The 113833-nt window shown below is 60.1% G+C and carries 109 protein-coding genes and 1 pseudogene (2 of these 110 running past the window's edge); 56 read left to right on the top strand and 54 right to left on the bottom strand.

What is annotated here, in order from left to right; all coding sequences use genetic code 11:
* The 3 genes in view from L1K66_RS14885 to L1K66_RS14875 are tightly spaced (at most 3 nt apart) and all read left to right on the top strand, a layout consistent with a single transcriptional unit that may run on beyond the window.
* Positions 1-718, top strand: the 3' portion of a protein-coding gene (locus L1K66_RS14885) for an acyl-CoA dehydrogenase family protein (protein ID WP_330221237.1). It extends 482 nt beyond the left edge of the window; the window shows 718 of its 1200 coding nt (coding positions 483-1200); its start codon lies off the left edge, out of view; its stop codon occupies positions 716-718.
* Entirely contained in the window at positions 718-1494 is a 777-nt protein-coding gene (locus L1K66_RS14880) for an SDR family NAD(P)-dependent oxidoreductase (RefSeq protein ID WP_252258575.1), read from the top strand. The genes L1K66_RS14885 and L1K66_RS14880 overlap by 1 nt, the downstream gene beginning before the upstream one ends.
* A gap of 3 nt (positions 1495-1497) precedes the next feature.
* Entirely contained in the window at positions 1498-3243 is a 1746-nt protein-coding gene (locus L1K66_RS14875; protein WP_252258574.1) for an FAD-dependent oxidoreductase, read from the top strand.
* Here the strand turns inward: L1K66_RS14875 and L1K66_RS14870 are convergent.
* Complete coding sequence (locus L1K66_RS14870; protein WP_252258573.1) at positions 3240-4097, bottom strand: SDR family NAD(P)-dependent oxidoreductase; 858 nt, start codon at positions 4095-4097, stop codon at positions 3240-3242. The two genes, L1K66_RS14875 and L1K66_RS14870, sit on opposite strands and share 4 nt — an antisense overlap.
* Positions 4098-4272: 175 nt before the next feature.
* On the opposite strand from L1K66_RS14870, the gene L1K66_RS14865 reads away from it, so the two are divergent.
* The 3 genes from L1K66_RS14865 to L1K66_RS14855 are packed head-to-tail and all read left to right on the top strand — an operon-like array spanning position 4273 to position 7701.
* Positions 4273-5676, top strand: coding sequence for a 3-oxoacyl-[acyl-carrier-protein] synthase III C-terminal domain-containing protein (locus L1K66_RS14865; protein WP_252258572.1), 1404 nt, complete (start codon positions 4273-4275; stop codon positions 5674-5676).
* Positions 5676-6881, top strand: coding sequence for an acetyl-CoA acetyltransferase (locus tag L1K66_RS14860; protein ID WP_252258571.1), 1206 nt, complete (start codon positions 5676-5678; stop codon positions 6879-6881). The genes L1K66_RS14865 and L1K66_RS14860 overlap by 1 nt, the downstream gene beginning before the upstream one ends.
* Before the next feature lie 46 nt (positions 6882-6927).
* Positions 6928-7701: an SDR family NAD(P)-dependent oxidoreductase gene (locus tag L1K66_RS14855; RefSeq protein WP_252258570.1), complete on the top strand. Its 774-nt coding sequence runs from the start codon at positions 6928-6930 to the stop codon at positions 7699-7701.
* 6 nt (positions 7702-7707) lie between these two features.
* Here the strand turns inward: L1K66_RS14855 and L1K66_RS14850 are convergent, their stop codons facing one another.
* Genes L1K66_RS14850 through L1K66_RS14820 form a run of 7 tightly spaced genes read right to left on the bottom strand, consistent with a single transcriptional unit; the run spans position 7708 to position 13591 of the window.
* On the bottom strand, positions 7708-8181 hold the full coding sequence (locus tag L1K66_RS14850) for a hotdog family protein (protein ID WP_252258569.1): 474 nt from the start codon (positions 8179-8181) through the stop codon (positions 7708-7710).
* Complete coding sequence (locus tag L1K66_RS14845) at positions 8178-8699, bottom strand: FAS1-like dehydratase domain-containing protein (protein WP_252258568.1); 522 nt, start codon at positions 8697-8699, stop codon at positions 8178-8180. The genes L1K66_RS14850 and L1K66_RS14845 overlap by 4 nt, the downstream gene beginning before the upstream one ends.
* A 1-nt stretch (position 8700) precedes the next feature.
* Positions 8701-9795 (bottom strand): acyl-CoA dehydrogenase family protein, encoded by a 1095-nt coding sequence (locus L1K66_RS14840; RefSeq protein WP_252258567.1) that lies wholly within the window; start codon positions 9793-9795, stop codon positions 8701-8703.
* Between the two features lie 2 nt (positions 9796-9797).
* A complete protein-coding gene (locus L1K66_RS14835; RefSeq protein WP_252258566.1) occupies positions 9798-10988 on the bottom strand; it encodes an acyl-CoA dehydrogenase family protein in 1191 nt (396 codons plus the stop codon).
* Positions 10985-11401, bottom strand: coding sequence for a VOC family protein (locus L1K66_RS14830; RefSeq protein WP_252258565.1), 417 nt, complete (start codon positions 11399-11401; stop codon positions 10985-10987). Before L1K66_RS14830 ends, L1K66_RS14835 begins: the two co-directional genes overlap by 4 nt.
* Entirely contained in the window at positions 11398-12375 is a 978-nt protein-coding gene (locus L1K66_RS14825) for a VOC family protein (RefSeq protein WP_252258564.1), read from the bottom strand. Before L1K66_RS14825 ends, L1K66_RS14830 begins: the two co-directional genes overlap by 4 nt.
* A 31-nt stretch (positions 12376-12406) precedes the next feature.
* Positions 12407-13591: a cytochrome P450 gene (locus tag L1K66_RS14820; RefSeq protein ID WP_252258563.1), complete on the bottom strand. Its 1185-nt coding sequence runs from the start codon at positions 13589-13591 to the stop codon at positions 12407-12409.
* A gap of 133 nt (positions 13592-13724) precedes the next feature.
* Here L1K66_RS14820 and L1K66_RS14815 point away from each other — a divergent pair, with 133 nt between their 5' ends.
* The gene (locus tag L1K66_RS14815; RefSeq protein ID WP_252258562.1) at positions 13725-14585 is read left to right on the top strand and encodes an enoyl-CoA hydratase-related protein; all 861 of its coding nucleotides are present in this window, start codon (positions 13725-13727) and stop codon (positions 14583-14585) included.
* Here L1K66_RS14815 and L1K66_RS14810 read toward each other — a convergent pair whose 3' ends face one another.
* Positions 14586-15215: a TetR/AcrR family transcriptional regulator gene (locus L1K66_RS14810; RefSeq protein ID WP_252258561.1), complete on the bottom strand. Its 630-nt coding sequence runs from the start codon at positions 15213-15215 to the stop codon at positions 14586-14588.
* Positions 15216-15314: 99 nt separating this feature from the next.
* Here L1K66_RS14810 and L1K66_RS14805 point away from each other — a divergent pair, with 99 nt between their 5' ends.
* A complete protein-coding gene (locus L1K66_RS14805) occupies positions 15315-15617 on the top strand; it encodes a DUF1330 domain-containing protein (protein WP_252258560.1) in 303 nt (100 codons plus the stop codon).
* Between the two features lie 3 nt (positions 15618-15620).
* Here the strand turns inward: L1K66_RS14805 and L1K66_RS14800 are convergent, their stop codons facing one another.
* Positions 15621-16817 carry an acyl-CoA dehydrogenase family protein gene (locus tag L1K66_RS14800; RefSeq protein ID WP_252258559.1) on the bottom strand — a complete coding sequence of 399 codons (1197 nt, stop codon included), beginning with the start codon at positions 16815-16817 and terminating at the stop codon, positions 15621-15623.
* 191 nt (positions 16818-17008) lie between these two features.
* Between L1K66_RS14800 and L1K66_RS14795 the strand changes: the two genes are divergently transcribed.
* From L1K66_RS14795 to L1K66_RS14760, 8 genes are all read left to right on the top strand, one after another.
* Positions 17009-18631, top strand: a complete 1623-nt coding sequence (locus tag L1K66_RS14795; RefSeq protein ID WP_252258558.1) for an AMP-binding protein — start codon at positions 17009-17011, stop codon at positions 18629-18631.
* Between the two features lie 23 nt (positions 18632-18654).
* Complete coding sequence (locus tag L1K66_RS14790; protein WP_252258557.1) at positions 18655-19449, top strand: enoyl-CoA hydratase/isomerase family protein; 795 nt, start codon at positions 18655-18657, stop codon at positions 19447-19449.
* 7 nt (positions 19450-19456) lie between these two features.
* Entirely contained in the window at positions 19457-20599 is a 1143-nt protein-coding gene (locus L1K66_RS14785; RefSeq protein ID WP_252258556.1) for an acyl-CoA dehydrogenase family protein, read from the top strand.
* A complete protein-coding gene (locus tag L1K66_RS14780; RefSeq protein ID WP_252258555.1) occupies positions 20596-21399 on the top strand; it encodes an acyl-CoA dehydrogenase family protein in 804 nt (267 codons plus the stop codon). The genes L1K66_RS14785 and L1K66_RS14780 overlap by 4 nt, the downstream gene beginning before the upstream one ends.
* Positions 21396-22193: an enoyl-CoA hydratase-related protein gene (locus tag L1K66_RS14775; RefSeq protein WP_252258554.1), complete on the top strand. Its 798-nt coding sequence runs from the start codon at positions 21396-21398 to the stop codon at positions 22191-22193. The genes L1K66_RS14780 and L1K66_RS14775 overlap by 4 nt, the downstream gene beginning before the upstream one ends.
* Before the next feature lie 196 nt (positions 22194-22389).
* Positions 22390-24774, top strand: coding sequence for a TonB-dependent receptor (locus L1K66_RS14770; RefSeq protein WP_252258553.1), 2385 nt, complete (start codon positions 22390-22392; stop codon positions 24772-24774).
* Between the two features lie 73 nt (positions 24775-24847).
* Entirely contained in the window at positions 24848-26530 is a 1683-nt protein-coding gene (locus L1K66_RS14765) for an FAD-binding protein (RefSeq protein WP_252258552.1), read from the top strand.
* Positions 26531-26550: 20 nt separating this feature from the next.
* Complete coding sequence (locus tag L1K66_RS14760; protein WP_252258551.1) at positions 26551-26922, top strand: VOC family protein; 372 nt, start codon at positions 26551-26553, stop codon at positions 26920-26922.
* Positions 26923-26932: 10 nt separating this feature from the next.
* Here L1K66_RS14760 and L1K66_RS14755 read toward each other — a convergent pair whose 3' ends face one another.
* Positions 26933-27418 (bottom strand): DUF3237 domain-containing protein, encoded by a 486-nt coding sequence (locus tag L1K66_RS14755; protein ID WP_252258550.1) that lies wholly within the window; start codon positions 27416-27418, stop codon positions 26933-26935.
* Positions 27419-27530: 112 nt separating this feature from the next.
* Between L1K66_RS14755 and L1K66_RS14750 the strand changes: the two genes are divergently transcribed.
* The 5 genes and pseudogenes from L1K66_RS14750 to L1K66_RS14735 all read left to right on the top strand — a co-directional run bounded on the left by L1K66_RS14750 (position 27531) and on the right by L1K66_RS14735 (position 30717).
* Entirely contained in the window at positions 27531-28124 is a 594-nt protein-coding gene (locus L1K66_RS14750) for a TetR/AcrR family transcriptional regulator (protein WP_252258549.1), read from the top strand.
* A 3-nt stretch (positions 28125-28127) separates the two neighbouring features.
* On the top strand, positions 28128-28676 hold the full coding sequence (locus L1K66_RS14745) for a carboxymuconolactone decarboxylase family protein (RefSeq protein ID WP_252258548.1): 549 nt from the start codon (positions 28128-28130) through the stop codon (positions 28674-28676).
* A gap of 38 nt (positions 28677-28714) precedes the next feature.
* The gene (locus L1K66_RS14740) at positions 28715-29122 is read left to right on the top strand and encodes a nuclear transport factor 2 family protein (protein WP_252258547.1); all 408 of its coding nucleotides are present in this window, start codon (positions 28715-28717) and stop codon (positions 29120-29122) included.
* Positions 29123-29308: 186 nt separating this feature from the next.
* A complete protein-coding gene (locus L1K66_RS16555) occupies positions 29309-29866 on the top strand; it encodes a flavin reductase family protein (RefSeq protein WP_407931957.1) in 558 nt (185 codons plus the stop codon).
* 134 nt (positions 29867-30000) lie between these two features.
* A pseudogene (locus tag L1K66_RS14735) lies at positions 30001-30717 on the top strand (IS6 family transposase).
* Positions 30718-31179: 462 nt separating this feature from the next.
* On the opposite strand, the gene terL reads toward L1K66_RS14735, so the two are convergent.
* The 12 genes from terL to L1K66_RS14675 all read right to left on the bottom strand — a co-directional run bounded on the left by terL (position 31180) and on the right by L1K66_RS14675 (position 47790).
* Positions 31180-32595 carry a phage terminase large subunit gene (gene terL, locus L1K66_RS14730; RefSeq protein ID WP_252258546.1) on the bottom strand — a complete coding sequence of 472 codons (1416 nt, stop codon included), beginning with the start codon at positions 32593-32595 and terminating at the stop codon, positions 31180-31182.
* A complete protein-coding gene (locus tag L1K66_RS14725; protein WP_252258545.1) occupies positions 32588-33010 on the bottom strand; it encodes a DUF5681 domain-containing protein in 423 nt (140 codons plus the stop codon). Before L1K66_RS14725 ends, terL begins: the two co-directional genes overlap by 8 nt.
* Positions 33003-34508 carry a site-specific DNA-methyltransferase gene (locus L1K66_RS14720; protein ID WP_252258544.1) on the bottom strand — a complete coding sequence of 502 codons (1506 nt, stop codon included), beginning with the start codon at positions 34506-34508 and terminating at the stop codon, positions 33003-33005. The genes L1K66_RS14725 and L1K66_RS14720 overlap by 8 nt, the downstream gene beginning before the upstream one ends.
* A 186-nt stretch (positions 34509-34694) precedes the next feature.
* Positions 34695-36377, bottom strand: a complete 1683-nt coding sequence (locus L1K66_RS14715; RefSeq protein ID WP_252258543.1) for a recombinase family protein — start codon at positions 36375-36377, stop codon at positions 34695-34697.
* Positions 36374-36793 carry a DUF2924 domain-containing protein gene (locus tag L1K66_RS14710; protein ID WP_252258542.1) on the bottom strand — a complete coding sequence of 140 codons (420 nt, stop codon included), beginning with the start codon at positions 36791-36793 and terminating at the stop codon, positions 36374-36376. The genes L1K66_RS14715 and L1K66_RS14710 overlap by 4 nt, the downstream gene beginning before the upstream one ends.
* On the bottom strand, positions 36793-37023 hold the full coding sequence (locus L1K66_RS14705; protein WP_252258541.1) for a DUF3489 domain-containing protein: 231 nt from the start codon (positions 37021-37023) through the stop codon (positions 36793-36795). Before L1K66_RS14705 ends, L1K66_RS14710 begins: the two co-directional genes overlap by 1 nt.
* Before the next feature lie 186 nt (positions 37024-37209).
* The gene (locus L1K66_RS14700; protein WP_252258540.1) at positions 37210-38145 is read right to left on the bottom strand and encodes a hypothetical protein; all 936 of its coding nucleotides are present in this window, start codon (positions 38143-38145) and stop codon (positions 37210-37212) included.
* Complete coding sequence (locus L1K66_RS14695) at positions 38145-40013, bottom strand: AAA family ATPase (protein ID WP_252258539.1); 1869 nt, start codon at positions 40011-40013, stop codon at positions 38145-38147. The genes L1K66_RS14700 and L1K66_RS14695 overlap by 1 nt, the downstream gene beginning before the upstream one ends.
* A gap of 9 nt (positions 40014-40022) precedes the next feature.
* The gene (locus L1K66_RS14690) at positions 40023-41114 is read right to left on the bottom strand and encodes a restriction endonuclease subunit S (RefSeq protein ID WP_252258538.1); all 1092 of its coding nucleotides are present in this window, start codon (positions 41112-41114) and stop codon (positions 40023-40025) included.
* Entirely contained in the window at positions 41111-42634 is a 1524-nt protein-coding gene (locus L1K66_RS14685; protein ID WP_252258537.1) for a type I restriction-modification system subunit M, read from the bottom strand. Before L1K66_RS14685 ends, L1K66_RS14690 begins: the two co-directional genes overlap by 4 nt.
* Positions 42634-46146 (bottom strand): DEAD/DEAH box helicase family protein, encoded by a 3513-nt coding sequence (locus L1K66_RS14680; protein WP_252258536.1) that lies wholly within the window; start codon positions 46144-46146, stop codon positions 42634-42636. The genes L1K66_RS14685 and L1K66_RS14680 overlap by 1 nt, the downstream gene beginning before the upstream one ends.
* Positions 46147-46191: 45 nt before the next feature.
* Complete coding sequence (locus L1K66_RS14675) at positions 46192-47790, bottom strand: sigma-54 interaction domain-containing protein (RefSeq protein WP_252258535.1); 1599 nt, start codon at positions 47788-47790, stop codon at positions 46192-46194.
* 96 nt (positions 47791-47886) lie between these two features.
* Between L1K66_RS14675 and L1K66_RS14670 the strand changes: the two genes are divergently transcribed.
* The 9 genes from L1K66_RS14670 (at position 47887) to L1K66_RS14630 (ending at position 56710) form a co-directional block, all read left to right on the top strand.
* Complete coding sequence (locus L1K66_RS14670) at positions 47887-48165, top strand: hypothetical protein (RefSeq protein ID WP_252258534.1); 279 nt, start codon at positions 47887-47889, stop codon at positions 48163-48165.
* 10 nt (positions 48166-48175) lie between these two features.
* Complete coding sequence (locus tag L1K66_RS14665) at positions 48176-48499, top strand: hypothetical protein (protein ID WP_252258533.1); 324 nt, start codon at positions 48176-48178, stop codon at positions 48497-48499.
* Positions 48496-48768 (top strand): helix-turn-helix domain-containing protein, encoded by a 273-nt coding sequence (locus L1K66_RS14660; protein ID WP_252258532.1) that lies wholly within the window; start codon positions 48496-48498, stop codon positions 48766-48768. The genes L1K66_RS14665 and L1K66_RS14660 overlap by 4 nt, the downstream gene beginning before the upstream one ends.
* The gene (locus L1K66_RS14655; RefSeq protein WP_252258531.1) at positions 48765-50642 is read left to right on the top strand and encodes a DEAD/DEAH box helicase family protein; all 1878 of its coding nucleotides are present in this window, start codon (positions 48765-48767) and stop codon (positions 50640-50642) included. Before L1K66_RS14660 ends, L1K66_RS14655 begins: the two co-directional genes overlap by 4 nt.
* A 168-nt stretch (positions 50643-50810) precedes the next feature.
* A complete protein-coding gene (locus tag L1K66_RS14650) occupies positions 50811-51737 on the top strand; it encodes a 3'-5' exonuclease (protein ID WP_252258530.1) in 927 nt (308 codons plus the stop codon).
* Positions 51737-53227, top strand: coding sequence for a TM0106 family RecB-like putative nuclease (locus tag L1K66_RS14645; RefSeq protein WP_252258529.1), 1491 nt, complete (start codon positions 51737-51739; stop codon positions 53225-53227). The genes L1K66_RS14650 and L1K66_RS14645 overlap by 1 nt, the downstream gene beginning before the upstream one ends.
* A gap of 507 nt (positions 53228-53734) precedes the next feature.
* Positions 53735-54925, top strand: coding sequence for a hypothetical protein (locus tag L1K66_RS14640; protein WP_252258527.1), 1191 nt, complete (start codon positions 53735-53737; stop codon positions 54923-54925).
* A 220-nt stretch (positions 54926-55145) separates the two neighbouring features.
* Entirely contained in the window at positions 55146-55967 is an 822-nt protein-coding gene (locus tag L1K66_RS14635) for a hypothetical protein (protein ID WP_252258526.1), read from the top strand.
* Positions 55964-56710: a hypothetical protein gene (locus L1K66_RS14630; protein WP_252258525.1), complete on the top strand. Its 747-nt coding sequence runs from the start codon at positions 55964-55966 to the stop codon at positions 56708-56710. Before L1K66_RS14635 ends, L1K66_RS14630 begins: the two co-directional genes overlap by 4 nt.
* 72 nt (positions 56711-56782) lie before the next feature.
* Here L1K66_RS14630 and L1K66_RS14625 read toward each other — a convergent pair whose 3' ends face one another.
* From L1K66_RS14625 to L1K66_RS14615, 3 genes are read right to left on the bottom strand one after another with little or no spacing between them, the layout of a single operon-like run.
* On the bottom strand, positions 56783-57271 hold the full coding sequence (locus L1K66_RS14625) for an SRPBCC family protein (RefSeq protein ID WP_252258524.1): 489 nt from the start codon (positions 57269-57271) through the stop codon (positions 56783-56785).
* Entirely contained in the window at positions 57268-58161 is an 894-nt protein-coding gene (locus L1K66_RS14620) for an alpha/beta hydrolase (protein WP_252258523.1), read from the bottom strand. The genes L1K66_RS14625 and L1K66_RS14620 overlap by 4 nt, the downstream gene beginning before the upstream one ends.
* Positions 58162-58166: 5 nt before the next feature.
* Positions 58167-58712: a hypothetical protein gene (locus L1K66_RS14615; RefSeq protein ID WP_252258522.1), complete on the bottom strand. Its 546-nt coding sequence runs from the start codon at positions 58710-58712 to the stop codon at positions 58167-58169.
* Between the two features lie 115 nt (positions 58713-58827).
* On the opposite strand from L1K66_RS14615, the gene L1K66_RS14610 reads away from it, so the two are divergent.
* Positions 58828-59415: a TetR/AcrR family transcriptional regulator gene (locus L1K66_RS14610; RefSeq protein ID WP_252258521.1), complete on the top strand. Its 588-nt coding sequence runs from the start codon at positions 58828-58830 to the stop codon at positions 59413-59415.
* A 147-nt stretch (positions 59416-59562) separates the two neighbouring features.
* Here L1K66_RS14610 and L1K66_RS14605 read toward each other — a convergent pair whose 3' ends face one another.
* Positions 59563-60636 carry an alkene reductase gene (locus L1K66_RS14605; RefSeq protein WP_256471462.1) on the bottom strand — a complete coding sequence of 358 codons (1074 nt, stop codon included), beginning with the start codon at positions 60634-60636 and terminating at the stop codon, positions 59563-59565.
* An 82-nt stretch (positions 60637-60718) separates the two neighbouring features.
* Between L1K66_RS14605 and L1K66_RS14600 the strand changes: the two genes are divergently transcribed.
* Positions 60719-61471 carry an SDR family NAD(P)-dependent oxidoreductase gene (locus L1K66_RS14600; protein WP_252258519.1) on the top strand — a complete coding sequence of 251 codons (753 nt, stop codon included), beginning with the start codon at positions 60719-60721 and terminating at the stop codon, positions 61469-61471.
* Between the two features lie 80 nt (positions 61472-61551).
* Here L1K66_RS14600 and L1K66_RS14595 read toward each other — a convergent pair whose 3' ends face one another.
* The 12 genes from L1K66_RS14595 to L1K66_RS14540 form a co-directional block, all read right to left on the bottom strand.
* A complete protein-coding gene (locus L1K66_RS14595) occupies positions 61552-64146 on the bottom strand; it encodes a TonB-dependent receptor (RefSeq protein ID WP_252258518.1) in 2595 nt (864 codons plus the stop codon).
* Between the two features lie 167 nt (positions 64147-64313).
* Positions 64314-65393 carry a Rieske 2Fe-2S domain-containing protein gene (locus L1K66_RS14590; RefSeq protein ID WP_252258517.1) on the bottom strand — a complete coding sequence of 360 codons (1080 nt, stop codon included), beginning with the start codon at positions 65391-65393 and terminating at the stop codon, positions 64314-64316.
* Between the two features lie 124 nt (positions 65394-65517).
* Entirely contained in the window at positions 65518-65988 is a 471-nt protein-coding gene (locus tag L1K66_RS14585) for an Lrp/AsnC family transcriptional regulator (protein WP_252258516.1), read from the bottom strand.
* Positions 65985-66464 (bottom strand): Lrp/AsnC family transcriptional regulator, encoded by a 480-nt coding sequence (locus tag L1K66_RS14580; protein WP_034955268.1) that lies wholly within the window; start codon positions 66462-66464, stop codon positions 65985-65987. The genes L1K66_RS14585 and L1K66_RS14580 overlap by 4 nt, the downstream gene beginning before the upstream one ends.
* 58 nt (positions 66465-66522) lie before the next feature.
* Positions 66523-67797: a spinster family MFS transporter gene (locus L1K66_RS14575; protein WP_252258515.1), complete on the bottom strand. Its 1275-nt coding sequence runs from the start codon at positions 67795-67797 to the stop codon at positions 66523-66525.
* 3 nt (positions 67798-67800) lie between these two features.
* The gene (locus L1K66_RS14570; RefSeq protein ID WP_252258514.1) at positions 67801-68562 is read right to left on the bottom strand and encodes an SDR family NAD(P)-dependent oxidoreductase; all 762 of its coding nucleotides are present in this window, start codon (positions 68560-68562) and stop codon (positions 67801-67803) included.
* The gene (locus L1K66_RS14565; RefSeq protein WP_252258513.1) at positions 68559-70085 is read right to left on the bottom strand and encodes an amidase; all 1527 of its coding nucleotides are present in this window, start codon (positions 70083-70085) and stop codon (positions 68559-68561) included. The genes L1K66_RS14570 and L1K66_RS14565 overlap by 4 nt, the downstream gene beginning before the upstream one ends.
* A complete protein-coding gene (locus L1K66_RS14560) occupies positions 70082-71206 on the bottom strand; it encodes an aromatic ring-hydroxylating oxygenase subunit alpha (protein ID WP_252258512.1) in 1125 nt (374 codons plus the stop codon). The genes L1K66_RS14565 and L1K66_RS14560 overlap by 4 nt, the downstream gene beginning before the upstream one ends.
* An 84-nt stretch (positions 71207-71290) precedes the next feature.
* Positions 71291-72175 carry an amidohydrolase family protein gene (locus L1K66_RS14555; protein ID WP_252258511.1) on the bottom strand — a complete coding sequence of 295 codons (885 nt, stop codon included), beginning with the start codon at positions 72173-72175 and terminating at the stop codon, positions 71291-71293.
* The gene (locus L1K66_RS14550; RefSeq protein ID WP_252258510.1) at positions 72175-73809 is read right to left on the bottom strand and encodes a class I adenylate-forming enzyme family protein; all 1635 of its coding nucleotides are present in this window, start codon (positions 73807-73809) and stop codon (positions 72175-72177) included. Before L1K66_RS14550 ends, L1K66_RS14555 begins: the two co-directional genes overlap by 1 nt.
* A gap of 11 nt (positions 73810-73820) precedes the next feature.
* Positions 73821-74693 (bottom strand): SDR family NAD(P)-dependent oxidoreductase, encoded by an 873-nt coding sequence (locus L1K66_RS14545; protein WP_252258509.1) that lies wholly within the window; start codon positions 74691-74693, stop codon positions 73821-73823.
* A 142-nt stretch (positions 74694-74835) separates the two neighbouring features.
* Positions 74836-75600 carry an SDR family NAD(P)-dependent oxidoreductase gene (locus tag L1K66_RS14540; protein WP_252258508.1) on the bottom strand — a complete coding sequence of 255 codons (765 nt, stop codon included), beginning with the start codon at positions 75598-75600 and terminating at the stop codon, positions 74836-74838.
* Positions 75601-75660: 60 nt separating this feature from the next.
* On the opposite strand from L1K66_RS14540, the gene L1K66_RS14535 reads away from it, so the two are divergent.
* Genes L1K66_RS14535 through L1K66_RS14520 form a run of 4 tightly spaced genes read left to right on the top strand, consistent with a single transcriptional unit; the run spans position 75661 to position 80208 of the window.
* Entirely contained in the window at positions 75661-76935 is a 1275-nt protein-coding gene (locus L1K66_RS14535; protein WP_407931956.1) for an NADH:flavin oxidoreductase, read from the top strand.
* A complete protein-coding gene (locus tag L1K66_RS14530) occupies positions 76932-77705 on the top strand; it encodes an SDR family NAD(P)-dependent oxidoreductase (RefSeq protein ID WP_252258507.1) in 774 nt (257 codons plus the stop codon). The genes L1K66_RS14535 and L1K66_RS14530 overlap by 4 nt, the downstream gene beginning before the upstream one ends.
* The gene (locus L1K66_RS14525) at positions 77702-78514 is read left to right on the top strand and encodes an SDR family NAD(P)-dependent oxidoreductase (protein WP_252258506.1); all 813 of its coding nucleotides are present in this window, start codon (positions 77702-77704) and stop codon (positions 78512-78514) included. Before L1K66_RS14530 ends, L1K66_RS14525 begins: the two co-directional genes overlap by 4 nt.
* Before the next feature lie 5 nt (positions 78515-78519).
* A complete protein-coding gene (locus L1K66_RS14520) occupies positions 78520-80208 on the top strand; it encodes an FAD-dependent oxidoreductase (protein WP_252258505.1) in 1689 nt (562 codons plus the stop codon).
* Positions 80209-80211: 3 nt separating this feature from the next.
* Here L1K66_RS14520 and L1K66_RS14515 read toward each other — a convergent pair whose 3' ends face one another.
* The 8 genes from L1K66_RS14515 to L1K66_RS14480 are packed head-to-tail and all read right to left on the bottom strand — an operon-like array spanning position 80212 to position 87569.
* Positions 80212-80847 carry a nuclear transport factor 2 family protein gene (locus L1K66_RS14515; protein ID WP_252258504.1) on the bottom strand — a complete coding sequence of 212 codons (636 nt, stop codon included), beginning with the start codon at positions 80845-80847 and terminating at the stop codon, positions 80212-80214.
* Positions 80837-81301 (bottom strand): nuclear transport factor 2 family protein, encoded by a 465-nt coding sequence (locus L1K66_RS14510; protein WP_252258503.1) that lies wholly within the window; start codon positions 81299-81301, stop codon positions 80837-80839. Before L1K66_RS14510 ends, L1K66_RS14515 begins: the two co-directional genes overlap by 11 nt.
* Positions 81294-82754 (bottom strand): FAD-dependent oxidoreductase, encoded by a 1461-nt coding sequence (locus L1K66_RS14505; protein WP_252258502.1) that lies wholly within the window; start codon positions 82752-82754, stop codon positions 81294-81296. The genes L1K66_RS14510 and L1K66_RS14505 overlap by 8 nt, the downstream gene beginning before the upstream one ends.
* Positions 82747-83802 (bottom strand): 4-hydroxy-2-oxovalerate aldolase, encoded by a 1056-nt coding sequence (gene dmpG, locus L1K66_RS14500; RefSeq protein WP_252258501.1) that lies wholly within the window; start codon positions 83800-83802, stop codon positions 82747-82749. The genes L1K66_RS14505 and dmpG overlap by 8 nt, the downstream gene beginning before the upstream one ends.
* The gene (locus L1K66_RS14495; RefSeq protein WP_252260525.1) at positions 83799-84743 is read right to left on the bottom strand and encodes an acetaldehyde dehydrogenase (acetylating); all 945 of its coding nucleotides are present in this window, start codon (positions 84741-84743) and stop codon (positions 83799-83801) included. The genes dmpG and L1K66_RS14495 overlap by 4 nt, the downstream gene beginning before the upstream one ends.
* An 11-nt stretch (positions 84744-84754) precedes the next feature.
* Positions 84755-85531 carry a fumarylacetoacetate hydrolase family protein gene (locus L1K66_RS14490; RefSeq protein ID WP_252258500.1) on the bottom strand — a complete coding sequence of 259 codons (777 nt, stop codon included), beginning with the start codon at positions 85529-85531 and terminating at the stop codon, positions 84755-84757.
* On the bottom strand, positions 85518-86342 hold the full coding sequence (locus L1K66_RS14485; RefSeq protein WP_252258499.1) for an alpha/beta fold hydrolase: 825 nt from the start codon (positions 86340-86342) through the stop codon (positions 85518-85520). The genes L1K66_RS14490 and L1K66_RS14485 overlap by 14 nt, the downstream gene beginning before the upstream one ends.
* A gap of 12 nt (positions 86343-86354) precedes the next feature.
* A complete protein-coding gene (locus L1K66_RS14480; RefSeq protein ID WP_252258498.1) occupies positions 86355-87569 on the bottom strand; it encodes an acyl-CoA dehydrogenase family protein in 1215 nt (404 codons plus the stop codon).
* 165 nt (positions 87570-87734) lie between these two features.
* Here L1K66_RS14480 and L1K66_RS14475 point away from each other — a divergent pair, with 165 nt between their 5' ends.
* The 17 genes from L1K66_RS14475 to L1K66_RS14395 are packed head-to-tail and all read left to right on the top strand — an operon-like array spanning position 87735 to position 103443.
* Positions 87735-88490, top strand: coding sequence for an SDR family oxidoreductase (locus L1K66_RS14475; RefSeq protein WP_252258497.1), 756 nt, complete (start codon positions 87735-87737; stop codon positions 88488-88490).
* Between the two features lie 4 nt (positions 88491-88494).
* Entirely contained in the window at positions 88495-89439 is a 945-nt protein-coding gene (locus L1K66_RS14470; protein WP_252258496.1) for a VOC family protein, read from the top strand.
* Entirely contained in the window at positions 89436-90317 is an 882-nt protein-coding gene (locus L1K66_RS14465) for a CoA transferase subunit A (protein WP_252258495.1), read from the top strand. The genes L1K66_RS14470 and L1K66_RS14465 overlap by 4 nt, the downstream gene beginning before the upstream one ends.
* The gene (locus L1K66_RS14460; RefSeq protein ID WP_252258494.1) at positions 90317-91117 is read left to right on the top strand and encodes a CoA-transferase subunit beta; all 801 of its coding nucleotides are present in this window, start codon (positions 90317-90319) and stop codon (positions 91115-91117) included. Before L1K66_RS14465 ends, L1K66_RS14460 begins: the two co-directional genes overlap by 1 nt.
* Positions 91114-92031 carry an enoyl-CoA hydratase gene (locus L1K66_RS14455; RefSeq protein WP_252258493.1) on the top strand — a complete coding sequence of 306 codons (918 nt, stop codon included), beginning with the start codon at positions 91114-91116 and terminating at the stop codon, positions 92029-92031. The genes L1K66_RS14460 and L1K66_RS14455 overlap by 4 nt, the downstream gene beginning before the upstream one ends.
* A 3-nt stretch (positions 92032-92034) precedes the next feature.
* A complete protein-coding gene (locus L1K66_RS14450) occupies positions 92035-93132 on the top strand; it encodes an NAD(P)H-dependent flavin oxidoreductase (protein WP_252258492.1) in 1098 nt (365 codons plus the stop codon).
* Entirely contained in the window at positions 93132-93881 is a 750-nt protein-coding gene (locus tag L1K66_RS14445; protein ID WP_034955225.1) for an enoyl-CoA hydratase family protein, read from the top strand. The genes L1K66_RS14450 and L1K66_RS14445 overlap by 1 nt, the downstream gene beginning before the upstream one ends.
* 2 nt (positions 93882-93883) lie before the next feature.
* Positions 93884-95047: an acyl-CoA dehydrogenase family protein gene (locus L1K66_RS14440; RefSeq protein ID WP_252258491.1), complete on the top strand. Its 1164-nt coding sequence runs from the start codon at positions 93884-93886 to the stop codon at positions 95045-95047.
* Positions 95047-95979 (top strand): acyl-CoA dehydrogenase family protein, encoded by a 933-nt coding sequence (locus tag L1K66_RS14435; protein ID WP_252258490.1) that lies wholly within the window; start codon positions 95047-95049, stop codon positions 95977-95979. Before L1K66_RS14440 ends, L1K66_RS14435 begins: the two co-directional genes overlap by 1 nt.
* A 13-nt stretch (positions 95980-95992) precedes the next feature.
* The gene (locus L1K66_RS14430) at positions 95993-97147 is read left to right on the top strand and encodes an acetyl-CoA C-acetyltransferase (RefSeq protein ID WP_252258489.1); all 1155 of its coding nucleotides are present in this window, start codon (positions 95993-95995) and stop codon (positions 97145-97147) included.
* A complete protein-coding gene (locus L1K66_RS14425) occupies positions 97147-98049 on the top strand; it encodes an SDR family oxidoreductase (protein ID WP_252258488.1) in 903 nt (300 codons plus the stop codon). Before L1K66_RS14430 ends, L1K66_RS14425 begins: the two co-directional genes overlap by 1 nt.
* A gap of 1 nt (position 98050) precedes the next feature.
* Complete coding sequence (locus tag L1K66_RS14420; RefSeq protein ID WP_252258487.1) at positions 98051-99106, top strand: acyl-CoA dehydrogenase family protein; 1056 nt, start codon at positions 98051-98053, stop codon at positions 99104-99106.
* Positions 99103-100281 carry an acyl-CoA dehydrogenase family protein gene (locus L1K66_RS14415; protein ID WP_252258486.1) on the top strand — a complete coding sequence of 393 codons (1179 nt, stop codon included), beginning with the start codon at positions 99103-99105 and terminating at the stop codon, positions 100279-100281. Before L1K66_RS14420 ends, L1K66_RS14415 begins: the two co-directional genes overlap by 4 nt.
* Positions 100278-101060, top strand: a complete 783-nt coding sequence (locus L1K66_RS14410; protein WP_252258485.1) for an SDR family oxidoreductase — start codon at positions 100278-100280, stop codon at positions 101058-101060. Before L1K66_RS14415 ends, L1K66_RS14410 begins: the two co-directional genes overlap by 4 nt.
* A gap of 2 nt (positions 101061-101062) precedes the next feature.
* Positions 101063-101524, top strand: coding sequence for a MaoC family dehydratase (locus tag L1K66_RS14405; protein ID WP_252258484.1), 462 nt, complete (start codon positions 101063-101065; stop codon positions 101522-101524).
* 1 nt (position 101525) lies between these two features.
* Positions 101526-101900, top strand: a complete 375-nt coding sequence (locus L1K66_RS14400) for a nuclear transport factor 2 family protein (protein ID WP_252258483.1) — start codon at positions 101526-101528, stop codon at positions 101898-101900.
* Position 101901: 1 nt separating this feature from the next.
* Entirely contained in the window at positions 101902-103443 is a 1542-nt protein-coding gene (locus L1K66_RS14395) for a FadD3 family acyl-CoA ligase (RefSeq protein ID WP_252258482.1), read from the top strand.
* A gap of 9 nt (positions 103444-103452) precedes the next feature.
* Here L1K66_RS14395 and L1K66_RS14390 read toward each other — a convergent pair whose 3' ends face one another.
* From L1K66_RS14390 to L1K66_RS14370, 5 genes are all read right to left on the bottom strand, one after another.
* Positions 103453-104412 carry a flavin reductase gene (locus L1K66_RS14390; protein ID WP_252258481.1) on the bottom strand — a complete coding sequence of 320 codons (960 nt, stop codon included), beginning with the start codon at positions 104410-104412 and terminating at the stop codon, positions 103453-103455.
* Between the two features lie 182 nt (positions 104413-104594).
* The gene (locus tag L1K66_RS14385) at positions 104595-106133 is read right to left on the bottom strand and encodes an aromatic ring-hydroxylating oxygenase subunit alpha (protein WP_252258480.1); all 1539 of its coding nucleotides are present in this window, start codon (positions 106131-106133) and stop codon (positions 104595-104597) included.
* A gap of 28 nt (positions 106134-106161) precedes the next feature.
* On the bottom strand, positions 106162-107412 hold the full coding sequence (locus L1K66_RS14380; RefSeq protein WP_252258479.1) for a cytochrome P450: 1251 nt from the start codon (positions 107410-107412) through the stop codon (positions 106162-106164).
* A gap of 157 nt (positions 107413-107569) precedes the next feature.
* Entirely contained in the window at positions 107570-108328 is a 759-nt protein-coding gene (locus L1K66_RS14375; protein WP_252258478.1) for a mechanosensitive ion channel family protein, read from the bottom strand.
* Positions 108329-108442: 114 nt separating this feature from the next.
* Positions 108443-109009: a TetR/AcrR family transcriptional regulator gene (locus L1K66_RS14370; protein ID WP_034955801.1), complete on the bottom strand. Its 567-nt coding sequence runs from the start codon at positions 109007-109009 to the stop codon at positions 108443-108445.
* A 231-nt stretch (positions 109010-109240) separates the two neighbouring features.
* Between L1K66_RS14370 and L1K66_RS14365 the strand changes: the two genes are divergently transcribed.
* The 3 genes from L1K66_RS14365 (at position 109241) to L1K66_RS14355 (ending at position 111314) form a co-directional block, all read left to right on the top strand.
* On the top strand, positions 109241-110092 hold the full coding sequence (locus L1K66_RS14365) for an isochorismatase family protein (RefSeq protein ID WP_252258477.1): 852 nt from the start codon (positions 109241-109243) through the stop codon (positions 110090-110092).
* Between the two features lie 150 nt (positions 110093-110242).
* Positions 110243-110728 carry a YHS domain-containing (seleno)protein gene (locus tag L1K66_RS14360; RefSeq protein WP_252258476.1) on the top strand — a complete coding sequence of 162 codons (486 nt, stop codon included), beginning with the start codon at positions 110243-110245 and terminating at the stop codon, positions 110726-110728.
* 124 nt (positions 110729-110852) lie between these two features.
* Positions 110853-111314, top strand: a complete 462-nt coding sequence (locus tag L1K66_RS14355; protein WP_407931955.1) for a nuclear transport factor 2 family protein — start codon at positions 110853-110855, stop codon at positions 111312-111314.
* On the opposite strand, the gene L1K66_RS14350 is transcribed toward L1K66_RS14355, so the two are convergent.
* Entirely contained in the window at positions 111311-112903 is a 1593-nt protein-coding gene (locus tag L1K66_RS14350) for an ABC-F family ATP-binding cassette domain-containing protein (protein WP_252258475.1), read from the bottom strand. The genes L1K66_RS14355 and L1K66_RS14350 overlap by 4 nt on opposite strands.
* Positions 112904-113126: 223 nt before the next feature.
* Positions 113127-113833, bottom strand: partial view of a TonB-dependent receptor domain-containing protein gene (locus L1K66_RS14345; protein ID WP_252258474.1) — the 3' portion only. Its footprint extends 2215 nt past the window's final position; only the last 707 of its 2922 coding nucleotides appear in the window; its start codon lies beyond the right edge, outside the window; its stop codon occupies positions 113127-113129.

The raw sequence follows: 113833 nt of genomic DNA, 5'->3' as shown, positions 1-113833 counted from the left end.
CCGCGCCAACAGGGTCGGCGATGAATATGTCATCAACGGTGCCAAGACCTTCATTACCAACGGCTTTATTACCGATCTGATCGTGGTCGCGGCCAAGACTGACAAGAGCGACGGGTCGAGCGGGCTCTCTTTGATCCTGGTCGAAGCCGACCGTGTGGGGCTCAAGAAGAGCCAACCGCTGGAGAAGGTAGGACAGAAGGCGCAGGACGCTGCAGAACTGTTCTTCGACGATGTCAAAGTGCCCAAATCAAACCTTCTCGGTGACGAGGGCAAGGGCATGCACTACCTCATGGCCGAACTGGCGTGGGAACGGCTAATGATCGCGATCCGCGCAGTTGCCGGATGCGAAATCGCGCTTGAAACGACTGTCGACTATACCAAGTCGCGCGTGGCCTTTGGCCAGCGCTTGATGGATTTTCAGAACACCAAGTTCAAGCTCGCCGAATGCAAGACCAAGACCCAGATCGCGCGGGTCTATATCGATCACTGTATCGAGCTGGCGGTCGAAGGCGCGCTCGACCCTGAAGCGGCGGCGATGGCCAAATGGTGGTGCACCGAGCTGCAGAACCGGCTGCTCGATGAATGCGTGCAGCTGCACGGCGGCTATGGCTATATGCTCGAATATCCCGTCGCGCGCGCATGGGCCGATGCCCGCGCGCAGATGATCTACGGCGGCACCAATGAAATCATGAAAGAGATCATATCGAGGAGCTTTTGATGGCGCCCTCTTTCGACTTTCCCGATCAGGATGGTTGCGCGCTTGTGATCGGCGGAAGCGGCGGGATCGGGCAGGCGATCTGCAAGGCACTGGCTGAAGCGGGCACCGACGTCGCGCTCACCTATCGCACCAATGGCGAGGCGGCGCAGTCAGTAGTAGCGGATGTCGAAGCGGCGGGACGCGCTGTTATGGCTCTGCCCCTCGCGGTTACCGATGCGAACGCGGTTGCGGTGGCCCGCGATGCCGTGATCGCGCGATTTGGGCGTGTCCACACGGTCGTGAATGCCGCCGGTTCGCACATCGCGATGAAGTTCATCGGTGAGCTTGATATCGAAGAGTTCACGCGCGTGATGGAGGCTGATGTGCACGGCTTTTTCCACGTCGTTCACGCGCTCCTGCCGCATATGCGCGAGAAGGGCGGGAGCTTTGTCACCATCGGGACGACGGGCCTCAACCGCTGGCCAAACAAGGATGGGCTATCGGTCATCCCCAAGGCCGCCAATCAAGCGCTCATCACCGGCATCGCGCGCGAGGAAGGGCGCAACGGGATTCGCGCAAACGCGGTTCAGCTCGGGCTGATCGACGCAGGTCTGTTCCGCAAGTTGCAGGGTGAGTTTTACGATCAGCGATATATCGACGCCGCGATCCGCAACTCAGCGCTGAAGCGGCTCGGGACGGCTGAGGAGGTGGCCGAGGCTGTGCTGTTCTTCGCCTCGCACCGCGCCCGCTTTGTTACCGGCCAGTCGCTTACGCTCGACGGAGGCTACAGCCTGTAGATCATGGCGCAATCTCAGACACCCGACGCCGCTACCGCAGACGCTCGCGAGGTCAAAACGGTCGAGGAGTTCGATGTCGTCGTCTGCGGTTCGGGGGCAGGAGGTCTTCTTGCCGCGGTGCGCCTGCATGATGCAGGCCTAAAGCCTGTCGTCATCGAAAAATCGTCGCGCCATGGTGGCACGTCTGCGACTTCGGGCGGAGGGATATGGATTCCGCTCAATGGTCTGGCGCAGAAGCCTGACGACCGCGACCAGGCCCTTACCTATCTCAACGCAGTGAGCAAAGGCGACTACCGGCCCGACAAGCTGGAGGCCTATGTCGACAACGGGTTTGAGATGGTGGCCTACCTCGGCAAGATTGGGGTGCCGATGGTTTCGGTTCCCGGCTTTCCCGATTACATCGCGGGCGCACCGGGGGCGAGCAGCGGCCGGTCGCTGTTTCCGCTCGAGCTTGATGGCGCGAAGCTCGGTGAGGAGTTCTTCCGGCTGCGCGAGTCGCCGCTGAGCTACAAGCTGTTCGGGCGCTATGCGCTCAATCTCGAACAGTCCTTCAGCCTTTCCGAACGCGCGAAGGGTTGGCAATGGACCGCCGCCAAGATGCTCGCGAAATACTGGCTCGATATCGGCTGGCGGCGCAAGACCAGTCAGGACCGCCGGTTGACGATGGGCCGTGCGCTGGTGGGCGGGTTGCGCCGCGCCATGCTCGAGCGGAAGATACCGCTGATCTACGACTGCGGCATGACCGGGCTGGTGCTCGAAGAGGGCAAGATCGTCGCGGTCGATGCTGAAACGCGCGGCGAACGGGTGCGCTTTGCTGCGAAGCGCGGCGTGATCGTCGCGGCTGGCGGGCATGAGCAGAATCAGACGCTGCGCGATCAACTCTTGCCGGTCAAGACAGACCGCAACTGGAGCCTGTCTCCGGCGAACATGAACGTCGGCGACGGGCTGCGTTGCGGCGAGGAAGCGGGTGCGGCGACCGAAAGCCTGTCTGCAAACTGGTGGGCACCGAGCATGCAACTGCCCTCGGTCACCATCCCCAATCTCGACGTCGCGGTGCCGATGTATTTCGACCACCGTCACCCCTTCAGCCTGTGCGTCAACCAGCTCGGCAAACGCTTCGTCAACGAAAGCTGCTCCTACGACGAGTTCGGGCAGGCGATGATCGCTGATTACGAGGCGACGGGGGCGAACCTGCCGTGCTGGCTGGTGTTCGACGCCAAGTTCCGCCGCCAGTATCCATGCGGGCCGATCCTTCCCGACTTCATCATGCCCGACCGCAAGATCCCACAGGAGTGGTGGGACAGCTATATTTTCAAGGCGGATGATATTCATGCCCTTGCTGCGAAAATGCGCGTGCCGCCCGAGGCGCTCAGCGCCACGGTTGAGCGGATGAACGGCTTTGCGAAGACCGGGAAGGATGAGGATTTCGGGCGCGGCGAGAACGGCTTTGACCGCTTCTTTGGCAAGGATCACGGCGGACCGAACCCGTGCTTTGGCGCGATTGACCAGGGACCATTCTACGCCGTGCGGATCGACCTCGGTGACCTTGGCACCAAGGGCGGCCTCAAGACCAACGCGCAGGCGCAGGTGCTGGCGACCGACGGCGCGCCCATCGGCAATCTCTATGCGGTCGGCAACAGCTCGGGTTCACCTTTCGGCAATTGCTATCCCGGTGCAGGCGGAACAATCGGACCCGCCATGACGTTTGCCTTCATCGCCGCGAACCACATCGCGCAGCAGGCGCGTTAGATGTTGTAAGTCGCCCCGCCATCGATCCGCAGCCCTTCACCTGAGATATAGGCGGCGGCATCGGAGGCGAGGAACACCGCGACCGGCGCAATCTCCTCAGGCTGGGCGACGCGGCCGAGCGGGATCTTGCGTTCCCAGAAGCCGAGATATTGAGGGTCTGCCATATGCGGCGCGGACAGCGGTGTCTCGACCGCGCCGGGCTGCAGGAAGTTCGCACGGATGCCCAGCGGACCGAGGTCGATCGCCATCGCCTTGGTCATGCCGGCGATGGCGTGCTTGGTCGTGACATATGCGATGCTGGCGGGACCTGCGAGTTCCGACATGATCGAGCCGGTGTTGATGATCCGCCCGTTGCCGCTCACCTTGAGATACGGCACGGCTTCGCGGGTGATGCGGAAGGGAGCGGTTACATTGACCGCAAGCATCACCTGCCAGTCTGCATCTGACGTTGAATCGGCGCCGCCCGGTCGCATGACGCCGGCGTTGTTCACCAGAACATCAATCCCGCCCAGCTGAGCCACTGCCGCCGCAGCAATCGCCGTCGGGGCATCATCGCTGGTGACGTCGATCGCCAGCCGCGCGACATTGCGCTCAAGACCATCACTGCTCGACCATGAAGCGGTCGGCAAATCGACTGCAAGCACCGTTACACCGGCGGCGACATAGGCCTCCACGATGGCCTTGCCGATGCCGCTGGCGCCGCCGGTGACGACCGCGCGCTTGCCCGAAAGCGTTTCGTTTTGCTGTGTGATGTCGCTTCTCCCAACCGTCCTCCGGCTTTGCGCGGAGGTTCGCCTTGAAGTGAGAAATCTAGCATGCGCGCTGGCCTCACGCAGTTCGCTAAAGGCTCGCATTGGAGCGATCCGCACATGCGACCTTCGGCGGGGGGCGATACGAGTTTTATCTGAGTAGCCTGCTTTTTATCGCACCCCTCGACAGGCGCCCACGCGGCGCGTGATGACGAGGATGGAGACCCAATTGCCGCAAGCGGGCATTACTTCGATAGCCGGATATCTGCCGCAGCCGCGGATGGCCCGCAAAGCAATTGCCGAGGCCGTCAAATGGGCGGCTCCGGGACTTGCAGGCATGGGCAAGGGGCACCGCACCAGCTGCAAGCCTGATGAAGACAGTATCACCATGGCTGTCGAAGCGGCACGGCTGTGTCTCGCTGCTGCTCCCGATCGAGCGCCGGAACTCCTGCAATTCGCGAGCACCACCGCGCCTTTTGCCGACCGTTCGAATTCGGTGCTCGCAAGCGAGGCGCTCGGTCTTGACTCGGATCTGCGGTGCCTCGATCTGGGTGGATCGCTCGGAGCAGGGCTTGCAGGACTGATTAACGCGCTTTCGCATGGCGAACCTGCGCTTACGGTAGCCGCCGACCGGCGCGCGACCAGGCCCGGTTCGGCAGCCGAAATGCAGCTCGGCCATGGGGCCGCCGCAGTCGCGACCGGAAGCGAGGATGTGATCGCACAATGCCTCGCTACGGCGACCTCTGCAGAAGACTTCATTGACCATTACCGCTCGGCCGAAGCCGAGTTTGACTACGCCGCGGAGGAGCGCTGGATCAGGGATGAGGGGCAGTCCAAGGTTCTTCCCCAAGCCATCGGTGGTGTCATCGCAAAGGCCGGCAAGGACGCCGCCAGCATCGACCGGATCGTATTTGCTGGCATCGGTGCAGCTGCATCTCGGCAGGTCCTCAAGCAATGCGGCCTCGATGAAACGCGGCTGGTCGATCCGCTCGACAGCGTCTGCGGGAACACCGGCACCGCGCACCCGCTGCTGTTGCTGGCTCACACGCTTGAGCAAGCTGCGCCCGGGGAAGTGATCCTTGTCGCGAACTTTGCGCAAGGTGCGCAGTGCCTCTTGCTCGAAACGACCGAGGCGATTGCTGCCTTCGCCAGTGTCAATCCGATCTCCGACCAGATCGCCAATGGCCGCGAGGATGGCAATTATCTCCGCTTCCTGTCGTTCAACGATCAGGTGGAGATGGATTGGGGCATCCGCGCCGAGCGCGACAATCGCACCTCGCTCTCGGCCTTCAACCGCCATCGCAAGACGGTAACCGGGTTCGTTGGCGGGAAATGTTCGGCCTGTGGGACGCGCCAGTTTCCCAAGGGGCCAGCCTGCGTGAACCCCGAGTGCCGCAGCTTTGGAACGCTTGAGGACGAACCCTTCCGCGACAAGATCGGGCTCATCCGCTCCTTCACCGAGGACTGGCTCGCGATCTCGCCCAATCCGCCGCTGATCTACGGCAATGTCGGCTTCGATGACGGCGGAGTCATCATGATGGAATTCACCGATTTCGAGCCGGGCGAACTGACTGTCGGCATGCCCGTCCGCTTCGTGTTCCGCATCAAGGACAAGGACCCCAAGCGGGGCTTTCGCCGGTATTTCTGGAAAGCGGCCCCGGTCGCAGCGAGCGAGGCAAACTGATGGCGCAAGGTATTCGCGACAAGGTCGTCATTCTCGGAATGGGATGCTCGCGCTTTGGCGAGCGGTGGGAATCGAGCGCTGAGGATCTGCTGGCAGAGTCGTTTCAGGAGGCGATTGCCGACGCGGGTATCGACCGCGACCAGATTGAGGCAGCGTGGTTCGGGCTGTCTATGGACGAGCAGAACCTCGGCAAGTCGGGCCTTTCCGCCTCGCAAAGCCTGCGCCTGCCCAATATCCCGGTGACGCGCGTCGAGAACCTGTGTGCGACCGGTTCCGAAACTTTGCGCGGTGCGGTCTATGCGGTGGCATCGGGGGCGGTCGATGTCGCTATGGCGATAGGCGTCGAGAAGCTCAAGGACACCGGTTACGGCGGCCTCCCAGAACGCAGCAAGGGCACGTTCAACGATCTGTGGCAGCCGAGCGCAACTGCACCCGGCTCCTTCGCGCAGTTCGCCAGTGCCTATTCGACCCAGCATGGCGTCGCGATGGACACGCTCAAGGAAGCGATGGCGCATATCTCGTGGAAGAGCCATGAGAACGGATCGAAGAATCCCAAGGCGCATTTGCGGCGGCAGATCAGCAAAGACGCAGTGCTCAAGGCGCCGATGGTCGCCTATCCGCTCGGACTGTTCGATTGCTGCGGGGTCAGCGACGGCTCCGCCTGCGCGATTGTCACCACGCCGGAAATGGCGGCGAAACTGGGCAAGACCGGCGAGCTTATCGCGATCAAGGCCTCTCAGGTTTCGGTCAGCAACGGCATGGAGATGACCCACGGTTCATGGGACGGCAGCTTTGCTCACACCACCCGTGTTGCGGTCGCGCGCGCCTATCACGAGGCGGGGATCACCGACCCGGTGAAGGAACTCGCCATGGTCGAGGTCCATGACTGCTTCTCGATCACGGAACTTGTCACGATGGAGGACCTTGGCCTGTCCAAACCGGGCGAGGGCTATCGCGATGTGCTCGCCGGAAAGTTCGACGCCGATGGTGAGGTCGCTTGCAATATCGATGGTGGCTTGAAGTGTTTCGGTCACCCGATCGGGGCTTCGGGTCTGCGCATGGTCTATGAATGCTATCAACAGCTGCGCGGCACTGCGGGTGATCGCCAGTTGACACGGCCCAAGAAGGCGCTCGCGCACAATCTCGGCGGCTTTCCCAATTTCAATGTCTGCGCGGTGACCGTGCTGGGTCAGCTCGGCAGCTGATCCGTGCCCGCGCGCTCTTCCCCCGCGATCTCAGAAAGGCTCTCCAGTGCAAAATCCCGCATCACTTTCAGGCAAGGTCATCATCGTCACCGGCGCGGCGCAGGGTATTGGCAAAGCCTTGTCCGACCACGCGCTTGCGATGGGGGCGTCGATTGCCGCGGTCGATCTGATGGCTGACACATTGAAGCAAAGCTTTGCCGACGCGCCGAGTGACCGGGTTCGGACCTTCGCGGGCGATGTAACCGACGATGATTTTGTCGCCCATGTCGTCGAGCAGACCGACCGAGAGCTTGGAGGGCTGCACGGGCTCCTCAACAATGCTGGCATCGTGCGCGCGGCGATGATTACTGATATGACCTCTGCGCAGTGGCAGTCGGTGATCGACGTTAATCTCACCGGCGCATTCAAATGTTTGCAGGCGGTCGGGCGCCATCTGGTGCAAAAAGCCAAGGCGGGCGATACGAACCCCGGTTCGATCGTCAATGTCTCCTCCGACGCCGGACGGCGCGGGACTTTCGGCCAGATCAACTACGGCGCGGCCAAAGCAGGGGTGCTGGGCCTCACCATGAGCGCTGCGCGCGAGTGGGGGCGGTTCAACATCAATGTGAACAGCGTGTGCTATGGCCTCGTCGAAACGGCGATGACTGAAACGATCCGGCAAGAGAAGTTTCGCGGACGCTATCTTGAGAGCATCCCGCTCAATCGCTTCTCGACCCCCGAAGACGTCGCGCCTGCGACCTGCTTCCTGCTCTCGGATGCCGCGTCCTACATCACCGGGCAGCATCTCGCCATTGATGGCGGGTTTCATATCACAGCCTGAAATCGCTTATCCGCGCCGGAGCCAGTTTGTGCCCGTGCGGGACCACGGATTGTCGCCTGTATCGGCGGGAAGGGCGAGCAGGACGGTGCAGGCCGTCGCCACAAGGTCCTCAACCCGCGCCTCGATCTCAATGGTCGCAGCAGGGCCGCATTCCTCGCTGCCTAGCTTGGCAATCTTGCCACGGATGGTGAGATCAGAAGCCGGAAAGATCGAGTTGATCATCAGGAACTTCATGCGCGCGGTGCGACACATCGGGCCTGCCCAGTCTTGCAGATAGCGCTCGAATAGAGCTGCCTGGAACTGCGTATTGGCAAAGATGTCGCGCTGTTTGGCTGTTTCCCGAGCGTAGTTATGGTCATGGTGGAGCGGCGAATAGTCGCGGCTCGCGAGCGCGCCAGCAACGATCTGCGTTGCCGAGATGGTGAGGCGCAATTCGGGCAATGTGTCGCCTACTGCGAGATCGGCGAAGATCACGCTCATGCGGCGGTATCCTTCGCAAAACCGAAAAAGACATAGCTCTCGACCCCCGCAACTTCGCCAAGGGTATCGAGATATTCCATCTCGACCGTCCAGAACCGGCCTGTGCCGAGGCGCGTGGTCTTTATCGGGCCGACTTCGCGCATGATCTGGCGGGTGTGGAACTGGTCGCCAAATTCAGCTGCTGCGTAAAAACTGGTGGTGTAGGATACCGCCACAGAGGCCTCATAGCCGAGCAGGTCCTTGAGATCGAAATGTGCCTGCAAAGCCTTCTCTGAGACAGGGCGACCCGGTTCCCACAAATCGGGCCGTCCCCAAGCCGGGAGCATAGACGGCGGTGCAAAGGCTGCGCCGAGCAGAGCTTTCGATTGATCTGCGTCCCACCAAGCCGGATTGGCATTCCCCGCGGCTGCACACATCGCCCGGACATTCCCGGTATTGACGGTGACACGCGGTGCGGCTTCGTATTGCGGCACTCCGATGAGCGCAGCAATCTCAGGTGGCAGCGCGTCGTCGCTCATCTCAATCCAGTATCGCCGCGGCAATCTCGGCGCGCAGGCTCGCAGGAGTGCCGTGGTTCAGCTCGTGGTGCTTGGAGCGCCGGTAGTAGAGCTGCGGCTCGCCTTCTGTCGCATAGCCGAGGCCGCCATGAACCTGCACCGCTACAGTAGCGGTGCGGCGGAATGTCCTAGTGGCAGCTACCTTGGCCATCTGGGCGAGCCTTGTGCAGGGACGCCCCTCATCCTTGGCCCAAGCAGCCTGATAGGTGAGATAACGCGCGGCTTCGAGCTCTGTCGCGCATTCGGCGAGCGGGTGCGAAATTGCCTGAAATGCAGAAATCAGACGGCCGAACTGTTGGCGCTCGTTCGCGTAGTTGCAGGTGATCGCAAGCACGCTGTCGGCAGCGCCGACGGCTTCAGCCGCGGTGGCGATCAGGACATCTTCGAAGCGGCTGTCTTGCATCGGGTACTGTGTTGCCGCGATCACAAGCGCGTCGGACACAGGAACCGCATCGAAGCTAACCTGAAACACGGGCTGCGAGGCATGATTGACCTGAGGCGCAATCTGCACGCCTTCTGCAGCTCTCGGAACAAGAACCCAGCAATGCCCCTCTGAGCACTCTGCATGAACGAGGAAGGCGTCTGCGATCCCTGCAAAGGGGACAAGCGATTTGGTGGCATGCAGCCGGCCATTGGCGAAGCGTGCGGTGGTGCCTGCTCCGGCAGGGCCGAGGTCGTTTTCGATCCAGGCAGGCACCACGATCGCCTCGCCCTGGGCAATGGCCGGGAGCCATTCGCGCGCCATTTCGCCGCCAGCGGATCCAAGGATTGCAGCCGCATGGACGCAACTCGCCATGAACGGCGACGAGGCGAGTTTTCGTCCAAACTCCTCAAACAGGATAGCCAGTTCGAGAGAGCCCAGTTCAGCACCGCTATGGCTTTCGTCGATACGCAGACCGCACAGGCCCGCTTCACCCAGCGCGTGCCAGAACGCGCGGTTAAAGCCATTGTCCTGCTTTTCGAGCGCGCGGACCATGCAGGAATCGAACGAGGCATCGCAAATGCGCCGAGTGGTCTCGCGCAGCAGGTCCTGTTCTTCGGTGAAATCGAGATCCATTGCTACGCGTCCGTCACAAGTCCGAGGCCGCGTCGGGCCACGATGTTCTTTTGCACTTCGCTCGATCCTCCTCCAATCGTGTCCACCACGGTCGCGCGGTCCGACAGCTCCCATCGACCCTCGAACGGTGCACCAGGCGCCTCGTGGCTCAACAGACCGAGCGGGCCCAGGCAGTCCATTCCGAAGTTCGCGATACGGCGGCCAAGCGCAGTGCTGTAGAATTTGTACATCGCTGCTTCGACGGTGGGCACTTCGCCCTTGCTGGCCTTGGCGATGACGCGGCGCTGGAGCATTGTCGCCATCTCGACCTCGATAGCGAAACCAGCGATCTGATCGCGCACTACGGGGTCCTTCGAAAGCGGGATGCCGTTGCTGTGGACCAGCTTTGCGAGCTCTACCAATGCCTCGAATTTCAACAGCAGAGGGCCGACGGTGTAGAGCGAGAACCGCTCGTAATCGAGCGCCTCGCAGACATAACGCCAGCCGGCGTTTTCCTCTCCGACGAGGAATTCGGCCGGCACCCGGACATTGTCGAAGAACACTTCGTTCGTCCGGTGATCGCCCATGGTTTTGATCTCGCGCACGGTCAGACCGGGATGATCCATCGGCACGATAAACACGCTGATACCCTTGTGCTTGGGCACTTCGGTATCGGTCCGCGCGGCGACCCAGTACCAGTCGGCGAAATGGGCAGAAGTGGTCCACATCTTCTGCCCGTTGAGCACCCACTCATCGCCATCGCGTTCAGCCCTGAGCCGCAGCGAGGCAAGGTCTGAGCCTGCCGACGGTTCCGAATAGCCGAGCGCAAATTCGATGTCGGCAGCGAGGATCTGCGGGAGGAAACGGCGCTTCAATGCCTCATTGCCATGCGCGATGAGGGTCTTGCCGATGCAGCCCACGCCCTTGCCAATAATAGGCGCGCCATCGCTCGAAAGCTGTTCGTTGAGGAGGTAGTCATAGACGCCGGGCATCTCGCGGCCGCCAAACTCCTTGTCCCACGACATGCCGATATAGCCTGCCTCGGCGAGCCGCTTCATGAAGGCGCGGCGTTCAGGCGAGTCGACCAGCCAGGAATCGGTTTCGCGCCATGGGGCGAAGATTATGTCGGCGTCGGGTCGGCACTTTTCCTTGGCAAGGAAGCCGCGAAAATCTTCGAGGAACGCCTCTTCTTCAGGAGCGAATGCGAAGTTCATGTCGCCTGCTCCTCCATCAGCTCAACCGCATTGCCATCGGCATCGCCGACTATGGCAACTTGAACGCCCGGGCGCAGTTCGCGGGTCGGGACAATGGTGCGAAAGCCCTTTTCCTCGATCTGTGCGATAACGTCTGCAAGGCCGGTTACCTTGATGGCGATATAGCGGATGCCGGTTGAACCACTGAAGAAGCCGCTGTTGTCCACCTCTTGTGCTGCCTGCTCGGGAACCATCAGTCGCAGCACGCTCGCGCCTGCTGCGAGCCGATGGATCGTGCCGACCCCGGGAATTGAGACTTCACCGCTCTTGGGCAGGCCCAGAATGCCGCAATAAAAGCCGAGCTGTGCCTCAAGCGCATTGGTAACTAGACCCACGTCGAGCGCGGGACCGGCGAGGCAGGACTGCGCGCTCATTCGGCAGCCTGCGGCATTGAAGCAAGTTTCTTGGCGATCGTTTCGGGATCAAGTCCGCGATGGCCCCAAAGGTCACCCTCGACGAACTGGTTTGCCGACCACGTCTCGTCCACCAGCCTGCCGTCATACCCAACCTCGACCTCGAAGCCGAAGGGGCTGCGCATATAGAAAGACAGCATCTGGTCATTGGCATGGCGGCCCAATGTCGAGGTAATCGTGATGCCTGCCTCGTTCACCCGCTCATGCGCTTGCAGCACCATGTCGATATCGGTCACTTCGAGCATCAGATGATGGATGCCGATTGCCTGACCAACCTTGAGCAGGCCAACCGAATGATGGCGCGCATTGCAGCGGTAGAAGTTTGCGACATTGCCGCCGCCGAAGTGGATGTAGTCGGTCAGTTCAAACCCAAGCACGCGGGTGTAGAAGTCCTGTGCTTCTTCGAGTTTACCCGCAGTGAGCAGGTTCACATGCCCGGCGCCGAGCGAGCCAGCGAGAAACTTCATGTCCTTGGGGGACACAAACTTGCGGTCGATGACCGGGCCATAGAACAGCTCGATCGCGTTGCCGCAGGGGTCACTCGTATATGCGATCCCGGTCACCGACCGCGCGGCGGCCTGTTCGGCGCTGCCAATGGTTGCGCTGTGGCCCGCCGCATTGAGGCGTTCGACCTGCGCTTCGAGGTCGATCTGGTCCTCGACTTCGAGCCCCATGTAGAGCAGCCCGCGATTGCTTACGTGCGGATGGACCGCGATGCGCCACTGCCAGTCGTCCATCTTCAGATAGACACTGCCATCCTCGCCCACGCCGCTGCCCGCGCTCTTTGGCCCGGAATCGGGGATCATCGGGATACCCCAGTCTTCCCCGGCGCAGGCGCGCGCGGGCATCAGGCCGAGGATTTCAGTTGCATATTCCAGCCAGACCGCCGGGTCGGGTGCGGCGAAACCGAGATATCCTAAACTACGAACGGCCATGGTATAGTCTCCTTCGCGCAGAGGCGCGTGGTCATTTGGCGATTGTCAGCGGCAGGTGATCGAAGCCTGACAGGAACTCCCCGTAGGCACGGGTGCAGTTTGCGAAGTCGACCTGATAATCTCCTGAGATTTTGAAGAATTCTTCGAGGAGAATGGTGCCGGTCATGGTGGCAAGATGCATGCCGAGGCACATGTGGCCGCCGACACCAAAGGTCAGGTCGCGCTTGTAGCTGCGGTGAATATCGAACTCTGCCGCGTGCTCGAATTCAGCTTCGTCGCGGTTGGCCGAGGCATAGACCATCATCAGGTTCTGACCGGCCTTGATCGGTGTGCCGCGCAGATCGAAATCGTTGATCGCACGGCGGCAAAGGATGTTGGTCGGCTGATCCACCCGCGCTGCTTCGAAAAACAGCTTGGGCACAAGGCTGAGGTCAGCCAGCACTTGCGCCTTTTGTTCGGGATGCTTGGCAAGGTGATAGACCGCAGCCGCGCAGGTATTGGGCGTAGTCCCCGATCCGACGGTCAGGAACACGACCATCAGGTTGACGAGGTCCTGATCCTCCATGCGTTTGCCGTCGACTTCGGCGGCCATGTATTTGGCGACATGCCCGCCTGCCTTCTCGGTGTCGGCGCGAAGGGATTGCACATAGCCGTGGAGTTGGCCGAACAGTTCCATCCCCGCAGCTTGATTGCGCTGCGACGAAGTGCCGATCTGCCCCGGTTCGCGGTGCATGGTCTCGTCGATCAGCCGCCGCCACTCGATTGAGTTCTCGCGCGAAAGCCCAAGGTTATGGCCCGCGTTGATGGCGAGCACCGGGTTCACATACTCGCGATAAAAGTCGAAACTCCCGCGTTCCTGGAGCGGGGCGAGGATCTCGCGAGCGAGCGTAGTGATGCGCTCGCGATCCTGCTCGACCGTGCTTTTCTTGTAGTCGGCATGGATGACATTGCGCCACTTGCGGTGCTCGCTGAGGTCCATGCTGACAAAGCAATGCGGCACCGGCTCGCCCAACAGCACATTGGTGAGCGGCTGTCCGGCGGTAAAGGTGATGTCTTGTTCGTGCTTGGTGCTGACCTGCCAGATATCCTCGAAATGGACGAGCGCCCATGCGTTGTATTTCTCGACGAAATAGGGGCCATCGCGCAGTCGGAGCTGTTCGTAGATCGCGCGCGGATCGCGCATGGCTTCGTCTGAAAATGGATCGTAATCCAGCAACTTGGATACCTTCCCTTGGGGCTATCCTCAGGCGATTTTGCAGGCCTGTGCTGCCTGTCTTCGCCTCTACTTCGATGCTTGAAACGATAAGGTCAGCCTCTTCTCATGAGATACTCGCATTCGCGCACAGGCGGTGAAAGCGAGCCAAAACTTACGTTCTGACGGACCGGTTTGGGCTAGTTCTCCATCTGGCAGGAGAGGTAGGGCGTCGATGGGCAATTCAAATCATAACTATGTGACAATGGTGGTCGAAGGCCTGGCTGTGGACGCAGACGAGGGCACTTTGATCATTGCGCTGGATCGCCCGGATAAGCGCAATGCGATCACATATGAGATGTATGAAGCGATCAACCGCATGCTCGAAACGGCTCGCGATGACGAGGCCGTGCGCGCGGTAGTGCTTACGGGCAAAGGCTCGATCTTTACCGCGGGGCACGACGTCAGCGGTTTTGCACGCGGGCTTTCGATGAAGCCCGAAGAAAAGCCATCGTTTCGCTTCATGCAGCTACTGTCGACCTTCCCCAAGCCCCTGATTGGAGCGGTAAATGGAGATGCGATCGGCATCGGCGCAACGATGCTGTTCCATTGCGACTTCGTCTATCTTGCAAGCACTGCGAAACTCAAATTTCCCTTTATGGAAATGGGTCTGATCCCCGAGTTCGGAACGACATTCCTTGGTCCGCAGCTGTTTGGTCACAGCACGGCGATGGAGTTGGTTCTGATTGATGGCGGGTGTTCGGCACAGGAGGCTGTTGACCTGCGCATCGCAAATTCCACTCATCTGCCTGACGATTTGATCGGGCATGCTCTTGGCGTGGGTCGCACGATTGCCAGCCGCTCGCCGGAAGCCGTGCGCGAGACAAAGCGGCTGATGAAAGAGCCGCATGCGCACAGGTCAAAAGGCGCCATCGACGCTGAGGCTCACGCCTTTCACGATCTCCTACAGACCGATTATGTCAAAGCCTTTCTCGCGCGGCGCAGCGGCGCGAAATAGTCACTTCGACAAATAGTTAAGCGCCATGCGGGTCAGTTCGTCGATGAACTGCTGCTCGGTGATATTGGTCGGGTTCTTGTCGAGATAGCACTCGATGCTGTGGATGGTCGCCCGCTCGATCAGCAGCAGCGAGGTCTTGAGGTCCTGCACTTTCAGTTCATGCTGATGCTGTTCAAGGAACGCCAGATTGGTCGAATGCGTGTGGATCTCGATCGCCAGATTCTGCGTGTAATCCTTCAGCTCTGGCACCTCGTCGAGGATGCGGAACAAGACGAAGTCGTTTTCCTTATAGACCTCGACCAGCACAGTCATGATCTGTCGCAGGGCAGGTTCAAGCGGGACGTCCATCAGGTCCCTCAACATGCCGCGCACACGCACTGCGGCATTGGTCACCGTCTCTTCGATCAATGTGCGAACAATCGCCTGCTTGTTGGGGAAATATTGGTAAAGCGAGCCCACGCTCACCCCAGCGGTTTCGGCGATGCGATTGGTGGTGGCGGCCTTGTAGCCGTCCTTGACGATGATCTGCTGAGTCGCCTGCACAATCGCTTCCGCAGTAGCGAGCGCCCTTTGCTGCTTGGGGCTCTTGCGTCGCGTAACGTCGTCGACGGCTTTCGATTGGCTTGCCATGTGACTTGTGCCTCTCATCCCTCGGTTCGCCCATCCTTTTCCTGAAACTGGATGGCAGGCGAGTTTATTGTGAGCCGTCTCAAATCTAGTGTCGGGCCTATGACAACATATATGATCGGCACGCTCTCCGTCAAAGACTGGGATTGGTATCGCGAATACCGTGCCATTACCGAACCGCTGATCGCCGAATATGGCGGCACCTATCTGACCAAGGGGGGAGATCCCGCGGCGCTGGAAGGTGATCAGCCTTGCGATGCGGTTGTTGTGGTTTCCTTTCCCGATCGCGCGACGCTTCAGAAATGGTATGATGATCCGCGCTATGCGCCTGCCCGAGCTCTGCGGCAGGACAGCGGCGTTGCGACCTCCTTGTGGATGGTAGACGGCGTGCCTCTGACGACCTGAACGCTAAGCTTTGCGCAGCTTTAACATGCTGCAGATATTGTTCTTCTGGATCGCGGATGATCCACCGAGGATCGGCATCACGAGGATGTCGCGCACGTGGCGTTCCATGTCGAACTCCTTGATATAGCCATAGGCGCCGAGGATTTGCTGGCAGCTCAGCACGATGTCCTTGGCGGTATCGCAGACGAACAGCTTGGCCATCGAGGTTTCGAGCGAGGCGTTGATACCTGCGTCGAGTTGATGCGCAGCCTGATAGGTCATCACACGGCACGCATGCAGCTTTGTCTTGGCGTCGGCGAGCATGTGGCGGATCGACTGAAACGCCGAGATCGGCTGGCCGAACTGCTCGCGCTCCTCGGCATAAGTCCAGGCCTCATCGACTGCGGCCGAAGCAATGCCAAGCGCCATGGCAGCGACCTCCAGCTTTTCGATGTCGAGACCGGGGCCGAGCAACATCTTCCAGGCATTGTTCCAGCCTGCTTCCTCGCCGACGATGTTCTCCATCGGCACTGCGACATCTGAAAAGCTGACGTCGTAGGTTCCGGTCCCCTTGAGGCCAAGCGCATCCTGCGCCTCGAACACGATGCCTTCTGCATCGGTTGGCACAAGGACTAAGGTGAGGTTCTTGTGCCGGTCCTCGACCGGGCCGGTGCGCACCAGAGTGTAGATATAATCGGCGATCTTGGCGGCCGAGCAAAATCGCTTCGCGCCATTGATGATCACCTTGTCACCGACCAGCTTGCCGGTCGAGCGCACCGCTGAAACATCGGCACCGACATCGGGCTCGCTGATGCCATAGGCGAAGATCATTCCGTCCTCGACAACGCGAGGGAGCAGCTCGCGCTTTTGTCGCTCGCTCGCGACTTCGGCAAGGTTGAGCCCAGCATAGCAGGCGGACTGGATATATGGTCCGCCCACCGCCATGCTCCGCGCGCAGAGCATTTCGATTGCTACAACGGTCGCGTGAATATCGCGTCCTGCACCGCCATATTCTTCGGGCACTGTGAGCCCCATCAGGCCTAGCCCGGCCAGCTTGGCGTGGACTTCTGCCGGAAAGTGATTGTCGCGGTCCCAGCGCCGCACGTCTTCAAGCGGCATCTCGCGCTCAATGAAGCGGGAAAGCGTGTCGCGAATAATCTGTGTTTGCTCGGGTTCCTGCAAAAGGCTCACGCGCTGGTCGCTCCCATAGTCCGGCGCCATCGCACGGGCACCTCTCGGCAGCCGGACTATCGGCAAGCCCTATTCAATTGGAACTCGCTTCTGGCGCGGGTTTTGCCCGCGACATGAATACGAGTTTCAGGTGAGCAAGCGCCTTGCCTAGGTTTTTGGGCAGAGGAGATGCGCAAGGCGAACACGCATTGAGAGGCGGCCGCTGTGCAAGACGAGCAAACGTGAACCAGCCCAATCCCACCCTATCGGAATGGATCGCTACAGATGGCGAGCGTGCAAGCTGCGTCCGCGCGACCACGCTCGGCGATGTCATTGCCGAAGCAGCGGGGCATTGGGGCGACCGCGAGGCCATCGTCTACCGCCAGCAGCCAGCGGTAGAGCCTGTATCCTGGACCTTTGCCGAACTTGATCGATTGTCGGGGCAACTTGCGGCGGCCTTGCTGGCGGTGGGCTATCGCACCGGAGACCGGATCGCGGTGTGGGGGCCCAATCACCCCGAATGGGTGCTGCTCGAATATGCCATTGCCAAGGCGGGCATGGTGATCGTCGCGCTCAACCCGCTCTATCGATCTGCCGAGCTGGCCTTTGCGCTTGCAGATTCGCGCGCGAAAGGCATCTTCCACGCCGATCAGGTTGGCGATCATGGGCTTGCCGCAACAATTGCCGAGGTCAGCGGTGACCTGCCTGACCTTGCCTACGCGCACAGCTTCTCAAGTATATGGAGTGAGCTTCTGGCAGGTGATGCTGGCGAATGCGTCCGCGTTGAAGTCGACCCCGAACAGACCTTCATGATCCAATATACCTCGGGCACCACTGGCGTCCCCAAGGCGGTTCGGCTGTCGCACCGTGCGCTGTTGACCACAGGCTACAATTCCTATCGCCTGTGGGAACTGGGCGAGCAAAGCCGCGTGTGCTTTGGCTTCCCGCTGTTTCACGTCGGCGGCTCGGGACACTCGATACCCGGCGCGTGCCAGACCGGCGCAACAGCCTTTCCGCTCTACATTTTCAAGCCTTCGATCACGCTCGACATTCTCGAGGCTGAGCGCTGCACGACCTTCATAGGCGTGCCGACCATGCTGATCGCAATGCTCGACGATCCCAGCTTCGCGTCGCGCGATCTCTCGCATCTCACCGCGATCATCGTCGGCGGCGCACCGGTAACGCTCGACCTGCTTCAGCGCTGCCACGAGGGTTTCGGTGCCGAGGTCATGAACTGCTACGGCCAGACCGAAACGAGCGGCGTGACGGCCACCACCCGGCTTGACGACAGCGACGCAAAGAAAACCAGCACCAGCGGCCAGCCAGTGGTCGGTGTGAGTGTTTCCATTCGCGACGATGGGGGCCACCCGGTCCCGCACGGCGCGTTGGGCGAGCTCCACTATCGCGGACCTGGCGGCATGATCGGCTATGGCAGCGGTGAAGGGGATCCTGCGGTCGGCCAAGGCTGGATCGCATCGGGCGACCTTGCCCGGATGGACGCAGACGGCTTCGTCGCGCTCGACGGGCGCAAGAAGGAAATGATCATCCGCGGAGGCGAGAACCTCTCTCCGCTTGAGATCGAAACCTACATGAAAACCCATCCCGCCATAGGCGATGTTGCGGTGATTGGCGTGCCGGATCCAAAATATGGCGAAGTCGCCTGCGCAGTGGTCCGCTTGCGCCCCGGAGCAAGTCCGGATGCACAGGAAATCAGGGGGTGGTGCGCTGAACGCATCTCGCGCTGGAAAGTCCCCGAATACGTCGAATTCGTGGACGACTTTCCAATGACCCCATCAGGCAAGATTCAGAAATACATCCTCCAAAAGGACATGATCGAGCGGCTGCAACTGGCCGCAGACGAGTAAGGCGCAATCGGAGATACCGGCACATGAAATACGACAGCTATGAGAACCTCAAGATCACCAAGGATGACAACATCCTGACGATCACAATTAACCGGCCTGAAGTCCGCAACGCCATCAACGAGGGCCTGCACAAGGAGTTCGGACGCATCTTCATCGATGTCGATGCCGATGAAGATGTCGATGTGGTCGTTTTGTCAGGTTCGGGCAGCGCATTCTGTGCTGGCGGCGACCTTAAATGGTTGCTCGACATGCACGGCAATGTCGCGGCCACCGCGGTCGGCATCAAACGTGATCGCAAGATCCAACACTCGATCCTCGACCTTGAAAAGCCGATTATCGCCAAAGTCGATGGGCCGGCGGTGGGCCTCGGCTGCTCGCTCGCGCTCTATTGCGACTTTGTCTATGCGACCGAGCGTTCGATCTTTGCCGATCCGCATGTGTCGATCGGCCTTGTTGCCGGTGACGGCGGCGCGGTCATGTGGCCGCAGCTAATCGGCTATGCGCGGGCGCGGAAATATCTTCTGACCGGCGATGCGATTGGTGCGATCGAGGCGGCGAGCATTGGCCTCATCACCGAGGTCGTTGCCGAAGAGGAACTCGATGAGAAGGTCGCCAAAATGGCAGCGCGCCTGGCTGCGGGTGCGACCCATTCGATCAAGTGGACCAAGGCCGCGATCAACGCCGGGCTGCGTGTGACCGCCGATGCGATCATCGATCAGGCTGCGGCGTTCGAGAATGTCACCCAGCTGCTCGACGACCACCGCATTGCGCTTGAGGCCTTCCAACGCAAGGAAAAGCCAAAGTTCACGGGGCGCTGAGACTTCGATGCGTGAATTCAATCTGGCACCGATAGAGCTGCCACCCGAAAGCGAGACCCTGCGCGCCGAGGTTCGTGACTTTCTGGATCAAGAAATGCGATCCTACACTGTGGTCGAGCGCGCCCGCACGTGGTTTGGCTTTGATCCTGCATTCAGCCGCAAGTTGGGTGAGCGCGGGTGGATCGGGATGACCTGGCCGGCCCAATGGGGTGGGCACGAACGACCCGACAGCGACCGCTATGTCGTGATCGAGGAAATGCTGGCTGCCGGCGCTCCGGTCGGCGCGCATTGGATCGCAGACCGGCAGAGCGGGCCCCTGATCCTCACCTATGGAAGCGAGGAGGCAAAACAAGCCTTCCTTCCCGGTATCGCGAAAGGCGAGCTTTTTTTCTGCATCGGGATGAGCGAGCCCAATGCAGGATCAGATCTTGCTGCAATCACGACCCGCGCAACGCGCTGTGACGGCGGCTGGCGGGTCAACGGGTCGAAGCTTTGGACAACCGGGGTAATGCACGCGCATCAGATGATCGCGCTTGTGCGGACCGATCAGAAGGCCGAAGTCCGGCACGCGGGGATGTCGCAGCTTATCATCGACCTCAACGCAAACGGTCTTACCCGGCGTCCCATCGTCGACCATCAGGGCGAAAGCCATTTCGGCGAGGTGCATTTTGACAATGTGTTTGTCCCGGATTCGATGCTTGTCGGTGAGGCTGGCAATGGCTGGGCACAGGTCAATGCTGAACTCGCGCTTGAACGCAGCGGCCCGGAGCGCTACCTCAGCAGCTATCGCGTGTTTGAGGAGCTGGTCGCGGCCTATCGCGATACCGGCGACAGCCAGATCGAGCCACTTGTAGGGGAACTGACGGCCCGCTTTTGGACTTTGCGACAAATGTCACTTGCGGTCGCTGATGGTGTTGCGCGCGGACACAATCCGGTGGCCGAGGCCGCGATCGTCAAGGATCTGGGGGCAAAGCTCGAGCAAGACATCCCACTGTTGGCGCAGGCGACAATCGGCGGACGCGTCTCGCAACCAGCTTCGCTCATCGCAACCATCGAATACCTGCTGCGCTTCTCGCCGATCTTTTCGTTGAGGGGAGGGACCAGAGAAATTCTGCGCGGCATTATCGCCAGAGAGATTGGACTGCGATGAGCGACTATGCAGATATGCTCAAACAGAGCGTCGGTGGGCTGTTCGGTGAACTGGCGCACGCTGATGCACACGATAGCCGTGCCTGGCAGAGTATCGAGGAGTTGGGCATTCCGTCGCTGTTTCTGGCCGAGACCGATGGTGGCATGGCGGGGAGCTGGCGTGATGCGGAAATCGTCTTTCGGCTTGCAGGCTATCATGCGCTTGCCTGCCCTGTGGGCGAGACAATGATAGCCCGCCTGCTGCTAGCCCAAGCCGGAGGTGCTAAAGATGACGGCTGTCCGGCCGAACCGAATTGGTGGCAGGATGATCGCCTTGATCAGGAAAGGGCATTCACTTGCCTCGCCTTCCTGCGCACTGCCCAGCTCGCAGGCGCGCTTTCTGCCTGTCTCGAAATGTGCGTGCGATACGCGCAGGAGCGTTCGCAATTCGGGCGCGAACTGCGCAAGTTTCAGGCGATCCAGCATCAGATCGCGATCTTGGCTGAAGAAGCAGCAGCAGCGGCTGCGGCCTCGGCATCTGCGGCCGCAGCGCTCGATCGCTCTGACGGTCAGTTTGAGGTCGCTTGTGCAAAATTGCGAGCTAACCAAGCCGTCGGCGAAGCAGTACTCATCGCGCACCAGATTCACGGTGCAATCGGCATAACAGAGGAATTGGGCCTCCACCGTTTCACTGACAAGCTGTGGAGATGGCGCGGTGACTTTGGAAATGACCGCCATTGGGCCCAATGGTTGGGCGCGCGCGTGCTCCATTGCGAGCGAGAAACGCCATGGCAGCTACTCACAGATGGGCGAATGACATGAGCGATTTACCGGGTTTGGTCGATTCCCAATTGTCCCTGCATGAAGGGATCGCGCTGTTGAAGTTCAACCGACACGACGTGCGAAACGAGCTGACCGGCACCGCAATTGCTCGGGAGATTGTCGCTGTATGCGAATGGGCGAACCGGAATTCTCAGGTGGGCGTGCTCGTCCTCACCGGGAATGGGACCGCATTCTCCGCAGGGGGGAACATTCATGACATGCACCAGCGCAAGGGCATGTTTGGAGGTACACCCAGCGAGATTCAAAACGACTACAGGCGGGGCATTCAGCGCATGGCCATAGCCATGAACTCACTCGAAGTGCCAGTCATTGCAGCGGTGAATGGTGCGGCAATCGGCGCGGGGTTCGATCTTGCGTGTATGTGCGATATTCGACTGGGTTCGGTCCACGCGAAGATGGGTGAAACTTTCGTCAATCTTGGCATCATTCCAGGCGACGGCGGTGCGTGGTTTTTGCCCCGAGTAGTCGGTGCACAGCGCGCGGCTGAGCTCACATTCTCCGGTCGGATCGTAGAGGCAGACGAAGCGCAAGCAATAGGATTGCTGCTCGGAGTGTACTCGGCAGACGAGCTGCTTCCGTCAGCCCTGCAGATGGCAGAAGGGTTTGCCAAAAAACCTCGCGAAGCCTTGCGAATAGCCAAACGGATCATGCGTTCGGGACAGCGCATGAACCTTCCAGACTTCCTTGACTATTGCGCCAGCCTGCAAAGCATATGTCACACGACTTTGGAGCACGCTGAAGCGGTTCGGACGATGGTTGATAAGGTCCGTTGAACCCATTCGAAGGCATTGGGCAAAATCAAGGAATCATCGTGTTCCGTGCTAGGCAGAAATGTTGCCGAGAAACCTCAGAAATCTCAAAGCGAGCGCATTACGAGCAGATTTTTTGAGGCCTCAGTTTTAGTGACAATCTTGGGATTTTAGACGAGGCGGAATGAATAATCCGCCCGCTGCGAGGGAGAAAATTACCATGCGTTTGCGTGCAACGCTTCTTTACACGACTGCGATTTTCGGTGCCGCGAGCGTTGCTGCTCCGTCCTTGGCACAGGTGGCTGATGATCCTGCTGTCGATGCCGAGCAGACTGATGGCGACGAACGCTCCGGCGGAATTCCGACTATCGTGGTGACCGCGCAAAAGCGTGAGCAATCGGTGCAGGACGTGCCGATTTCACTGCAGGTCGTCACCGGCGAAAGCCTCCAGAACATGCAGATAGCGGGTGTCGAGGATCTCGCCGGATCGCTCCCGAACGTGTTCGTGACCAAGGACACCGTGTCGAGCAACGTCTACATTCGCGGTGTCGGGTCGGGGTCGAACGCGGGCTTTGAGCAGGCGGTCGCGACCTTCGTCGACGGGGTCTATCATGGCCGTTCGCGCTACACCCAGTCGGCCTTTGTCGATGTCGAACGGGTCGAGGTCCTGCGCGGGCCGCAGTCGATCTATTTCGGCAACAACGCCATCGGCGGTGCATTCAGTGTCGTTACCCGCACGCCAAGTCTGAGCAACTGGGAAGGCAGTATCCAGGCGTCCTACGAATTCGAGGGCAATGAGCCGGCGGTCGAAGCCGGAGTGGGCGGACCGTTGATCGAGGACAAGCTCGGGATTCGGGTCGCGGGGCGTTATTCGGACCTCGACGGCTTCATCACCAACGGCGTCATCGGACAGGACAATCCGAACGTCGAAGACAAGTTCATTCGCGGCACTATGGTAGCGGAATTCGGCGATGCTTGGCAGGCCACGTTCAAAGCCGAATATGGCAAGCAGGACTCGATCGCGCCGCTTGCTGTCCAGCTCACCAATTGTCCGCCTGAGCCGCCGTTCAACGCGGCGGCGACCTTCTCTTGCGGATTTGCGCTGGCAACGGGTCAGGAAACTGAGCTCGACTACAACCGTTCGGCCAACCCGGGCGAGTTTGGCGATATCGAGGCGCAGGAATATGTCTTCACGCTCGAGAAGGACAACCTCAATGGCCCCGGAATCGTGTTCCAGGCCGCCATTTCGAAGTACGACTTCTTTCTGGCAGCCGATACCGATGGCGTAGCGGCCGATTTCTTCAGCTTCAATACCTTCGAGAGCGTGAACCAGAAGACGCTCGAAACGCGGTTTACCTCTCCGCGGGACTTCCCGGTCGAGGTTATCTTCGGCGGCTACTATCTGGACACCGGCACAACTATCAACACGACGCTGAACTTCCCGTTCGCAACCGTGCTGCTGGCAGGCCCGCTCGCCCCGCTTGCGCCGTTCGCGCCGCTCGCAGGTGACATTTCGCTCGACCAGCAGGAAGAGGCAATGTCGTTGTTCGGATCGGTGACGGTGCCGCTTGGCGAGACATTCTCGGTCACGGGCGGGCTACGCTACACCCATTCGCGCAAGCAGGGTCTTCAGTCGGCCACCAATGCGACCGCGAACGACCCGTTCGGCCTCACGGTCACTCCATTGCCCGCAGCGCTCCAGCCGGTCGCGGCATTCCTGACCGGTTTCAACACCCACACCACGCTCGGGATTGTTGAAGACGATGCCTTTTTGCCGTCGGTCTCTGTGCAGTTCGAGCCGACCGATGACCTGACGCTCTACGCCAAATTTTCCGAAGGCTTTAAAGCGGGTGGTCTGGACGCTGTCGAATTGACAGGCATTGCTGATCGTCTGACTTTCGAGCCCGAAACGGTCGACAGCTACGAAATCGGTCTCAAGGCTTTCCTCTTCGACCGCAACTTGTCCTTCAATATCGCGGCGTTCCGCAGCGACTATTCGGATCTTCAGCAGAGCGTTGCGCAGTTTACAGCGACTTCGGCTTTCATCACGATTGCCAATGTTGGCGGGTTACGCACGCAGGGGATCGAGACCGGTCTCGTGTGGCAGATCACCGACAATCTTCAGTTCGGTGCTGACGTCGCCTATCTCGATGCGGCTTATCAAGACTATGCCAACGCCGGGTGCACCGCGCTGCAGGCCTTACAAGCGCAGAACGCGGGGCAGGTCGGCTGCTCGCAGAACCTGACCGGCGAAGCGCCTCCGTTCGCGCCGTCCTATTCGGGCAATATCCGGCTGGGCTACGAAACTCCGATCGGAGACTCGCTCAAGCTCACGGTTGACGGGGCCATGAACTTCTCAGGCGGTTATCACGTCATTGCCGACCGCGATCCGAACACCTTCCAGTCAGCTTGGGAGAAGTTCGACCTGCGCGTTGGGATCGGCGACTATGATGATCGCTGGGGCGTGGCCTTTGTGGGGCGTAACCTCGGCAACACGCTGGTGGTCGGATCAGCCAACGACGTGGTCGCGTCGGCCGGCTCTTACACCCAGCAGGTGCAGCGCGGCCGCACGCTCGCGATCCAGGCGAATTTCAAGTTCAAGTAATTGGGGCAGAAGAACCCTTCCGGCGGGAGCGACTCTCTCTCCTGCTTCCGTCGGCAAATTTCTGTAGCCGTGATTGGGTAAGCGTTTGAAACCTGGCGATCCGCACTGGCATTCGCGTGTAGGGGCACCAGCCTGCCTCGGAGAAGACGTCGAGATCGCATGGGACGATGCCGCTGATATCGTCATCGTCGGGCTGGGCGGGGCAGGCGTTTGCGCGGCGATCGAGGCGCTCGACGCGGGGGCCTCGGTGATCGCTGTCGATCGCTTTGCCGGGGGCGGAGCGACACGCATGTCGGGCGGTGTTTTCTATGCAGGTGGTGGCACGCAGCAGCAGCGCGAAGCAAATGTCGACGACGACCCCGAAAACATGTTCGCCTATCTCCAGCAGGAGGTCGGCGATGCGGTTCCGGCAGAGACGCTGATGGATTTCTGCCAGACGAGCGTCGAGCAATCCGAATGGCTCCAGCGCAATGGGGTGGAGTTTGCGAGCACCGTCTGCCCGATCAAGACTTCCTATCCGCCTGACGGATACTATCTCTATTTTTCGGGCAATGAAGCGCAAGTCACTTATGCCAAACAGGCAACACCTGCGCAGCGCGGGCACCGGACTTTCGGTAAGGGGCTAACTGGTCATCGTTTCTACGACGCACTGTTGCGTTCGGCCTTGGCAAAGGGCCTGCGGGTCTACCGGTTCAGCGATGCGCAGCGGATCTTGCTGTCGTCAAACGGGACGATCGAGGGAATTGAAACCAAAACTGTCGATCCGGCCAGCAAGGCTGCTCGCGAGCTTGAAAAACTCAATGAGAGATTCGGCAGTTCGCGTGCGCTACTTTTCCCTTCGGTTGCCGCAAAACTGAAAAGCCGCGCTGATCGGATCAGCCGCGAGAACGCAGTCGCAAGATCAATTCGAGCCAATCGGGCAGTGATCCTTACCGCCGGGGGGTTTGTCCATAACCGCGAGATGGTCGCGCACCACGCTCCAGCCTATTCGGGAGCAATTGCGCTTGGAAGCATCGGATGTGATGGCTCGGGTATTCGTCTCGGTCAGAGCGCCGGAGCTGCGGTTGATAGGCTCGACAATATCTCTGCTTGGCGCCAGTTTCAGCCGCCCCGAGCTTTGGCCACGGGAATTGTCGTCGATGCGCAGGGTAAGCGCTTCGTAGCCGAAGATTGCTACGGCGGCACAATCGGTCATGCGATTGCGCAGGAGGCTGATGGCAGGGCCTATATCATCGTCGATCACCTCCTCTGGAAGTCTGCGCTGCGGCAAGCCTTGCCAGGGAAGGGCAAACTGTTCCGCCTGCAGGGCGCGCCGACCTTGATGGGAATGCTGCTCGGCTCAAAAAAGGGGCGAACACTGTCCGAGCTTGCAGAAAAATGCGGGATGGATCCGGCTACGCTTATTGACGCTGTCGGCCATTACAATCGCGCATCCGCAGGCGATGAAACAGCTCGTTTCCCCAAGCACGCCGACTTCACCGGCCAGATTGTCGGGGCGCCATTCCACGCGATCGACATCTCGATCGCGAACAAACGTTATCTATGCCCTTCGATCTCGCTTGGCGGGATCACGGTCGATACCCGCTCTGGACAGGCACTCGACGCTGACGGGCAACCGATCGCCAAACTCTTCGCCGCTGGCAAGAACGCCGTCGGCATCTCGTCGCATCGCTATGTGAGCGGGATTTCGCTGGCTGATTGCGTCTATTCCGGAAGGATTGCCGGTCGATCCGCTGTCCGTATGATCAACGTCTAAACCCAAGTACCGAGGTGACCATGCCAAGCCTGAGCTATTGCAATGTTTCCGTTCTCGATTTCGACCGCGCGGCGCGGTTCTATGATCCGCTGCTGAGCTCGATAGGTTGGGGGGTCATCATGAACTTCGACGAGCGCGGCCGCATCTATGGTGATGGGGTATCGATGTTTGGCGTGCTGACGCCCTATGATGGTAAGGCCGCCGTGCCGGGCAATGGGACGATGTTCGGGATCAAATTTGAGACCGTCGAAGCCATGAATGATTTCCATGCCAAGGCTATGGAACTCGGCGCCAGCAACGAAGGTGATCCCGGAGAACGCGCGCCGGGTTCTCATCTTGGCTATTTCCGTGATCCGGAAGGAAATAAGATCTGCGTCTATTGCCTTGGCTGACCTTCCCAGATCACGGCGCGGTATAGTCCATGTCGTAGGTCTGACAGATTGGGTCCATGGAGAGCATGCCTCGACCCACGAATTGTACCCGGTTCAGCCAAGCGTAGCGCTCGATTGACGGGTCAATCTCAATCAGGCCTGCGAGGAAGACCGGCGTTTCGCCGCGAACATGGCTCTCCATGTCTCCGACAGACTTGTATTCGAAGAAAAACGGCACGCCATCTTCAGTCTCGAGCGCCATGCGCACGGTAACATGTGCAGCGTAAGCGCCCTGCAAATAGCTACCCATACCCACTCGCAAGCTGACTTCGCCGAGAACCTCGGTCTTCCACTCAACCGAAAGGAGTGGGGCAGCGGCGCGCGTTGTGATCGGGCCAGGATGGCTGAACGAGCCCTCCGGGAAGACCCGCAAGGTGCCAAACGGGCAGAGTTTCAATGACATGGCATTCCTCTCAATCTCATCGCCAACGTGAAATTGCACGAGGTTCTGGTTCAACTCGCATTCGCATAGACGCACTTGCAGCCCGACACATCATCACCGATAACAGAATAAATATTCTGCATTTGGAGGATTTGTGGCGAGACAGCCTGCCTACGATCGTGACGCGGTGATTTCCGAAGCGCTCAGCAGCTTTTGGGCGAGAGGATTTTGCGGTGTCGATGTCGATGCACTCACGCGTCGAACCCGCCTCAATCGCCACAGCCTCTATGGTGCATTCGGCGGGAAGCGCGGGATCTTTCACATTGCACTTGAAAGCTATGCCGACACAATCGCTGCAGAGTTCTTGGAGGGTCTCGCTTCGGGGACCGGGCTGGATGCCATCATGAGATATTTCGGCGAAGCATCAACACGCTTGGCAGTCGACGGCGAAAGAGCGAACGTCAGCAACGGTTGTTTCATCGCCAACACCGTTATCGAAATGGGGCGGTCAGATGACGCGGTCAACGCAATCATCGACCACTATTACGACAGGATCCATCGTGCCCTCGCCGACGCTATCGGGCGAGGGCAAGGCGATGGCAGCGTCCGAACGGACCTCGACTCTGATCAAATCGCGCAATTGCTGATCGCGACCAGCCAGGGGATGAGCCTAGGCGCGCGATTTGGACGCACCACGCCCGGACTGCTCGCCGCATTGCAAGCGGCACTGGCTGCCGTGCCCACCCAAGCCGTTCAAGCCATAACAAGCAGGGAGAATTGAAAAATGCGTATCGCCATGCCGGAGGACGTCGCTGATCCCTACTCAAACCTCGGTTTGCACTATGCTGGGGAGATCGTCGGATCGGTCTCACAATTCTCGCAGACGGTCTATCGCCGCACCACGCTGCCCCTGCGCGTATTCGAAGCCGCTCGTGCGCGCACGGCTGAGATAAATGGCTGTCTCGTCTGCCGTGCCTTCCGTGCCAAGCGTGACATGGCGTCCTACGACGGATCGAAGGTCGGGAGTGTGGTCGACAATGGCGATGCCCCTGATGAGGACTTTTACCAAAACGTCTCCGCCTGGAAGACCTACGAAGGCTTCAACGCGCGCGAGCGGGTCGCGATCGAACTGGCCGAGCGGTTTTGCGAGGAGCCACAGGCGCTCTCGGTCGACGACGATTTTTGGGCGCGTGCGCACGGGTCATTCTCGGATGACGAGATCGTCGAACTAACGCACGCTGTCGCCTCATTTGTTGCAACCGGTCGGGTCGCGCATGTGCTTGGCCTCGACAGGGTCTGCACGATCCAAACGATCGGTGAAATTTCTCAATAACACGCTAAAAAAATTCCGCTTGAAGGCGAGGGGACATCATGGTGAACGAACCTGACTTGCAGCAGCTCATCGGCGAGCGCGAGGTTGCCAACCGGCTTGCTCGCTTCGCCCGCGTCCTCGACGGCAAGCAGTATGACGCAATTGACCAGGTCTTCGCAGCTGATGTGACCTTCAACTATGGGATCGGAGGGGAGCAGGCGGGGATCAAAAGCATGCGCAATATGTTGCAGCAATTTCTCGGCAGCTGCGGCCCCACGCAGCACTTGATTGGAAGCTATGCCATCGAGGTGAGCGGTGATCACGCGACGAGCCAAGCCTATGTGCAGGCCCGACACCAGTGCCGCAACGATTTGGGTGGAGCGATATTCGACACTTGCGGCGATTATTTAGATGAGTGGGCGCATCGGGAGCACGGCTGGCGGATTGTGCGACGTGATGTAAAATAGTCGATCTTTACCGGAAATCCATCGGTTCTGGGTTCGCTCGATCTTGCGAGCGTGCGGCAAGGCCGAGGCCTGGATTAGCCCCTTGTGTGGCTCACTCTGAGCCGAAACGAGCGCGTCGCGAGTCGCGTTTAAATCGCCTCGGCCTTACCCTTCTTTTCAATAGTCGCAGCCCGATCCAGCCGCCCCATGGGAGCGCTTGTGTTTCTCAAAGGGGCGTGGCCGTGCGATGCAGCTGACAGAGAGGGAAGATTGGATCACGCCCGTAGCCCCAGCCCGGAGCTGAATGAAGACTTTCGAGCCGCTATGCGCAGACTGGCGTCTGCTGTGGGTGTGCTCACCGCCAATGGGCCGGTCGGTCCGCTTGGCATGGCAGCTTCATCGATCACTTCGCTCACGATTGAACCTCCTTCGCTTCTTGTCTGCGTAAATCGATCAGCCACGTTCCATTCGTGCATGAACGAGGGTCGATCTTTCTGCATCAACTTGTTGTCGCGAGATCAAAGAGACATCTGCGATGCATTCGGAAGTCCAGCACGTCGAAACGAGCGGTTTGTAGGTGATTGCTGGTCAGTCGATCCATCAAGCAAGCTACCTGTATTGGCAGATGCGCAGGCCAATATCGTCTGTGTCGTCTCTCGGACCTTCCCATACGGAACGCACTCCATCGTAGTCGGAGAAGTATCCGACGTCCGTTTGGGTGGTGATATTGCTCCCTTGATTTATCAGAATGGCGGCTATCTCTGACCGCGACTGCTAGGTTCACTGCCTGAGATTGAGTTGGGTTTTGTCGGATAGACGGCCGCCTGACGGACTTGTCGGGCTCTGTCAGAGCAAACGCACCTCTTTGACGGATGAGGCTTGCGGGTCAGGGCGCACAGATGCCCAGACCCAGAACGCCCGAAAGTCCGTTTCGGTATTTCAACTCATCTCCCGAGGTGCTCCGCATTGTGGTGATGATGTACGTCCGCTTTCCGCTGAGCTAGCGGAACGTCGAGGATTTGCTGGCCGAGCGCGGGATCGACATTTGCCATAAGACGGTAAGGCATTGGTGGAACCGCTTCGGTCCGATTTTCGCTGTAGATGTGAGATGCCAGCGCGTGAGCCGGATGAAGGGATTTCGGCAGCGGAAGTGGCACCTTGATGAGGTCTACGTGAAGATCAATGGCGAGATGCACTATCTGTGGCGAGCGGTCGACCAGGAAGACGAGGTGCTCGAGAGCTACGTCACCAAGGCCCGCGACAAGAAGGCAGCGCTCAGGCTCATGAAGAAGGCGCTGAGGCGCCACGGTTCACCGGAGACAGTCACTACCGACTGTCTGCGTTCCTAAAAGGCGGCAATGAGCGAGCTCGGAAATAGCGACAAGCAGGAGGTGGGGCGCTGGGCCAACAACCGGGTGGAAAACAGCCGACTGCCGTTCCGACGTCGAGAGCGGGCAATGCTCAAGTTCCGACAGATGAAAAGCTTGCAGAAGTTCGCCTCGGTCCATGCCAGCGTCCACAACCACTTCAACCTCGAACACCACCTGATCGACCGCCAGACCTACAAGACCCGCCGCTCAGCTGCTTTGGCTGAGTGGCAAAACCTCATGGCCTAGTCGATCATGAGGGTAGGGCGAACTCTGCCAAGTGGAGACGGGTTCGGAGTAGACTGACAGCACCGCCACCTAGTCTGGGGCTTTCCTGATAACCGAGAATTGGCTCGGCAGAACCGCGCAGTTCTGCGGCCTTCAGGCGTTCAAACCGTACCACAGAGAACAGCGTGGGGAGAGAATTCGCCGCACATTGCCCGGTTTTCTCTGTGGCTATTTTCGTAGGTACGGGATCGGGATTTTTCCGTGTTATCGGCCAAAAAACACGGAATTTCGCGCGAAAAACACGGAAAATGCACTCTGAGCAGACAGAGAGCCCTATAGAAACAGTAGGTTGGCCGGAGCGCTGGACCTCGAAAACACGGAAGACCGCGCGGATTGCACGCGCGACAATGACTGCGCTTACACGCACAGCAAAGGGCGCGATCTTCTGGTGAGATCGCGCCCTAGCAAGAACGGAGCTGAGACTTACAGGTACTTCAGTCTGTGCTTGAATCCGGTGTAATCCGAAGCAGCGAGCAGCTGAACGGTGGAGTCCACCTGATCATTGAAGTTGCAGTGAGGGAAGCTGAAGAGCTCGGCCTCGTAGGCGGCGAGCCAAGGTGCTTCTGTCGGAAGCCAGACCTTGCCTTGCTCAAACTTGACGGCCTGCTGCTCGGCGCGCTCGACCTTGCCCTTTTGCGGGGAGATGTTGATGAGCCATTTCTGTCCATCGAGCAACTCGATTTCCTGGATCAGGCTGATCCCGCTCGCCTTCTTCTCGACGACTACCAAATTCGCCTTCCAGGCCTTCTTGAGAGCGTAAACCTGTTTGCGCAGGTCAGGAAAGGAGGGCCTGCCACGCCAGACGTCGAGTAGGTGAAAGCCATCGGGACATTTGGCCCAGGTAGTGCAGACGCTCCAGGCGCTGTCCTCATCGGACTCATAGGCGGTATCCCAGCTCTGGATGATCGCTTGGATTTGTGAAGGCTTGGGCGGCTTTTCCTCGCGCTTGATCCATTCCTCGCGGAAGATAGCCCCGCCTGGAGGCAGTGGGCTCTGGTTGAACTGGGCTTCGAAATCGAACTCCCCCATTTCCTTCTTGAGCTCGGCAAGGTCCTTGAGATCATGGCGCTCGGGCTGAAGGACACGGCCGGCCTTGAAGCGGACTTTCAGACCACCCTCGACAATATCGAAGACCTTGGTCACCGGCTGGATGGCCGGCAGGATGAGTTCCTCCCAACCGCCAGTCTGCATGATGTGACCGGGAAGATCGTCCTGATGCAGACGTTGGGCCACCACTATCAGCTTGCCCTTCTTGGGATCATTGAAACGCGTGTGGATAGTCGACTGGAACCACTCGGTGCATTTGGCGCGTGCTGTTGGTGAGTGGCCTTCGCTTGCCTTGAGCGGGTCGTCGATGATGATGATATCGGCACCACGCCCTGTGAGCGTTGCGCCCGTAGAGGTGGCAAAGCGGTAGCCGCCAACGGTGGTTCCGACCTCGGTCTTGTTCTGCTGCTTTGGGTCGAGATGGGTGTAGGGAAAGATGCGCTTGTAAAAAGGGGACTTCATCAGTTTTAGGCAGTCAGCACTGAACTTCTCGGCGAGATCGGTACCGTAGGAAGCGCAGATGATGCGGGTCTTCGGGTCTTTCCCCAGCAGCCATGCGGGATAGGCGATCGAGATCAGATAGGTCTTGAGATAGCGCGGCGGGATGCAGACCAGCGCACGCCTGACATCGCCTTTGAAAACCTTCATCAGCAGGAAGCAGATGATCGCGATATGCGGTGCCATCAAAAGCTTGCCAGGCTCTAGAACCGGGAAGGCGCGGATGGCGAAGGCAAAAAAGTCCCTGCGGCATAACTCGTCCACGGCCGCGCGGAGTTCAAATGGATCAGCCATCGTCTTTCTCCTCATCCGGTTTCTTGAAAACCTTGAACGTCTCCTTCAGCTTGAGCCATTCTTCGAGCGTGTCGAAGTCAGCTGCTGACTCCTCCTTTGTAGGCGGGATGGTCTCGCCCGGATCGAATTTCTCGTCGAGGCTAAGCAGCATTGCGGTTGCCTTCAGATCTCCGGCTGCAGCCTTCTGCGCTAGCTGATGGTAGTATAGCTGCTGCTTGGTCATCTTCTGGGTCTCGCCGTCGAAAGTGACGGTGATCTTCTTCTCCACCGCCTCCTTCCATAGGGTCTTCTGGTTCTTCGATCCCTTAGGTCGACCCTTCGGGTTGGGAGACTTACACCCCTTCTTCCAGTGAGTGTCGGGATCGGTCTTGCCATAGCCCCACTTCGAGGGCTTCTTCTTGGGTTTATCAGTCATGGCTGTCCTCCTGTGCCGAGGCGCGGGCATGGCCGAGTTCCTCGAACGTCATTCCGGTTGCGACGTGGATGGCGTGCTCCCCCGTGAAAGCTTCCCAGCGACGGATGGCGCGATCGACATATTTGGGATCGAGTTCGATGCCGCAGCAGATGCGCCCGACACGCTCGGCGGCGATCATGGTCGTGCCCGAACCGAGGAAGGGATCGAGCACGATCTCACCCCTGTTGCTCACGTCCAGCAGGGCATCCTCGACCAGCTCGATCGGCTTGGGAGTAGGGTGGTCAGCCAAGGCCTTGCAGGAGGAGGAACCGCGGCGGTTGGCGCCTGGATAGGACCACACATTGGTGCGATCGCGCCCGTGGCGGCCGAGTTCGACATTATTCGTTGCAGGCGTCTTGCCATTGCACAGCACAGCGATGAACTCATGTGCCGAGCGGTAGATGCCTCCCATGCCGCCAGAGCCCTTATTCCAGACGGCAACGTTGGTCCGCTTGAGGCCGGCATCGTCTGCGGCGAGAAGGAGCTGCTCTATCTGCCGCCAGTCCATGCAGGCGAAGGTGATAGCGCCTTCGGAGGTATAGGACTTGCAGTGTGCGAGGTACGTCTTGAGGAAGTCGCGGAACGCTTCCTGGTCCATCTCGCCGACTGCCATGGCGAAATTTTCGTGTTTGTGCTGGCCCAGGCCGCTGACGAAACCATCGATCGGGCAGTTATAGGGCGGATCACTGAAGACGCAGTGTGCGAGAAACCCTTCAAGGAGTAGCTCGTAGGATGCTGCAATCAGAGCATCGCCGCACAGTAAACGGTGGTCACCCAACTGAAAGAGATCAGCCTCGCGAGAGACGGTGTTGATGTCCCCCTCGGCTGTTTCGCCTTCTTCAGGTTCTTCCTCTTCTTCGAAGGGTTCACTGACAATGAGGATCTGATCGATCTCGGGCAGGGTAAAGCCGGTTGTGGTGAGTTCGATTCCGGCAGACTCGATGGCGATCATCTGCTCGCGGAGCAGTTCGAGATCCCAGCCTCCCGTTTCTGCCATGCGGTTGAGAGCGAGCGAAAGTGCCTTGAGCTCCGTTTCGTCGAGATGCTCGATGACAATGCAGCTGATGGTCTCGAAGCCAAGCTTACTTGCTGCTTCCCAGATCACATGGCCGGAGACAATCGTATCTGATCCATCGATGAGCACGGGAAGCACCAGGCCCAGCCGCTTGATCGACTTGATAACCCCTTCGAGCTGCTGGGGTGTGGTGATGCGTGCCCGGTCGGGTGACGGTCGCAGGGCCTCGATCGGTTTTTCTACGAGCTGCAGATCGGGCTGCAAATCGTTGCGGCCGTGGAACGTTGCCGCACTTGCGACGCTGGATGCGGCTGCATGGCGATCGCGGCGGGCGCGCGACTTCTTCTGCAGCTGCGCCTTCAGTTTGTTGGCAAGCAGTTTGCTCTTGTTGGCAGGCTGATGACTGCCATGAGGCGTCTTCTTGGGATGGTCTTTGAGTTTCATTATGTCCTCCTTCGGTTGGTTCCGATGGAGGAGGCGCTGGGCGTGCAGTCGGTCCTGTCTCCAATCGGAGTTCAGGACCTGGCCCCATGAACTAGGGGCCTACATCCAAGTGCGGAATGAACTTTGGGCTCACCCGCACTTGCCGTGCCAGGTCGTTGGCTTGCTAATGGGCCATAACAGGGAGCACTATGCAAGTCCGTTTTTGGACAGAGGCAGGAAATGCGCTCTTTGCTTCGACCAGTTGGCGTCAACTCCGCCAGAAGCTAGGAGGCTTTTTGCGTCTAATCCGGCTCCTACCCGCCCCGCGAGAACGGCCTCGACGACTTCGGGAGCGAGGAACACCAGCCTGACCACGCGCGTCATCCAGGAGGCGGTCATGCCCTCCTTGCGCGAGAGCTTGGCGATGTCCGTCTCGCCCTTTGCCAGCTCGGCCCACCAGGCTCGTGCCTGGAGCAGAAGGCGAAGCAGTGCCGGGTCTGGCTCGCGCGGGGCTGCCGGGACTCCACCGTCATGTACAAGCCGCATGGCCAAGCCTGACCTTGTGAGTCTAACCGCAGTTTCATGTGTGATTGTCCCTGGCCCATGATCGGACTGCGAAAGCTCGAACAACTCCGCGATCCCCTGGCAGGAGAGCTCAAATGTGAGCCTGTTGGGGTAAACCACTGCTTTGGAGATAAGATCGCGCAGGAGCGTTGAGCCTCCACGGATCAGCATAGCGTAGCTCTCATCTGCAATGGCCTGGATCTGTCCCAGCACTGCAGGCGTAATGTGCAATCCGGCTTGTCCAGCAAGAGTGAGCGGATCTATCAGAAGCTTTCTCAACTCACCGCGAACAACCTGTTCGATCTCCTTGGCGGGCATGCGCAGGACGGGTCTTGTGTCGTCGACACCTGTCAGATCGTCCGTACGGCTGACATAATAGCGATAGCGCTTGTTACCCTTGCAGGTGTGCACGGCCTGCAGAGGCCTTCCATGCTCGTCAAACAGGATGCCGGCGAGTAGGCTGCGGTTTTGTTGTCTCGCCTTTCGTGTCCCTTGCGTATTCTCGGTCAGTTGCTGCTGGACCGCTTCCCATTCTTCCTTGGGAATGATGGCTTCATGCATCCCTGAATAAGTCTTGTCCTTATGGGCAATGTCTCCGGAATAGATCGGGTTCTTGAGGAGGTGATAGAGGTTGCCGCGGGAGAAGGGACGTCCGCCATAACTCTTGCCATTTGCTGTCAGGCGCAAAGGTGCATGGATGCCCTCGCGTGCCAGCTCTTCTGCAACCTGCCTGACTTTGCCTACATTGCGATAGCGGTGGAAGATGTCGCGCACGATCGCCGCATGCTCTTCGAAAATGGCAAGGCTGCGACCATCGGGCTTGTATCCCAGCGGCGGGACCCCGCCCATCCACATGCCCTTTGCTTTCGATGCAGCAATCTTATCGCGAATACGTTCGGCGGTGACTTCGCGTTCAAACTGGGCGAAGGACAAGAGCATGTTGAGCGTCAGTCTGCCCATACTGGTGGTCGTATTGAATGACTGGGTCACCGAGACAAAGCTGACCTTGGCTTCATCGAAGGTTTCGACCAGTTTCGAGAAATCGAGCAGCGAACGAGTCAGGCGATCGACCTTGTAGACGACGATGATATCGACAAGGCCCTGCTTCACATCACCCAGCAGCCGCTGGAGGGAAGGGCGCTCCAACGTTCCTCCCGACAATCCGCCATCATCATAGTGGTCAGGCACAAGTTTCCAGCCCTCGCTGGCCTGGCTCAGCACATAGGCAGCACAGGCTTCGCGCTGTGCATCAAGCGAATTGAAATCCTGCTCCAGCCCCTCATCGCTCGACTTGCGGGTGTAGATGGCGCAGCGAATACTCTTCATGCTGCTCTCCTCGGCTTCAATCCGAAGAAAGCGGGCCCTGACCAGCGCGTTCCAGTGATGGCACGCGCAACTGCGCTCAGCGACTTCCATTGCTGGTCGTTCCAGCGAATGGTTCCGTCATCATCGACAGTGACCACGTGCAGCGTGCCGTTCCACTCGCGCATGAGCCGCATGCCGGGCTGGGTAGCGCGGGTCTGAGTGTTGCCGCGTGCAAGCTGATCCAATGTCTGCTGTGTTCGGCGTGACAGCCCGCCATAGACGCTGACCTGCAATTCCCAGGCAAGGGCCAGGCGCAGCATTGCCGCACTGACACGTGGGGCCGGTTTGTCAGTAACCTGCTTCCACTTCTCGCGCAGCTGCGCCAGCGACAGTGTCGCCAGCGCAGCCAGTTCGGTATCGAGATCGGCGCGCTGCATCACGAGGCCCCGTTGATACGGTAGAAGGTCACGTCGCTATGCTTCGTTTTCTCGATGAAGTGGCCCTTCTTCTTGAGGCCGGTCAGTGCAGCGCGTGCTGAATGGGGTTGCCAGCCTGTCGTCCTGACTATCTCGTCGAGCGTTGCGCCTTCGCTTCGTTGCAGCAGTGCAATGACGTCGGCGATCTTGCTGGTCTTCGGTGTTGCTTGCGGGTTCTTCTTCGTAGCCATGGGTGGTCTCCTATGATCGGAGCAGCGCATTGCCGCTCCCACCACTCAGAGCCCGGGCATCGCTGATCTGGTGGCCGGGTCAGGTCGTGACGTGCTCGATTGGCGCTCGTAACCTCACGAACAGCAATGCTTGGAATGGAAGGGAAGTCGAGTGATTTCAGCTAGAAATCGAAAGTTATGAGTCGATCAGATGAGCGCCACATTGCCTTGAGAGTCTATCTCCACGATGCGCCCAATTCGATTGTAGATTGTCGCATTTAGCTCAAAGCGTGATCGCCAATCTTGGGCATGGTCATCATCAAGGAGTGTGAACGTGGTGTCTTTGCCTTCAGCTGCCGCTGCGGGACCAATTCCAATTTGGATGCCGCCAAAATTCGTAAGAAAGAACCGATCGTGAAGGTCTTTCCCGCCCTCGATCTCCGCCCATTCAAAGAGCTGTAGCTTGAAGCCTGGCGGAATAAGGCCGGCCGTTAAGCCTGGCGCGTCCTTGGCAACCATATGATCGGGAGGCCTCGAATCATGAGTTCGATAGTGAATCCGAAGCGTCTTGTCGGAGAACCCTGCTGCCGCCAGTTTGGCAAGCAATGCAGCGATAGGACCCAAAAAATCCCCTTTGCTCGGCCGGAGGTCAAAGAATGGATCGACTACATCTATCTCCGTTGCAGGGGCTAAGAGAAAGAAGAGCGCGTCAGAAATCTCATCGGCCACGCGGTTCACATCTCGACTTCTCGACACCTTGAAGAGCGGGTGGTCGTCGTCGCAATCATCTGCCGTGAGTGCCTCGGCGCAACCAGTTGGCTTTTCCTTGCAAATGATCCCTCGGAATGGCCGGCTTGCATGCTCCCTCAACACGCTATCGATCCAATCTTCACCATTCTCAATTTTGCGCCCCAGATCGAAGACACGCGCTTTCTTGGTACTTTTCAGCCTTTCGATGATGCTTGAGATCTGGACGTCTGAAAGGTTTGCGTCCTTGGCCGCGGCGATAACCTTCTTTTCCCATTTCGAAGGCAAGCGAGAAATCAGGCGCCCCTTATCGAAACTAAACTTTTCAATGAGATATTTAAAGGTTGGCCAATCAGATCCAATAGCAGTGGGCTCTACGGCGTATTCGGAGTGCATTAGAAAAGCTCCTCCGCCCGTTCATCGAAAAAGCCACGAGGCCAACGATCAAGGAAGTCACCATCCTCACTGACTCGCAGTTTCTTGAATTGGGTCCCTTGGGTGTCGTTGTCGACGTAGATGACTGACAGGTCCCTTGATGTAAGACCTTTGAATCCAGGAGAAAGTTCGTTGTCGGTCTTCTCTCGAACACGCCGAAGAAGCCGGAGCATAAGGTGTTCACTGTGGGTCTCAATCAGCACTGTTCGTTCCGCGCCAATAGCGGGTTGAGGCCCTTGAGTTGCCTCAATGAATAGGTCTCCTAAGCCCACCTGAATTGCGGGATGGATATGCAATTCAGGTTGCTCGATCGCCACGAGGCCTTTTGGCTCCATGAGGCAGGCAACCACTACAGGCACCATCTGAGAAATGCCTACCCCTACGTCGCTAGGCGAAACCATGGTGCCCCGGTTAACGTCTACCAGAGCAATTTCTGTCGACGTTGGCATCGACATGTAGAGCTCTTGCAAGTCGCCCAGATCGTCTTCCTCGATCCCACGCTGGAACAGTTGATGAAAGCCGCTTGAGGTTGGAATCTGTTTCGATTGGATTTTGCTAAGGCGATACCCTGTTTGCAGCCGCTCGCTTGATGACATCCACCCATTTACAACGTCTAAGAGATCGTCGGTTGGTTGGGTGTAAAGTATATCCCAGGCAGCGAGTCCCTGAGCCCAACGCGATTCATCAGGTGAAAGTCGTGGCTTGTAGGCGCGGTTTGGGATTTCCCTGAGGGGGCCGATGTATGTCATCGTTGACAGGTAATCGCGAACAACTCTCACAGGTCCGAGCACCAACTCGTCGAGAAGCTCGGACAACCCTCGCCGGCGTTTCATCTCAATATCGATAGCTCTCTGAGTCTTCCCTGTTCCAGGCCTTTGGAAGAAGTCTGGTAAACTTGCTTCAGCTTCTGCAATGTCATCTGGATCAATGTCCCTGAGATCGACCTCCATTGGACGATCGATATTCGGCAGAGCACCGAATTCGGTCGCGACTGCAACAGCATAGGATGACTTTTCGACTTCTTCAGCGTCATAAATGGGTTCGAACTTGGAATCCCGAGAGTTGGTTGCGCTCAGTCGTTCTCTTAGTTGATTTCTTAGTGCACCGCTTACGCCGGAGCCAAGTTCGAGCGGCTTTCCTTGCAAGCCTGGGACCATAGACATCAGTCTTGAGAGGTCTAAAAACTGTTCTTTTAGCGGACTCTCTTTGTCATCTAGGTCAAGCTGTTCATCCTCAAGTGGATCGAGGATTGGTCTAAGAATAGGATGATCAAACGCGATGTTACACAAACGTGCGCGTCCTGGCTGCGCTGGTGAGACGATTTCGGCTAGGTGCTCGCCATCTATCTCGACTGAGATGGATGGCACATATGGACCGCCAGCGAGATCACTCCACCTGACCTCGATTTCAAGACCAATCTCTTGGACGACGGCATAGTCGCGGAGCTCGGTGTTCTCTCCTATTAGATAGCGAATACCCAGCTGCGAAAACTCATCATCCTTCCAGCGCACACCCGAATTCAAAGGGAGCAGATCGCTGCCCTGATCTTCGGAAAGGTCGAGGCGAGCCTTAATACGGATCGGCTGGCTCAGATCATGATTATGTACGAGCGTAGCAAAGCCACCGAGGTCCGTCAGACCACCAGCGATAGTTTGATCCGGGTCAGGATTGTTTCTTTCAAGAATCTCACGAAGGTAATGCAGAGCCTGAAGTATCGTGCTCTTGCCGGCACTGTTTGGGCCAAAAAGCAGCGTGATTGGTGCAAGGTCGATGCTTTGCTTCGCTCCTATGCCTTTGAAGTTCTCGATTTCGATATGACTGAGACGCATTTTCTGTTCCTACAGCTCGCCGTGAAACGCGCGCTGCGCAAGCGAGCCAAACAAGTCGTTCGCTTTTGCCGAAGCGGATCGGAGAGAGGCTACGAGCTCTTCATGCTGATGAACGACACACTCAAACTTTGCTTGTTCGTTATCGTCGGGGACGACAATCTCTACAGGGTAAATTCTGCTTCCAGAAATTAGCGGCTGAGCCGCTCGCCCGGCGTACTGATTAAGATCTGCAAATCGTAGAGCCCATTCGAGGTAGGTTCGGTTGATTGGAATCCTAAATTCCTTAACGTACAGGGCATTATCTGTAATCCAAGATTTTGGCTTGCTGACGTGAACAGCGCCGCAATAAACTCCCACTCTACCGATGACTATCTGCGGTTCCTCGAACATATATTCGGCGTGACAGCCATTGATGCCGTTGCCACCGTAAACAGGGTATTTTCCCTCTGGATCCATCATCCTTGCTGTGAGGCCATTGCCACTCGAAACCTTTATGATCTCTCCCAAAGGAATTTGCCGATAACCTCTCTGGTTCGTGACAGGATCTCCAAACATATCCAGGAATACTGACCGCAGAAACGCATCCGCCAAGCTGAGAGCTTCCTCACGCCTGCGGCGAATGGCGTCTGCCTTGTCGAGGATCGCAGCAATGCGTTGCTGTTCGCTGGTTGGAAGATCAGGAACCGGAAGCTCTCTTAGAACATCCAACTTGATCCCTTTGACTGTCGCGCCTTGGGCCCGGGAATTGAGGAACTCACTTTTTGAAACGAGGAAATGTAGTAGGAAGCGTCTGTCTATTGCTGCATTCGGCAAGAGCGCTTTGAGATCCTGATTGATGGCGATATCAATGTTGTTGATGGCGGCTTTTCCCACCGCCATGCGCGTTGGCACGATAATCGAGCCCGCAGGAATTAGGTTCGCGGACGAATTGTTTAGACCTGCTTCGGTGATCGTTTCGATTGTGCGATCTAGTGTCGTGGTCTTGAAATCCTTCACAGTCGCCCACGGGATAGGGCCATCCCAAAAAGTACTTTGAGCACGGCTGGGCGTTCCGCCGCCCTTAATTTCGACAAGGTCGCCCAAAGGGATTGTCGCAGTCATCCAAGTAGCCTCTCAAGTTCAACGAGATCTTCGCTGATCTCGTCGTTGAGGTCCTTCATGCGTTTGAGGATTTCTGCAGGAGGGTCATACGTTTCCTCCTCATAGATGAGTTCCTTGTATCGGCTAAGCGATAGGTCATAATTCGCCTCGCGAATGTCCTCCGCCGGCACGAAGAATGCCTTCTGGGTCCGATCTGTATCTTTGAGCGGATCACGGTTCTTCCAAGCTTCAAGACAGCCTGGCAGATCATTCGCTTCAACAGGATCGCGCTTGTCGTCTAGCGAGAAGCCGTCGGCCTCCACATCATAGAAGAAGACATTGTCGGTCCGGCCGCCCTTGGTGAATACCAGGATGCCAGTTGAGACACCAGCGTATGGCTTGAAGACCCCACTTGGCAGGGAGATCACCGCTTCGAGCTGGTTCTCATCGAGCAGCTGCCGGCGTAGCGCGACGTGCGCGGTCGACGAGCCAAAGAGCACGCCATCGGGCACAATCGTCGCTGACCGGCCGCCGGTCTTCAGCATGCGCAGAATGAGCACGAGGAAAAGGAGTTCGGTCTTCTTGGTCTTCACCTTCCGGAGAAGGCCGGGATCGACGTCCTCAAAATCAAGGCTTCCCTTAAACGGCGGATTGGCGAGTACTACATCGAACCCATTGCTCGCCGATTTTGGATATCGGTCGCTGAAGCTGCCGCTGAGAGTATCCTGATAGTGAATGTCAGGGTCATCCACGCCGTGCAGCATCATATTCATGGCCGCGATGCGCAGCATGGTGGCGTCGAAATCGAAGCCGTGAAACATCTCTTCGCGGATATGCTTGCGATGATCTTCGAGAAGATCGCCGGTGTAGATCTTCTCGACCGCTCCAGTTTCTGGATCCGTCTCCTCAATGATCCCTTCAGGGGAGGTGTTTTCCTTCAAAAGATACTGCATGGTCTCGACGAGGAAGCCACCCGTACCGGCAGAGGGGTCGCACACCGTCTCGGTTGGCTTCGGATCGAGGATCTCGACCATCAGTCGAATGATATGGCGTGGAGTGCGGAACTGCCCGTTTATGCCCGCCGTGGTGAGCTTGCTCAGCAGATACTCGTAGAGGTCACCTTTCGTGTCCCCTTCGGTCAGCGGCAGTTTGTCGATCATGTTGACCGCTTTCACCAGAAGGCTCGGCTTCTGGATCATTAACTGCGCGTCTTTCATGAACTCGGCGAAGGCCGTGCCGCTCGTGGAGGACTTGCGGAAGTGTGGGAAGACTTCATCGCGAACGAGCGGCAGCATCTCGTCAGCGCCAAGGTGCCGAAACTGTGACCAACGCAGCCTCTGCTCATTGTCATCAAAGCGCCGATTGAAGGGTTTTTGTGTCCGGCGCATGCGATTTTCATCACGCGTCTCATTGATGTCGAGCAGGCGTGCAAACATCAGGAAGGTGATCTGTTCGATCACCGTCAAGGGATTGGTAATCCCACCCTGCCAGAACTCCTGCCAAAGGGCGTCAATTTCGCGCTTGAGTTCACCAGTAATCATTATGCTTGCGTCCTTGCCTGCTCGCTACCGTCGGAGGTGCCGGGCGGTGCGAACTGATCGATGATCTCCATGAGTTCATCGATGTCTTGGGAGTTTTCAAAAACCCCGTCTGGTCCGTCGACATCGACGACCGTGAAGGGGGCTTCGTAGAGCTTCTCGCGGGTGATCGATCCATACCGAGAGATATGGTTCTTCAGAAGGCCTAGGAACTTCGTTTGCTTGGCCTTCAAGCTGGGATGCTTGCGCGCAAACTCGGCGAATTTTCCTTCGACCGCTTCCGGGTCGAGACCGATGATCGACCGGATTGTGAAATCGAGCGGTGCTGCCGTCGCAGCGAAGAATTCTTCGAGGATTTCGCGATTGGCTCCTGGCGACTGGACGAGCACTAGCGACACGAGTTTCTCGATATCAGCATCAGAGACCGGCTCTCCGCGGCGGATCTTCTTCAGCGTCGGGTTCTCATCGAAGTGCTTGCGAAGTTCGCCTTCGACGACCTGACGGTAAGCCTTCATATTGACGGCATTAAGAGCGACCTTTCGGCGTCCGGTTTGTACGCCAGTGGTCTCTTCGGTCACATCAATGATCTTTGGTGGCACCGGCGTACCAGTTGAACGCTCGCGGTAGCGCATGATCTCGCGCAGCGGCACGCGGACCGCTTCAAGCTTCTCGACCGTCAGATCTTCCCAGAAGTCATCCGATTTGACAGTCTTGATGATCTCGGCCTTTTCCCTAACCGGGTTCAGGTGCATCTGGAGTGAGCCGAGCCGGTCGAGCATTTCGATCTTCAGGTCGCCGATGCTGCTTGCATTGCGTAGAAGCGCGCTCTGCATACGCGTCATCAACAGGTCAAAGGCACTCGCGTCGCCATGACCCCGTATGTTTCGCCATTGCATGAGCGGCGCAATCGTATTGCGCAGGGCTGCCACGGTCGCTGGCGCGAAGGAGTTGAGTGTCTCGGGAGCTGCTAGCGATCGCTTCTCGCGCCATTTCTCGCGAACAGCGATCGACTCCTCAGGCAGATCGTTGATGTCTTGACCGATCAGTTCAATGACAGTCTCGAAAATGGCGGGCTCACTCTTGCGCAGCGCGAGCTCAGCGAGATTGATCCGTTCCTCAAAGACAAGCTGCATGAGCGACTTCGACTGAGTGGGTTCGGCCGGCTTGTATCCGGTCTCAAACCGTTCGAAATTGCCCCAGTGGTCAAAGATCCGGAATACGGTCTTGTGTTGGCCTGGTCCAAACAGGTCTTCACACAGGCGCGTGCCGCGGCCGATCATCTGCCAAAATTTCACAGGTGATTTGACCGGCTTTGCGAAAACCAGGTTCAAGATTTCAGGGATGTCGATGCCGGTATCGAGCATATCGACAGAGATCGCGATGGTAAGCTCATCGTTCTTGCCGTCGTCATTACCCTTGAAGTCATCGATCAGCTGCTCGGCGCGCGGATCATAGTTGTCGATGACCTGACAGAACCGGCCACCATACTGCGGGTACATTTCGTCAAAGAGCTGCCGGAGTAGGACTGCATGCTGGTGATTGCGCGCAAAGATAATGCTCTTACCCGGCGTTTGTCCGGTCGCATCGCGGAGCCCGTTTTCCATCAAGTTACGGAGGATCTCGCGGTTCGTATCCTTGTTGTAGATGACGCTGTCGATCTGCTCGGCGGCAAAATCATATTGTGAAGGGTCTTCTCCCTGTTCTTCGAGCTCCTTGATTTGCTCTGCCGTCAGGGTGTCGAGCGAAATTCCCTCGCGCATAAATTGCGTGGTATGCTCAAAGACTTCGAATGGCGTTAGCCATCCCTCGTTGACCGCTTCTTCAAGATCGTAATTGGCAGTCGGGAGCTGCCCTTCGCACTGGAAGAGATCGAAGGTGCTGCGCGTCACGAAATCGACAGGCGTTGCCGTCAGGCCAATCTGGAGGCTGTCGAAATAGGTGAAGATGTCACCATAGACATTGTAGATGCTTCGATGAGACTCATCAGCGATGATGAGGTCGAAGAAACCTACGTCGAAGGATTGGAATACCTTCTTCATCGCAGGATAGGTGGCCAAGAAGATGCGCTCTTTGGCCGAGCTATCGACGCGCCCGCTTACAATCTTGATGGGTTCTGAACCTAGAAAGTCGCCAAAGGCATTCTTCGCCTGTTTCCGGAGCTCACGGCGATCGCACAGGAACAGGACGCGTTTGACCCACCCGGCGCGAATGAGAAGATCGGTCAAGGCAATGGCAACGCGTGTTTTGCCGGTGCCAGTCGCCTGGACCACAAGCGCCTTGCGATGCTTGTTGGTGAAACGTTCTGAGACGCGCTTGATTGCCTCAATCTGGTATAGGCGGTTTACGACATCTTCGCGCGGCTCAAGGGTGTTGAGAGCCTTGCGACTCTCGCGTTGGAACTTGACCAGATATTGCAGGCTGTCCTTCGAATAATATCCGTAGACCTTGCGCGGCGGGTACCCGCCAGCATCGTCCCACATCCAGATATCATAGCCATTGGTGTAAAAAATGATCGGCCGTTGGCCATGCGCCTCCTCAAGCCCGTCAGCGTAGAGTTTGGCCTGCTGTCGCCCCAGCTCAGGATCAACTGCAGTTTTCTTCGCTTCGATAACCGCAAGGGGAGTGCCGTCGTCATCCCACAGGACATAGTCGGCATATCCAAGGCCGCTTGTAGTGGGCTGAGAAGGGACTTCGATCTCTTTGCCCACTTCACTCGTACTGGCATCGCCGTTAGCGACATCCCAGCCCGCCGCTGCGATCAGGCTGTCGATGATGCGCTGGCGAGTGGTTGCCTCGTCGAACCCGAGGAGGTTCGCACTCTTCTCGGCGACCCATGCCATTTCTTCAAATTTGTTAAAGGCTGCCGGCTGCAGTGGCTCCATTGCCGGTGCATAGGAGGCCATCAAATCTTCTTCCGGCTCCTCGAATTCCGCAGAAGAACTCTTGAGCGCGCTCAACTCTTCGGCAGCAACGGTTGCCTTCCTGGCATCCTCCAGCTCCTGAAGAAGTTTCTCCATCTGCGCTTCTTGGCTGGCCAGCCTTTCGAGTAGCTCACGCTTTTCGCGTTTGAGCCGACCTTTGGTCTCGCCGCCAGGCGTCTGAGGAACCTCGGAGAACTGCGGAAGATCGGCCGGTTGACCCTTGTTCGCTTGAATGTAAGCCCAGCTGCCGAGTTCAAATGCTTCTCTGATAAGCCAGACCGCATCTCTGGTGTTGGACTGCGCGCCGTGCGCGGCTTTGTTTCCATACATACGCAGCGCATGAAGCTTAGTAACCACGCTCCGGGGCACGATGCTGGCAAATGGCTCGCCCTCCAGTAGGTCGATGAAGTTGGCTTGCTCGGGCCGTGGGAGTTTCAGATCTCGATAGAGGTCCTTGGTGAGATTCTCCGCAAAAAGCCTGAGCTTCACTAGCGCGCTCGCTGGATCAGCATAGGCATAGGCCTCAGCGAAACCACCGAGGTCTGCCAGCTCCTTCCAGTCTGGGCGCAAAAATTCGAAGTTCGCAGATTTCACGTCAAGAATTCCTTGCCGGACCAATAAGCAAACGCCGTGCCAAAGTCATGCAATGTTGAGCTTTTCGAGCCAATACGTCACATTTTGCGCGTTCTTAAGGCCGAGCAGCTTGGCAGCCTTGGCCTTATTCTCGCCAGCCTTCTCAAGCGCTCGCTCCAGGTAATGGCGCCTCACTTGGTCGATCTTATCGTCGAGCTTAAACCCTTCATAAAGCTCCTGATTCAGAACGATGTCGGAAGGGCTGGCGCTGCTGGGCACGTTCCGAATTGCTCGACGCATGTCATCTCCGCTGATCTCATCGCCATCTGCGAACAGTGTCGCCCGTTTGATTGTATTGAGAAGCTCTCGGACATTCCCGGGCCACGAATGCTCTAGGACAAGTTTTTTTGCGGAAGCAGAAAATTTCTTCTGCCTGTATCCAGGCTCTTCCCTGGCTGATCGATTGACTTGTTCAAGCAGGCGCTCCGCCAAGAGCCAGATATCTCCCTCGCGCTCTCTGAGGGGCGGAAGGTCCAGTGTCGCAATGGCCAGTCTGTAATAGAGGTCTTCGCGGAAGTTCCCTTCGACAACTTCCGACATAAGATTGCGATTGGTCGCTGCAATAATGCGCACATCGACCTTCCGCGATTTATCCCCGCCAACAGGCGTTATCTCGCCTTCTTGCAATGCTCGCAGGAGCTTGACCTGCGCCGCAAGGGGTAGCTCACCGATTTCGTCGAGAAAGAGCGTTCCGCCATTTGCGGCTTCAAATGCGCCTTTGCGCTCCTTAAGCGCCCCAGTGAATGCCCCCTTAGTGTGACCGAAGAATTCGGACTCGACCAGTTCTGAAGGGATGGCGCCGCAATTGACCACATGGAAGGTCGCAGAGCGTCGCGGACTGCTATTATGAATCGCTCGTGCGAAGAGCTCTTTACCTGTCCCCGTCTCCCCTTCAATCAATACCGGCAAGTTCCGCAATGCCGCCTTCTTAGCATCGCGAACTCTGCGCTCCATCTCCGCGCTTCGATAGTTGATGTCATAGAAACTCGCAGCCTCAGGCGGCTTCTCTCCACTCTCTTCCAGCCTGCGCTTGTCATGCGCAGAGAAAAGATCGGGAATGAACTCCGCGGCTATGTCGAACGGAATATCAGGTTCTTTGACGCCCTCTTCTGGCGATGACTGGATCAGGCGTGCTGTGGTCCTGGTCCTTGCCAAGATGATCCAGACTGCTGCCATGGCCGGCGTACCAGGGCTGAGATGGATCGTTAATTGGTCGGTGCTGCCGTATTGGGCGGCGAAGTCGTCCAGCACGCGCTTTGCTAACTGGTAGATCTCGCGGAAATTCGTCGGGCTCGAGAGTTTTGCCTTCTCAATCTTTGGCTGAGGCACGCCATTGCGGACAAGCCATTCCGAATAGGCTTTGACGTCTTCGTCCTTGTAGTTGGCAAGCAAGATGACCTGCTCATAGTCGCCAACAGCAAGGGCCCCGCCGATTGGCCCTGCAAGCCCCTCGTCGTTCCGCGAGGAGTTGAGGTCTGCGTTTCCGATCCAGGCCAAGAGAGTGCGCATGCTGACTGCGTAACATTTTTCTCCTAAACCACAAGAAATTTTACGATTTGGTTGTTGGAAAATTTGCGGCCTTATTTGCGCTGCATTGAGCGACAAGACTTTTAAACATGTAAAAGCAATCAGTTATAGAAATTCGCCTTTGGAGATCAGGCTTCTTCTCAAGTTTGGCACGCTCCCTGCAGAGTTGGGGGCATGACGCAAAAAACTTCATCCGAACCGCTCAGCGACGTCATTGTCAGCTTTGTAAAGCAACTGCTGGCTGCCGACTACAACGCCGCTGAAATCAGCTTCACCCTCTCTCAGGAAGCAATGGTCCTGGGTCTGGACGCTGCGCCCAATCCTGAGCTCGCGATGGTCGTGGTGATGGATGGGGTGAAGTCCGGATGCGCGAGCAAGCTTGCCGCCGACGAAGACCAATCAACCCAAGAACAGCAACCCGACACGGCGCCGACCGCGGCGACGGTACACTAGGAGAACGCGCATGAACCGTCCCAGCCGAATTAAGCAGCTCTATCACGAGATCCGCGAGTCTTTGGGCTCTGAGATCTCCTCAAAGGAAGCTCTGCAACTGGCGGCGCATCTTGTTGATGTTGCCGACGGCCGGGACGTCATGCCCCTCGGTTCATTCCGCGACCAGCCGGCGACTTTCGAGGAGTTGCCAGTCGACCAGGCCATGGCCTCCGGCGACGGATGGCAAGTGTTTTACGGGGAGAGTGACATCGTCCGCTCCCTCTTCGGTGGCGATGAGCCATCATATCGGCGCAAGCCGCCATACCAAGCAATCGAGATGGAGCTAGCAGCATGAAGAACCAACGATACGGAATAGCGATGGCCGTGAAGGAGCACCTTCACGGTGGGAACCCGATTACACGCCTAGAAGCGCTTGTCCTTTTCGGTGTTTCGAACCTCACCGATGTCATCAGCGAGATGCGCAAAGAAGGATGGACCATTGAATCGAGGCCTGTCCCGTTCGCTGCCGCCGTGAAGCGCGTGAATGAATACGCGGTCCTCGAACCACCCAAGAACCTGCCGGTGCGTGAGATCCAGCTGACCGAATACTGGATGAGTAAGTGAGACGATGTTTCAGCAAACGACAGCGAAAAATCCTCGCGCTCATTTCTGGCGGTCAGTGCGATGCCTGCGGCTGCAAGCTGCGTCGCGACTTTCACGCCGACCACATTTTCCCCTTCTCGAAGGGGGGCAAGACCATCACCAAGAACGGGCAAGCTTTGTGCCCGACCTGCAATCTCAAGAAGGGCAATAAGTCGATGACTATGAAACTCCGCCATTGGCAGGCCGAAGCCCTCAACAAGGCTCTCACCTGGTTGCTCTCGAGCGAAGGTGACCGCCACTTCATCATCAATGCCGCGCCTGGTGCCGGCAAAACCATTGCAGCCTGCACTATCGCACAGGAGCTGATCACCCGCGGCGAGATCGACCGGGTTGTGGTCATCGCACCGCGCGCTGAAGTGGTGAACCAGTGGTCGGCTGATTTTCAGCGAGTGACCGGGCGCTTCATGAGCAAGGTCACGGGATCCGACGGTGATATCGATGCCCTTGGCATTGATGTCTGCTCGACTTGGGCAGCTGTGCAGGGGCTGCAAGATGGCTTCCAAGCTATCTGCAACTCTGCTCGCACGCTTGTCATCTGCGACGAGCACCATCACGCTGCGGTTGAGGCTGCTTGGGGAAGCAGCGCAGACAGCGCCTTTGCTAAAGCAAAGCATGTTCTGGTATTGACCGGCACACCGATCCGTTCCGATGGCGAGCGCTCTATCTGGCTCGCATACGATGATGCCGGGGCGATCGATCATCCTGAGGGCGGCACTTACACGCTCACATATGGTGAGGCAGTTGACCTTGAATACTGCCGTCCTGTCACCTTTCACAAGCATGAGGGGCATTTCACGGTCGACCTGGACGGAGGTGAGAGTGTCGAAGTCGCCAGCCATAAACCCGCTGAGCTGACCAAGGAGCTTAAGCGTATCCCTGGTCTGCAAAGCGCGTTGGATTTTTACCGCCTCGCTTGCACCCCTCAGTACGAGGCAGATGGGGTGACGCCCTTGATGACTGGCTACCAGGCAACCATGCTGGAGTGGGGCAGCCGCAAGCTGGACGACCTTCGCCTGCGCATGCCCGATGCCGGTGGTCTGGTGATCGCGCCCAACATTGAGATGGCTGAGTATATGGCCAAGCTCATCGAAGCGATCGAGGGCGAAGCGCCCATGATTGTTCACAGCCAGATGAACAATCCGGACGCGCGGATCAAAGCGTTTCGCAACACCGATAAGCGCTGGATTGTCTCGGTGGCGATGATTTCGGAAGGCGTCGATATCAAGCGCCTTCGGGTTCTAGTCCACTTGCCAAATGCGCTCACTGAGTTGGCTTTCCGCCAGGCAATCGGACGCGTTGTGCGCACGCAAGGTCACGATGACGATACCCGCGCTTATGTGGTCATGCCTTGCACCGAAACCTTCGAGGCTTACGCACGTCGCATCGAGCAGGAAATGTCGCCAGGCAAGCGCAAAGACCCAGGCACGCCGAAAACGAAGAAATGCCCAGCTTGTCACAGCGAATGCGACATCACGGCGGCTGAATGTGATTGTTGCGGCCATGTGTTTCCAACCCATGGCGGACCTAAGTTTAAGGCATGCAGTGATTGCGGTGCCTTGAATCCGGTCGCGGCGACTAATTGCCACGCATGCGGTACATCCTTCGGCACCTCTTTCTCGCTCAGCCTGGATGACGCACTGCGAACTGGTGCCATTGTCCGCGGCATGGAGCTGGACGAAGCCGAGGTCGCAGCCGGTGAGACTATGGCCGGCCCCGTCCGCCGCGACGTGCTCAAGTCAGGCGATAGCACGCTCATTCGCCTTTATCGGCAGCTTCCTGACGAAAGCCTCGCGCGGTTCTTGAAGATCGCTGAGCACGCGAGGGGTGAGGCTTGAGGAGCACGCCATGCCAAAGAAGTCACAAGAGCATTCGAAACGCCGGAACGCGTTCGCCGCATTGCTGAGCACAGGGCCGTATCGACCAAAGCGTGTCAATGTGAAGACTGCTTACCGGCGCAAACCGAAGCATGTTCAATCGGCGGATCTGAGAGAGGAGAATTGGGTATGACCATGGATGATCTGCACAGCTTCTCCCTCTCGGAGATCTTGAGGGACGAGGCGGAAAAGTACGTTGAGGATTTTAAGGTGCTGCGGCGCCTGGCGATCCCCGATCAAATCCATCGGCTCGAAGGCGCCGTCATCAAGACCGGCTTGGTTGTTGATGTCGAATCCACGGGTCTGTCGCTGGAAGACGATGATGTCGTCCAGCTTGGGCTGCTGCCGTTTTCCTATGATGCCGCGACAGGCAAGATCCTGACAGTCCATAAGGATAAGGCCTTTGTGGGTTTGAGGGAGCCGGCAGTCCCTATGTCGGCCGAAGCAAGTTTGATTACTGGGATCAAGAACGATGACCTCGCCGGCAAACAGATCGATGAGACCCAGGTCACTCGCCTCGTGGAAGGTGCAGATCTCATCATCGCCCATAATGCTGCATTCGATCGGCCGATGGTTGAGAAGCTGTGGAAGTGTTTTGAAGCCAAACCCTGGGCTTGCACACTCGCAGATGTCGATTGGCTAGCCGAGGGCTTCGCTGCCGGAAAACTCGACTACCTCGGAATGCAGTTCGGCTGGTTCTATGACGGTCATGATGCTCTCGCTGATTGCGAAGCCTGTCTCGCGCTTCTGACGCGTACGCTTCCGAAATCTGGGCAGCTGGTCATGAATGTGCTGCGCAAGAATGCACAACGCCAGGAACATCTGGTCAGGGCAGTAGGAGCTGACTTTGAGAAAAAGGAGCAGTTGAAGCGCCGCCGCTATCAGTGGCGCGCGCAGGACACTCAGTTCGGCAAATTCTGGTGGACCATCACCGACGATCTGCCTGGAGAGTCGGCTTGGCTTCAGGACGAAATCTACGGTGACAAACGAGCCATTAAGGCATCGCCTGTGCCTGCAACGATGCGCTTTTCTAACCGTATTTGGGAGCTGAGCTGATGGCTAACGACACGCCAGTAACCGCGGCCATGCTCTACGACCTGGTGCAATGTCCGCATCGCCCAACGATGGACCTTTTTGGGGACCCAGCAGAGCGCGACGAAATCAACCCGTTCATACAGCTCCTTTGGGAAAAGGGTAATGCTTATGAGGCCGAAGTGGTGGCTTGCGTCGGCCTGCCCCTTATGGATCTGTCTGGAAAGCCCGGAGTCCAGCGAGAGCGCCTGACGGCAGAGGCCATGGAGCAAAAGGTCCCGCTTATCTATGCTGGTCGGATCTGCGCAGATGACTTGTTGGGTGATCCTGATCTCCTGCGGCTGGAGGGCGACAAATACATCGCAGGCGATATCAAGTCAGGTGGCGGCGAAGAGGGCCCCGAGGACTCGGCCTCGCTCAAGAAGCACTATGGTGTGCAGCTCGCGCTCTACACCGATATCCTAGAGCGCAAAGGATTGTCCGCCTCCAGGCGCCCGTTTGTGTGGGACGTTCATGGTGACGAGATCACCTATGACCTGAATGAGCCGCAGGGAATACGGAACCCGTGGACCGTTTGGGAGCTCTACCAGCGCACCCTCGCGGAGGCGCGTGGGATTATCGCGCAATCACAACAAACCAAGGCTGCCTACGGCGCGCCGTGCAAGCTTTGCCACTGGCATTCGGCATGCTTGAAAGAGCTTGATACCGCGAAAGACTTGACCTTGCTTCCAGAGCTTGGGCGAGCGAAGCGCGATGTGCTGATCGAGGAGTTTGAAACCATCGAGCATCTCGCCGGAGCTGACGTCGAAGCATTCGTGCGGGGCAAGAAGACTGTCTTTTCAGGTATTGGGCCTGACACCCTGCGCAAGTTTCGCGCCCGTGCGGAGCTCGTGTCGTCGGAGTCAGGAGATCCTTACCTGACCAAGCCTGTCGCATTCCCGACTGCAGAGATTGAACTCTTCTTCGATATCGAAGTCGATCCGATGCGTGACCACTGCTACCTGCATGGTTTCGTTGAACGACGGGATGGGGATGAAGCGAGCGAACGCTACTTTGCCTTCATAACTGAGGATATCAGTTCGGCGGAAGAGGAGCGGGCGTTTCGTGAGGCATGGCATTTCATCCAAGAGCGGCAACCATGCGCGATCTATTACTATTCGAAGTACGAGCGGACGATCTGGCGACAGCTTCAAGAGAAGTATCCGTCAGTCTGTTCGGCGGAGGAGATTGAAGAGCTTTTCGATCCAGCCCAGTCGGTCGATCTCTATTTCGACGTTGTGAGGAAGTCGACCGAGTGGCCCACCCGAGACCACTCCATCAAGACCTTGGCCAAATACCTTGGCTTCAATTGGCGTGATACCCATCCGTCAGGAGCTGCCTCGATCGAATGGTTTGATCGCTGGATTACGACCGGCGACGATGAGATCAAGCAGCGTATTCTCGATTACAATGAGGATGACTGTATTGCGACGCGAGTACTGCTAGATGGTATTAAGGAGCTCATCGTGAAATGACGATTAGACCAGCCACAGATCCTTATTGGGTCCCGAGTAGCCTTCACGCGCATTGGCTGAAGCATCCAAAAGGAAAGCATGGCGACTGTTCCTTTTGGGACTCGTTGAGTCTGTCGGGGGAAACGTCAAAAGAGGAATATGAGCGTTATTCGATTAACGTGCCTCGCACATGTTGGCTCATTTTTGCTGCCACTCAGGTAAACCCACAGTTCCAGCCACGCAGCCGCCACCATGTGAACGATGATCTGGTCAAAACAATCACTGATTTGGAGTCAGCGCCTCCGAAACTTTCAGACGGCAAGATTGCAACCTGCTACCACGATCACAGTCATTCTGGCGGTTCCTGCCAAGCATCGGACCCCAATGTGAATGAGCGGAGACTTCGCCATCTAAGACGTCTCAGCCAACGCCTCTCCAAGGGGGATTTCGAAGACTTCGAACTTGGGAACCCGTCGCGGACCCCTCCGAAGCAAATCCAGGATGAACTTAAAGCCATGACTGCGAAGCATGCATAAATATGAAGCACAAATTTCTGTTCTTAATGAACAGCTTGAGGGGTGGGCTGAGGCGTTCAAGGACTTCGGCGAATCCGGCCAACAGGTTCTTGGTCTAACTTCTCCAATTGGAGAAGGTGAGGGCCTTGGCTTAGTTCCAGAGTTTATCCCGACAAAGTACGCCATATCCTTTGTCTTGGATATTCGGGGGCGCTTGCTCGAATTGATTGATGCCTACGAGGCAAAATGGCCCCAACAGGCGAGTTGGTGCGAAGAACAGCGTGCGCAATGGCCGCTCGATCGCGTGCTTGGCCGCGCGGTCACCTTATTGGAGAACAAAGAGAATAGTGAACGGCTCGCTTTGGACGATTGGCCGGAAGTCATTGCACGGACGATTGACCCGGAAGAAGAACAGCAAGAGGAGCACTTCGAAGGAATAATTTTCAGTCATCGAGACGTGCAGGCACGACTCTTCGCACTTGAGAATGACTTCCCAAATTTCCGGCCGGAACTTGAGCTTGAGAGCAAAATAGTGACTGAAAGCTTCGCGAAGTTAGGCGATAAGCGTTCAAGCGTGGCAAGAGGGTTGCGAAGTTTCGTTCGCAACGAGGGCATTGTTCCGTGGGTGCGAGGCAAAGATGAGAAGACGTTTGGTGAGCGCTATGCTCCTCTCTTTGAGTGCATTAGCGAAGAAGGCGATCATCTAGCTTCCGCACGTTGGTTTGAAGATGTCCAAGGTGTGCTTGGCGATATGTCGCCAGAGGTACGAAGCGAAGTCGAGAGGGTGCTCCATCGAATTTTTGATGCTCTCGAGCACTTCGGCTTCGAACAACTCGCAGAAGAGCTCACAGCAAATGGAGGCCAGTTGGGACCTTTATCAAGCGTGGGCTCTGGCAGAGTAAATGTTATTCCGGGTGATGGTGGGCAAGCCTGCCATGAAATAGTTCTGGCCGTTGGAAGGACGGGCTTGAGATACGTTTATACGGACCTCGGAATTCGGCGAGTTATGCGCCTTCTTCGCCGTCACCTTCTAGATTGTGGTCCGAGGACCCAAGCAGTCATCATCATGACAGATAGGAGGCAGCAAGGCTGGGAAGAGGAGAGCCGCTATGACCTCCGATGGCACCAGGGACAGGGTAAGAAGGTGCTAGTCCTAGAGACGGATCCGAGGTTCAGGCCGGGACCGAGATTACGGGAATTCTGAGATAGTCAGCAACGGTGGTTCGCCCAATAGCGATCCCAGCATAATGCGAAGACGACTTAGCTGTTTATTTCTAGCACCCAGTGATGTGTTACCTCGTGGATACCTGAAGAAACCGGCTATGAGCAGTAGTAAGTGTGGCCACGGAGCCGAGAGATCCGGTATCGAAACGGCTATGCTTAGTGACTTGTTGAGCGTTACATAGAATCCGGAAAGCCTACCAATGACTACATTACTCTCTTGGATGTCGGTGAAGGGTGACCAACCAAGCGCGATCTACATCGTAACCGACAGTCGCATAACCTGGGGGAGTGCCGAGAATCGTTGGGATGGCGGCAGGAAAGTCTTTGCTACCCGGCATGGTGATATCTTCGGTTATTGCGGTGAAGCCTTCTTTCCTTCTCAAATCATAGGCCAGCTTTGTGACCTGGCGAACTTAGATATTCTCTGGACCGAAGATACGTCTGCGGAAGAGAAGAATGCTATCTTCGTTGGCTGTTTAAGGTCTTCGCTTAGCCTATCACACGCCGACCAACATGACGATTTTTGGATTCTTCAATTCGCGCGAGATGGAGATGGACCTGATTGTGAGTTCAAGGGATGGAAAATCAAATTCCGAAAGGCAGAACCAGACAGCATTCAGTGCTGCGAATTGGATCTTACTTGTGGTGGGCACTCAAAACTGATCGCGACCTTGGGCAGCGGTGGAGCGAAGTTGAAGAATGAGATTTTGGCTAGAAAGGATCAATATCAGGGAGGCAAGGCAAGCGTATTCTTTGAAGCATTCTGTGACTTGTTGGAGGAACAGGTCGACCCGCTGAGTGGCGGCGCGCCTCAAATTGTTTCGATAGACCAAGAATCTCCTGGCAAGTTTATCGGATTTAAATCGGGCGATGACTCCTACGTTGGCGGTTTCAAGGTTGAGCGAACTGAAGCATTCCAAGAAATTGAATGGAGAGACGAGACATTCACTTATTTGGATTGGCGAACTTTAAAGCGAGCTTCCGGCGCTCAACGTAATGTGAAACGCCCCCGTAAATCATGACCGACACAGCTCTACCCGATGGTCTCGAGGCACTACGACGAGAACTTAGCTTGTCTGATGTGATGGGGCTAATCGAGCGGACAGCGCGATGGGTTGATCCGAAAACTTTTGAGTATTTGCCAGTCTGGTATCCAGAGCATGCTCGGCGAGCTTTGTTTTACAAAGCAAACTGGACTGAGCCTCAAATGAATAAGAACCGCCAGACAGGTGTCTCCATCCATAAATTTGAAGGCAATATCTACGCTAACAAGGCTCTCACCATGGCACTTGGACTGCGTGCTCAAGACAGACCGAATTGGTCATGCTGCCATATTTGGGGAGTTGATGACGCAGCGTACCAAACGAGTAACGAAGTTGTGCAGGATCACCGTTTCTATTCATGTGTCGCCAACATGGTGCTGCTCCCCACTCCATTGAAGGCCTTCACTGACGTGATGGAAGAGGTGAAGACGATGCTTCGCGTGTGTTCCCTTCATCTCTATGGTTGGGCCTGCGATCACGAGGTAGTCTCAGACGCGGTTGCGCAGGTGTCCGCTTGGCAAAATTGGGAGCATTACCCAGAAACTTGGCCGACCCCAGACAAACCATCTATGCCTCTCGGTACCGTGCCGATTACGGCCAAGATTAAGAGAGATGCCGACAGGCGCAGGGAATCCATCCGAAAGGATCTCTTATCGGCCGGCCCACACTATCCACGCGAGGCCGTTGAACGCGCAATTAGTTACTGGCAGATTGATCTCTAAATGAATGTTCAAGCGCTGGAGGCTGCTTCAGACGGTGGAGACTGGTTAGCGTTAGACTAGCAGCACCGCCACCTACCCCTTGCGCCGGGATCCTGTCCCTGACCTCCATTGCGGCGCTGATCCGTCGATCGTTTCGGCCCGCGTCTTCAGCGCCGCGTTCATCGCTTCGAACCCAGTCCTGATCTGCTCCTTGGTAAGGAGATACAGCAGGGGCGCGGCGAGGCCGTAAATCCGCTCGTCATGGTCGACCCGGACGCGGCCGTTATCGAGTTCGGTCAGGCGGAAGGTATGGTCGCCAAGCGCGATCCAGCGGAAATAGAAGGCGCCGGTCCAGGTGAACTCGCGATGCTCGCGGTAGTCCGTCACCTGCGGCACGAAGACATACCGCTTGCCGCTATCGGTGCGCGGGCGCACCTCGAATGTCGCGCCCGGCGCAATCCGGCCCCGCGCATCGGTGATGAACGGATTCCACTCATGATAGCGGTCAAGCTCGACGAGGATATCCCAGATGCGTTCGACCGGGGCGTCGATCTCGATCTGCGTGCGGATGGTATGGCTCATGGGCGGTTCTCCGGAATGCGGCGCTGGAGGAAATCGACCTGCTCGGCGATCACCGCGTCGAAGCACGGGCCGAGATAGACGTCGAAATGATCGCAATCATGGGCACGGAATTCGCAGTCGGGGATTTGTCCGGCGGCCTTTCGCGCGGGTTCGAAAGGCGTGGTTTGATCGCGTTTCCCGGCTTGAATAAGCACGGGGCATCCGATCCGCGAGGCGCGCTTGCCGGGTGAATAGCGCATCGCCTCGACCAGACTCAGCGCGGTAACGCGATTGTGATCATCGAAATAGCTGCGCCATTCGGGAGAGGGCAGCATTGCGACCAGCGCGTCATGGGCACCGGGGGTGGACATGGCGCCGAATTCGCCCACGGGGGCAAAGGTCTTTATCATGTGATGTCTGCCGAACAGGCTGAGGACAGCGTCGGCGATGATCGCAAATGCCATTCGCGGGAGCTTGGCAATCGGCAACGCCAAAGCGGTGGCAAGCCCGCTGATATGTGGCACTTGCGCAATCACGCCGGAGAGGTCGTCACGCTCCGCCGCGATGGCGAGCACATGCCCTCCGGCGAAGGAGGAACCCCACAGGACAATCCGGCTGTAACCAAGCGAGCGGGCATGCGCGATGGCGGCGTTCCAGTCTTCGTGCTGCAATCTGACCTTTAGCAGGCCGCGTGGTTGGCCCTCGCTTTCGCCAAAGTGGCGATAGTCGAACAGCAACACGTCATATCCCGCCGCCCGGAACGCCTCTGCATAGGCATCAAGGCCGTAGTGCCGCGTTCCGCCAAACCCGTGCGCCATGACGATGCAGGTGCCGCTTTGCCCGGAGGTGTCGGCATAAAGCCATGCCGCGCAGCGATCGCCGCCGGATGCGAAGGAGATGTCCTTTCGCATGGCGCTCAGCCCTTGGAGCGGAGGCGCGATAGCTGGATGCCGACGATCAGGAAGATCGCGCCGAAGGCAAATATCCACTTGATGATCGAGGCGGTGGTGCTGATCGCGGTCAGCGGGGCGATCACCATCTGATAGCCGTCCCCGCTGAGGAACTGGTGTTGCAGGCCGTTTTCGAACCAGTCGCAAAGCCCGGCGACAAGCGGGAATGTCAGCACGATATTCCACCGGTCGGACAGTCGCGCCGCATCGAGGCTGAGCGCGAGCGCCACGCTGAGGAATATGGTGTACCAGACCCAATGGATGTCATCGAAGATCAGGTGAGCGTGATAGAATTCCATCACCCCTTCCGCTTCCCATGCGGCGAAGGTCTTGCGATAAACCTCGGGCGTGAAGCCTGTGACCTGCAAGCCAAGCATGCGTTCGGTCACCAGCGGCTCGACCGTGATCGCGATGATCAACTGCGAAACCAGGTAGATGCTGCCGAACAGGAAAAGCAGGCCCTTGTGCGACAGAAACTCACGCGCGGATTTAAGGCTTGGCATTTGGGCCATCGCGGCCTCCCTTTCTTGTTTTGCACGGTCGGCGCGCATCGCATTGCACTACATATGTAGTTAGTTAAGCGATTCGCCTTGCGCCGTCAACTACATTTGTAGTAACCGTCTTTTCATGGACGTGAATTCAGCCACCTCCCGCACTGATCGTGTAACCCGCGCCGCCGTCGAAGTGCTTGGCCTCAAGGGGGCGGCCGGCCTCACCCATCGTGCGGTAGATCGCCATGCGGGGCTGCCCGAAGGCTCCACCAGCAACCTGTTCCGTACCCGCGATGCATTGGTGGGGGCAGTATGCCGGTTTCTTACCGAGCACGATCTGGCCATCCTCACAAAGGCGGAATCCCGTTTTGACGCCGTGCCGATCACCCATGCGGACGCTGCGGCAGAACTGGCCCGGATTGTCTCCCGCTGGAGCGAGCAGGAAGCCGTGCTGACCGCCGCGCGGCTGGAAATCTTCCTGATCGCACGGCGCGACCCGCGGCTCGCGGCTCAACTCGATCAGGTGCGAAAGAACTTTAGGGACCGCGCAGGGGTGTGGCTGGAACGGCTGAAACCCGGTGCAGGCCGCCATGCAGCCTTTCTCATGGCGGTAATCGAAGGGCTGACCGCGAATCAATTGCTCCACGCCAGTAACAGGATGGGCGGGGAAGAAATCACGTCCTCATTGGAGAGCACTTTGCGCTCGGTCATGACCAATGCATGATCGGGTGCTGGAAGCGGTCTGGCTGCTTTCCCATCCGGTGCGTGACGCGCGGTAAGGACAGCTCGCAAATCAACCGGGACGATCGGCAAAGAACGCGCTGTCAGAGCGCGGGCTGGACGACGGGCCTGATCAAGGCTGCTCTTTGCTTCAGGCCTGATCCGTCAAGGCCGGATAATCGCAATATCCGCGTTCTTCCCCGGTGTAGAGCAGGGTGTAGTCCGGCTTGGCGAGGGGGTGCCCTTCGCGCAGGCGTCGGGGCAGGTCGGGGTTGGCGATGAAGGCCCGCCCGAATGACACGGCCTCGGCAGCGCCCTGTTCGATCAGCGCGCAGGCCTTTTGCGCATCCAGCATGTTGTTGGCGATGACCGCTCCGGGGAAATGCCTGCGGATCGTTGCTAGCGTGCCGGGGCATTCGTCCCCCATGTCGACAACGTGGAGATAGGCGATCCCGCGCTTCCCAGCAGCCTCGATGAAGGGAGCGAATGTCTCCCATGGCGAAGCGGTGTCCATGCCGTTGTAGCCATTGCCCGGCGAAATGCGGAAGCCCAACCGATCAGGCCCGATGGCAGCGGCAATCGCGTCGAGCACCATCAGCGGGAAACGGGCGCGGTTTTCGGCTGATCCTCCGAATTCGTCGTCGCGCCGGTTGCTCGCGGGGTTGAGGAACTGGTTGATCAGATAGCCGCTGGCACAATGCAGCTCGATCCCGTCGATCCCTGCGGCCCGGGCGTTGCGGGCTGCGGTAGCAAACTCCTGCGCGATGGTTGGCAACTCATCTGCCGTCAGTGCGCGCGGTACCGGGGTGGCCACCGGCGTTCCGTCAGGGCCGGGGACTTTGGCCGGGCAGGGCAGTGCGCTTGGCGCGACAATATCGGCTTCGTATCCCCGATTGGCCGGTACCACCACGCGGCCGCAATGCATCAGCTGCATCGTGATCAATCCGCCCTGCCCATGGACAGCGTCCGCAACCTTGCGCCAGCCTTCGATCTGGGCGGCGGAGTGGATGCCGGGCGTGCGCCAATAGCCTTTCCCGGAAGGGGAGGGCTGCACCCCCTCGGTAATGATCATTCCGGCACTAGCGCGCTGGCTGTAATAGCGGATCATGATGTCGCCGGGGACATCGTCCGGGCCGGCGCGATCGCGCGTCATCGGTGCCATGACAATGCGGTTGCGGCAGGCCAATGCGCCTAGGTTGAGCGGAGAAAAAAGAGCGTTGTGCATTCGAAAATAGATAACGCATCAGCATTGAAATGGCCATATGCGTTGTATAGGATCACAAAAATTACGCATTTAGGGGAAGTCGATGAAATACCCGTTTGAAGGAAAGGTGGCGATCGTCACCGGGGCGAGCGGCGGAATTGGCCGCGCATCGGCGCTGATGTTCGCCGCATCGGGCGCCAGCGTGGTCGTATCGGACCTGCAGGACGAGAAAGGCCAGGAAACGGTCGATCTTATCGCCGCTGCTGGCGGCACCGCGATTTTCCAGCATTGCGACGTGTCTGACGAAGCGCAGGTCAAGCAACTGGTCGCGGCGGCTGTGACCAATTTCGGCGGCCTCGATTTCGCGCATAACAACGCCGGGGTGAACCGTCCCGGCAGCAACGAATGGCAGACCGCCGACTGGAGCCTGTCGCTCAACGTCAACCTGTCGGCGGTGATGTACTGCATGCGTGAAGAGATCGCGGCGATGCAGGATCGCGGCGGCGGTGCGATCGTCAACACCGCCTCGGTCAACGGGCTGGTCGGCAACCCCAGCCAGCCGGGCTATGTCGCAAGCAAGCACGGGGTGGTCGGCCTTACCCGGTCTGCAGCCCTGCGCTTTGCCAAGGAAGGCATCCGGGTCAACGCAGTGTGTCCGGGCGTGGTCGACACGCCGATGGTCGAGGCGATTTCGAGCATTCCGCAATATCGCGAGGCGATCGAAAAGATGACCCCGATGGGGCGCATGGCCCAGCCGGAGGAGATCGCGGGCGCGGTGCTGTGGCTGTGTTCCGACCAGTCGAGCTTTGTGACGGGGCACCCGCTGGTCATCGATGGCGGGGCTACAGCGATCTAGCCAGCCATAAATAGCGCAAGAAAAAGGGCCGGAGAGGATAACCTCTCCGGCCCTTTTTTATGTCAGGTCGATTCAGTCGATCAGAAAGTGAATTCGACATTCACGCCGTAGGTTGCCGGATCGCCGAAGATGATCTGGCCAAAGCCCAGCTGACCATAGTCGATCCCGCGCGAGACGTATTCCTCGTCGAAGATGTTCTTGCCCCAGAACTGGACCGAGAATTCCGGCCCGTTGCCGATCGACACACCATCAAGACGCAGTTGCGCGTTGAACAGGCTGCGGGCTTCGGCAGCGGTTTGCTGCTGGAACGGAGCGCTCAGCGGGTTGGGGAAGAATGGAGTTTCCGAAGTGTAGCTCCAGCCGAACCGGGCCGTCAGGCGGGTGTCGCCCGATCCGATGTAATCGGAATAGGTGATCCCGGCATTCGCGGTGTAATCGGGCGAGTTGCCCGGAGTCACGATCGAAGCGATGTTCTGCACCGTTCCTGTGACGTCCGCGCCGGGGAAGTCTTTGACGCTCTTGTCGACATAGCCGAACGCTCCGTCGATCCGCAGGGCATCGGTGACTTCGATCGTGCCTTCGAGCTCGACGCCGAGGTAGTTGATCTTGCCCGCGTTGACCACCTGCGTGCCGAAGCTGCCGCCACCCTGGATCGGGATCGGAACGGTCGATTGCAGGTCCTTGTAGACGTTGTAGAACACTGCGGCATTGAGCCGGACCGGACCGAACTGGCTCTTGGCGCCAACTTCGAAAGCGTCGATCTTTTCCTCGTTGAACGGGATCAGGCCCACGGCTTCGTTGATATTGGTCGTCGCCGGATTGTCACTACGGGTTGACTGGCGCAGGTTGAAACCGCCCGAACGATAGCCACGCGATGCCATGGCATAGACGTTTAGATCGGGATTGACCTGATAGTCGATCGTGATGTGACCGGTCGGTTCGGAGAAGCTGGCGCTTTGGGTGTTGAGCGCGATGTCTTCAGCCGAGGTGAAGGGCGTGGCGCCGTTCTGGGTCCGGACAACCGATTTTTCGTCCCAGCTGTAACGCAGGCCCAGCGTGATCGCGAGCGGAGCGTCAGGCCCGCCCGGACGCAGCGTGCCCTGGCCGTAGATGGCGTAGGACTGGCTGTCGATTGAATAGCCGAGCGTCGAAGACTGCGCGACCGCGCGATAGCGGGCCGGGTTCGCTGCCTGGAAGACCGGGCTGAGCGGACCAAACTGCGAAAACACCGTCTGGTTCGTATCGAGGACGAAGGCAAAGGTCTGAGGGTTCACCTCGCTGCCGCTTTCCTCGAAGTAGAAGCCGCCCAGAACCCATTCGAATGCCGTGCCGGAGCCGCCGACAATTTCGAGTTCCTGGCTGAACTGCTCCTGTTCGCGATCGTTCGAGATCTTGAACAGTGGCTGGGTGGTGGTCGGAACGGGCGAGTTGGCGACAAAGTCGATAATGCCCTGCGGCGTTCCGGCAGGGAATACGAAAGGCAGGAAGCCCTCGGCCGCTGTGCCGGCAAAACCGTTGAACAGGGTGCTGGTGTTGAACAGCGCGCCCTGAATCGTGCCGACCCCGTCGAGATCGCCGCTCTGGATAGTGTTGTCCCACCAGCGGAATGCGGTGGTTGACCGGATGGTGACCGTGTCCAGATCGAGTTCGAGGCGGGTCATGTTGCCATAGACCTTATCGTTCGAAAGTCCGGCATCCTGCAGGCAGATGCTGTCAAGCCGCGACAGCGAAACGCTGTTGGACGGGGCTCCACATTGCGGCTCAAGCGCGGTTGCGCCAGCCAGATAGGGGCCGACCGGAGCAGGTTGCACCTGGCTGAAGGTGTTCCCGTTCAGGGTCACGTTGGGGCGAAACACCCCGTCTCCAACCGCCGAAAGCTGCGCAGCATGCGGCACAGCGTCGATCGTGGTGTAATCGAACACATTGGTCAGCATGAGCTTGTCGCCAAGGTCTGCTTCGAATGCCCAACGCGCGCCGAAGGTCTTGTTGCTGCCCGGATCGCGGCTGTCGCGCGGTTCAAGCAGGTTGTCGACGACGCCGTCGCGCTGATCGAACATGACGCCCAGCGTCATGCGCACGCCGCCAAGGTCGCCCGAATTCAGGATCGCACGTCCGTTGATTTGATCGTAATTGCCATAGCCCATGCGGACCTTGAGGCTGGCGTCATCCGACGGACGGCTGGTGATGTAGTTGATCGCGCCGCCAGTCGTGTTGCGGCCGAACAGCGTGCCTTGCGGGCCGCGCAGGACTTCGATCCGCTCGATATCGGCGATAGCGAAAGACGCTGCTGCGGAACGGGCAAGATAGACGCCGTCAAGATAGATGCCGATCGGCGAATCAAAGCCGAGTGCTTCGTCAGCGGAGGTCGGGATGCCGCGAATGGTGACGACAGCTGCGGTGGCGTTGGTGGTGCCGCCATTGACCGAAACGTTGGGAGCGATCGCCGCAAGATCGGTTGTTTCCGAAATGCCGAGCAGCTCGACCGTCTCTCCCGTCACCGCCGTGATGGCGATCGGGGTTTTCTGGAGGTCTTGCTCGCGCTTGTTCGCGGTCACGACGATCACATTGCTGGCGCCTTCCTCCTGCTCGCTGTCCTGCGCCAGAACCGGGGTCGCGCCCATTGCCAGCAAGCTCGTGCCGAGCAGCAACCGGGACGCATTGCGACTGATCTTCATTAATTCCCTCCCTCAAAAACGCATTTTTGCATTGTTATGCGTGGTAGATCGCCGAAATCGTAACAAATGTCAATTTAGATTACGCATAATGCAGATTGAAAAATGCAGCAGGCCAATGCTGCGTAAAATCACGCGCAAATTTCAGCATATTCTTTGGGTTTTCGTGCCTAAGCGGCGTTGTCCCAGGGGTGCGTATTGGTGCCACGCACGACGTACCGCCCGTTGACCCGCTTCTGGAAATCGCCCGCCCGCGCGCGCGGATTGAAGAACTGGCGATACCAGATTCGCACCTTGTCGAACGGTCCGTCGCCTTCGACCATCATCGGATTGAGGCACGGGCGCTTGTTCGCCCAGATTTCGAAGTCCTGCGCAAACGCGACGACGCCCGCTTCTTCGTAGCCTGCGGCGAGCGCGCGGTCTTCTTCGGTCGGCTCGGTGTTCTGCACCTTGACCGACAGACCGTACCAGACCTTGACCTTGCCATCCTCGATCGGGGTGTGCGCGATCAGCATCAGGGACGGAAATTCGCCGATCATCTTGGACTGCAGGATGCCCGGACCGGTGTACCATGTGTCGTTGGTCATCGGCTCACCGCCGTCCGCGGCCAGCGTCTTGTGTCCTGCCGACAGGATCTGCCGCGCAACGTGCCCTTCGAATTCGTTTTCGAACAGCTCCATGTTGAGCGATCCGTGGACCGGTTCGAGGTGGCCCTTGTCGCAGATGTTGTCGACCACTTCCTGCGGGTGGCTGTCCAGTTCGCCAAGGCAGCGGACATTCCAGTTCACCCATGCCGGTTCGCCATAGCCTTCGAATTCGGGCAGCTCATAGTCCGGCTCGCCGCCTTCCTCGTCGTACCAGAACCAAAGGCAGCCGGCGCGTTCGACCAGCTTCTTGGTCGAAATGCAGGCGCGCTTGGGCGGAGCCTTGGGGGAATAGGGGATGTCGTCGCACTGGCCATCCGGGCCAAAGCGCCAGCCGTGATAGGGGCAGCGGATGCTGTCGCCCTGAACGTGCTCACCATCCTTCACGACATAGGACGTGGTGTTCTTGGCAAGGTGTGTGCCCATGTGCGGGCAGTATGCGCCGACCAGATGCGGCTTGCCCGATGCCCCGCGATACAGGACGAGATCTTCGCCGAAAAAGCGCACGGCCAAAGGCGTCTGCGTCGCATCGCTCGACAGGCCGATCATGAACCAGCCCCGAGGGTAGGTGAAGTCACCCAGGTTGTATTCTGCCGTCGTCGCCATTTCCCGTCCTCTCCGCGAATCTGTCTTTTCAGAACCCCGGAGTACTTTGCCACCGCAAATCGCGGCGGGCAAGGGAATTGAGCTTTGCTATGCGTAAAAAAGTCAGCCAGCTTCTACGCAAATGCTATCTTGACCCCGTTATCCGCACGATCCGCGCATTATATTTGAGGGTTTTTACCGCAATCGAGGTTTCGACGTGATGCACGCCGTCAATCGAAAGAATCTGTTCCGAAGAGATTTCGTGGAGGCGATCCAGCTCGTTGAACAGGCAAATTGAGGTGATGTTGAACCGCCCCATCGTCACCATCACAGCGTTGATGGTGTCGAGCTCCGCAATCCGGGATGCAACCTCGCGCACGCGGTCGACATCGACCTGCGCCCCGATGAAGGCCATCTTGGTGTTGTCCGCCAGTTCGAAGCTGGTGATGGCCGTGAACGCGATCAGCCCTTCTTTCTGCAACCTGCGGATGCGGCCGCGCACCGTTCCTTCGGTGACGCCAAGGTCGGCTGCGATCTTGCGGTTCGAAGTTCTTGCGTCCTTCGACAGGATTTCGATCAGCTGGCTGTCGAGTTCGTCGATCTGGGGCTGGGTCACGATGCTTCCCTCGCTTCGATCGGGGCGACGTCGAATTTGTATTTGAGTATGTCCACCGCAATCGCGGGCAGCATGGACCGGATCCCCGACACGCCCGAAAGCCGTTTGAGCATGAGGTCCGACAGATCGTCATAGTCCTTGAGAGCGACGAGCATGTCGATGTCATAACGCCCCGTCACCAGGTGGACGGCGAAGACTTCCGGGATCTTGGCAAGGTCTGCGGCGACATCGGCAGCAGCGCGGCCTTCAACTTCGACCGCGACCTGCATCAGCAAATTGTAGCCATGCGCGGAAAAGTCCGAGACCGCGACAACGCGCAGCTTGTTGGCGTCTTCCATCCGCTTGATCCGGGTGGAGACGGTGGCAGCGGTCAGCCCCAGCTTCATCGCGATCTGCTGGTTGGTCGCACGCCCGTCTTCCCGCAATTCCGCGATGATGGAGCGATCGATGTCGTCGATTTCGAAATTGCCTGTCATTGATTACCGTAACTGCCGAAATTCTCGGCTGCAGGAAAGCGTCTGGTGCGAGCTATCGTCAATTCGTTTGCTCCTCGTGCAGCGACTTGCGGTCCGCTTCCAGCGACAGCGCGCCGCGCCACAGCAGCAGCGCGCCCAGCAGGCCGACGGGTACAACCACCGTCAGCGCCATGCGAAGGCCCTGGGCACCTTCGCCGAAAGCCTCGCTCAAAACGCCCGCCAGCCAAGGGCCGATGACATAGCCAAGCAGGTTCACCGCCAGCATCGCGATCGCCGTGCCGGTCGCGCGCATCCTGTCAGGAAGGACATATTGCAGGCCTGCGTAAATGCCGACTGCCCAGCCTCCGCCGAACAACCCTGCGGGCAGCGCCCACAAAAGCGCGACCGTAAGGCTTTGCGCCCAGACCGTGGCGACGACAACGCCCGTGGCAACCGCCAACCCGATGGCGGATAGGACCAGCATTCGCGCATAACCGTTCTTCGCAATCCGGTCTGCCAGAGCGCCGAACAGCATCGCTCCGATCATTCCCGGAATGACGAAGGCACCGCCGAACGCACTGCCCGCCTCGGCCATCGAAATGCCGTAGTTGCGGGAAAACAGCGTCGGCCCCCAGAAACCGAAAGCGATGCCCGACAGGACGCCAATACCCATCCCGAACATCATGCCGCGATAGCTGCGCAGCCGTACCAGCTGCCGGGCGAGCGGGACAAACGGCAACCGCGCCGTCGCGGCTTCGGTCCTCGGCGGCTCGCGCACGATCAGCCATGCGACGGCGACAATCGCCAGGCCGATGGCCCCGAACAGCTTGAATGCAAACCGCCAGTCATGCACTTCGGCGATGGCAGGGCCGGCTCCGTATCCGAGCATCTGTCCGAAATAGACCGCCAGAGCCATCACCGCGAATGCCTTGCCGCGCTGATCGGCCATGAAATAGGCGGCAATCACCGAATAGGCGGGCGCTTGGAATGCCGCTTCGCCCACGCCCACGCCGATGCGAGCGGCGGCCAGAGTCGCCGGGCCGGTCGCATAGCCGGACAGGATCGTAAACACGCTCCAGATCACGCATCCGGCAACGATGATCCGGATGCGGTTGGCGCGGTCGGCATAGATCGCGATGGGGATCGCCAGCGTCGAATAGAACACCGCGAAAGCCGGGCCCATCAACAGGCCCATGAACCCGTCCGAAACCCCGAACTCGGCCTTGATCGGATCGACCAGCCCCGCCAGCAGAAAACGATCTGCATGATTGAAGATGGCAATGCCCAGCAGCAGGATCAGGACGATCCATTTGTTGGGCAGGGCAGGCCGTGCTGCGGGATCGGTTTGGTTCATGCTCTAATCCCTCATCAACATGCCGCCGTTGACGTGCCACACCTGTCCATTGATCCAGCTGCCGTCGTCGGATGCGAGAAATGCCGCCATTGCCGCAATGTCATCGGGCTTGCCCAGCCGCTCGTGCGGAACATGGCGCAAGGCCTGTTCGACCTGTTGATCGGTCATGTGGATCTTGACCGCTTCGGTCAGCACCACGCCGGGGCAGATGACGTTGGAGCGGATGCCTTTCTTCCCCCACTTGCTGGCTACATGGCGGGCGAGCGCGTGGATCGCGTTCTTCGTCATCGGATAGGCGACCTGCCACGGGCTGCCGCCTGCCGCCGCGCCGGAGGAGGTGTAGATCATCGCGCCACCGCCCTGTTCCAGCATCACGGGCAAGGCGGCCTGCGTGGCGATAAAATGGCTCTTGGCGTTGATCGAGAAGCTGCGGTCGAGCACTTCGAGCGAGCAATTGAGCGCGTCGATATCGCCTTCTGTCCCACCGGCAAGGTTTGAATGGTAGAAATCCAGCCTGCCGAATTCCGCGAGCGCCGCATCGACAATCGCTTTCTGGCTTTCGGGTGAGGTTCCGTCGAGATCCACGCCGATCGCCTTGCCGCCATCCTTGCGGATCTGATCGGCCACGCTGCGTGCCCAGTCTCCTTCGATATCGCCGACAACGACGCTGGCGCCCTCGGCCGCGAGGCGCACCGCAGTCGCAGCGCCGATACCCCGGCCTCCGCCTGCGACGATGCCGACTTTCCCTGACAAACCTCTCATCATGCTATTCCTTCCGGTATTTTGCCGAACCAGGGGGCTGCCCGTTCGAGCTGTCCGGCCAGTCGCAGAAGGCCAGCCTCGTCTCCGTATCGGGCGGTGAACATTGATCCGATCGGCAGTCCCTTGCGGCTCATGCCGAGGGGAACCGACATGCTCGGCTGTCCTGTAGCGTTGAACAGCCCGGTGAATGCAGTGTGCGCTCCCACTGCCTGACCCCAGGCGGCAAAGTCGTCCTTGTCGAGATCGAACACGCCCAGCTTTGGCGGAGGATCGGCCAGAACGGGCGACAAGATCACGTCGTAATCGTCCATGAAGCGAGCGACCGCGACGGCGATTTCCTGCAAGGTCACATTGGCCTTGGCGACCGCCGTTCCGGGCACTTGCTGGCCGTATCCGTAAAAGCCCAGAGTGATCTTCTCGAGCGTTTCGGGACTGATCGGCAGGCCTGTGGCTGCCGCCCTTTCATCCAGATCGCTGGCGAGCGCGGTCGAAATGAGCGCGAAATTCGCGGCTCCCATTGCGGCGGCGTCTACTCGGGGGGCGGCCTCCTCGACATGATGGCCGAGGGATTCGCACAGGCGCGCGGTTGCCAGAACCGCGTCCTTTACTTCCTGCGCAACGGGCGCTCCCGAAATCGGGGTGAGCATCAGCGCGATCCGCAACCGGCCCGGATCAGCCCCCACTTGCGACAGAAAGCTGCCTTGCGGCTCAGGCGCGGAATAGCGCGAGCCCGGCTCGATCCCCGCCGTCGCGTCGAGCAGCGCCGCGCTGTCTCGGACGGAGCGGCTGATCGCGCCATTGGTCGAATTGCCGCCCCAGCCTTCGGTGCGCTGCGGCCCCATCGGCACGCGCCCGCGGCTGGGCTTGAGCCCGAACAGGCCGCAATTGCTTGCCGGGATGCGGATCGATCCGCCGCCGTCGCTGGCATGCGCGAGTGGGATCACGCCTGCGGCCACCGCCGCTGCCGCGCCCCCGCTTGACCCGCCCGCGCTATGGGAGAGGTTCCACGGATTGCGCGTCGGTCCTTCGGCAAGGCTTTCGGTGGTCCCGGTCAGGCCGAATTCGGGCGTGGTTGTTTTCCCGAAGATCACCAGGCCCGCCGCTTCGTGCCGGTTGACCAGTTCCGAGGTGAAGTCCGGCCTGTAGTCATTGTAGAACCGGCTGCCCTGACCCGATCTCTGCCCTGCGATATGCATGTGCAGGTCCTTGATCAGGAAGGGTACGCCGTGAAACGGCCCGTCGGGCAATCCCGCCGCGATCCTTTCGCGGGCATAGTCGAACAGTTCCTGCGCGATGAAGTTCAGCCGCGCGTCCTGCTCCTGCGCCCTTCCGATCGCCGCTTCCAGCAGCTCAATCGGCGAAACCTCACCGTCGCGGACAAGCGCGGCAAGCGACAGGGCATCATGGCTCGCATAGTCCGGTAGCGCTGCACTGGCCGCTGATGTCATGGTGCCCAATCCTCCCGCCGCAATGGCGACCCCTGTCATGGCTGCCGCCCTGATCGCCTCGCGGCGCGAATGGCTCATTCAGCCGAACCTGCGCCGTCGTCGACATAGAACTGCTTGTACCAGCTGCGGAACTTGCCGATAGGACCGTCTCCGCCGCAGACGAGCGCGTTGGGCAGGTATTTCTGCCGATCCCACACGACCTTGTCCTGATCGAACTGCTTGCAGATGTCCTTGATGATCGCGCGCGCGGCACCGCCGGCGGGCCCTTCCTTCTGGGCCTTCGGCTGGGTGAAGCAGAAGCGCGAGACGGCGTGGTCCTCGTCAATCGGAGTGATGCAGGCGACCAGCAGCGTTTCGCAAATCCCGGTGAAGCGCGTGTAGCTTTGGCCCGGCCCGATGTTGCGATAGGCGATTTCGCCTTTGACCATGCCTTTGGGCGTGCCCAGGTTCAGGAACAGCCGCGCCCCGCGCCGATGATCGCCGGTACCCCAGTCGAAGTCATAATCGGGCATGTCGGCGGCGCCGTGGATGTATTTGAAGTGGGCCGCGTCCACGCCGTTTTCGGCCATGTTTTGCAGCGATCCCCACACATCCCATTCAAAGATGTCATAATCGGTCCATTCAGGATCGGTTGCTTCCTTGACGTGCTCCACTTCCCACATCGGGTCTGCACCCTTGGGATGGTACCAGAACCAGATCCAGCGGTTGGCTTCGGTAACGTGCCATTGCTTTTCGCATGGCCGCTTGACCTGCGGAGGAATGCGGGTGGCATAGGGGATCGTTTCGACCACGCCTTCGCCGTTGTATTGCCACGAATGGAACGGGCATTCGATGTTGTTGCCCGTCACCTTGCCGCCGTAACCCATATGCGCGCCGAGATGGCGGCAATAGGCATCAAGCATGCGGACCCCGCCGTCTTCGCCGCGCCAGATCACGAGATCGGTCGAGAAATAGCGCAGCGGCTTCACTTCGCCGATCTTCAGATCGGACGACAGCATCGCCGGATACCATCCGTAAGGATAGCCGATATCGAGATTGCGCTCTTTGACGCTCGCACGGTTCTTGGGTTCGCTGCGTCGCCACTGGAGCAGTTCTTCCTTGCTCATGTTTTCGAGCATTTGCCACACCAGTACAGGGGCGGTGCGGGCATCGGTTGCACTATCCATCTTTGCGTCCATTTCGGCTGCGGGGACTGTCATATCGCTTTCCTCAATTGGTCCCGGCGGCGAGGGGTTGTCTCTCGCACGCGGCAAAGTCAGTTCGGAGCAGACTTCCCATCTCCGTCACTTTTCCAGCCCGAAAACCCTGATCGCGTTTTCGCGCAGGAATTTGGGCCACACCTCGTCCTTGAACGGCACGTTGGGCATGTCGCGCATGATCCTGTCGAGGCTCAGGCCCATCGGGAAATACCCGGCGTAGATGATCTTTTCGGCGCCGCGCGTGTTGGCGTAGTCGACGATTGCCTTGGGGTAGTGCTTTGGCGCAAAGGCCGAGGTCGAATAATACAGGTTCGGATATTTGAGCATCAGCTTCACCGCGAGCTCTTCCCACGGTTCCGCGCCGTGGCGCATCACCAGTTTGAGCTCGGGGAAATACCAGCACACCTCGTCGATCCGTTCGACTTTCTGGGTCTCCATCGGGATCCGCGGCCCCGGCACACCCGCATTCACACAGAACGGAATGTCGAGCTCGCAAGCGAGGGCGTAGAAGGGGAACATGTATTTGTGATCGATCGCCACCCGCGGCAGCGTTCCTGCCGGGAAGCAGCTGAGCGCCGAAAGTCCGACTTCGGCATGGATCCGGCGAATGCGCCGGATTTCGTCGACTCCGCCGTTGGGATCGATCGGCAGGTCGAAGAAGAAGCGGTCGCCAAACCGTTCCTTTGCCCGCCGCGATGTCTCGTTGTCGTTCCAGCCGACCAGCGCGCGCTCCACCCCGTTCGCGTCCATCTGTTCGACCACCCATGCGGTGTAGTCGTCCTGCTTGCCGCTCGCCGGGATATCCTTGAACATGTACTGCGCGGGCATCGAAAACTGTTCGAGTGTCTGCCTGTCCTTGATCAAGGGGCGAAAGCTGGCGAACCAATCGCCGCGGTCTTCCGCCTCCGGAATCCCGAGCATGCAGTCGATGATGCCGATGTCCTTGGGCATTCCTGATCCCTGAGCCATCAGGTCAATTCCTTTCCGAGTTCGTTCCAGCGCGCCCGCAGCGCGATCTTGTCGACCTTGTCGAGATGGTTGCGGGGCAGCGGCTGATCGAGAAACACGACCTTGGCCGGGGCCTTGTACCGCGCCAGCCTGTCGCCCACATGCGCGATCACGGCATCTTCGGTCAGGCCATCCGCCCGCACCACCGCAACCAGCAATTCGCCGAGCCGATCATCGGGTATTCCGAAAGTCGCGCATTCGGAAATTTCGGGGATCTCGGACAGCACCCGCTCCACCTCGGCGCAGTAGATGTTCTCCCCGCCCGAAATGACCATGTCCTTCTTGCGGTCGACGATGAAGAGATAGCCTTCGTCATCGAGATAGCCGACATCGCCGGTGCGCAGCCATCCGTCAGCGGACAGCACTTCGGCGGTTTCGCCGGGCATTCCCCAATACCCCTGCATCACCTGCGCGCTGCGGACAACAATCTCGCCTGCTTCGCCGCGTGGCAATTCCGATCCGTCGGGCGCCTCGACCCGCATTTCGACCAGCGGCACGACGCGACCGGCAGACGCGCGCTTGCGCAGGAAATCCTCACCGACTGCCATCGCCACAGTACCGGTTGTCTCCGTCAGGCCGTATCCCGTCCCCATGACCGCCTGCGGGCAAAGTTCGCGCATTCCGTCGAGCAGGTTGATCGGCAAGGCCTGACCGCCGGTGCCGATATTGGTCAGGCTGGACAGGTCCACGGCGTTGGCCTGTGCTTCGCGCAGCATGTCCCACAGCATGGTGGGTACGGCCGAAAACATCGTGATCTTTTCATCCGCAATCGCGCGGGCGGCTTCCTTTGCATCCCATTTGGGCAGGATGACGATTTTTGACCCTGCCACCAGCGGAGACAGGAACGATGCACCCATGCCTGAAATGTGGAACAGCGGATAGACCAGCAGCACGGCCTGGCGCGGAATGCTGGCGAGCAGTTGCTCCACTGGAATTCCGTATTGTCGCGCGGTGTTGTGCAGCACCATCATCCCCGCCATCTGCATGCTCATGATGCCGGTGATGACGTTGCGATGGGTCAGAACCGCGCCTTTCACCCGGCCCGTGGTGCCGGAAGTGAACAGGATCGCAGCCGGATCGTCTGGCCCTGCCGGGGCAGGGGGCGTGAAGCTGGCTCCGGCGGGCGGAAAATCTGCCGCTTCGATGATGCGCCCCTGATACCCGCCATCGCGCAGCATTTCCGCCCTGTGTTCATCGCTGAGCACAATCTTGGCATCGACTGAGCCGATTGCTGCTGCCAGTTCATCGGGCGAACCGCGGCTGTTGATCAGCGCGACCACTCCGCCCGCGCGCACCACTGCCATATAGCCGATCAGCCATTCGGCGCGGTTGCGCATGCAGATCGCGACCCTGTCACCCGGTTCGATTGCCAGCGTGGCGGCAAGCGCGTCGCGCAAGGCAAAAGCCTTTGCGAAGGTGATCCGGCGATCGCCTTCGACAATGAAGACCTGGTCGCCGTGGCGCTGTGCGCTGGAGATGAACTGGTCGAGATTCTGGGGCGCATTGGCGAACCGCTTGATCCCGTCGACGCTCGCCAGTTCGAATGGCGAGCCCGGTGCGGTGATTGCATCAAGTATCGGGTCGGATGCGCTCATGCCCAGTCCCCTCAGTAAACCGCTGCCGGGTTCTTTTGCGGCGGGCTGCCCAGCATCTCGCGGTAGCTTGGCCGGTCCTTGCCGCGATCGGAAATGCCCAGATCCTTCGCGATTTCCGCTGCGATGTGGACTCCGCCGGAAAGTTCGTCACGATTGGGCGCACGGTCGATCGCGTCGAGGATGTGGGCGGTGAATTCCGGGTTCTCCGCAGTCTCGATGAAATCCTTGTACTGCTCAGGATTGGTCTCGCTGGCGATCTTCGATCGCTCGGTGATCAGCGGGCCCATCCAGATCGAGACGGCAACAACGCCGGTGCCGCGCAGGTCATGCTCCATGTCATGCGCCAACTTGTCGACCCCGGCCTTTTGCGCGCCATAGGCCGGACCGTGCATGTAGCAGCTCGCGCCGAAAGACGATCCGAAAGCGATCAGGCCGCTGCCCTGAGGCACCATCATCTTCGCCGCGTGCCAGCTGGCGACATAGGCGGAGCGCAAGCCGACATCGAGAATGCCCACGGCGTCGAGTTCCTTTTCCCAGAAAGGTTTCTTCTCGATCAGCTGGTGGTGGATGTAGGTGGCGTTGTTGACGAGCATGTCGAGCCGGCCTTCGTCGCGCGCGATCCGGGCGAACAGTTCGGCGATCTGTTCGTCATCGGAATGGTCGCACTGCACCGCAACGCCGCGCCCGCCGAGTGCGGTCACGTTCTGCGCGGTTTCCTCGAAGGTGCCCGGCAGGACCGATCCGTCCCAGCCCTTGGCGCTGCCGGGGGAGGTTGTCCTCCCGGTCACATAGACGGTATAGCCCAGTTCGCCGAGGCCGCGGGCAATGCCTGCACCTGCCCCACGGCTCGCGCCGGTGACAAGCGCCACTTTCGAATCAGACATTGCGAATCCCTCCCAAGCTCACGCAAATCGATTATTTGAGATGACAATAATCGCTATTTGCGAAATTGAAACCCTCAAAATTTGCGCATTCAGGCATCATCCGTGCCTTTTTGTGATGATATCAATGGCTGCCGTGGGCGGTTCAGTCAAAATTTGCCTGCCCGCCATCGAGCGGAATCGTGGCGCCGGTGAGATAACCCAGTTCCGGCTGACACAACGCGACGACGGCTTGCCCGATGTCTTCCTCGCATTCGCCGACGCGGCGCAACGGGATCGTCCGGAAGAATGCTTCGGCTTCGTCCGGATTGTTCTCGATCCACCATTTGAGGCCGGGGCTCTTGGCGTGGGGCGCGAGCGACAGCACCCTGATGTTGTCCGTCCCCCATTCCGCCGCCGCGGCGCGGGTCAGCGGTCGCATCGCCTGCTTGATCGCGCCATAAGCCCCATAGCCCGCCATGTCCCAGCGGACTCCGGCGGAGGAGACCAGGTTGAAGATTACCCCGCCACCCCTTTCGGCCATGCCGGGCTGCACCAGCTTCATCAGCCGGAATGCTGCGAGCGGGCCTGATCGGAATCCTGCTTCGAACGCTTCGTCGGTGACTTTTGCCAGCTTGCCCATCGGAACCTGCTGCGCATTGTTCACCAGAATGTCGATCCCGCCGAAAGCCTCGCCCGCGCTGGCAACCGCGCGTTCGAGATCGCCTGCGTCACAGACATCGCCGCTCACGGATAGCGCTTCGCTGCCGCGCGCCCGGACTTCGTGCGCCGTCGCCTCGAGCTTTTCCAGGGTGCGACCGAACAACACGATCTTCGCCCCGGCGGATGCCAGCGCCAATGCGATGCCTTGCCCCACGCCTTGCCCGGCGCCGGTGATCAGCGCGACCTTGCCGTTGAGTGATGATTTCACAGCGAACTCTCCCAAAATTCGTAAAATTCACTGTCTATGATTACGCAATCAGTTGACAAAATGCCAGAGGCATTCGAGAAATGCGTTGGAGAGGAGCGAAAAAACGTGTCCGCATTCGCAAAAGCATACAGCCCGCTTCAGATCGGGCCCCTGACCATGCGCAACCGCTTTATCAAAGCGGCGACCAATGAAGGAATGGCAAAAGGAGGCATCGTCAGCAAGGGGCTGGCGCGTTTCCATGAAAAGGTCGCCGAGGGCGGGGCCGGGCTGACCACGGTCGCCTATTGCGCCACGTCAAAGGACGGGCGCACTTTCGTCGATCAGGCCACTCTGGATGACGATTCGGTTGCTGATTTTCGCGCGCTTACCGATGCCGTTCACAAGCACGGCGCCGCTGCCAGCGCGCAGATCACCCACGCGGGCAGCTTTACCTTCCTCGACAAGCGCACGCTGCAGACCAACAAGCCACTGTCCTCCTCGGGCGGGTTCAACAAAGTCGGCGTGATGTCGGGCCGCTACTTCAAGAAGAAGATGGACGAATCCGAAATCGCCGCGATGACGCAAGAATTCGTCGCCGCCGCCCGGCGCGCGAAAGAGGCCGGCTTCGACGCGGTGGAACTGCATATGGGGCACGGATATCTGCTCAGCCAGTTCGTCTCGAAACTGTATAACAAGCGCCGGGACGAATTCGGCGGATCGATCGAGAAGCGGATGAATTTCCCTTCAGAAGTGCTGGGACGCGTGCTCGATGCGGTCGGCAAGGATCTGGCAGTCATCGTCAAATTCTCGATGACCGACGGCCCCAAGGGCAACACGATCGAAGACGGTGTCGCGGTCGCGCGGCGGATCGAGGCGGACGGCGCGCATCTGGCCGTTCTTTCCAATGGCATGAATGTCGAGTCGATCACCGCCATGTTCGGTTCTTCACTGCCCAAGCGTGGGGCCCGCCCGTCCAATCCGATCCTGCGTATCGGCATGTTCCTGCAATCGCTCACCGAACCGCCCGAGGTGCAGTTCCGCGAGAATTACCTGCGCGAACTGGCGCTGCGGGTGCGTGGCGAGGTGTCGATGCCGCTTGCCTATCTCGGCGGGGTGCAAAGCCGCGAAGGGGTGGAGCAGGCGATGGATGACGGCTTTGACGCAATCGCGGTGGGCCGGGCGCTGGTCCACGATCCCGCCTTCATCAACCAGTTGCGGGCTGGCGCCGTCCAGCAATCCGGATGCACCGCCTGCAATCGCTGCGTCACCATGATGTACACGCCCGGAGGCACCAGCTGCATCCTGACGCGCGATGGCATTGATCCGGCGCTCAACACCGTGGGGGCCGCGGCATGAGCGCGCCATTCGCGGGCCGCGTCGCCATCGTCACCGGCGGCAGCGACGGCATTGGCCGCGCGACTTCGGAACTGCTCGCGGCAAAAGGCGCGCATGTCGTCGTGCTGGCGCGCAGCATGGACAAGCTGGAGGCCACCCGCGACGCGATCATAGAACAGGACGGCAGCGTGGAGATCCACAGCATCGATCTGTCGGATGCGCAGGCCTACGCCGATCTCGTCGCGCGGATCGCGGATGCCCACGGGCGGCTCGACATGCTCGTGAACAATGCGATGAGCGTGCATTATGCGCCGCTCGACAAATTGAGCCTTGATCACTGGCGCAAGGATTTTGCCGTCAACGCCGATGCGGTGTTCGCCGGGACCAAGGCCGCGATTGCGGCGATGCGCAAATCGGGAGGGGGGAGCATCGTCAATGTCTCTTCCACCACCGCCATTCGCGCCGCGCCGTTCATGACGAGCTATTCCGCCAGCAAGGCGGCGATGATCCAGTTCAGCGCCGTCGCCGCGATGGAGGTCGCACGCGACAATATTCGCGTGAACTGCGTCGTGCCGGGGCAGGTGCAGACCGCCGGAAACGAGGATTTTGCCCGCAAGGCCCCTGAAATCGCGGCCAAGACCGCGCAGGCGATTCCGATGGGTCGCGGTGGTAAGCCGGACGAACTGGCCGAAGCAATCGTCTTCCTGCTGTCCGATGCCGCAGCCTATATCACCGGCGTGGCGCTTCCGGTGGATGGCGGCAAGTCGGCGCAACTTTATCTGCCTTCATGAGCGGAAAGGCCCCTTCAGCCGGAGTGGCCGTGATCACCGGTGCGGCGAGCGGGATCGGTGCGGGTCTGGCGCGTCATGCGGTCATGCGCGGTATGGCGGTGGTTCTGGCGGATTGGGATGAAGCGGGCCTTGCCGCGATTGCTGGCGAACTATCAGGCGAAGTCGCCAAACTGACGATCGATGTGCGCAAGCCGTCCGATCTCGAAGCCTTGGCCGATCTCGCCTATTCCAGGTTCGGGCAGGTGGACCTTCTCTTCAACAACGCAGGGGTGCTCTCCGCCGGTCTGGCATGGGAATTGACCGCTGAAACATGGCAGCGGGTGATGGACGTCAACGTGATGGGCGTCGTCAACGGGATCAGGGCCTTCGTTCCGCGCCTGCTGCAAGAGGGCAGGTCGGCCCGCATCATCAACACCGCATCGGTCGGCGGCTTCTTCGCCAACGGATTGATGGGCCCGTATTTCGCGTCAAAAGCGGCGGTGGTCGCGCTTTCTGAAAGTCTCGCTCATGATCTTGCATCAGCGGGAGGCAAGGTCAGCGTTTCGGTGCTGGCGCCCGGCCCGGTCAATACCGGCATCCTGCGCGAAGAGGGCGGGGTCGGGGCGAAGACCATGATGGAGCGCATGCGCCAGCTCACCAAGCAGCACAGCGCCGATCCGGACAGCTATGCGGCGCTGATCTTCGACGGGATCGATCAGGGCCAATTCTGGATCGTGCCGCAACCCGAGGCGCTGGATGACCGGTTGAAGGCGCGGACCCGGATGATCCTTGATCGGCAATCCCCGGTTGCTGCAATGGGTAAGGAATGAAGCGAATGGAAAGCTGGGACAAAGAAGTCGATGTGCTTGTCGTCGGGTCGGGCGCGGGCGGGCTGCTGAGCGCGCTTGTCGCTGCCGAAAAGGGCGCATCGACGCTGATCATCGAGAAGGAAGCGCTGTGGGGCGGCACCTCCGCCACTTCGGGTGCTGGCATCTGGATCCCGGCCAGCGATCAGGCGCGGGCCGAAGGCTTTGACGACAAGCCCGAGGACGCGTTCAAATATGTCCGCGCGCTGTCGGCAGACAATGTGCCCGATGCCAATATCCGGTCCTATGTCGAAAACGCGGCATGTATGCTGCGCTGGATGGGCGAGCATACCGACATCACCTACTGCTCGTTCCCTTATCCCGATTATCACGCCGAAAACCCCGGCGGCAGCCCGACCGGCTACCGCACTCACATGCCGCTGCCGATGGACGGCAGGAAGCTGGGCAAGGATGTCGAGACGCTGCGCTTCGCGTCACCGGCGGCCAGCCTGTTCGGCTATCTCAACTGGCATTTCGATGAAACTTACATCCTGCTGTTCCGGGCCAAAGGGTGGTGGTGGCACCTCACCAAGAGCCTTGCGCGCTACTGGTTCGACTTGCCGTTCCGGTTCAAGAGCGAGAAGGACCGGCGGCTGACTCTGGGCAATGCGCTGGCGGGCGGTCTACGCATGGCGCTGAACAAGCGCGGAGTGCCGCTGTGGCTCGAAAGCCCGATGGAAAGCCTGATCGAAGAGGATGGCAAGGTCGTCGGCGCGGTGGTGCGCCGTGGCAAGAAGACGCTCCGCATTGGCGCGCGCAAGGGCGTGATCCTGGCGGCTGGCGGTTTCGACAAGAACCAGGAGATGCGCGACAAGCACGCCCCGCTCTATCGCAACGCGCTCTATTCCGGGGGAACCGGCGGCAACACTGGCGACTCCATCCGGGCGGGCCAGTCGGTGGGCGCGGAAACGATGAACATGCATTCGGCATGGGCCGCGCCGGTCTTCTATGTGCCGGGCGAGGATCGCGGGCGGCTTTGCACGATCGAGCGCGCTCTGCCGGGCTGCATGATGGTAAACCAGAAGGGCGAGCGTTACCTCAACGAGGCAGCGAGCTATCACATCGTCGGCCAGCAGATGGCGCGGCGCGAGGCAGAACATGGCGATGCGAGCCCGAGCTGGTTCGTGTTCGATCACACCTATCGCCACAAATACCCAGTCGGCCCCTTGCTGCCGCTGCTGCCAGACTGGGCGCAGAACGGCATGGTCAGGTCGATTCTCAAGAAAGGGCGTACCGTCGCCGAACTGGCGGAGGCGATGGGGGCTGACCCTGCGGTTCTTGGTGCGACAGTCGAACGCTTCAACACCCATGCGGCGAAGGGCGAGGACCCCGACTTCAACCGGGGTGAAGCGGCATACGACAAGATGTATGGCGATCCCTCGGTCACGCCCAATCCGTGTCTCAAGCCGCTGGACAAGGGACCGTTCTACGCCATGCCGATCTATCCGGGCGATATCGGCACCAATGGCGGGCTGAAAACCGACGATCGCGCGCGGGTGCTGAACACCGACGGCAAACCGATTGGCGGGCTTTATGCTGTCGGCAACAATGCCGCATCGGCGATGGGCGAAAGCTATCCGGGGGCAGGGGTCACCATCGGCCCGGCGCTGACCTTCGGATACCTTGCGGCGCGCGATGCGCTGGGCGTCAACGACTAGGCGTCAATCCGCGCGCACCTTTACCTTGGGCGCCGCATTCCCGCGCCGCATCCGGTCGATGAATTCACCGAATGGCGCGGGTTCTGGCACCGGGCCCTCGGGTGCCCCGTCGCGGTCCCAGAATTCGGCGAAGCTGGGGAACAGCTTGTGGAAGTTCCCTTCGGCCCAGTCGGTTCCGGGCCAGCGCATCTTGTTGTCGCCCACCGGCGGCTTGTTCAGGTCGGTCGCATACCAGTAAAGCGGCAGGCGGCGGCGGAAGAACCATTGCCCGTCCTGCCGCTCGTAATCGTCGACATACATCATCTGCATGATGACCCATTCGTCCGCACCGCCTTCGACGGGCGTTTCATGCTCGTTCTTGGAATAGACGATGCCGTGCGCGTGGTTGGCATCGTCCAGTTCGATGATGTGGCCACCGATGTGGTGTGACGTCCCTGTGAAGGGGCTACGCAATGTCTGGTCCATGTATGCGCGCAAAGCCTCGCGTCCGCTCGCATCCTTGCCGACCCGCACATCGGCACAAAAAAGCCCGACCATTGCATCCATGTCGCGCATGTCGAGCGCGAGTGCGTATTTGGCGGGAAGCTGGCGAATTTCCTCCAGCGCCTCAAGGCGTTCGATCCGGGCTTCAAGCGACATCGGGCATCTCCAGAATACTGCGGGTTTCCAGCGAACCATCGAGCGGGGTGTTCTCGCGCCGCTTGACGCGCCAGCCCGCCGCAGTGCGCACCAGCCACCAGCGGTTGGCCGATACCCGCCAGGCTTCGTAAATCTCGCCAGTCCGGCGCATTACGGTGCTGTATCCGACCGCGACTGCGGTGTCCCCCGAAAGCTCGATCCGGTGAGGGGAAAGGATATGCGCGCAGCCTTGCTCCATCAGGCCGCGATGGACCGGGCTGTCCATCATCGCTGCCAGCGCCACGTGGCCTTTGACGAGGCCAAACCCGCCAATGTCATATTCCCCGTCTTCGACCCACAGTTGCGCCAGAGCCTCTCCCGCCCCGGTATCCGCCAACGGGCCGTAAGCCGCGATCAGATTGGCGATTTGCGCCCTGTCTTCAAGCGCCCGCAGCCGTGCAACCGTATCATCCATGAGCTGCTGCCTTCCCCGCTTGCCGCCCGAAGAATGTGCAATCCGCAAGGCTCAGGCCGGACGAATAGCCATGGCCCCAGGCCGGCAGGCCATGGGTGCATCGCCCGGCGGCAAACAGGCCTTTGACGGGATATCCATCCGCACCCAGCACTTCGCCGTTTACCGAGGTGTTGAGCCCGCCCAGTGTGAAGAAGCTGAAATAGCTGGTCTGGAAATTGAGTTCCAGCGCCACGAACGGCGCCTTGTCGAGCGGCGTGAGGATCGGTGCGCGCTTGTCGAACAAGGGATCGCGTCCTTCGCCTGCGTGGGCATTGTAGAACGCCATCGTGTGGGACAGCGTGCCTGCGGGCATCCCCAGTTCGGCCTCGACCTCTTCCCAGCTATCGCCCGTGGCCGCGATGTCGGTGCGGGCGAATTCGGCGGGTTGGGAGAAATGCGCGCTGTCGAGCAGCAGATACACCTTGCCCCCCGGCTGATCGACCGCGCAGCGGCTGACGCGCCCGTGATAGCAATCTTCGTTGATGAAGCGCTGGCCGTGGATGTTGACGAATACCCCCGATGCCTGCGGTTCGGGCATGGTCCAAGGACAGGTGGTGAAGAACTGGTCCATGTGCACCGCTTCGCCGCCTGCCCCTATGCCCATCATGATGCCCGCGCCGTCATCCCTGTCGCCGATGGGATCGTTGATGCGGAAGGTCTGGGGGCAATGTTTGCGGCGCATTTCCTCGTTCATGACAAAGCCGCCGGTTGCCAGCACCACGCCTCTCGTGGCGCGCAGATGCAGGATCGCGCCGTCCGATTTGACGACTGCGCCCACGATCCGTCCTTCATCCTCGATCAGGCCGAGCACGCGTGTGTCGACCATTACCACAGCCCCGAGTTCGCGTGCGCGCGCTTCCAGCCGGTCTACCAGCGGCCGTCCGCCACCCCAGCCGGTGTGCTGGATGGTGTGTCCGCGCGGGGCCGGTTTCGCCCGATCGCAGAACGGCGCGGCGGCTTCGCTGCCCGACCAGATCAGGGTGGAATCGTCAGGCGGCTCGATCAGCTTGCCGGGCAGGAAATTGCCGCGATAGGGGACGCCCTGCGCCTTGAGCCATGCGTAATGATCCAGCGCCTCACGCGCATACAGCTCGCATTTCGCATCGTTGACGCAAGGCCCGCCTGCCAGCTTGAGGTAGGTTTCGAAAGCCTCGGTGCTGTCTTCGAACCCGGCGGCGCGCTGGGCATCGGTGCCGCCGTTTCCGCCGATATAGATTTCGCCCCCGGACAGGGCCGATGCGCCGCCGCTGCCGGAATTGCGTTCAAGGATGGTGACGCGTGCGCCGGCATTCGCCGCTTCGATCGCGGCGCATGCTCCTGCCGCGCCAAAGCCGATGATCAGGACGTCGGTTTCATGGTCCCAGCTTTCGACCGCAGCGGCCGGAAGCGGCCTGTGCAGCGATGGCTCAGGCATTCGCGCCGGCCACCTCTTTCGCCTTGAGCAAGTCGAGAGCGACATCGACGATCATGTCTTCCTGACCGCCGACCATCTTGCGTGCGCCCAGCTCGACCAAAATCTCGCGCGTGTCGAGGCCATAGGTCTGCGCCGCCTTTTCGGCGTGACGCAGGAAGCTGGAATAGACCCCGGCGTAACCCAGCGCGAGCGTTTCGCGGTCGACGCGCACGGGGCGGTCCTGCAAGGGGCGGACGAGATCTTCTGCCGCGTCCATCAACGCCATCACGTCGCAGCCGTGGTTCCAGCCCTTGCGATCGACCGCCGCGATAAAGACTTCGAGCGGGGCATTGCCCGCGCCTGCGCCCATTCCGGCAAGGCTCGCATCAATCCGGACAGCGCCATATTGCGCGGCGACGATGGAATTGGCGACCCCAAGGCCGAGATTGTGGTGCGCGTGCATGCCGCGCTGGGTTTCGGGCTTCAGCACCCGGTCGTATGCCTCCAGCCGTTCGCGCACCCCGTCCATGTCGAGCGCGCCGCCGCTGTCGGTGACATAGACGCATTGCGCGCCATAGCTTTCCATCAACGCGGCCTGGCCAGCCAGCGTTTCCGCATCGATCATGTGGCTCATCATCAGAAAGCCGGACACATCCATGCCCAGATCGCGGGCGATGCCGATGTGCTGTTTCGAAACGTCGGCTTCGGTGCAGTGGGTTGCCACGCGCACCGAACGCACCCCCAGATCATAGGCGCGGCGCAGCTCTTCCACGGTGCCGACACCCGGCAGGATCAGCGTGGTCAGCACCGATTGGGTAAGCACTTCGGCCACCGCCTCCAGCCATTCCCAGTCCGTATGCGCGCCAAAGCCGTAGTTGAAGCTCAAACCCGAAAGGCCGTCGCCATGCGCCACCTCGATCGCGTCAACGCCCGCCTTGTCGAGCGCCGCGGCGATATCGCGCACCTGATCGATGCCGTACATGTGGCGGATGGCGTGCATCCCGTCGCGCAGGGTCACGTCCTGAATGTAAAGCTTTTCGCCAGCCTCGACGTTGAAAGTGCCGGTCATTGTGCAGGCTCCCGCATGGCCAGTTCGCGTTCGGCGATCAGTTCTCCGGTCGCCTTTGCGGCGGCGGTCATGATGTCGAGATTGCCCGAATAGGACGGCAGGTAATCGCCTGCGCCTTCGACTTCGAGCAGGATCATCGTCTTGATACCGGTGAATTCGCCCATGCCGGGGATTTTCAGCGGATTGTTGTCGCCGAACCGTTCGAACTGCACCTGCTGTTTCAGCCTGTAGCCGGGGACATAGGCCTGAACCTTGGCCACCATCGCTTCGACAGAGGCGCGGATCGCGTCCTCGTCCGCGCCTTCGGACAGGGTGAACACCGTGTCGCGCATGATCATCGGCGGTTCGGCCGGGTTCAGGATAATGATCGCCTTGCCTTTGGTCGCGCCGCCGACCGCTTCGATCGCGCGGGCGGTGGTGCGGGTGAATTCGTCGATATTGGCGCGCGTGCCGGGCCCTGCCGAACGCGAGGAAACCGATGCGACGATTTCCGCGTAATGCACCTTGGCGACCTGGCTGACAGCGGCGACCATCGGGATCGTCGCCTGTCCGCCGCAGGTCACCATGTTGACATTGAGCGCGTCGAGATTTGCTTCCATGTTGACCGGCGGGACAGTGAAGGGGCCGATCGCCGCAGGGGTCAGGTCAACGACGCGGATACCATCGGCGCGCAGAGCCTCGTCATGCAGCTTGTGGGCATAGGCACTGGTCGCGTCAAAGGCGATGCCGATATCCTTGTAGCAATCGAGCTTTTTCAGCCCTTCGATGCCTTCGTGCGTGGTCGCTATCCCGCGTTCGCGCGCCATCGCCAGCCCTTCGCTGTCCGGGTCGATCCCGACGACTGCTGCCAGTTCCATGTTCTGCGGATATTTCAGCATCTTGATCATCAGATCGGTGCCGATGTTCCCGGATCCGATGATCACGGCCTTTAGCTTGCCCATGTGCGCTTCCTTCAGACGAAGCGGGCGGTGCATCCGCCCACTCCATGCAATTCCATTTCGAACACGTCGCCCGCCACCGCCGGTTCGAGCGGGACGAGCGAACCCGACAGGATGATGTCGCCCGCATCCAGCGTGACGCCGTATTCGCCCAGCGTGTTGGCGAGCCACGCCACTGCCTGCGCCGGATCGCCCTGAACGGCGGAACCCAGCCCTTCGGACAGCGGCGCGCCGTTTTTCGTCACCGTCACCTTGAGGTTGGGCAGATCATGATCGCGCGGATCGGCGCGCGCTTCCCCAAGGATGAAGACCCCGCAACTGGCATTGTCCGCCACGGTGTCGACAATCCCGATCTTCCAGTCGTCGATCCGGCTGTCGACAATCTCGAAACAGGGCGCGATGGCCTGTGTCGCTGCGATCACGTCAGCCGGGGTGACGCCCGGCCCTTTCAGCCCGTCGCGCAGGATGAAGGCGATTTCCGCCTCAGCCCGCGGCTGGATCAGCTTCTTCTGCTCGACCGAAATGTCGCCATCGACATACATCCAGTCCGTCAGGAACCCGAAATCGGGCTGGTGCACGCCCAGCATGTCCTGCACGGCCTTGCTGGTGACACCGATCTTCTTGCCGACGACCCGCTCTCCCTCGGCCCTGCGACGGCTGAGGAAATCGAGGCTGATGGCGTAGGCATCGTCGATCGTCAGCGCCGACGCGCGCGCAATCAGCGGCGGAACCGTGCGCTGTTGGCGCAGGGCGGCAAACAGTTCTGAACCGTATTTCTCATGAATATTCATTGAGAAATCCCGTTGCATAGGCGTTGAATTCGCTCTCGCGCTCCACCTGCACCCAATGGCCGGTGCGGGCAAAGGTCAGCAGCCGCGCGTTCTTGCCGGCGTCCAGGAACATCTGCCCGTGGGCAGCCGGGCAGAATTCGTCGTCGAGCCCCCAAAGGACGAAAATCGGGCAATCCAGATCGCCGATCCGCGGGCCCAGATTGGGGGTTTTCATGCGGGCGAGCACGTCCTTGGGCTGGGTTCGAGCCACTTCAAACCGTTCAGCCACCAATGCATCGGGAATGCGATCCGCCCAATCGGGATGCAGCAGGTTGGCGACCAGCTTGCGCTGTTCATCAAGATTGAATGCGGGCGAGCCGAAGGACGACTTCATCTTGGCAATGCCCGGCATGGTGAAATAGCTCATCTGCTCGGCAATGCATCCCGGCGCCATCAGCACCAGCGAACGGACGAAATCGGGATTGTTGAGCGCGATCTGGATCGCGATGCCGCCGCCCAGCGAATTGCCGACGAGATGCGCCCGTTCGACCCCGTGCTGGCGCAGCGCGTCGAAGACGGTGTCAACAAACAGGTCTAGCGTATAGTCGATGTCCTCAGGCTTTGACGAAGCACCATAGCCGATCAGGTCAGGCAGGATGACCCGGTAACCGGCATCGACAAAGGCGGCGATGTTGCCGCGAAAGTTCGAAGCGCCCGAAGCGCCCGGTCCGCTGCCGTGCAGGAACACGACAGCTTCGCCCGAGCCGGTTTCGGCAAGGTGGATTTCATGGCCACCGGCAACGCTGTAGCGGTGTGAAGCAAGCTCTCCCATGCTCGCCTCCCGTTACATGAAGGTGAAGACGGGAGGTTGGCCCAGCATGGTGCCGACGACATCCTTGGTCCGGTTGTTCGGATCGTTCGCGACATGCGCGCGCGCCGCCTTCAGATCGAGCCAGGGCTGGATGATTTCGCTGGTCATGTAGATTGCGCGGCCGCCAAGCAGTTCGACCATGTCATCGACCAGCCGCGCAAGGCGGCGCACGACGGTGGAAGACTGGTATGCATACAGAGCGCGCTTCTCCATCGGGATCGCTTCGCCGCGCTCGGCAATCTGCAGCAGGTCTTCGAAAGTCCGCTCCAGCGTCAGCTCCATTTCCAGCGACTGTGCGTGCGCAGCGGAAATCGCGGCATGCAGCATGGGATCGTCCTTCGACGCCTTCCCGGTGTTGGTGGAGATGCGATCTTCCATGATCTTCATCGCAGCGTTGATGGCCGCGCGCGCCCCGCCGAACGCGGCGGTGCTGACCGAACGCACGAAAACCTGCGCCCAGGGAAGGGTGAAAAGCGGCCCTTCGTTCACCGCCTGACCGGGGTTCTGGCACAGGAAGCCGTCAATCGCGCGGTGCGTGCGATATTCGGGGACGAATGCCCGGTTCACGGTGATGCCGTGGCTGCCGGTGCCCTGAAGCCCGAACACATGCCATTCGTCTTCGTCGATGGTGTAGTCGGCACGCGGGAGCAGGAAAGTGCGCATGTCGGGCATGCCGCCTTCTTCCTCGGGCGGAACCAGCGCACCCAGCAGCACCCAGTCGCAATGCACCGAGCCGGTAGAAAAGCCCCAGTGGCCCGAAAGGTAGAAGCCGCCTTCGGTGCGCTCCACCTTGCCCACGGGCTGATAGGTCGAGGAAACGATGACGTCCGTATCGCTACCCCACACCTCAAGCTGCGCCTGTTCGTCGAACAGGGCCAGTTCGTAAGGGTGGCAGCCGACCACGCCGAACATCCAGCCGGTCGACATGCAGCCTTCGGCGAGAAGCTTCTGCACGTCGAAGAAGACATTGGGGTGCATTTCATACCCGCCAAACTTCTTGGGCTGCAGGATCTTGAAGAAACCCGCCTCCTTGAACTCGGCGATGGTTTCAGCCGGCACGTTGCGATCGGCGATGCATTGCTTTGCCCGCGATTTCAGCGTCGGGATCATCGCGCGTGCGCGCTTGACGAGTTCCTCATGCGTGGGCGTGTCACCTGCCTGACCATGCATCTGCGCAACCGTTGCCATCTTCCATCCTCCTCAACCAGCCGCGATTCGACTGCTTCTTCAAATTCGTAAAACTTAATGCAAAAAAATACGCAAATCGTCAATTGAAAAGCAATCTGATTTTAGATAGGGAAATTTCCGAGCCATTGAATCGACTGATTCACGGGACTTAAGTGGGAGGGTAATTTGGATTTCGGCCTTGCCGGACGTGTGGCGATTGTCACCGGGGGGACCCGCGGGTTGGGTCGTGCGATCAGCACGGCGCTGGCGCAGCAGGGTTGCGTCGTCATCGCCTGCGCCCGTAGCGAGCCGGAAAGCCTGCCCGAAGGGGTTGAATTCGCCGCGCTTGACGTGCGCGATCCCGATGCCGTTGCGGAATTTGTCGAAACGGTGGCTGCCCGCCACGGGCGGCTCGACATCATCGTCAACAATGCAGGCGGATCTCCGCCGAGCGATGCGGCCACGGCCAGCCCGAGGTTTGCCGAGGCGATTACACGTCTGAACCTGCTCGCGCCCTATTACCTGTCGCGCGCGGCCTTTCCCCTTCTGGAAAAGTCGCCGGGTGCGGCAATCGTGAACATCGCCAGCGTTTCCGGCATTCGCCCGTCGCCCGGCACTTCGATCTATGGCGCGGCCAAGGCTGGGCTGTTGAGTCTGACAAAGAGCCTTGCGCAGGAATGGGGGCCGAAATCCATCCGCGTGAACGCGATTATCGTCGGCCTGGCTGAAACCGAGACCTCGGCGGATACCTATGGCAGCGAAGCGACGCGGGCCAAGGTCGGTCAGTCCTTGCCGCTGGGGCGCATGGCGACCGGTGACGATGTTGCGCGCGCGGTTCTTTATCTGGTGTCGGACGCATCCGAATATGTGTCGGGCGCATGGCTCAACGTTGATGGGGGCGGCGAACGGCCCCTGTTTCTCGATATTGTGAAGGGAGGGTAGCGTCATGGCTATCAGGGAACTCGGCTATGTGGTCATCGAGACGGCAAAGCCGGTCGAATGGCGGGAATTCCTGACCAATGTCGCAGGGGTCATGGTCGCGGAAAATGCAGCCGACGGTGCGGATCATTACCGCATCGATGATCGGCCTTTCCGGTTCCGGATCGAACAGGCGGGCGCGGAGCGGCTGGCTGCGGCGGCTTACGAGATCGACACGCGCGAGGCGCTCGATGCGCTTGCTGCCCGGGTCGAGGCTGCAGGGCGCGCCATCATGTGGGGTGACGATGCTCAGGCTGCCGCGCGCCATGTCGATGCCTATTTCCGCACCAGCGATCCGGCTGGCAACGGTCTGGAATTCTTCGTCGGCACGGCGCGTGACGAAGTCGAATTCGTGTCACCTCAGGGCGTTTCGGGATTTGTGACCGGAGAAATGGGGATGGGGCACGCCGTGTTTTCCGCACCCGATTTTCCTGCGACCCACGCGTTCTACCGCGACACCGTCGGCTTTCACGACACCGATCTGCCGGTCTTCCACCTGATGGGGCCTGACGGTCCGCCGATGCATTTCGCGTTCATGCATGCCGATAACGGCCGTCACCACTCGCTCGCGCTGGGTGAAGGCCCGGCTGCGCCGACCGGCTGCATCCATCTGATGCTCGAAATGCGCGACATGATGGATGTCGGCAAATGTTATGACCGGATGCGGCTGGCCGGAGTACCGGAAAGCGCGACGCTGGGCCGGCACACCAATGACGAGATGACCAGCTTCTACATGCAGACGCCTTCGGGCTTCGATCTCGAAGTGGGCTGCGACGGGCTGGTGATTGACCCCGCCAATTGGGAAACGACGGCGCACAAGACCATCAGCGAATGGGGCCATGTCTGGGCCTGGCAAAAGGCGATGGAAGAAGCCGCCGCCAATGAGGCAGCGCGCGCGGAGGCCGCCGAATGACGCTCGACAAGCGAATGACGCCAGCCGAAATCGTCGGCCGGCTGCGCAGCGGAATGACGCTGGGCATTGGCGGCTGGGGCCCGCGGCGCAAGCCGATGGCGCTGGTGCGCGAAATCCTGCGTTCCGATCTCACTGATCTGACCGTCGTTTCCTATGGCGGCCCGGATGTCGGGATGCTGTGCGCGGCGGGCAAGGTGAAGAAGGTTGTCTTCGCCTTCGTCTCGCTCGACGCGATCCCGCTTGAGGCATGGTTCCGCAAAGCCCGCGAGGCGGGCGAGATCGAGGTGCTCGAACTCGACGAAGGCATGTTCCAGTGGGGGCTGAAGGCGGCGGCATTCGGTCTGCCGTTTCTGCCCACGCGGGTCGGGCTTGGCACGGATTTGATCGAGCTGGGCGGGCTCAAGACGGTCCAGTCGCCCTATGCGGACGGGGAAACGCTGGTGGCGATGCCCGCGCTGAAGCTCGATGCGGCGATCATCCATGTCCATCGCTGCGATCACCGCGGCAATGTGCAGGCCTTGGGGCCGGATACCTATTACGACGAATGGTTCGCCAAGGCTGCCGACGAATGCTTCGTCAGCTGCGAAGAGATGGTCCCGGCGATGGAGGACGCGCATCCCGAAGACGCCAGGGCAAACATCGTCGAACGCTGCTTCATCACCGGGGTGACAGAGGCGCGGGGCGGGGCGCACCCGACTTCGATGCCGCCGCTCTACGGTCCCGACATGAAAGCATTGAAGGCCTATTCGGGCGCGGCGAAGGAGCCGGGTGAATGGAGCGCGGTCGCCGATCAATTCACTGGCGCCGACGAGGCGGCCTATCTGGCCTCGGTCGGCGGAGAGGAGGCGGTGATGAATGTCCCGCTGGCGATTTACTGATGGCAACTTTGGCAGAACTTTGCATCGCGGCGGTCGCCGAGGCTTTCCGCACCGATCGCGAGATTATCGGCACCGGCATCGGTCCGGTTCCGCGTCTTGGCGTGGGGTTGGCGAAGATGACGCACAGCCCCGGACTGATGATGACCGATGGCGAGGCCTATCTGGTCGAACAGCCGGTGCCGATCGGGCCGCGCGGCTATGATGATCGCAAGGCGGCGGGCTACCTCCCGTTCTCGCGCTTTTTCGACAGCGCGGTGTGGACCGGGCGGCGTCACGCGATGGTTACGCCGACGCAGATCGACCGTTTCGGCCAGACCAACCTTTCCGCGCTGGGTGGCACGCATGAACAGCCCAAGGTGCAGATGCTGGGCGCGCGCGGGTTTCCGGGCAACGGCATCTACCACCCCAATTCGATGTTCATCCCGGTGCATTCGACCCGCGTGTTCGTCGATGGCGAAGTCGATCGGGTGTCCTCGCCGGGCTACAACCCCGCACGGCGGATCGCGGGCGGCAACTATTCCGGGCTCGAACTGAAGCGGATCATCACCAATCTGTGCGTGATGGATTTCGGCGGGGCGGACAACGCCATCCGCGTCATCTCGCTCCACCCCGGCGTGACCTTTGCCGAGGTGCAAGACAACACCGGATTTGAACTGATCGACGCGGCGGAAGGCGAAACTCCGCTGCCGACAGACCAGCAGCTTGAAATCATCGCGGGACTCGATCCGCATGGAATTCGCCACAAGGTGCTGGCGGACAATCCGCCGGCGCGGCGGAGCAAAGAGGGAGAAGCCGCATGAGCGACGCCATCGTTCCCAAGGTTGACGAACCGCCCGTTTATGAAACCGACGAGCCGATCCTGTACGCGGTGAAGGACGGTGTGGCCTATGTGACGCTGAACCGTCCGGCCTTTCACAACGTCCAGAACAGTCAGATGACCTACGCGCTGGACGATGCGTTCCAGCGCGCGGTCGATGATGACGATGTGAAGTGCATCGTGCTCAAATCGGATGCCAAGCATTTCACCGCCGGGCACGACATCGGCAGTCCTGGGCGCGATTTCCACTCCAGCTTCGAACGCCGCCTGATGTGGTACGATCACGCCAACAAGGGCGGGGCTGAAAAGGCCTATATCCGCGAACAGGAAGTCTATCTGGGCATGTGCAAGCGTTGGCGCGCCATTCCCAAGCCGACGATCGCGCAGGTGCATGGCGCCTGCATCGCGGGCGGGCTGATGCTGGCATGGGTGTGCGATCTGATCATCGCGTCGGATGATGCCTTCTTCCAGGATCCGGTGCTGCAAATGGGCTTTCCGGGCGTCGAATATTTCGCGCATTGCCACGAGCTCAATCCCCGCATCGCCAAGGAATTCCTGCTGCTGGGCGAACGCATGAGCGCCGAACGCGCCTATCAGATGGGCATGGTCAACCGGGTGGTTCCGCGAGATCAGCTGGCGGACGAAGTGGCCAAGGTCACCGCGCGTCTGGTGGAGCAGCCGCGTCTTGCCATGCAGCTTGCCAAGCAGGCGTGCAATCACATGGAAACGCTGGCAGGCAAGGAAGCCGGGATCGATGCGAGCTTTGGCTATCACCACTTCGCACATGCCAACAACCAGTTGATCAAGGGCGATTACATCGCCGGGTTCGACGGCAAGAAGATGGCCGAAAAGAACAAGGCGCAAGAGGCCCAGAAGTCGCAAGGACAGCAGGATTGACCTGTGGCTGATCCGCGCGCCTCCCTTTCCACACCGCTGACCGAGATGCTCGGTTGCCGCCTGCCGGTGATACAGACCGCGATGGGCTGGATCGCGACCCCTCGGCTGGTCGCGGCAAGCAGCAACGCAGGCGCTTTCGGCTTTCTTGCAGGCGCGGTGATGAAACCTGCCGAACTGGCGGCAGCGATTGACGAGCTTAAGGGCATGACCCCGCACAATTTCGGGGTGAACTTCCATAGCTTCCAGCCGGGTGCCAAGGATATCGTCGAGATCATCCTTGCCAATGCCGACCGGGTGCGCGCGGTGAGTTTCGGGCGCGGTCCCGATGCCGAGATGATCGGCAAATTTCGCAGCGCGGGGATCATCTGCATTCCTACCGTCGGCGCGGTAAAGCACGCGCAGAAGATGGTCGCGCTGGGTTGTCAGGCGATCACGATCCAGGGCGGCGAAGGCGGCGGTCACACCGGATCGGTCGCAACCACGATCCTGTTGCCGCAAGTGCTCGATGCTGTTGACGTGCCGGTAGCGGCGGCGGGCGGCTTTGCCGACGGGCGCGGACTGGCGGCGGCGCTGGCCTATGGCGCAAGCGGGATCGCGATGGGATCGCGCTTCATGATGACCAGCGACAGCCCGGTCCCGCAGCAGGTCAAGGACGCCTACACGCGGGCAGGCACGCAGGACATTTTCGTCACCTCCAAGATCGACGGCATTCCGCAGCGCATGATCCGCAACGCCATGCTCGACCGGATCGAGGCTGGCGGCAGCTTTGCCCGGTGGCGGCGCGGGCTGCTCGCGGCGATGGCGATGAAACACGAAACAGGTGCCAGCTGGGGCGAATTGCTCGCCGCCGCGCGCGGCATGACCAGCCATGGAGAAATGTCGCTGCCCGAAGCGATGCTCGCCGCCGCCGCGCCCACATTGCTGCAAAAGGCGGTGGTCGATGGCGATGCGATCGGCGGGCTGATGGCTTCGGGTCAGGTCGCCGGAAGGCTCGACGATCTGCCGTCCTGCACCGAACTGCTGGCGCGGATCGAAGCCGAAGCGCTTGAGCGAATTGCCGCGCTTTCGACCGTAACACCGCAATTGAAGGGAGCCGCCTGATGGGCATTGAAACCCACATCAAGGATCGCATCGCGGAAATCGTCTTCGACGTGCCGCCGGTCAACGCCTTCGACAGCGAAACCTGGATGTCGATTCCCGACATCGTGACCGCCGCGGCGCGCAATCCGGAAGTCAACTGCGTGCTGATCCGGGCCGAGGGCAAGGGGTTTTGCGGTGGCGTCGATATCAAGGAGATGCAGGCGCATCCCGAACGCATCACAGTGCTCAATCGCGGCAATTACCTGACGTTCAAGGCGATCCGCGATGCCGAGATTCCGGTGGTGGTGGCCGCGCACAAATTCGTGATCGGGGGCGGCATCGGCATTTGCGGAGCGGCGGACACGATCATCGCTGCCGACGATGCCTATTTCTCGCTTCCCGAGGTGGATCGCGGCGCGATGGGCGGGGCCAGCCACCTTTCTCGGATGCTTCCGCTGCACAAGGTGCGCGCCGCTTTCTTCACCGGAGGCAATATCCCGGCAGCCGAAGCGCACCGTCTGGGCGCGGTCGAAAAAGTGGTGCCGCGCGCCGATCTGGAGGCCGAGGCGAGGGCTTTCTGCGCCGTGATCGCGTCGAAGAGCCGCAAGGCGCTGGTGATCGCCAAGGAAGCGTTGAACGGCCTCGAAGCGCGCGATGTCGATCGCGGCTATCGCTGGGAACAGGGCTTCACGCTCGAAATGTACATGCACGAAGACAGCCAGAAATCGCGCGACGAATTCGTGAAGACCGGAAAAGCCGCAGAGTTCTGATCATGCAGCTGCAATACACCCCCCGGCAGCAGGCTTTCCGTGCTGAAGTGCGCGAATGGCTTGCTTCGAACCTGCCGGAAAAGCCGCTTCTCACGCTCGAAGGCGAGGAAGGATTCCACCAGCACGTCGAATGGGAACGCAAGCTGGCGCAAGGCAATTGGGGCATGGTGACATGGCCCACCAGCTATGGTGGGCGTGGGCTCGATCTGATCGAATGGCTGATCTTTGAAGAGGAATACTGGGGCGCGGGCGCACCGCTCAGGGTGAACCAGAACGGCATCTTCCTGCTCGGACCCACGATCATGGAATACGGGACCGAAGAACAAAAGGCGCGCTTCCTGACGCCGATGGCCGCAGGCGAGAAAATCTGGGCTCAGGCATGGTCCGAACCGGGCGCTGGCAGCGACATGGCGGCGATCAAGACCACCGCTTACCGCGACGGGGATCATTACGTCATCAATGGTCAAAAAACCTGGTCGAGCAGGGCGAGTTTTGCCGATTGGGGTTTCGGCCTGTTCCGGACCGAAGAAGGCAGCCAGCGCCACAAGGGGCTGTCCTTCATCCTGTTCGATCTCAATGCGCCCGGCGTCACCCGTCGCCCGATCCGGCAACTCCACGGCAATCCGGGTTTCGCCGAGCTGTTCTTCGATGAAGTTCGCGTTCCAGTCGAAAACCGCCTTGCGGGAGAGGGGGAAGGCTGGAAGGTCGCCATGGCGACCGCCGGGTTCGAGCGCGGTCTGATGCTGCGCTCACCCGGCCGTTTCCAGGCAGCGGCAAAGCGGCTGGTGGAGCTGTTCCGAAAGCATGAACACAATGCGGCTCCTTCGGCGCGCGAGGCGGTGGCAAAGGCGTGGATGGAAAGCCAGGCCTATGCCTACAACACCTATGCCGTCGCCGCGAAGATCATGGCGGGCGGCAGCATCGGGGCCGAAGCCAGCCTGAACAAGATTTTCTGGTCGGAACTCGATCGCGCGATGCACCGCACCGCGATGCACCTGCTGGGCGCGGCAGCGGAATTGCAGCAGTTTGCCGACGGCTCCGCCAATGACTGGCTTGAAGGCTACATCTTCTCGCTTTCGGGGCCGATCTATGCCGGTTCGAACGAGATTCAGCGCAATATCACGGCCGAGCGTCTGCTGGGCATGCCGCGGGTAGGAGCGGGCTGATGGATTTTCTGATCGCTCCCGAACGGCTCGAACTGGCCGAAGCCGTGCGCGACTATCTTTCGGGTACGCACGGGCCCGAAGTGCTGCGCAAACTCGATGCCGATGGCAATCGCGATACCGCGATCTGGCAGGGGCTGGTGGAAATGGGTCTGCCCGGTCTGCTGGTTCCCGAAGATCAGGGCGGGCTGGGCATGGGATTGCTCGACGCGGTGCTGATCGCGCGTGAATGCGGACGGTTCTGCCTTGCCGAACCGCTCGTCGAAAGCGCCTATGTCAGCGTGCCGTGGATGATCGCGCGCGGGGACACCGGCAGGCTTGCCGAAGTGGCAACGGGCGACTTCCGCCCGATCGCCGCGCATTCGATCAACGGCTGGCACTCCGACGGCGAAGACGGGTCGCTGCACAGCGTCGATCCGCTGCGCAACCTTGCGCAATTGCCGGACGATGCCAGCGATGATCCGCACCTGCTTGATCTGGGCGCGCTGATGGCTTCGGCGCAGCTTGTCGGGCTGGCCGAGGCGATGCTGGATCAGGCGGTCGAATATTCCAAGCTGCGCGAACAGTTCGGCCAGCCGGTCGGCGGGTTTCAGGCGATCAAGCACAAGCTGGCCGATGTCGCCGTCGCGCTGGAATTCGCGCGGCCCGTGCTGTGGCGCGCGGCGCAGGCGCTTGAAGACGGAGAGGGCAGCGCAGCGCTCCATGTCAGCCACGCAAAACTGGCAGCGAGCGACGCCGCCTATCTGGCGGGCGAAAGCGCGATCCAGGTGCATGGCGCGATGGGCTACACCTACGAAGTCGACCTGCATTTCTGGATGAAGCGCGCATGGGCGCTCTCCGGCGCGTGGGGCGGCAGGGGCTTTCACGCGAGGCGCGTGGACGATGCAATCATTGGCGGCGATCACCCGATCGGGCCGCAAAACACCTTCGCTTGAGGACGTTTGAAAGATGGCAGAAGCCTACATAATCGATGCTGTGCGCAGCCCGATGGGCCGCAAGAAGGGCTCGCTCGCGGCGCTCCATCCGGCTGATCTTGCCGCGCACCCGATCAGGGAACTGTTCGCTCGTAATGATGTCGATCCGGGCGCGGTGGACGATTGCGTCTGGGGTTGCTGCGATACGATCGGGCCGCAGGCAGGCGATATCGGCCGCACCGCATGGCTGGTGGCGGGTCTGCCGCAACACGTCCCCGGCACAACGGTGGATCGTCAATGCGGCTCCAGCCAACAGGCCGTCCATTTCGCCGCGCAAGGGGTGATGAGCGGGACTCAGGATCTGGTCGTTGCCGGGGGAAGCCAGGCGATGAACGCGATCCCGATTTCTGCCGCAATGTTTGCAGGCCAGCCTTATGGCTTTGACAATCCGTTCAATACTTCGCCCGGTTGGATCGCGCGTTATGGTGACGGCATCCTCAACCAGATCGCCAGCGCCCAGATGATCGCGGACAAGTGGGAATTCAGCCGCGAAGCGATGGAGGAATTCGCCTGCGCCTCGCACGCCCGCGCCCATGCGGCGACCACCGGCGGTGCCTTTGCGCGCGAGATTGCCGCGCTCGAAGGCTTGGCCGAAGACGAAACGATCCGCGCCGGCACCACGCTGGAAGGGCTCGCCGCGCTCAATCCCGTGGGCGGCGAAGGGACAATCACTGCTGGGGTCGCCAGCCAGAATTGCGACGGTTCGGCGGCACTGCTGATCGCTGGCGAGCAGGCGGTGAAGGATCACGGCCTTGAGCCGCGCGCCCGCATCCATCACCTGTCCGTGCGCGCCGATGACCCGGTGTGGATGCTGACCGCGCCGATCCCGGCAACCCGCTTTGCGCTGCACCGGGCCGGACTTTCGGTCGACGATATCGATCTGTTCGAATGCAACGAAGCCTTCGCCAGCGTCCCGATGGCGTGGATGAAGGAGCTCGGCATCCCGCATGAAAAGGTCAATGTGCGCGGCGGCGCGATCGCGCTCGGCCATCCGCTGGGTGGCACCGGCGCGCGCCTGATGACGACGCTGCTGCACGCGCTTGAGGATACCGGCGGGCGTTATGGCCTCCAGACCATGTGCGAAGGCGGCGGTCAGGCCAATGTCACCATCATCGAGAGGTTGAGCTAATGGGAATCTGCGACGGACGCACCGTTATCATCACCGGCGCCGCGCGCGGGCTGGGCCGGGCCTATGCGCTCGCCTTTGCCGCCGAAGGGGCGAATGTGGTGGTCAACGACATCGGCACTTCGCTGGGCGGCGAAGGGCGCGACACCAGCGCGGCGGACGGTGTGGTCGAAGAGATCAGGGCCGCAGGCGGTCAGGCCATCGCGAATTATGACGACGTAACCGATTGGGACGCGGCAAAGCGCATTGTCGATGCGGCGATCGAGGGTTTTGGCGACCTGCACGTCGTCGTCAACAACGCCGGGATCGTGCGCGACCGGATGTTCGTTTCGGCGACCGTTGAGGAATGGGATGCGACCATGCAGGTGCACCTGCGCGGCCATTTCTGCATCAGCCGCCATGCGGTGAATTACTGGCGCGCCAAGCAGAAGGACGGCGGCAATCCCGACGCCCGCATCATCAACACCAGCAGCGGCGCGGGGCTTCAGGGCTCTATCGCGCAGGCGGCCTATTCGACCGCCAAGGGCGGCATCGCCTCGCTCACGCTGGTGCAGGCGGCGGAGCTAGGCCGGTATGGCATCACCGCCAACGCGCTTGCACCCTCGGCCCGCACCCGCATGACCGAACAGGCCTTTGCCGAAAAGATGGCGACCGAGGGCGAGGCGTTCGACGTGATGGACCCGGCCAATATCGCGCCGGCTGTCGTCTGGCTGGGCAGCGATCAGAGCGCCGACGTCACCGGCTGCGTGTTCGAGCTCGAAGGCGGCAAGATCATGATCGAGGACGGCTGGCGCGAGGGGCCGATGATCGACAAGGGCGCGCGCTGGAACCCGGCGGATGTCGGCGAAGCGGTGCATTCATTGCTCGAACAGCGGGTTGAGCCGCGCAAGGTCTGGGGGACCTGACATGGATTTTGTCTTCACCGAAGAACAGCAGATGATCGCCGAGACCGCTCAAGGTTTCTTCGGCGAGAACGCGACCAGCGACCGCACCCGCGCAGCGATGGCGGGCGACGGGGTGGATCGCCAGTTGCACCGCGATTTCTGCGAGGAACTGGGTCTTGGCGGAGTGATCGTGCCCGAAGAGCTGGGCGGAGTTGGCCTTGGCTATGTCGAAATGGCGATCGTCGCCGAAGCGGCCGGATACAATGTCGCCGCCATGCCGCTGCTGGGTATCAACATCGCCGCCGCCATGATCGCGGCGGGCGGAACGGATGCGCAGAAATCCGATCTGCTGCCAGCGATCCTTGCGGGCGAGAAAATCGCCGCCGCTGTCGGCAATGATACGGTAAGCCATGATGGCAATTCGATCAGCGGCCGGCTCGAATTCGTGCCGCACGGCAATGTCGCCGATGTCTTCATCCTTGCCCACCCTGATCAGGTATGGGTGGTTCACGCCGGTGCGCCCGGCCTTTCGATCATCACGCACACCACCATGGACCAGACGAGGCCGCTTGCCACGCTGGTGCTTGATGGCGTGGCAGGAGAGCCGCTGGCCGATACGCAGGCTGCGATCACCGCCAGCCAGCCTGCGGCGTGGATCACGCTTGCGGCAGAGGCGCTGGGCGGCGCGCAGGCGTGCCTTGACCGCACCGTCCGCTATGCCAATGAACGCGTGCAGTTCGGACGTCCGATCGGTTCGTTCCAGGCCTACAAGCACCGGCTGGCCGACATGATGATCGAAATCGAACAGGCCCGCAGCGCGGTGTATTGGGCGGCCTGCGCCAATGACGAAAACAGCGACGATCCGCAGCTCGCATTGCACGCTGCCAAGGCGTTCTGCGCTGACACTTTCTTCAAATGCGCAGCCGACATGATCCAGCTCCACGGCGGCATCGGCTTTACATGGGAACATGACGCGCATCTGTTCTTCAAGCGCGCGCGTTCGATCCAGACCTTGCTGAAAGACGGAAACTGGCACCGCGAGCAGGTGGCGAAGCAAATTCTGGGAGAAGCGGCATGAAGCTTGGCTTTACACCCGAGGAAGAGGAATTCCGGGCCGAGGCCGCCGACTGGCTGAACACGCAGATGGCGGGCGAATTCGCCGACATCAAGGGTATCACCACGCTCACCGAAAAGGCCGAGCGCCGCAAGGAGTGGGAACAGCATCTGGGCGAGCACGGCTGGTCGTGCATCGGCTGGCCCAAAGAGTGGGGCGGGCGTTCCGCCACGCTGGCCCAGCAGGTGATCTTTGCCGAGGAATATGCCCGTGCAGGCGTTCCGGGCCGGGTCAACCACATCGGCATCGAACTGGCCGGGCCGACCCTGCTGGCGTTTGGCTCAGAGGAGCAAAAGCGACGCTTCCTGCCCGGCATCGCGGCGGGCAAGACGATCTTCTGCCAGGGCTATTCCGAACCCAATGCCGGTTCCGACCTGTCGGCGGTGCGTACCAAGGCGCGCCTTGATGGCGGCGAATGGGTGGTCGACGGGCAAAAGATCTGGACCAGCCTTGCGCATATTTCCGACTGGATCTTCGTTGTCGCGCGCAGCGAGGAAGGATCGAAAGGCCCCAAGGGTCTGACGTTCCTGATGATGGAGATCGACCAGCCGGGCATCGAAATCCGGCCGATCAAGCAGATCAACGGTGATGCCGAATTCAACGAGACATTCTTCGACGGCGCGCGTTGCCCCGAAGACAGCCTTATCGGCGCTGTCGGCGATGGCTGGCGCGTGGCGATGGGCCTGCTCAGCTTCGAACGCGGCGTTTCGACGCTGGGCCAGCAGATGGCGTTCCGCAACGAGCTGGATGAAATCATCGCTGCGGCCAAGGCCAATGGCGCGGCCCATGATCCGCTGATCCGGCAACGTATCGCCAAGGCTGAAATCGGCCTGCGGCTGATGCGTTACGGCGCGCTCCGCATGCTTTCGACCACCGATCACAGCAAGGTCGACGGGGCCGCGCTGACTTACAAGATCCAGTGGGCAAGCTGGCGCCGCAGCCTTGGCGAACTGGCGATGGACGTGCTGGGTCAGGCGGGCGAAATCACCGACAATCCCGAATATGAATGGAGCGTCCTGCCCAATCTCTTCCTCTATTCGCGCGCCGACACGATCTATGGCGGGACCAACCAGATCCAGCGCAACCTGATTGCCGAGCGCGGGCTGGGCATGCCCCGCGAACCGAGGGGGGACAAATGACACTGACGCCGCAATATCCCCCCGCTCGCGATCTCTTGAAGGGCAAGACCGTCGTCGTGACGGCGGCTGCCGGGACGGGCATCGGCTATGCCGTGGCCAAGCGCGCCGTCGAGGAAGGGGCGCAAGTCCTGATCAGCGACTTTCACGAGCGCCGCCTGGGCGAAGCTGCCGATCGCATCGCGGCCGAAACCGGGGCCGCTCGTCCGCTTACCTGCCTTTGCGACGTCACGCAGCAGGATCAGGTCGACAGCTTGCGCGATGGCGCTTTGGCGGGCCTTGGCCATATCGATGTGCTGATCAACAACGCCGGGCTGGGCGGCGAAGTGCCGGTGGTCGACATGACCGACGACCAATGGCACCGCGTGCTCGACGTCACGCTCAATTCGGTGTTCCGGATGACCCGCGCTTTCCTTCCGGCGATGCAGGAAAGGAAGACCGGGGCAATCGTCAACAATGCGTCCGTGCTCGGCTGGCGCGCACAGAAGGGGCAGGCGCATTACGCTGCGGCAAAGGCCGGGGTGATGGCCTTTACCCGCTGTTCGGCGGTGGAGGCGGCAGAACACGGAGTGCGCATCAATGCGGTGGCGCCTTCGATTGCCATGCACGCCTTCCTTGCCAAGGTGACGACGGAAGACCTGCTGGCCGAACTGTCGGCCAAAGAGGCGTTTGGTCGTCCGGCGGAAGTCTGGGAAGTCGCCAACGCGATGATCTTCCTCGCATCCGATCTTGCCAGCTACATGACGGGCGAGGTGCTGTCCGTCTCCAGCCAGAGGGCATGAGGATGGCGACAGTCTTTGAAAGCCCGCGCGATCTGATCGGTGCCGAAGGCACGCAGCTTGGCCCGACCGGCTGGCTCCACATCACGCAGGACCGGGTCGACGGCTTCGCCGAAGTGACCGAAGATCGCCAGTGGATCCATGTCGATGTCGAGCGCGCAAAGGACGGCCCGTTCGGCGGGACGATTGCGCATGGCTATCTCACCATGAGCCTCGTCAACTTCTTCCTGCCGCAACTGATCGAAGTGCGCGGCTTTTCCCACGCGGTGAACATCGGCGCCGACGGGCTGCGGTTTCTCAGCCCGGTAAAGGTCGGCAGCAACATTCGCGGCGTGGGCGAGATCGTGAGCGTCGAGGAAAAGAAGGGCGGATACCAGTCGGTCGTGCGGGTGACTGTCGAAATCGAAGGCTCCGACAAACCGGCCTGCGTGGTCGATACGATCAGTCGCTATTACCCGGAGAACTGACATGCCCGATGCAGCGCAGATGGAAGCGGCGGTCAAAGCCTATGTCGATTGCTACAACCGGGCGGATCTTGACGGAATCGTCGCAATCTTCGCTCCGGATGCCCGGGTGGAGGACCCGGTGGGCAGTCCGGCAAAGACAGGGCGTGCGGAAATTCGCGAGTTCTTCGGCGCAGGTATCGCGATGGGCGCCAAGCTGGCGCTCGACGGCCCGGTGCGCTGTGTCGCCGATCACGCGGCCTTCGCTTTTCATGTGACGCTCGATTGGGAAGGGCAGGCAACGCGCATCGACGTGATCGACGTCTTCCGCTTTGATGAAAACGGCAAGGTTGCGGAAATGCGCGCGTTCTTTGGCCCGGAAAACATGGGGCCGGGCTGAGATGAGCGAAAACCTGCCTTTGACCATCCCGCATGTCGCGCAAGCCGCGGCGCGCAATTGGGGCGATCAGCCCGCCTTGCTCGAACAGGGCGAAGAGTGGTCGTTCGCCGAATTGTGGGAGCGTTCCCGCGCTGCCGCATCGGCCTTTATCGCGGCGGGCATGGGCAAGGGCGACAGGATCGCGATCTGGGCTCCCAACAGCCGCGAATGGATCGTCGCGGCGATCGGGGCGATGGCGGCGGGGGCGGCGATCGTGCCGCTCAACACCCGGCTGAAAGGGCGCGAGGCGGGCGACATCCTGCGGCGGACAGGTGCGCGGTTGCTGCTGACCGTCGGGGAATTTCTCGGCACACGCTATCCCGATTTGATCGCTGATGAAGACCTTCCGGCGCTGGAGAGGACGATCCTGCTAGACAGCGATTGGGAAGATTTCGTCGGCTCGGGCAAAGGCGCAGGCGATCCAGCGGTTACTGAAGCGCTGGCACGTCTCGAACCCGGCGATATTTCGGACATCATGTTCACCAGCGGCACCACCGGTGCTCCCAAGGGCGTCATTTCCACTCACGACCGAATCGTGCCGATGTTCCGCCACTGGGTCGAAGTCATGGGGCTGAAAGCGGGCGAGCGATACCTCATCATCAACCCGTTCTTTCACAGCTTCGGGTTCAAGGCGGGCTGGGTCGCCGCGCTGATCGCGGGCGCGGTGATCGTGCCGATGGCCAGTTTCGACATCCCGCAGGTGATCCGCCATATCGAGCAGGACCGTATCAATTTCCTGCCCGGCCCGCCCACGATCTACCAATCGCTGCTGGCGGCCAAGGCGCAGACCGATTTCGACACGTCGAGCCTGCGCGGCGCTGCCACCGGCGCGGCCAGCGTGCCGCCCGAACTGATCCGCCGGATGCGCAGCGAACTGGGGCTTGTCGATACCGTCACGGCCTATGGCATGACTGAATGTTCGACCATCACATCGTGCCGCCGGGGCGATGATGCCGACCTGATCGCAACCAGCGTGGGCAAGGCCATTCCCGGCCTTCAGGTGCGGATCACCGGTGAGGATGGGCAAGAGGTCGCGCGCGGCGAGACGGGCGAAATCCATGTCCGCGGCTATGGCGTGATGGCGGGATATCTCGACGATCCCGAAGCCACCGCCGAGACGATCGACGCCGACGGCTGGCTGCACACGGGCGATGTCGGGGTGATGGACGAAGACGGATATGTCCGGATCACCGACCGGCTGAAGGACATGTACATCTCGGGCGGGTTCAACTGCTATCCGGCCGAGATCGAAAAGCTGCTTTCGGAAAATCCCGAGGTCGGGATGGTTGCCGTGATCGGCGTGCCGGATGATCGGATGGGAGAAATCGGCAAAGCCTTCATCGTGCCGCGTCCGGGCGCTTCGCCGGATGCGGAAGGGCTGGCCGGATGGGCCCGCGCCAACATGGCGAATTACAAGGTTCCGCGCATTTTCGAGATCGTCGAAAGCCTCCCGCTCAACGCATCGGGCAAAGTGCTCAAGACCGAATTGCGCAAGACGGCCTAGGCTTTTCTTCTAGTTGTCACGCCAGCCGATCGGGACGTCCTGACCGGTCAGTTCGATCAGCCGCCTGAGAACGCGTTTCGTCTCCGCAAGTTCGGCCTGGGTGAAATGATTGGCGAGGTCGGCCTCCAGCCCCTTGCCGAAGGCGAGCGTCTCGACGAACAGCTCCCTGCCCTTTTCGCCCAGATCGTAGCGATCATCGGTTTCGACCAGCAATCCCTTGCGCGTCATCAGGTCGAGCAGCCGCTTTGACGGTGCATGGCCGGTGTGGACCAGCCGGGTTCCCAGTTCCTGCTGACCCAGCGGCGCTTCCATGCTCAACACCGCCAGCGTCAGATATTCCTCCATCGACGATCCCAGTTGTTCCAACTTTTCCCGCGTCGGGCGCGATGTCTGGAAATGCGCACGCGAGATCAGATAGAACAGGAAATCGTCGCTGAAACGGCCATGTTCGGTGTCCACCGATTCCGTGGCTTCGCCGCGTGGGCGCGGGCGGCGTTCGGCATAGCTGCCGGCATGGAATAGCAACGGTGCCTCGTCACGGGTTTCGAAATCGATCACCTCGCCGACAAGGATCACATGGTCCCCGCCTTCGTACAGGTGGCGGGTCTTGCACTGGAACAGCGCGGCGTGCTGATCGAAGACGGGAGAACCCAGCGAGCCTTCGCGCCATTCGATCCCGTTGAACTTGTCCTCCCCCGAACGGGCAAAGCGGTTGGAGAGGTCTTCCTGCGACGCGGCAAGAACGTGGACCGCGAAATGGCCGCTTTCGCAGAAGGTGTCGCAAGACAGGCTTTTCTTGGCCAGCGACCACAGTACCAGCGGCGGTTCGAGGCTTACCGAATTGAAGCTGCTGGCGGTGACCCCCACGGGCTGACCGGCCGCGTCCATTGTTGTCGCGATTGTCACCCCGGTCGCAAACGATCCAAGCGCGTTGCGAAATTCCCGTTGCAAGGCCGCCGCATCTGTCATTTCACCCTCTCCCGATGCGGGGAATTTATCATATGCGGATAAAATGACAATCAGAAATGCGCAAACTAACGCCAATATCTGATTTCAGGATCACTTTGCGTAAGAAAATGCGGGAAAATCGGGATGAAAGAGGCGCGCCACCGATCTGCGGCGCGCCGATGCTGTTCTTTCCATTTCGATGCCTAGCGCGACAGGTGCTCGTTCAGCAGCTTGTGGAAGTGCCGGATCTTTGTCTCGCCGTAATTGGCGAAAACGATCTCCTTCGACTTGATTGACTTCATGCCCTTCTGGACATGCGGAAGGTTCACCACGTCCTGATTGAACACCTTGGCCAGCATGCCGAGTTCGGGCGCGTCGCAGTAGTCGTCATCGAAATCGAGCCAGTGCACCGGGGCCGGGGCAGGGCGCGGCTGACCCTTGGCCACGGGCAGCATGAACATGATTTCGTGGATGCATTCCTCCGGATTGTCGCCATTCGGGCGGAACCGGTAGAAAATCGGATCGAAGCATCCCCACGGGCTGATATTGGGGAACAGGTTGTAATAGATCGTGTCGACGAATTCGGCGTCGCTGATCTCGTCCACCTCGTCACCCAGGCTTTCGCGCCATTGCTCGCGCATCTGATCGGTCATCGCCTTGCGCCGTTCGGGCACGGGTCCGGTGGTGGTGGGGTCGATCTCCTCCTCCCAACCTTCGGGCAGGCGCCCGCCGACCCAGTCGCACAGCTGGATGTCGGCATGGTCAAGCTCGCCTTCGATATGGTGCGCGGCGTGATCGAAAATGCCGGTGCGCCCGTCGCGCGCGGTCACTTTCACCCGGTCTTCGCCGAGCCGTTCATAGACATTGCCCGACAGTGCATGGCGCACCTTGGCATAGGTTTTCGCGCCTTCCAGCGGCTCTGCCACCAGCGCCGGATTGACATGCGGGCTGAGCATCCCGTTGGGCGAGATCGCGCGGGAAAGGTTGCCGAACACGTCGTACTTGCTGTTCGCATCGCCCATCACGTCGAGCAGCGTCGGATGCGTGGCGACCACGTGATAAGCCTCCATGAAGGCCTCCTGCGCCACCTTCCAGTTGCAGCGCAGCTTCTTGGCAACATGCACCGCCTTGTAGCGGCGATCGAACGGGATCGGCTGGAAATGGCGGTCGATATCGCCGAGAAAATCATCGAAGGGCTCGGCATTGTCATCCGGGTTGATGAACACCCAACCGCCCCAGCGCCCGACCTTGACCGGGGGCAGGCTGTGGGTCTTCTCGCTGACGGAGGGGAAGTCCCATTGGCACGGCACTTCCTTCAACTTACCGTCGATCTTCCAGCCCCAGCCGTGGAACGGGCAGCGGAATTCGCGCAGCCCCTTGGCATCCTCGGTCAGCAGCGCGCGCCCGCGGTGGAGGCAGGCGTTGGGGAAGGCCTTGATCTCGTCAGGCGCGGTGCGAACGATGATGAAGGACAGATTGGCGATGTCGTAGACATGGCTGTCGCCGACATTGGGAATGTCGTCTTCGTGGCAGGCCATCTGCCACACCCGTTTCCACAGCCGTTCAACTTCCAGATCGAAGAAATCGCGCGAGTAATAGATGCTCGGGTTCACGATGGTCGGCCCGGCGGGCATCGGGCTGTCCTCGCGGAAGCGCGGCGGCACCTGATGCGTGTCCATGTCGAGCAATTCGTCGTAGGTGATCCCTTTCGACCGGTTCGTCCCCGTCAGCGTTTCGACCATTTTCTCTCTCCCGAAGTCTGTCCCCGGCTCAGGCCGGATCGAATTTGAGCCGCAGCGTCTGCATCCCGCGCAGGATGTGGCTGGCGGCGAACTGGAACGGATTTTCCGGATCGGCGAAGCGCAGGTTCGGCAGGCGCTCCAGCACGATCGGCAGCGCCGTCGCCATCTCCAGCCGCGCCAGATACATGCCGAGGCAGGTGTGGACGCCCGCGCCGAAGGCGATGTGTTCGCGCACGTTTTCGCGCGCCACGTCGAACTTGTCCGGATCGGCGAACTTCGCCGCATCGCGATTGGCTGAGCCGTAACGCAGGAGCATCGGCTCCCCCGCCTTGAGCGCGACACCGCCCAGCACCGTATCCTCCTTCACCACCCGCCACATGTTATGCGAGGGTGAAAGGTGGCGCGCGGTTTCCTCAACCCAGCCGGGGACAAGCGCCTTGTCCGCCATGATCGCGGCCATCTGCGCCGGATTGGCGAGCAATTGCGCGACGGCATAGGCCAGCGCGGGAGCGGTCGCTTCCTGCCCGGCAGTGAAGATCTGCTGGATGATCGAATAGACTTCGGAATCGTCCAGCGGGCGCTCGCCATCGTCGGTTGGAAGGCGCGCGGCGATCAGGTCGGACACGACATCATCGCCCGGATTGGCGCGCCTTTCGGCCATGATCGCGCGGAAGTAATCCTGCATGGCGATTTCGCTGCGGGCGAGATCGGCGCGCTCTTCGGGCTTGGCATTGCCGTTGAGGCGCAGGATCGCACAGCGCACCCAGCCCTGGAACATCGGCAAATCCTCGCGCGGCACGCCCAGCACGTCGGCGATGACGATGCCGGGCAGCAGCTCGGCAAATTGCGATTTGAATTCGACTTCGCCCGCATCGGCAAAGGGATCGATCAGGCTGTTGGTGACTTGCGCGATATAGGGCGCCATCGCGTTGATCCGTCTCAGCGGCAGCGCATGCATCGCGATCCGTTTGTACCGCGTGTGCATCGGCGGATCGGCGGTGAGCAGTGTGTCGCGCCGTTCCAGCCCCTTGGCGAGGATCGCTTCTTCCTCGGGATCAAAGCTGCCCGATCCGCCCGAGCTCAGCAGCGCGGAAAAATCGCTGGAGAATATCTTGGGCTTCTTGTTGACCTCAAGCACCAGATCATAGGTCGATACCGATACAATGCCGGTTTTCGGATCGCGGAACACCGGCGCTTCTTTGCGCAGCCGATCGTAATATGGGTAGGGGTTCTGCAAATTCTCCGGGCTGGTCGCATCAATCCGTTCAAGCGCTTCCATCGGGCATTCTTCCAAAACTGGATGCCAGCGCGCAGGGCACACTTCCTCACGCTGGCAATGGAGCGCAATCTGGAACGAAGACGGGGGGTGCGACCTTGACCTGGATCAAAAACCGCCCTCTCAAAAATGAGAGCGCCGGTGGCGGTTTGCTTGGGGATCAGCCCTTCGAATAGACGAAGGAACCGATCGCCGTGGTGATCGCGTTCTCTATCGCGCCTGCATCACCCGGTGCCGCGCCGACCGAAACCTCAAGCCGAATGCGGCCGATATCGCTCGTCATGAAGGCGATCCGGGGGCGCGATTGATCGCCTGTCGTGGGCGCGAACCCGGCCTCGGTCATCGCTGCGGCAGCGGCTTCTTCCAGCTCCCCATGGCGCGAAAACAGGTCGAAACCGGTTTCGAATGTCAGGGTAAAGGCATGCTCGGCTGTCGATCCCGCCTTGCTCAGCACGCGGGCGGGCTGGCTGAACAGCAGGCTATGCGGGATCATCACCGACTGGCGCGATGCCCGGATCGAACCTGTGCGCGCATCGACGGCGCGGATGCGGGTCGACAACAGGCTGATATCGACCACTTCGCCGCGGTGTTCGCCGATCTCGATCAGGTCGCCGATGGTGTAGGCGCGGGTGAATGTGCGGAAGGCCGATCCCGAAAGGCACAGGATCAGTTCCTTGGTCGCGATCACGATGGCAACGGCAACCGCGGTGACCGACAGGGCGAAAGTGCGCAATTGCGGCGCCCAGATCATCAGCAGCCCGACAATCGCAACCAGCACCAGCCCGTTGCGCACATTCGCGGTCCAGCGCCGGGCGATCTGCGGGGTCAGGTCGTCCTTCGACCTGAGCGCCCGCCCGGTAAGCCACCAGGCGACCAGCAGCGTCGAAATCAGCGCAATCGATGCGAGCACGTCCGGCATGGATGATTGCGGGGGCAGCAATGGGTCTAGGGTCATTTCGGAAGCGGCACCGGCTGGAGTAAAGAATTACCGGTGTTCTTATCCCGGGTGGGAAGGGCGCGCAAACCGCAGGGGCTATTCGCCAAAGCCTGCGTTTATCGTCACCTCGGCCAGTTGTTTCGCCTTGCGGGTCACTTCCTTGGGATCGTGAAGATGCGCCATCACGATCGCGCCTTCCTTGATCAGCAGCAACTGGTAGGCGAGCTCCCTTGGCTCGGGCGCGCCTGCCTTTGTCGTCAGCTCCTCGAAATAGCGGGCCAGCAGGCTCTTGTGCTCCGCCGAAACGGCATGGATCGGATGATCACGCTGCTGGTATTCGGACGATGCCTTCACGAACATGCAGCTGCGAAAGCCGGGTTCGTCGAACCATTCGCCCAGCGCATCGAATATCGCCAGCAGCCGCGCGCGCGGATCGTCGGTGATCGCTTCGGTGCGGCGTTGCAGCCAGTTGCGGAACTGTTCGTCGCGCAATCTCAGGGTCGCGAGGATCAGGTCCTCCTTGGTCCTGAAATGCTTGTAGATCGCCGTCTTGGAAACGCCGGTCTCTTTCGCGAGGCGATCCATGCCGATGGCGTGGAACCCGCCCTGATAAAACGAATCGAGCGCCTTGCTCACCAGTTCTTCGCGTTTTGAAGCGCTCATTTCTGCTCCGATCAGGCCCAATCAATGACTGATCGGTAAATGATCCTTCGGGCGCTGCCTTTCAAGGGCAATCTATAAAATTATCAAAAAACAATTGGATATGAACGCGCTTCTTGGTCTGCGAGCGCCATCTGACGAATTTTTCAAACTCCAAGGTTGACAGATCGGTTATCCTTCGCGATTTAAGGTGTACCGATCAGTTAAGGTTGGTCCAGTCATCAGGAGGAACACATGTCGTCAACCAAGTCCCCGCATTCGTTCAGTTCTCAGGCAGCGGTGCTCATTGCCATCGTCGGCATCGCCGGCATGGCGCTCGCGCCGGTCACGCAAGCCGCCGCTCAGGCCGCCGCCCAAGGCCCGGAAAGCCGCGCGGCAACCGCCACCCAGCCGCCCGTCAATGACGGATTGCCCATGCCCGGCTTTACAATCGAACCCGGCAAAACGGCCATCGTCATCACCGACCCGCAAAATGATTTCCTGTCGCCCCAAGGCGTGACCTGGGGTGTTGTCGGGCAGAGCATCACCGAAAACCGCACGGTCGAAAATCTCGGTGCGCTGTTCGAAGTCGCCGACGAGACCGGAATGCCGGTGTTTGTCTCGCCGCACTATTATTTCGAACATGATCACCGCTGGCAGTTCGAAGGGACGTTGGAAACGCTGATGCACGCGATCGGCATGTTCGATCGCCCGCACGCGCTGACGCTTGAAGGGTTCGAAGGTTCGGGTGCGGACTGGCTGGAACAGTACAAGCCGCATATCAACAACGGCCGCACCGTCGTGACGAGCCCGCACAAGGTCTATGGCCCCGACAGCAACGATCTGGCGCTGCAATTGCGCAAGGCGGGCATTTCCAAGGTCGTGCTGGGCGGGATGTCGTCCAACCTCTGCACCGAATCCCACATGCGTGCCCTGATCGAAGCCGGGTTCGAAGTGATGGTTGTCACAGATGCCACCGCCGGCGCGATCACCGAACATTACAACGGCTACGAAGCTTCGCTGGTGAACTTTCGCATGATCGCAAGCGCGGTGGACAACACGCAGAACACCGTCGCCGCCATCCGTTCCGCCTACAGCCCCGGCTGATCAGGCTCCCCCCAATCAACCGGCGTCTTTCCAATCCCCCATGTCCCGAGCGCCGGTCGATCGGGCGGTGATCGCAAGTGTCCAAGTGCCCCCCCCGGTGCCTTGCGATCACCGTCCACACCGATTGCCCCCACATTCAGGAGAACCACAATGATTGCCAATACCCGCAAACTCGCTCTCGCCTTTGCTCTTGCAACGGCGTTCACCGGCACCGCCAACGCGGCTGACGATTACAACATCACCAATGGTTACACCCTCGACGGTGTCGGTCTGGGCGTTCACGGCGTGGATACGGTCGTGCTCAGCACCATGAACGCGGTGGCCGCAGGCGATGCCACGCATACTGTCGTGCATGATGGGGTCGCCTATTACTTCGCATCGGAAATCACGGCGCAGCAGTTCAAGGCCGATCCCGATCGCTACCTTCCGCAATATGGCGGCTTCTGTGCCTATGCCGTGGCGCTTGGCAAGAAGCTGGACGGCGATCCGCGCTATGCCGACATCGTCGATGGCAAGCTGTACCTCTTCGTCAACGCGGTGATTTTCGAACGGTATCTCGCCGATCGCGAAAACACGCTGAGCAAGGCCGAAGAGCAATGGGCGAAGATCCGTCACGCCCGCGTCGAAGACCTCTGACCCCGCCTGGCGGCCGGCCCTTCCCTCTCCCTCTCTTCCCCGGGGCCGGCCGCCCTTCTTCCCCACTCCCTTTGCCGCGTTGCCCTGTCGCACGCGGCATCACGTACAAAAGGCCCGCATCATCATGCGCCAACCGATCCCCCCGTTCACCCGCGAAACCGCCATCCGGAAAGTGCGCCTCGCCGAAGACGCCTGGAATTCGCGCAACCCCCAGCAAGTCGCGCTCGCCTATACCGAGGATACGAAGTGGCGAAACCGGACCGAATTTCCGCAGGGGCGCGCCGAGGTGGAGGCCTTCCTTTCCCGAAAATGGGCAGCCGAGCACGAATACCGGCTGGTCAAGGAGCTATGGGCTTTCACTGGAAACCGGATCGCCGTCCGCTTTGCATATGAATACCGCGATGATGCGGGCCAATGGTATCGCACCTATGGCAACGAAAACTGGGAATTCGACGATCACGGGCTGATGCGGATCCGCCTTGCTAGCATCAATGAAGCGCCAATCGCACAGGCCGATCGCAAGCTGTTCTGGCCATTGGGCCGACGGCCTGACGATCACCCCGGCCTGACCGAGCTAGGGCTTTAATCCCCCGGCGTTGCGGCCAGATCCAGCGTGCGGGACAGTTGCAATGCGTCGCGGAATTGATCGTCATGGGTGCAGCACACGATTGCCCCGTCATAGGCGACCAGCGCGGCTTCGAGCATTTCGATCGAAGGCAGGTCGAGATGGTTCGTGGGTTCGTCGAGGATCAGCAATTGCGGCACATGCGGGCGCGAGAACAGGCAGGCGAGCGCCAGCCTGACCTTTTCTCCGCCCGACAGGCTGCCGACCAGCCGCTGCGCCCAGGCGGCCCGGAAACCGAACTGCGCCAGCGCGGCATGGGCGGCGTTGCGATCGAGCAGCGGATTGTGCCGCTGCATTGCCGACAGCATGGTTTCGTCTGCGTGCAGCAGGTCGAGATGCTGATCGAGCACCGCGATCCTGTCGACCTCGCTTTCCACGCTGCCGCTTGAAGGGACATCCTGCCCGGTGAGGATGCGCGCGAGCGAGCTCTTGCCGCTGCCGTTCGGCCCTTTGAGATGGATCCGTTCCGGCCCGATGATGACGCAATCCAACGGCCCGAACAACGCCTTGCCATCGCGTTCGCAGCCAATCGATTTAGCCGCCAGCAGCCTGTGCCCCGGTGCAAGGCCGCATGAAGGCAGTTCGATCCTTATCGGGGTGACCCGCGCCACCGATGCCTCGGCCAGCCTGACGGCTTCCTGCGCTTGCTCTGCCTGTTGTTCGCCCAGCGAACGGTTGCGGGCCGAAGTCCCCTCGGCGCGTTCCTTTTGCGCATTTGTTTCCAGGTTGGTCGCATCGCGCCGTGCTGCTGTCTCCCGGCCTTGACGGTTGCGCTGTTCCTGCCGCTCGGTGCGGGCCTGCTGGCGGCGCTTGGCGGCGTTTGCCTGGGCCTTCGCCCGGTCAAGGTTCTCATGCGCCAGCGCGATCCGTGCCTCGCGTTCCGCCACAAAGGCATCCCAGCCGCCCGTGACCGTCAGCGATCCGGTGGGTGAGAGTTCGATGATCCGGTCCGCCCGGGCCAACACCGCCCGGTCATGCGTGGCGACCAGTGCAGGTCCGTGCCAGCGATCGAGCAGGTCCATGATCATCGCCCGTCCGGCATCGTCCAGATCATTGGTCGGCTCGTCCATCAGCAGGATGTCTGGCTGTTCGAGCAGGACGGCGGCGACTTTCAGCCGGTTACGTTCGCCCCCGCTCAGGCTGTCGGCAGGTCTGCGCGGGTCGATCCCCTCCAGCCCGCATTCAACCAGCACCTGTTCGAGCCGGGCGGGGAGGGTCCAGTCGGCTTCCTCGAAATCATGCGCTTCGCCCAGACCCTGCTCGATCCGGTCCAGCATGGCGAGTGGTTCTTCGACCCCCAGCGCCTGCGCGACATTGGTGCCGTCTGGGTAGCCATGCTGGCGGATGAAGCCGATTGTGCCGTCGGCCGTGATCGTGCCGGAGGCAATGGGCACTTCCCCGCAGATCGCCCGTAGCAGCGTCGTCTTGCCGGTGCCGTTGTGGCCGAACAGGCCCACGGTCTCGCGCGTGATGGTGGCGGAAAATTCGGGAAACAGCGCGGTTCCTTCGGGCGTGGCGCAGATGATGCGATCGATGTGGAGGTGCGACATGAACAAGCCAATGCAATCTGGTGTCGAAGAATTCGGACGAGAATGTTGGTTTACTTGTTCATCGGTTTCCCTTGCCGGTTGGTGCAGCGCCACTAGCGGGGATCGGCCATTGGTTCAACCGGCGTGGTTCAACCGCCGCGGCTGGCTGCTCGCGCCGCGAACAGAAAAGGCGCGCCGTTGCGGGCGCGCCTTTCGTTTGTCAGGATCGCTGGAAAGCGTGCGATCAGAAGTTCTTGCGCAGCTCCACATGGAACTGACGCCCGCGTGCGGAATGCAGTTCGCTGAAGTAGCCGTAGGTTTCGTCAGCCAGCGGCGGATCCTTGTCGAACACGTTGTTGATCGCAAACCGCAGGCGCGTTCCGTCAAGCGGGGTGCTGTTCTCGATCGTGTAGGAGATCGAGAAATTGGTCACGAACACATCGTTCACACGGTAGAAATTGCCGTTCGGATCGGTCGTTTCGATCAGCACGTCGCGGGTGACGGAGGTATCCCACACCTTGCCGACATAGTTGCCGAACAGGCCGACATCGACGGGGCCGCTTTCCCAGTTGATCGAACCGCTGAACCGCCATTTCGGGCGTCCTTCGATTTCGAGCAATTCGCCAAGCCCGCCGACGGTGACATCGGTGGGAAGCACGCCCGCCGCAATCGCATCGAGCAGTTCCTGCCCGTCCGGCCCTGCCGACTGGACAAAGCTCTTGAGCCGCGCGGCGTTGAACCGCAGGCGGAAATCGCCCAGTCCGAAATCGGGGACGTTGTAGAACAGGCCAAAGTCCCAACCCTTCGAAGTGCGGCTGTCGAGGTTGAGATAGGGGTCGAGCACCTGAAGGATCTCACCCGCAGGGGCGAGGCTCGTGCCGGTGAACAGCGCGATATCATCGGCTGTGGGGGCAGCGCGGATCACGTTCGGATTGGTGCTGCCGTTGAGGC

The sequence above is a fragment of the Erythrobacter aurantius genome (assembly GCF_023823125.1).
Lineage (GTDB): Bacteria > Pseudomonadota > Alphaproteobacteria > Sphingomonadales > Sphingomonadaceae > Erythrobacter > Erythrobacter aurantius.
This window is presented reverse-complemented; position numbering and strand designations above follow the sequence as displayed.

Excerpts from the sequence above, each read along its gene's own strand:
- L1K66_RS14555 (WP_252258511.1), bottom strand. The coding sequence starts at position 72,175 with ATGGCTCAGGGATCAGGAATGCCCAAGGACATCGGCATCATCGACTGC.
- L1K66_RS14440 (WP_252258491.1), top strand. The coding sequence starts at position 93,884 with ATGCAGCTGCAATACACCCCCCGGCAGCAGGCTTTCCGTGCTGAAGTG.
- L1K66_RS14620 (WP_252258523.1), bottom strand. The coding sequence starts at position 58,161 with ATGCGAAAGGACATCTCCTTCGCATCCGGCGGCGATCGCTGCGCGGCA.
- L1K66_RS14825 (WP_252258564.1), bottom strand. The coding sequence starts at position 12,375 with ATGGCCGTTCGTAGTTTAGGATATCTCGGTTTCGCCGCACCCGACCCG.
- L1K66_RS14660 (WP_252258532.1), top strand. The coding sequence starts at position 48,496 with ATGAAGAACCAACGATACGGAATAGCGATGGCCGTGAAGGAGCACCTT.
- L1K66_RS14605 (WP_256471462.1), bottom strand. The coding sequence starts at position 60,636 with ATGCACAACGCTCTTTTTTCTCCGCTCAACCTAGGCGCATTGGCCTGC.
- L1K66_RS14835 (WP_252258566.1), bottom strand. The coding sequence starts at position 10,988 with ATGAACTTCGCATTCGCTCCTGAAGAAGAGGCGTTCCTCGAAGATTTT.
- L1K66_RS14380 (WP_252258479.1), bottom strand. The coding sequence starts at position 107,412 with ATGGAAGCGCTTGAACGGATTGATGCGACCAGCCCGGAGAATTTGCAG.
- L1K66_RS14580 (WP_034955268.1), bottom strand. The coding sequence starts at position 66,464 with ATGACAGGCAATTTCGAAATCGACGACATCGATCGCTCCATCATCGCG.
- L1K66_RS14470 (WP_252258496.1), top strand. The coding sequence starts at position 88,495 with ATGGCTATCAGGGAACTCGGCTATGTGGTCATCGAGACGGCAAAGCCG.
- L1K66_RS14350 (WP_252258475.1), bottom strand. The coding sequence starts at position 112,903 with ATGTCGCACCTCCACATCGATCGCATCATCTGCGCCACGCCCGAAGGA.
- L1K66_RS14725 (WP_252258545.1), bottom strand. The coding sequence starts at position 33,010 with ATGACTGATAAACCCAAGAAGAAGCCCTCGAAGTGGGGCTATGGCAAG.
- L1K66_RS14520 (WP_252258505.1), top strand. The coding sequence starts at position 78,520 with ATGGAAAGCTGGGACAAAGAAGTCGATGTGCTTGTCGTCGGGTCGGGC.
- L1K66_RS14565 (WP_252258513.1), bottom strand. The coding sequence starts at position 70,085 with ATGAGCCATTCGCGCCGCGAGGCGATCAGGGCGGCAGCCATGACAGGG.
- L1K66_RS14400 (WP_252258483.1), top strand. The coding sequence starts at position 101,526 with ATGCCCGATGCAGCGCAGATGGAAGCGGCGGTCAAAGCCTATGTCGAT.
- L1K66_RS14710 (WP_252258542.1), bottom strand. The coding sequence starts at position 36,793 with ATGCAGCGCGCCGATCTCGATACCGAACTGGCTGCGCTGGCGACACTG.
- L1K66_RS14685 (WP_252258537.1), bottom strand. The coding sequence starts at position 42,634 with ATGATTACTGGTGAACTCAAGCGCGAAATTGACGCCCTTTGGCAGGAG.
- L1K66_RS14860 (WP_252258571.1), top strand. The coding sequence starts at position 5,676 with ATGGCGCAAGGTATTCGCGACAAGGTCGTCATTCTCGGAATGGGATGC.
- L1K66_RS14590 (WP_252258517.1), bottom strand. The coding sequence starts at position 65,393 with ATGGCGACGACGGCAGAATACAACCTGGGTGACTTCACCTACCCTCGG.
- L1K66_RS14670 (WP_252258534.1), top strand. The coding sequence starts at position 47,887 with ATGACGCAAAAAACTTCATCCGAACCGCTCAGCGACGTCATTGTCAGC.
- L1K66_RS14430 (WP_252258489.1), top strand. The coding sequence starts at position 95,993 with ATGGCAGAAGCCTACATAATCGATGCTGTGCGCAGCCCGATGGGCCGC.
- L1K66_RS14635 (WP_252258526.1), top strand. The coding sequence starts at position 55,146 with ATGACTACATTACTCTCTTGGATGTCGGTGAAGGGTGACCAACCAAGC.
- L1K66_RS14700 (WP_252258540.1), bottom strand. The coding sequence starts at position 38,145 with ATGCACTCCGAATACGCCGTAGAGCCCACTGCTATTGGATCTGATTGG.
- L1K66_RS14610 (WP_252258521.1), top strand. The coding sequence starts at position 58,828 with ATGGACGTGAATTCAGCCACCTCCCGCACTGATCGTGTAACCCGCGCC.
- L1K66_RS14560 (WP_252258512.1), bottom strand. The coding sequence starts at position 71,206 with ATGACAGTCCCCGCAGCCGAAATGGACGCAAAGATGGATAGTGCAACC.
- L1K66_RS14630 (WP_252258525.1), top strand. The coding sequence starts at position 55,964 with ATGACCGACACAGCTCTACCCGATGGTCTCGAGGCACTACGACGAGAA.
- L1K66_RS14830 (WP_252258565.1), bottom strand. The coding sequence starts at position 11,401 with ATGAGCGCGCAGTCCTGCCTCGCCGGTCCCGCGCTCGACGTGGGTCTA.
- L1K66_RS14810 (WP_252258561.1), bottom strand. The coding sequence starts at position 15,215 with ATGGCAAGCCAATCGAAAGCCGTCGACGACGTTACGCGACGCAAGAGC.
- L1K66_RS14650 (WP_252258530.1), top strand. The coding sequence starts at position 50,811 with ATGACCATGGATGATCTGCACAGCTTCTCCCTCTCGGAGATCTTGAGG.
- L1K66_RS14845 (WP_252258568.1), bottom strand. The coding sequence starts at position 8,699 with ATGAGCGACGACGCGCTGCCACCTGAGATTGCTGCGCTCATCGGAGTG.
- L1K66_RS14745 (WP_252258548.1), top strand. The coding sequence starts at position 28,128 with ATGCGTATCGCCATGCCGGAGGACGTCGCTGATCCCTACTCAAACCTC.
- L1K66_RS14800 (WP_252258559.1), bottom strand. The coding sequence starts at position 16,817 with ATGGCGCCGGACTATGGGAGCGACCAGCGCGTGAGCCTTTTGCAGGAA.
- L1K66_RS14530 (WP_252258507.1), top strand. The coding sequence starts at position 76,932 with ATGAGCGCGCCATTCGCGGGCCGCGTCGCCATCGTCACCGGCGGCAGC.
- L1K66_RS14525 (WP_252258506.1), top strand. The coding sequence starts at position 77,702 with ATGAGCGGAAAGGCCCCTTCAGCCGGAGTGGCCGTGATCACCGGTGCG.
- L1K66_RS14840 (WP_252258567.1), bottom strand. The coding sequence starts at position 9,795 with ATGGATCTCGATTTCACCGAAGAACAGGACCTGCTGCGCGAGACCACT.
- L1K66_RS14390 (WP_252258481.1), bottom strand. The coding sequence starts at position 104,412 with ATGACAGATGCGGCGGCCTTGCAACGGGAATTTCGCAACGCGCTTGGA.
- L1K66_RS14690 (WP_252258538.1), bottom strand. The coding sequence starts at position 41,114 with ATGACTGCGACAATCCCTTTGGGCGACCTTGTCGAAATTAAGGGCGGC.
- L1K66_RS14485 (WP_252258499.1), bottom strand. The coding sequence starts at position 86,342 with ATGGGAGAGCTTGCTTCACACCGCTACAGCGTTGCCGGTGGCCATGAA.
- L1K66_RS14625 (WP_252258524.1), bottom strand. The coding sequence starts at position 57,271 with ATGAGCCATACCATCCGCACGCAGATCGAGATCGACGCCCCGGTCGAA.
- L1K66_RS14445 (WP_034955225.1), top strand. The coding sequence starts at position 93,132 with ATGGGCATTGAAACCCACATCAAGGATCGCATCGCGGAAATCGTCTTC.
- L1K66_RS14460 (WP_252258494.1), top strand. The coding sequence starts at position 90,317 with ATGGCAACTTTGGCAGAACTTTGCATCGCGGCGGTCGCCGAGGCTTTC.
- L1K66_RS14455 (WP_252258493.1), top strand. The coding sequence starts at position 91,114 with ATGAGCGACGCCATCGTTCCCAAGGTTGACGAACCGCCCGTTTATGAA.
- terL (WP_252258546.1), bottom strand. The coding sequence starts at position 32,595 with ATGGCTGATCCATTTGAACTCCGCGCGGCCGTGGACGAGTTATGCCGC.
- L1K66_RS14355 (WP_407931955.1), top strand. The coding sequence starts at position 110,853 with ATGCGCCAACCGATCCCCCCGTTCACCCGCGAAACCGCCATCCGGAAA.
- L1K66_RS14385 (WP_252258480.1), bottom strand. The coding sequence starts at position 106,133 with ATGGTCGAAACGCTGACGGGGACGAACCGGTCGAAAGGGATCACCTAC.
- L1K66_RS14875 (WP_252258574.1), top strand. The coding sequence starts at position 1,498 with ATGGCGCAATCTCAGACACCCGACGCCGCTACCGCAGACGCTCGCGAG.
- L1K66_RS14420 (WP_252258487.1), top strand. The coding sequence starts at position 98,051 with ATGGATTTTGTCTTCACCGAAGAACAGCAGATGATCGCCGAGACCGCT.
- L1K66_RS14615 (WP_252258522.1), bottom strand. The coding sequence starts at position 58,712 with ATGGCCCAAATGCCAAGCCTTAAATCCGCGCGTGAGTTTCTGTCGCAC.
- L1K66_RS14715 (WP_252258543.1), bottom strand. The coding sequence starts at position 36,377 with ATGAAGAGTATTCGCTGCGCCATCTACACCCGCAAGTCGAGCGATGAG.
- L1K66_RS14410 (WP_252258485.1), top strand. The coding sequence starts at position 100,278 with ATGACACTGACGCCGCAATATCCCCCCGCTCGCGATCTCTTGAAGGGC.
- L1K66_RS14865 (WP_252258572.1), top strand. The coding sequence starts at position 4,273 with ATGGCCCGCAAAGCAATTGCCGAGGCCGTCAAATGGGCGGCTCCGGGA.
- L1K66_RS14790 (WP_252258557.1), top strand. The coding sequence starts at position 18,655 with ATGAAATACGACAGCTATGAGAACCTCAAGATCACCAAGGATGACAAC.
- L1K66_RS14600 (WP_252258519.1), top strand. The coding sequence starts at position 60,719 with ATGAAATACCCGTTTGAAGGAAAGGTGGCGATCGTCACCGGGGCGAGC.
- L1K66_RS14435 (WP_252258490.1), top strand. The coding sequence starts at position 95,047 with ATGGATTTTCTGATCGCTCCCGAACGGCTCGAACTGGCCGAAGCCGTG.
- L1K66_RS14880 (WP_252258575.1), top strand. The coding sequence starts at position 718 with ATGGCGCCCTCTTTCGACTTTCCCGATCAGGATGGTTGCGCGCTTGTG.
- L1K66_RS14375 (WP_252258478.1), bottom strand. The coding sequence starts at position 108,328 with ATGCCGGACGTGCTCGCATCGATTGCGCTGATTTCGACGCTGCTGGTC.
- L1K66_RS14575 (WP_252258515.1), bottom strand. The coding sequence starts at position 67,797 with ATGAACCAAACCGATCCCGCAGCACGGCCTGCCCTGCCCAACAAATGG.
- L1K66_RS14665 (WP_252258533.1), top strand. The coding sequence starts at position 48,176 with ATGAACCGTCCCAGCCGAATTAAGCAGCTCTATCACGAGATCCGCGAG.
- L1K66_RS14695 (WP_252258539.1), bottom strand. The coding sequence starts at position 40,013 with ATGCGTCTCAGTCATATCGAAATCGAGAACTTCAAAGGCATAGGAGCG.
- L1K66_RS14570 (WP_252258514.1), bottom strand. The coding sequence starts at position 68,562 with ATGATGAGAGGTTTGTCAGGGAAAGTCGGCATCGTCGCAGGCGGAGGC.
- dmpG (WP_252258501.1), bottom strand. The coding sequence starts at position 83,802 with ATGACCGGCACTTTCAACGTCGAGGCTGGCGAAAAGCTTTACATTCAG.
- L1K66_RS14740 (WP_252258547.1), top strand. The coding sequence starts at position 28,715 with ATGGTGAACGAACCTGACTTGCAGCAGCTCATCGGCGAGCGCGAGGTT.
- L1K66_RS14365 (WP_252258477.1), top strand. The coding sequence starts at position 109,241 with ATGTCGTCAACCAAGTCCCCGCATTCGTTCAGTTCTCAGGCAGCGGTG.
- L1K66_RS14360 (WP_252258476.1), top strand. The coding sequence starts at position 110,243 with ATGATTGCCAATACCCGCAAACTCGCTCTCGCCTTTGCTCTTGCAACG.
- L1K66_RS14770 (WP_252258553.1), top strand. The coding sequence starts at position 22,390 with ATGCGTTTGCGTGCAACGCTTCTTTACACGACTGCGATTTTCGGTGCC.
- L1K66_RS14535 (WP_407931956.1), top strand. The coding sequence starts at position 75,661 with ATGCCAGAGGCATTCGAGAAATGCGTTGGAGAGGAGCGAAAAAACGTG.
- L1K66_RS14395 (WP_252258482.1), top strand. The coding sequence starts at position 101,902 with ATGAGCGAAAACCTGCCTTTGACCATCCCGCATGTCGCGCAAGCCGCG.
- L1K66_RS14550 (WP_252258510.1), bottom strand. The coding sequence starts at position 73,809 with ATGAGCGCATCCGACCCGATACTTGATGCAATCACCGCACCGGGCTCG.
- L1K66_RS14595 (WP_252258518.1), bottom strand. The coding sequence starts at position 64,146 with ATGAAGATCAGTCGCAATGCGTCCCGGTTGCTGCTCGGCACGAGCTTG.
- L1K66_RS14870 (WP_252258573.1), bottom strand. The coding sequence starts at position 4,097 with ATGCGAGCCTTTAGCGAACTGCGTGAGGCCAGCGCGCATGCTAGATTT.
- L1K66_RS14785 (WP_252258556.1), top strand. The coding sequence starts at position 19,457 with ATGCGTGAATTCAATCTGGCACCGATAGAGCTGCCACCCGAAAGCGAG.
- L1K66_RS14705 (WP_252258541.1), bottom strand. The coding sequence starts at position 37,023 with ATGGCTACGAAGAAGAACCCGCAAGCAACACCGAAGACCAGCAAGATC.
- L1K66_RS16555 (WP_407931957.1), top strand. The coding sequence starts at position 29,309 with ATGGGAGCGCTTGTGTTTCTCAAAGGGGCGTGGCCGTGCGATGCAGCT.
- L1K66_RS14490 (WP_252258500.1), bottom strand. The coding sequence starts at position 85,531 with ATGAATATTCATGAGAAATACGGTTCAGAACTGTTTGCCGCCCTGCGC.
- L1K66_RS14640 (WP_252258527.1), top strand. The coding sequence starts at position 53,735 with ATGCATAAATATGAAGCACAAATTTCTGTTCTTAATGAACAGCTTGAG.
- L1K66_RS14775 (WP_252258554.1), top strand. The coding sequence starts at position 21,396 with ATGAGCGATTTACCGGGTTTGGTCGATTCCCAATTGTCCCTGCATGAA.
- L1K66_RS14505 (WP_252258502.1), bottom strand. The coding sequence starts at position 82,754 with ATGCCTGAGCCATCGCTGCACAGGCCGCTTCCGGCCGCTGCGGTCGAA.
- L1K66_RS14510 (WP_252258503.1), bottom strand. The coding sequence starts at position 81,301 with ATGGATGATACGGTTGCACGGCTGCGGGCGCTTGAAGACAGGGCGCAA.
- L1K66_RS14645 (WP_252258529.1), top strand. The coding sequence starts at position 51,737 with ATGGCTAACGACACGCCAGTAACCGCGGCCATGCTCTACGACCTGGTG.
- L1K66_RS14850 (WP_252258569.1), bottom strand. The coding sequence starts at position 8,181 with ATGAGCGTGATCTTCGCCGATCTCGCAGTAGGCGACACATTGCCCGAA.
- L1K66_RS14515 (WP_252258504.1), bottom strand. The coding sequence starts at position 80,847 with ATGTCGCTTGAAGCCCGGATCGAACGCCTTGAGGCGCTGGAGGAAATT.
- L1K66_RS14760 (WP_252258551.1), top strand. The coding sequence starts at position 26,551 with ATGCCAAGCCTGAGCTATTGCAATGTTTCCGTTCTCGATTTCGACCGC.
- L1K66_RS14805 (WP_252258560.1), top strand. The coding sequence starts at position 15,315 with ATGACAACATATATGATCGGCACGCTCTCCGTCAAAGACTGGGATTGG.
- L1K66_RS14780 (WP_252258555.1), top strand. The coding sequence starts at position 20,596 with ATGAGCGACTATGCAGATATGCTCAAACAGAGCGTCGGTGGGCTGTTC.
- L1K66_RS14720 (WP_252258544.1), bottom strand. The coding sequence starts at position 34,508 with ATGAAACTCAAAGACCATCCCAAGAAGACGCCTCATGGCAGTCATCAG.
- L1K66_RS14370 (WP_034955801.1), bottom strand. The coding sequence starts at position 109,009 with ATGAGCGCTTCAAAACGCGAAGAACTGGTGAGCAAGGCGCTCGATTCG.
- L1K66_RS14405 (WP_252258484.1), top strand. The coding sequence starts at position 101,063 with ATGGCGACAGTCTTTGAAAGCCCGCGCGATCTGATCGGTGCCGAAGGC.
- L1K66_RS14425 (WP_252258488.1), top strand. The coding sequence starts at position 97,147 with ATGGGAATCTGCGACGGACGCACCGTTATCATCACCGGCGCCGCGCGC.
- L1K66_RS14480 (WP_252258498.1), bottom strand. The coding sequence starts at position 87,569 with ATGGCAACGGTTGCGCAGATGCATGGTCAGGCAGGTGACACGCCCACG.
- L1K66_RS14415 (WP_252258486.1), top strand. The coding sequence starts at position 99,103 with ATGAAGCTTGGCTTTACACCCGAGGAAGAGGAATTCCGGGCCGAGGCC.
- L1K66_RS14545 (WP_252258509.1), bottom strand. The coding sequence starts at position 74,693 with ATGTCTGATTCGAAAGTGGCGCTTGTCACCGGCGCGAGCCGTGGGGCA.
- L1K66_RS14495 (WP_252260525.1), bottom strand. The coding sequence starts at position 84,743 with ATGGGCAAGCTAAAGGCCGTGATCATCGGATCCGGGAACATCGGCACC.
- L1K66_RS14465 (WP_252258495.1), top strand. The coding sequence starts at position 89,436 with ATGACGCTCGACAAGCGAATGACGCCAGCCGAAATCGTCGGCCGGCTG.